The sequence below is a fragment of the Corallococcus sp. EGB genome (assembly GCF_019968905.1).
Lineage (GTDB): Bacteria > Myxococcota > Myxococcia > Myxococcales > Myxococcaceae > Corallococcus.
In genome coordinates this window covers 7,436,832-7,552,174 of sequence record NZ_CP079946.1, presented here as the reverse complement: position 1 = coordinate 7,552,174, position 115,343 = coordinate 7,436,832, and the positions used below count along the sequence as shown (strand labels likewise).

Sequence of the window (115,343 nt, the reverse complement as noted above, 5' to 3'; positions counted from 1 at the left end):
CGTGGACGGTGGATGACCCCCAGCGCGCCCGCGAGCTGCGGGACCTGGGGGTGTCCTACCTCATCACCAACCGCCCGGGCCTCGTGCGCGAGGCCCTGCGCTGACTAGAAGTCCAGGCCCAGCGTGGTGTTGAAGGCGACGACGGAGGGCAGGTCGCGGCTGCCGGCGCCCGGCTGGTCGAAGCTGCCCAGGCGGGTGACTGAAACCTCCGCGCCCAGCTGCAGCACGCCGCCAATGAAGCGCGCGCCCGCGTAGAAGCGCGGGGTGAGGTTGTCGCCCGCCTTCACGCGCGAGTACTGCGCGGAGTTGATGAGCGCGTCGCGCGAGTCGTTGCCCGCCGCGTCCGCCGGGGAGCGGCTGGGGTCGAAGTCCAGCGTGCGCGTGGTGGCGCTGACGAAGTTGAGGTCCAGGCCGCCGTAGGGCGTCAGCGTCACCATGCCGCCCAGGGGGAACTGCTTGCCCACGCCGATGTCCAGGCCCGTGGTGGTCAGGTCCAGGTCGTTCGCGCCGAAGAGCTTCGTCACGTGCAGGCGCAAGCCCACGTCCGGCAGGTACGTGAAGCCCTCGTTGAGGGCCCACTTCAGCTCGCCCGTGGCCGTCACCATCTTGCTCTTCTCGATCCAGCCCACGCGCCCGCCCAGCTCCAGCGAGAAGGGCAGGCCCTTGCGCACGTGCAGCGACGGCACCAGCACGGAGCCCGGCTGCGCCTTCTCCGTGGGCAGCGCCACCTCCTCCGGCAGCGACACCACGGACAGCTCCGCGTTGAACGCGAAGCCGGAATGGCCCGTGGTGCGCGGCGGCATCAGGTTCGCCGAGCTGATCACCGCCCCGTACGTGCGCGCGAAGGCGCGGAAGTCCGCGCTGGCCTCCGCGAACTCCGTGCCGGTGATGACCGGCGTGGAGCCGCGGCGCTCGACGCCGTAGCGGGAAATGACCAGGTCGTTGTCGTCCGCATGGGCCGCGGCCCCGGACAGCGCCGTCGCGAGCACCAGCCACCGACTGAACGTCCGCATGGGGGAATCACGCCTCCGGGACGCATGCCGGCCAAGCGGGCGCCCACCTCCGGCGGACCCTAAATCGGGCCTCGGTGAAGCGTCAACAAAACGGGCGGCCCTCCCCCAGGGAAACGCCCCCCTGTGCGAGGGGAGCGTCCGCTGGGAGCGAGCCGCCCGTGGGTCAGGCGCTCCGGCCGAGTGACCGGGGGACTACTGCTGGCGCGGCTTCACCGGCGTGGTGGCCGCGGCGGCGGGCGTCGTCACCTTCTGCGCCACCTCCGCCGGACGGCGGCGGATGACCAGGGTGCGGCGGCTGGCGAACTCGGTGCTCTCACGGGCCACCACCAGCACGTTGTTGTTGCCCTCCTTGAGCGCGAAGTCCGAGGTGAACTTCAGCGTGTTGGGCTCGCCGCCCTTGGGGTCCACGGCCTTGAAGTAGACCTTCTGGTCGTTGACCAGCACGTAGACGTCCAGGAGGCCGTTGGGGTCCTTCACCACGCCGGAGAGGCTGAACTTGTCGCCGTTCACCACCACGCCGCCGTGGGATGGATCCACGTCCAGCTTGATGTCCGGCGGCTGGTGCGTGGTGGTGTAGGCCACCGTCTTGGGCGCCGCGGCCTTGCCGGTCTTCACTTCCTTCGCGTCCTGCGTGCGGACGAAGGCGAAGCGGTCCTTCTCCAGCGCGACCTTGTAGAAGCCCTTGGTGGTGGCCTCCAGGTTGAGCAGCGCGCCCTGGGGCAGCTTCGCCACCGGACGGGCATCCGCGGTGGGGGCGGCGAACAGCTCCGCCTTGTCGTTGAGCTTCACCAGGCCCTTCTTCGCCTCCAGCGGGGCCACCGGGCCGTCCTTCACGGGCAGCTGGAGCTTCTCCAGGACGAACTCCTCCAGGGGCTCGTCCAGGATGGCCAGCTTCAGCGGGAAGGTGTCGCCCTTGTAGCCCTTCTTCAGCGACACCTGGAAGCGCGCCGTCTTGGTCTCACCGGGCTTGAGCTCGCCCAGCTTGAAGCGGCCCTTCTCGATGAAGATGTTCGCGTCGCCGCCGTTCTTGATCTGCGCGAACGAGTCCAGCGCCGGGCCCGCGCCCGTGTTGGTGACGTCCAGCACCACCGTGACGTCCTCGCCGCGCTGCACGACGCCGTCGCCGTTGCACTCGGCGCAGTCATCCACCACCTGCCAGTTGAACGCGAACGTGGGACGGGGCAGCTCCACGAAGGACAGCTCCGACACGAGCGTGTCGCGCAGCGGGCCGTTGTCGTCGAACAGCTTCACCTTCACGTCGTCGCGGCGGCTGGTGAGGTCCTTGGGCAGGCGCACCTGCACCTTCCAGGACTTCTTCTCCCCCGGCGCCAGGGCGCCGAAGAGGAACTCGCGGCGGTCGAGGAACGCGTTGTCGCTCTCCGTCCAGCCACGCACGCGCTTGAGCGGCTCGGTGCCCTTGTTCTCCACGTTGATGACCATGTCCATCTGCTCGCCGGCGGCGATCTTCACGTCCGGACCCGGGGAGAAGCTGGCGTCCAGCTGCACGTTCTTCGGCGTGGGGCCGGGGCTCCAGTCCAGGCCCAGGGCGGCGATGGCGTTGTTGATGCGCTGCTCCTCCTCCTGGCGCTTCTGCTCCACGAACTGCTTGCCCTTGGCGATCTGCTCGGAGCGCTTCACCGCCGGCACCTTCACGATGAAGTCGCGCGCGAACTGGACCTCGAAGTCCTCCTTGATCTCCTCCTGGGACTCCGCGTCCAGCTGGTCGTCCAGGTCCTCGCCCTGGCCGGCCACGTCCACGTCCAGGAGCGGATCATTCTGGCCGTGCTCCTTCTTGGCGTCCTTGGCGGGCGGCTTGGCGGCGACCTTCTCCTTGGGCTCCTCCTTCTTGGCGGCGGCGGCCTGGACGGCCTTCTCGTCCACCTTCAGGTACTTGAGGCTGGTGCCCGGCTTCTCGCGGTCGAGCACCTCCTCGCGCTTCTTGGCGACGGTGGTGGAGTCCGGGTTGCCGAAGTGCTGATCCAGGTCCGCCTCGCCCATGGACTTGCGCGGCGCGAACACGTCCACCCGGTCCGCGGTGACGCGCGTGGGGACCAGCTGGATGTCCGGCACGATGCCCACCTCCTGGATGGAGACGTCGCCCGGGGTGAGGTACTTGGCGATGGTCAGCTTGAGCGCGCTGTCGTCCGGGAAGTCGTAGAGCACCTGCACGCTGCCCTTGCCGAACGTCTGGCGCCCGATGATGACCGCGCGGTCCAGGTTCTTGAGCGCGCCCGCCACGATTTCAGACGCGGAGGCGCTGCCCGCGTTCACCAGCACCGCGATGGGGTAGGACTCCTCGCCCTCCGTGGGGCGCGCGCGCTTCTCCTCGCGCAGCTTGTCGCTGAAGCCCACCGTCGCGACGATGGTGCCCTTGGACAGGAACGTGTCCGACACCTGGATGGCCTGCTCCAGCAGACCGCCCGGGTTGCCGCGCAGGTCCAGCACCAGGCCCTTGAAGCCGCCCTTGGCGTCCGCCTGCTTGCGGATGTCCGTCAGCGCCGCCTCCAGGTCGCGCGTGGTGTTGCCCTGGAAGTTCTTCAGGCGCACGTAGCCCACGCCGCCCGCGAGCAGCTTGTGCTGCACGGACTCGATGGAAATCATGGCGCGCGCCACCGTCATGTTGCGCGGCTTGTCCCAGCCGTCGCGCTCCACGGTGATGGTGATGCGGCTGTCCACCGGGCCGCGCAGCTTGGACACGGCCTCGTTGAGGTCCATGTTGACGGTGGACTCCTCGCCAATCTTCTTGATGCGGTCGTCCTTCTGGATGCCGGCGCGCGACGCGGGCGTCTTGGGCAGCACCTTCACCACGGTGAGGTTGCCCTCCTTCATCTGGATGACGAAGCCCAGGCCGCCGAACTCGCCCTTGGTGGACAGCTTCATCTCCCGGTACAGCTCCGGGCGCAGCAGCACCGAGTGCGGATCCAGCGTGGAGAGCATGCCGTTGACGGCGGCGTACTCGATGTCACGCGTCTCCTCGATGGGGCGCATGTTCTTGGACAGGAAGTCGAACACGTCCTTCAGCGCGAAGGACATCTTCCACAGGGAGTCCACGTGGGAGATGTCGAACTCCTTCTGCTTGCCGTTGACGTTGACGTTGAGCTTGCCCGTCTCCGCGTTGCCGTCCACGAGCACGTCCGGGACGCTCTTCTCCACGTACTCCAGGGAGGCGATCATCATCTCCTTGGGCTTCACCCGCTTGGGGTCGACGTAGTTCTCCTTCACGTAGAGGATGACCTTCGTGAGGACGCGGAGGCTGTTGAGGTCGTGAGGGGCCTTCTCTCCCTTGCTGCCCGAGGACGGCAGTGCGCCGTCCCAGGAGTCCTGCCCCGCCTCCGCCGCTCCCACGGTGAGCGGGAGGGGCGCTCGGTCACTGCCTGCGTAGGCCCAGGCCCCCAACAGAACGGCGACGGCGGTGATGCGGCGGAAGATGCGCGGCATGCGGTTCATCCCAGCTGGGGTGCGAGAGGCGCCCCGGGTGATGCGTGAAAAGCCTTGTGAATCCGAACGGTTCGACGAGAGGCAAGGGGCCAGGCAGCGGCCGGGCAAGCCTAATCACGGCTTCCAGGTGCTTCAAGGCGTGGCCTTGTCACTAGCGACCGAGAACGTCTGCCGCAGGCAATGCGTTCCCGGGCGGCCTGGACGTACGGACACCCGGCATCCCCCTTTATTTCGCGCTAGCCCCTGCCGCCGGGCGGCGCGCCCCCGGGGCCCACCGCGTCCGGTGGCGGGGGCAGGTCCCCGGCCTCCCGGAGGCCCCGGTAGAGGAGGGTGCCCCCGACGATGGCCACCGGGAGGAAGAAGGTGTTGAGGATGGGCACCCACAGGAGGACGTAGACGCCCGCGCCGAAGCCCAGGCAGAGGGCCCGGCGCTCGCGCAGCATGCGGCGCACCTCGGCGAAGGGGTACAGGTGGCGCGTCATGGGCGTGGCCAGGTGCTCCGCCGCCATCCAGAGCATGGTCCACACGCTGGCCAGCACGGTGAACGCCACGCTGCCCGCGCCCGGCACCAGGTTCAGCGGCAGGAGGATGGCCAGCCCCAGGAGCAGCAGCGCCATGCGGGCGAGCGTGTGCAACAGCCCTGTCGTCAGCCCGCGCAGGAAGGATGCAGGGGAGCGCACGGCGTCGGTCCGGGCGCACGCGGCCTCGGTGGCTTCGGACAGCGGGTCCTGCAGCGGCGTGAGCAGGAGCGGGGGCACCACGTTGGCGCCCACGACCCAGGCCACCAGCGCGCCCAGCACCAGCGCGAGCGTCCAGCCGGCGCGGCCGTACCAGGAGCCGGGCTGGGGCCACACGGACTCCAGGAGGGCGGGGGCGTAGCGGTAGAGGACGACGGCCAGGCCCACCAGGGTGACGGCGGTGAGGACCGCGCACAGGCTGGACAGCAGGAAGAGGCGGCGGGAGCGGAAGAGGAGCCGGAAGGCGCGTCCGAGCACCCCCACGCCTTGGAAGAAATCCGACAGGCGGGGCCGGGCGGACAGGGTGGGGACGGGGGAGGCAGGGCGCATGGATTCGGGGTGCTCAAATGAGGGCAAGGTCACCGGGCCCCGTTATATAGGGCGCCCTCATGTCCCTCGACCTCAAGCGCGTGGCCTCCGAGCCCCTCACTTCCGCCGCTCCCCTGGTGGAAGAGCTTCGCAAGGCGGAGAAGCCCCGGACCGAGCACCGGCTCGGGCTGGAGCACGAGAAGTTCATCTACCCCGTGGGGTCCGCCCAACCCGTGCCCTACGAGGGACCGAACGGGGTGGGGGCGCTCCTGGAGCGCATCGCCCCCGGGGGCTACTCGCCGTTCCGGGAGACGCCCGAGTCGCCGGTCATCGCGCTGCAGCGTGGCATGGCGGCCATCTCCCTGGAGCCGGGGGGCCAGTTCGAGCTGTCCGGCAGCCCGTTCCGCACGGCGCGGGAGGCGCACCAGGAGAACCTGGGGCACCTGAAGGAGACGAAGGCGGCGGCGTCCAGCCTGGGCCTGCGGCTGGTGGCGCTGGGCTACCGGCCGGTGGGCACGACGGGCGACATGCCCTGGATGCCCAAGACGCGCTACCAGGTGATGCGCCGCACGCTGCCGGAGCGCGGCCGGCTGGCGCTGAACATGATGCTGATGACGTCCACCGGGCAGGTGTCGCTGGACTGGGCGGACGAGGCGGACTGCGTGCGCAAGACGGTGACGGTGGCGCGCCTGTCGCCGCTGCTGGTGGCGCTGTACGCCAACAGCCCGCTCCTGGAGGGCAAGCCGTCCGGCTACATGTCCTACCGCAGCCGTGTCTGGGAAGAGGTGGACCCCACGCGGTGCGGCTACCTGCCGTCGTGGTTCGACGGGTCGTTCTCCTATCAGGCCTATGTGGACTGGGCGCTGGACGCGCCGCTGCTCTTCCTGCGCCGACAGGGCGAGTACCGCCACCCGAAGCTCACCTTCCGTCAGCTCCTGAAGGAGGGCTACGAGGGCCAGCCCGCGGACATGGGCGACTGGACGGACCACCTGTCCACGCTCTTCCCCGAGGTGCGGCTCAAGAAGGTGCTGGAGGTGCGCGGCGCGGACTGTGCCAGCGCGGCGATGACGGGGGCCCTGGGGGCGCTCTGGCGCGGCATCCTCTACGACGCTCAGGCGCTGAAGGAGGCGGAGCTGCTGTTGCCCCGGCTCACCTTCACGGAGCACCTGTCGTTCCACGACACCGCGCGCCGCGAGGGGCTGGCCGGGAAGCTGGGGCCGCACGAGCTGCACCGGCTGGCTGGGGAGATGGTGGCCATCGCGAAGCGGGGCCTGCAGCGCCTGGACCCCGAGGACGCGCCGCTGCTCGCGCCGCTGGAGGCGGTGGCCGCTTCGGGCAGGTCCCCGGCGCAGGCGGTGCTGGACGCGTGGAGGGAGGATCCGCGTCCGGAAGTGCTGATGACGCGCTTCGAGCTGTGAGGCCCTGACGCGTCCGCGGGGGGCGTGATGTCCCGCGGACGCGAGGCTGGCTAGAAGCGGCCGCCCACGGTGAGGTTGCCGTTGAAGAGGCTGCCCTTGGCCTCGTCGTTGGTGCCGGGGATGGTGGTCAGGTCCTCGCCACCGACGAAGCGGTAGGTGGCGCGCACGCCGGCGGCCAGGTGGCCCAGGCGGTATTCGATGCCCGCGGCCAGCGGCCACTCCACCTGCCAGTCATTGCCGTAGACGGGCCGTGAGCCCGAGGACGCGTGCAGGTAGCTCAGGCCGAAGCCCGCGCCCACGAACGGGTGCCACTTGTGGTCGATGAAGGGGCCTATCTTGGCCAGGCCCGTGCCGTTGTTGCGCCAGATGTTGTTGCCGCCGCGGACGCGGGCGTCATCGATGGGGATGCTCTGGCCTTCGTAGCCGAACTCCACGCCGATGTACTCCCAGGGCTGGGCGTTGGCGGTGACGTTGAACAGCGCGCCCACGCCCGTTTCATTGCCCAGCTTGCCGGTGTAGCCGCCGAAGCCCACGCCCACGTCCACGCCGGGCGCGGTGTCTTCGTTCTTCCTGGTGATACTGCGCGTCACCTCCGTCGCGTCCACCGCGAGCGCGGGGCCGGCCACGCAGACGCCGGCCAACGCCACTCCTGCCATCGTCGAAGTCATTCGCATGTCCAGGTTCCTCCTGAGGGAAGTGCGGGACCTGGAGTGGAAGCTGGGCCTGTGAGGCCGGATGGCGCACCTGCCCGGGGAGTGGAGCCAGGGGGCCGAGGGCCTCAGCGCCGCCCGAAGAGCTTCTTCAAACCGGAAAGCAGGCCGCCCGGCCGCGCTTCCGGCTCGGTGTGGAAGGGCGAGCGGGCGATGAGCGCGTCGCGGGAGGCGTCATCCAGGTCCTCCGTCGCGAGCGTCACGGGCTGCCGCTTCGCGCCGGGCAGGGTGGCGCTGAAGGAGAGGGCGCCGTCGGTGGTCAGCTCCAGGTGCACCTCCACCTCGCCGGGGCGCTCCACGGTGAGGGTGAGGGCGCCGAGCCATTCGTTCTCCACGGCGGTGGCGGCGGTGCCCTGGAAGAACGCGAGCGCCAGCGGGCCGGGGGCGGTGACGGGGATGACCAGCGTCTTGGCGGTGGGCAGGCGCGTGTTGCGCTCCAGCACGCGGCGGAAGGTGCCGGCGTCCTCGGCGACCCCGATGGGCGCGGTGAGGACCTCCGACACGCTGGCGGCGGGCTTGCCGGTCTCCGACAACAGCAGAGCGTGGCCGAGCAGCGCGGCGCCGCGCACGACCGCGGTGCGCGCGTCCACGTCGTCCTCGCGCACGGGGACGCCCAGGCTCTCCTCCAGGCGGCGGCGCACGAGGGGGGCTCGGGACTGGCCGCCCACGAGGAGCACGGCGTCCAGGCCTTGAGGGGACAGGGCGTTGGACTCCAGCACCTCGCGGGTGACGGAGACGACGCGCTGGGCGAGGTCGGCGGTGAGGGCCTCCACGCGCTCGCGGTCGAGCGTGGGGCCGGGGCCCGTGGGCAGCGTGACGTCCACGGTGTTCCGGGTGGAGAGGGACTCCTTGGTGGACTGGGCGAGGGTGCGCAGGGGGCCCCAGTCGAGCGGGTGTTCGGGGCGGGGATGGCCCTGTTCCGAGGCGTCGCTGACGAGCGCCTCGGCGATGCGGCTGTCGAAGTCCATGCCGCCCAGGGTGGGGTCGCCGCCGGTGGTGACGACCTCCAGGTCATCGCCGGTGACCTGCACGACGCAGACCTCCAGGCCGCCGCCGCCCAGGTCCACGACGAGGACGCGCTTGCGCGCGAGGCCCCGGCCGTGTGCGTACGCGAGCGCCGCGGCGGCGCTGTTGGTGAGGACGCGGGGCACGTCCAGGCCGGCCATGGTGGCGGCTTCGCGCAGGGCGGCGCGCTGGCGTTCCGTGAAGTGCGAGGGCGCGCAGAGGACGGCGCGCGTCACCTTGCGGCCCAGGTGCGTGGTGGCTGCCTGGTGCAGCTCGCGCAGCAGCATGGCGGTGAGGAGGGTGGGCGCGACGAGGCGGCCATCGAGCTCCACGCCCGCGTCGCCATGGAGGTCGGTCGCGACGGGGAAGGGGAGCTGCGGTGAGAGCCAGCGCAGGTTCGGGGAGCGGGCGCGCACGCCCAGCAGGCGCTTGAGGCCGATGACGGCGCGGCGGGGAGCGCGCGCGGCTTCGAGGAGGGCGGCGGTGCCGACGAGGAACTCGCCGGAGGCGTTCACCGCGATGACGGAGGGGAGGCCCGGTCCGTCGGTGCCCGGGATGGGGATGTGCGTGGCGACGCCATCGATGAACGCGGCGACGCGAGCGTGCGAGGTGCCCACGTCGATGCCGAGCACGACCTCCGCCGCCGAGGAAGCGGTGACGGGCACGACGGGAGCGAGGTCCAGGCGCGTGCGGCGACGGCTGCGCGTGGTGGCGGCGCTGCCCTGCGTGTCAGGAGAAGACGGTGGAGGGGCCTCGTCGGCGCGTGTGGACTGGGACGCGGTTTGTGCCGTGGCAGTGGGACCTGGCGCGGTGGCGTCGTGGGCGCGCGGGGACTCCGCCGCGGCGGAGGTCTGCGTGCTGGACGGAGTCGCGGCGTCGTGGGGGCGCGATGCCTCCGGCGCGACGGAGGCCAGAGGGGGCAGTTGCTCCGAGGCCGTGCGGGTTGGTGCCGGCGCTTCGCTGGTGAGCGAGGCCGACACTGCGTCGGATGCTTGAGCGGGATGTTGCTCGGAGGCCGCGCGGGTTGGCGCTGGCGCTTCGCTGGTGAGCGAGGCCGCCATTGCGTCGGATGCTTGAGCGCGGAGTTGCTCGGAGGCGGTGCGGGTTGGCGCTGTCGCTTCAAGGGGGCGCGAAGCCTCTGCCGTGGCGGAGTGGGAGGCATCACCCTGGAGCGATGACGGAGCGGTGGCAGGCGGGATGGAGCTGCCGACTTGTACGTGGAAGGGCGTCGTCCCCAGGGACGCGGGTTCCCCCTCGTGTCGAGCCGAGCCGGAAGCATCCTTGACGAAGGGGGCCGCGTCGGAAGCCGGGACGAGCGCAGCCGCCGTGTCCGCTGTGGAGACAGCAGGCGAGGACGAAGCCTCTTCGGTGATCGCCTGCGCTTCCTGAACGGGTTCCGCGCTCACTGCGGACGCGGTGCTCGTGACGGAAGTGACCGCTTCGGTCGCAACCGTATCCGTGGAGGCGGGAGGGGCAGCGGCCTCCGCCTTCAGGACCGAGGCGAGGGCTTCGTCATGCCCTGCTGCGCGGACCGGCTCCGACGAAGCGTCCTCCGTTGCGAACGGGTTCGACGGAGCTGCTTCGGATGCAATCGTGTTGTCGGACGGAGGCGGTGCAGAAGTGCCGACGAGCGCCGTCCACGCGTCCTCCTCGGGCAGGTCGACCACGACGACTGTCGACGCGTCGTCCTCTTCCTGCGGAGCTCCAGGGGTGGGTTGCGGCTCAGGTGCCGTCGTGTGGACATCCGCGGACGTCGCGACGGCTGGTGTATCGAGCACAGGCTCAGCGCTCGGCTCCTCGATACGTGCAGGCGAGGCGGTCTCGCGCGCTGCCGGAACCGTGGTTTCGACAGCCTGTTCAAGCGCCGCGCTGAACGGATCCACGTCCTCGGAAGAGTCCGTGCTGAAGGCGTGCGGAAGTGCATTCGGATCAATGCCCCACGCACGAAGGCGGTCGGCTTCCCGCTGACTCATCGTTGAGGCTGACTCGGGAAGTGCGGCCTGCGTGTCTCCTTCCCCTGCGCCAGCGCCCGAATCGTCTGCTGACCGGAACTCCACCGGCTGTAGCGTCGCCTCGGTGATGTCCGCTGCGACGTCAGGGGCCGCGGCTGCCGAGGCGTTCTCCACGAGAGGAGAGGACTCCGCCGGAGGGAACGCTGCTTGGGGGGCGGCTCCCTCGGTTTCGGAGCCCGACTCTTCCCATGCATTGCGCGCTTCCGCAGGGAGTGTCTCGCTGGTGGAGTCCTCGACAACGTCGAAGGCCGGAGCTGTCGCGAAGTGCTCCGCTGGAGGAAGCGCTGCTTCGGTGCCGGCATCCTCCACGTCGGAGTCCGACACAGCCCACGTGGAGTCCTCTTCAGGCGGAGAAGTCTCTTCTGCCGAGCCCTCGAAGGGCGGAGGCGTGGCCGCGGGAGCGACTTCCTCCACGTCCGAGTCCGACACAGCCCAGGCGCTGTGTTCTCCCGGAGGAAGCGTTGCGTCCGGCACATGCGTGTCCGTCGCGAACGAGGGAGCTGGCTCGGCGGGAGCGGGCTCCTCATCCGCCTCCATGCTGAGGTCGACGTCGAAGTCGAATGACTGGTCGGAGTCCGTCTGCGTCTCGGAAGAGACGGCAGTCGCTTCGACGCGGGCAGATTCAGTCTCGGAGGCTGCGGCAGCTGCCGGATCCGTGACGGATTCAGGGCTCCATTCGGAATGCTCGGGTGTGTGCGCGTCTCCGAGCACGGCATTCGGATCAAATGCCTCCACCGACGAGGGCGTGAAGTGGGGCGCGGATGGCTCATCACTGTCGAGCGAGCCAGAGGCCCCCGCCTCCACCCAATCCGATGCGGCGGCAGGCGAGTCCACCGTGCTCGGATTGGCTTCCCATGCAGGGGCTTCTGCATCGGAGAACGAATTCGCCGGGGCACCCGACTCTACGGACGAAGTCGAACTCCAGTCCGCTGCTTCCGCCTGGTCTGAAGTCCACGGAGCGCTGAACGCTTCTGTTCCCGCGTTCGCGGGACTGGCAGTCGTCTCCGTCGAAATCGCGTCCTCGCGATCCACAGTCCACGGATCAGAGAACGCTTCCGTTTCTGCAATCGCGGGACTGGCAGTCGTCTCCGTGGCGGCCGTTTCCGCTTCGCCCGCGGTCCAAGCATCGCGGCCCGGCTCTGGCGCTGCGTACTCGGTGCTGGCGGTCGGCTCCGTGGATTCAGTCGTCGCCTGGTTCGCGGGCCACGTGTCGCTGAGCGGCTCTTGCGATGTGTTCGCGGTAGCGGTGGCGGTCGCATCCCAGGTCGACGTTTCCGCGGATGCCGCCGGATCGGGCTGCGCGTCCGTCCCCGTCTCGACCGCATCCCCTGGCGTCGGCTCCGAGGGAGGCTCGGACGTCCACCGGGCCTCGACCGGGGACTGCGTCACCGCCGCGAAGGTGCCGGATGTCGCAGGAGTCCGTTCCTCGGCCGGAACGCCGCTGGACGCAGGCGCCGTCGGCTGGACCGTGAACATCTCCTGGGTCGCCCGCTGCGCATCGATGCCCGCTGGACGCTTCCGGGACCTCGGCGGGAAGCCCACTTCCGGAAGGGGCGCGAGCGCTTCCTCTTCGTCGGCCGCATGATCCGGAAACAGCGACACCGGCTCGTCCGGTTCCGCCAGGTCGGGCGGAGGCTCGACGGCGATGGGCGCCTGCACGGCCGGCAACGTCATGGACGCTTTCGGCGCCGCGGCCCGCGGCCGCGGTTCCTCGACGGGAGTCTTCGCCGGAGGCTCTGGCGGTGCCGACACCGTCTCCGCGCGAGCGGCAGGCCGCACCGGATTCACAGCCGGCGTCCGTCGCACCAGCCCTGGCGGCAGCGGAGCCGCCTCCGTCCGGGGCGCGGCAGGCGAAGCTGCCGCCGCCTCCGTCCCGCTCCGCCGCGCGACGATGCGATCAATGAGCGCCTTGCTCGCCGCATCCAGCTTGGTGAACCGCACCGTCATCCCGGTGCGCCCGGCGTCCGGCTGTGCCTTCAGCACCACGCCTTCACCGCGCAGCAGCCGCGTGCCGTCCGTGAGGACGAACTCGAACGCCAGGCCCGTGCCCTCGGGCTTGGGGGCGCGCGTGGCCACGAACACGCCACCTCGCCCCACGTTCGAGCCATACCGCTCGATGAACTCCTCCTCGCCCGCGTACGGGAGTCGGATGCGGAGGGGGAGGAGCTTGGGGGCCGGCCCGGTCATCGCAGGGGAATCCGCACGTCCCCGCCGGAGCCCCGCACCACGAGCGCCAGCCCATCGTCTTGCACGGCGTCCGGCGGCACCTCGAAGAACAGCACCACTTCCGTGCGCTGTTCGGGCGCCCAGGTGGAGGGCAGGGGCTTCGTGCCGGCCACCGCCTGCGCGTCACGCGCCAGCGGATACGTCTGCCCCTTCGCGTCCGTCAGCTTCGCGCCATCCAACGTCAGCGGCGCGGGCATCCCGCCCACGTTCTGGGTGATCAACTCCACGCGCAGGAACAGGTCCTCCGTCGTGAGTCCCAGCCCCACCTTGCTGGAGCCGCCCTTCACAGAGTGCGACGCCTCCAACCCCGTCACCTTCATCGCCACCGTGTCCACGTGCACGGTGTCGTTGTGCTCGGGCAGTCGCAGCTTGCGAGGGCCGTGGTCGCCCATGCCCGCGGCCAGGCCCGCCAGCTTCGACTCCTCCGGCTCCGGCGGCGGCACCGGACGCCTGGCCGGCGCGCCACCCTGCTTCACCCGGTCCGCCTCCGCGCGCAGCTTCTCGAGCGTGCGCGCGTCGGCCTCCGGGCCGCCTTCAGGCGTGGAGGTCTCCTTCGTGCAGCCCCCCAGGAGGAGGGCCGCCGTCAGGAACGCCAGGGAACGGGAGGAGACGCGAGGACTCACGCCGGGCTCGCGCCCTTCACCAGCTCGTAGAGCTTCTCGAGCGCCACGGGCAGCTTGTCCGCTTCCGGGCCACCGGCCTGCGCCATGTCCGGCTTGCCGCCGCCCTTGCCGCCGACTTCCTTGGCCATCTCGCGCACCAGGTTGCCCGCGCTGATGCCCTTGGCGACGACGTCCTTCGTGGCCGCGACGAGGATGACCGCGCGGCCGTCCTTCTCACCGCCAATGGCGATGACGCCCGAGCCGATGCGATCGCGCAGCTGATCCGCCATGCCGCGGAACACCTTGTCGTCCGCCGGGTCCACGCGAGTGGCCAGCACCTTCATGCCGTTGACCTCGCGCGCCTGGTCCAGGAGGTCCTTCTGCGAGGCCGTCTGGGCCTTCACCGCGACCTCCTCCACCTTGCGCTCCAGCTCCTTCACGCGCTTCTGGGTGGCCTCGACGCGGGTGGCGACCTCCTTCGGGTTCGTGCGCAACAGCGCCGCGACCTTCTTGAGCTCGTGCTCCTGCTCGCGAACGAACTGGAGCGCGCCCACGCCCGTCACCGCCACGATGCGGCGCACGCCAGACGCGACGCCGCTCTCGCTGGTGATCTTGAACAGGCCGATGTCGCCGCTGCGCCGCACGTGCGTGCCGCCGCAGAGCTCCGTGGACTCCGGGTGCACGGTGACGACGCGCACGGTCTCGCCGTACTTCTCACCGAACATGGCCACGGCGCCGGACTTCTTCGCGTCGTCCAGGTTCATGACCCGCGTCAGGGCATCCGCGTTGTCACGCACCCACGTGTTGACCAGGTCCTCCACCTGCTCCAACTGCTCCTGGGTGGCGGGGGAGAAGTGCGAGAAGTCGAAGCGCAGGAAGTCCGGCGCGACGACGGAGCCCGCCTGCTTCACGTGCTCGCCGAGCACGCGCTTGAGCGCCTTGTGGAGCAGGTGCGTGGCCGAGTGGTTCGCGCGGATGGCCTTGCGGCGCTCCACGTCCACGGCCGTCTGCACCATGTCGCCGACCTTCAGCGTGCCGTCCTTCACCTCCACGCTGTGGACGATGAGGCCCTGCACCGGGCGCTGCGCATCCTTCACCGCCACGACGGTCTTTCCGCCGTGAGCGACGATGCGGCCCGTGTCACCCAGCTGGCCGCCGGACTCACCGTAGAAGGGCGTGCGGTCCAGCACGACTTCCGCCGTGGCGCCCGCGGAGACCTGCGGCACCTCCACGCCGTCCTGTACCAACGCGATGACGCTGCCTTCGCCCTCGTGGCCCTCGCCCTCGTAGCCCAGGAACTGGGTGGGCGCGGTGCGCGACAGGACGCTCTGGAAGATGTCCGTGGTGGACTTCTTCTCGCCGTGGAAGTCCTGGCTGGCGGCTTCCTGGTCCTTGAGCGTGTTGAAGCCTTCCAGGTCCACGTCGTAGCCGCGCTCGCGCGCGATGATCTGCGTGAGGTCCCACGGGAAGCCGTAGGTGCCGTGCAGCAGGAACACGACGTCGCCGGAGAGGATCTTGCCGCCGGAGGCCTGGAGCTTGGACAGCTCTTCGTCCATCAGCTTGAGGCCGCGGTCGAGCGTGCGGCGGAAGCCCTCCTCCTCATGCTTGGCCACTTCGAGGATGAAGGTGCGGCCATCGCGCAGCTCCGGGTAGGCGTCGCCCATGAGCTCGATGACGCGGTCGACGACCTTGTAGAAGAAGGGCTCCTTGATGCCCAACTGCTGGTCACCGTGGCGGATGGCCCGGCGCATGATGCGGCGCAGGACGTAGCCGCGTGCCACGTTGGACGGCTGGACGCCGTCCGCCACGAGGAACGCGGTGGCGCGCGCGTGGTCCGCGACGACGCGCTGCGAAGCACCGGTCTCCTGCGTATAGGGCTTCCCGCACAGCTGGCTGACGGTGGCGAGGATGTCCTGGAAGAGGTCGGTGTCGTAGTTGGAGCGCTTGCCCTGGACGACGGACGCGATGCGCTCCAGGCCGGCGCCGGTGTCGATGGACGGCTTGGGTAGCGGGATGAGCGGGGCGTCCTTCTCCTTGCGCTCGAACTGCATGAACACGAGGTTCCAGATCTCGAGCCACCGGTCGCAATCACACGCGACGCCCTGGCACTTCCTGCCCGCGGCCTCTTCCACACAGGGGATGTCGTCGCCCTGGTGGTAGTGGATTTCAGAGCAGGGGCCGCACGGGCCGGTGTCGCCCATGGCCCAGAAGTTGTCCTTGTAGCCGAGCTTCAGGATGCGGTCGCGAGACACGCCCTGCTTCGCCCAGAGCTCGAAGGCCTCCTCGTCCCAGGGGATGTTGTTCTCGCCGTTGAACACGGTGACGGCGAGCCGGTCGATGGACAGGCCGAGCCGCTTCGTCACGAACTCCCAGGCGAACGCGATGGCGTCGGCCTTGAAGTAGTCGCCGAAGGAGAAGTTGCCGAGCATCTCGAAGAACGTGTGGTGGCGAGCGGTGTAGCCCACGTTGTCGAGGTCGTTGTGCTTGCCGCCCGCGCGTACGCACTTCTGCGAGGTGGTGGCGCGGCGGTACTCGCGCTGCTCACGGCCGGTGAAGACGTCCTTGAACTGGACCATGCCGGCGTTGGTGAACAGCAGGGTCTGGTCGCCAACGGGCACCAGCGAGGAGGAGGCCACGCGGCGGTGGGCGCGCTCCTCGAAGAACTGGAGGAACGCCTCGCGAATCTGGGAGGCGGTGAGGGCGGAAGGCATGGTGTGGGTATATGCCACAAGAGGGCCGGGCGCAGCAGTTCCTGGACGGGTCATCCCGAGGCGGACGGAGCATGTAGGCACGGCTGACGTCAGGAGGGCAGGGGAGCGGCCGGGGCCAGGGTGGGTGCCCTGCTTCGAAGGGGCGCGTCCGAACCCTCCGGTATGAGACCTCAGTGTGGGGGGACGAACTGCTCGAAGCCAATCTGCGGTGGTTCCTCCGGGATGCCTGCTCGCCCCTACGAATAGCCTTGCGCCGTTCTTGTTGATGTGCGCCGCCATCCTTACGTCTGCGCCGGAGAGGCCTGCTTGATGGCGGTGGCAAGCATGCTCGCTACCCACTGCATCAGGCCGCTCTCGTTCCAGCAACTCAGGACCCGATGGCCCGTCCGGAGCCTCCGTCGGTCACTGGCGCGGTGGAGCCCTTTCGCCAAGGTCCACTTCTCACCCTCATCATCTCCGCGAGCCCGCCTGCCCAGACACGAAAGGGCAACGGGCATCTGGATCATTTACCGGCTACCACAGGTGCATCGAAGGGGAATGGGCGAGCTGATGTTGCCGCGAGCAGGCATTGCCGGTGAGCAGTGTGACTTGGCGACGTACCTGTCAGCACGGAGGCTCAACTGGGGTTAGGAGCCCGTGCGGGAGAAGGCAACGCCTTTCTGGAGTAAATCGAGACTCAGGGCGCATGAGCGCACTTGTGGCATTTGCAAGCTAGAAAAGCTTGTGCGTGTGCGGTAGTTGAACTTGAGGGACCTCCTATTCGCTGCCAGAGCGGCAGGCGGCGGGAAATCCCTTGGGGATAGAGAATGACTGGCTGGAATTTTCTCGGACGGCGGCAAGGGCTTTCCATTGGCCTGGCGGTGGCCGTGCTAGCGGGGTGTGGCGAAAAGGAATCAAAGCCCTCCTCTCACTCTAACTCCCCGGCCACGGTCGCCGTGCTGTCAGAGCATCAGTTCCAGAGCAAGGGGACCCTCCGCTTGCCATTCGGCCAGGATTGTTCGGCGGGAGGAAACTCCGAGTGTGAATCAGGGCTGTGTGTTCACGTTGGCCCGCAGCGCAGCGCGGGCTACGTCTGCACCGAGCACTGTAGTCCTGCAAGCCCGTGCCCTGAAGGATGGCGGTGCGGGCAGGTTCATCCCAGCGACCCTTCGGCTCGCCTCTGCCTTCCGCGTGCGGACGCCAGGTAGAGCGTTGATTTAAAACATTCTTCGCTTGCTGATTCAGGAAGTCATGTCTCGACCTACTGCTCGTGCCATTTCACAAGTCCAGATGCACAAATACGGCCTTTATGCTGTGAGCCTGATCTGGCTCTTACTCACTCCCACGGCTGCGCAGGCATCCGGTTACTTCTCATTTTGTGGTCCCCGTCCAAGCGGGAGCCCGGGATTGGTGCAGTGGACGTGCGCCTGCTCAGGCGCGGATGGCGGTTCCGAACTGCTGTTCTGCAACGGAAACGATCCAAACAAGTCATGTCATACAAGTGATTGCCTCTACCCGCCGAATGGAAGTCAGACGGAGATCGGCTACTATCCCTGCTGTCCATCCAGCACGACTTGCGGGTCGTCAGCGGAAGCATTCAAGATTACGAGTGACACCTGCTCCGGTGAGAACTGGCCGTGTAAGCTGGGGGACGAATGCACTGCACCCGATGATATTTGTAAAACCGGGACGTGTAAGGCGAGCCTGGATGACGTCACCGAGGAGGGCGAGCCGATCAATGCGAAGTCTGAATGCGTTCTCAATCCGTACTCTGCGTGCGATGATGAAGATGGCGACGCATGCGGCGTGGGAGGTCCCGGACTTGTAGGTGATCCAGTCCTTGTCGGAGCACGGAGTACGCGTCATCCCGTCACGGACGTAGAGATCCAGAGCTCAGTGGGGGGGATTGCCCTGGAACGCGTCTACGTTTCTTCTGAACGGACTTGGGCCTCTCAGCACAGCCTGGGCACTTCAGGAGGGGCCTACCTTGCGCGCCCCTTCGGAGCTGCCGCGGAAAGCCGCGAATCCCTGCACTGGTGGCATAATTTCTACAGCTTCGTCCTGCCTGTTGTGAGTGGTGGAAGCGAGGTCTGGCAGGTACGTGAGGGAAGTGGAAGGTTGCTTGAGTTTACAGGGTGTGCTCGTTCCGCGACATCCTGCCTGGCTCAGCCAGGGGCGCGCTCCAGAGAGACCGCGGCACGCCTCGTATGGGAGAGCACGGGTCCAGGAACTGGATATTTTGTCTTGCACAAGCCTGGCGAGGGTCGCCTCTTCTTTGAAGCAGTCTGGAGTCCGACGGGCAGCGCTGGTTCATCCGAGACGCGCTATTTCCTCACGCGAATCGAGGACACGCAGCACGCGGCCCCGGGGGGGCTCGCTCGGACCCGCGCGACCTTGAGCTATGCCTCGCCTGCTGGCTTGACGTGTCCGGGATTGGGGGCTGGGCCGACGCCTGGCGTACCTTTTCTTTACGAGGTCAGCTCTGCCGAAGGCACGCGTTTGAGATTCACCTACAAGAAACTGCCAAGCGCGCGTACGGAAGTCGGTGAGGAGTGTGTGCTCGCGAGTGTCTCGTTGGTAGGTGCCACCGGAACGACAACATCGCTCGTGGAGTACACCTATGCCCCCACGGGAGCCGTCAGTGAGGTGGGCGGACGTCTTGCTCAGGCTCTGTGGCCACAGCGGGGCGGGATGACCGAGAAGTATGAGTATAAAGACTCCTTGGGCACTCCTGTCTGGAAGGTCATCCGAGGAAATTCCCCCCAGACCGCTCACTATTATCAGAAGGGCTACGTCACGTTTGACAGTGAGTCCCTGATAGGCGGGTTCGAGCCCAACGTGCAAATGGTGGATCGGACGACTGGAGCATGTGACACAAGCTCGTCGCCTGAATGTCTTGAGCGTGTGATGTCCACCGTGTCGAAGTATGGCTACTTTGGGAATGCTGGCGGGTACGGGTACGAGTCGGTGAGCTATGTCCAGGAGCGGACGACCTTCGCGAAGGGCCCGCGAGTGAAGAGCATTGGGATTGGATGCTCGGGGACGAGCTGTACCCGGATGCAGGAGTACGTCTGGAGCACGTTGTCCAATGGCATGACCGTCAACCGCGCCAAGAAGGAATGGAGTGGCGGCTGGACGGCCCGCGATTGGGTGGTCCCCACTGGAGCCACTGCTTCCACGCTGCCGGAACTGCGCTCCGTGGCTGTTGGTGCGACAGCCGCGGACGGTTCGGGGGCTTTGAAGACCACCCGGTATAGTTATGCGGAAAGCACAGCTGGAACCGGAGTCGTGCTGGGAGAGCGCCTGCGAGTCGAGGAGAAAAAGGTATCACTCCTCCAAAGCGGCGCAGACACCGTCCAGCGAAATGTGTACGACCCCTTGACCAATCGCGTTCAGGCGGTCATTCGCAGCGGTTACACAGAAGGGCTCGGCTCGGGTGGCGCGGCTCCGGTGCCTACGTTGAAGCACCAAGCGACTTTCTATTTCACGCGACAGGTATGCTCTGGGGGCACTACCGATGATGCCCTGGGACGTGTCCTGGAGGTTCATGGTCCATGCTGGGTCGGCGGACCGACGGCCACGGAGTGCTCCGAAACGCTCAACACGACGATTCCGGTCACCCAGTACGAGTACTGGTCGGCCGGGGCAGGCACTCCGAATGCGAATCGCCTGAAGAAAGTCTCCCGCTATCCACAATTGACCTCCGTGACAGGATGCGCGGGGCAGACGGCACTGGAAGTTCATTACGCTGATTACGACGTGCGGGGAAATCCGCGAAGCGTCACGGATTCCAACGGCATTGCAACGACATACACATATCAGGAGGACCGGGTCACCTCCATTGCGACCCAAGGCTCAACCTGGGAATACCTCTACGACAATGGAATGATGACAGCCATCCACTTCCCCCGTGGGGATTACGAGCGCTTCTGTTATCGCGGTTCAGGATACGGTCATTGCACGAGCGCCTGGATGGGGAAGCTCACACTGCGAGCCAAGCAGGCGTTTCTGGACAGCTACACCTGGAGCGAGGAAGTTCACTACGACTACGGGAAGGACCGGAAGCCCAAGACGGAGACGTTCGAGGGCAATGATGACTCGGATAAAGTGCGTCGGCAGCGTTTGATTGAGGCAGACACGAACGGGAACCCTGCCTACGAGCTGGCCGGGGGGCGGTACGGCAATCCTTCCTGGTACGTGCGTCCCAAGTTGTTTGACGGGGCCAGCCGCCTGGTAGGCGTGGGCCTCGCCTACAATTCGCCTCCCGCCTTGTGCGGTGGGCTGAATGTGGATGGCCGGCCTGTGTCACCGCTCTGCAATGCGATGAGTTATGATCGGGCGGATCGGCTGACCGGGGTGGATGAGTATCCGGAGATCGGAACGCGGACGGGAGGCACGCGGACGTGCATGTCTTACGACGCGCACGGGAACATGGCGACGGTGCGCACGGGGTGCCCGGCGACGGGAGCCGTCGCGGACTGTACTGCTTGCAGCCAACCTGAATCCACCTATCGATACGATGACTTCGGGCGACTTGTCGCAGTCAAGTTGCCCTGGCAGGGCGGCGATGGATGGACGCGTTACGACTATGACGCTGCTGGCAATCTCCTGGCGAAACAGACGCCGCAGATGCGCGCGGATGGGGAGCATCTGGCCTTTGCCTATGATTCGCTGGGACGGCGCTTGTCCGCGACCCGCATCGTGGGGGGGGCCTCGCCGCTCACGGAGACTCTCTACACGCTGGGCTACGACAACTCCGCGGCCCCCGATTCCAGCTGTCCGCAGCCCGTGAATACCCGTGGACGGATGCTCTTCCGAAACGATTCTTTCGGGCAGACGTGGCTGTCGTACGACGCCTGGGGACGGGTGACGAAGGAGATCCGGGTGCGACGCTCTGCTGGGAACACGTTCACTTGTCCGAGTGATACTCCGGCGACCACGCTGCATACGAGTTACGCGTATTCCACGTCAGGTGACTTGCTGTCCGTGACCTACCCCTATGGGCATCGTGTCTCATACGGGTATCGAAATCACCCCAGTTCCTCCGTACCGTCGGACCGGATTGGAACTGTCACGGTTGAACGCTGGAATGGAACATCGTGGACAGCACTTGCCAATGTGTCGGACATCCTGTGGGAGCCCTACGGCGGCCTTCGGTCATACAAGATCAACTCTCCTGGAGCTGCGAATCCTCTGTATGTGGAGTACTCGCTCGGCGACAACACCAGTGCGCCCCCTACCTCGCCGTGCACAGAAGGAATCACTTCTGCCCCGGATTATACTGGGCGGCAGCGCAGTGTTTGGGTTTCGTCAGCAGGCTTTTCCTGGTCGGGCGGCCATGGGAACCTGTACCGCCGGGTGTATACGTGGAAGGGGGATGAAATCATCCAGGAGGACACGTGCCTCTTGGGGGGACCGACTCCGACGACCGTGAAGTATGAGTACGATGGGCTCGGGCGGCTCAAGAACGTCACCCGTCCAGCGGGGAATGTCGCTGCGGTGGGCGGGACGGTCAGCTCCCGTAGCTACGGGTATGACGGACGTGGGAACCGGATCAGTCAGGTCGAGGACGGAACCTCGTTGACTTTGACTCACGGTACGGGGGCCTTGGTCGACCGGCTTGAGCGTAGGCAGGGCAGCTCGGCTGGTTCAATGCTGGATTACCAGTATTCGTATGACCTGGATGGCCGCGCCACGGGGAAGCGCTGGGTGGAGGTCGCAGGGGCGCCCGTGTACCAATTGCAGTTCAATCACGGCGCGTCTGTTGGAGGTGCATCGGAGACGGTGTTCCGCTCCGTGGATGTCAATGGAAGTACCTACGAGTACTTCTACGACGCGATGAACCGGCGGCGGCTCAAGCGCTATCCGACCACGGTGGAAGACGAATTCTTCTATGACATGGGCCACTCGCTGCTCGTGGACCGGGGCAACTCTTCTGTGGTACCGCCGGTGGGAGGATTCACCCAGTATGTGGATGACACCTTCGTGTGGCTGGACAATCGGCCAATCATGGTGGTGCGCGGGCAGTTGACGTCAGGAATGGCCCGGGTCGCAACGCTAAGTGGTGATTGCGCCCGAAATGGCGCGCCTGCGACATGCGGTGTGTATTTTCCGGTGGCCGATGCTCTTGGCAAGGCGATTGTGTTGTTCGACTCCTCGGCCAAGGTTGCAGGTGTCGCAGACTATGACCCGTTTGGTCATGTTAACCGGGTATCGCTAGACCAGGATTCACCCCACCCGCTTACTGGGACGGTTGGAGGCGCCGCACAGGAAGTTCTCCTTGCCGAATTGAGCCAGCCGGTTCCGGAGGACGGTGGCGTGGTCATTCGCGAACGCACGCTCTTCCACTTGCTGGATACAGGCAGTGATTCGCAGGTCGAGTTGCGCAACCAGACGGATGGTGGGGTTCTTTTGAGTGGGCTGGCTGCCACGGCGGGGGGACAGGTGTGGTCGTCGTGGATAACGCCTGCTCAGGGGCGTGCTTCTATTGTCGTTGTGACATCAGGGTCGGCAGGGACATTTGCTTCTGCGGGAGTCGTAGCAGAAGGATACGAGTACCAGCGATTCCAGCAAGCCGGACATCCTTTCTGGATGCCACTGAGGCTTCCCGGGCAGTACCACGATGCTGAGACCGACCTCTTCGAGAACTGGAACCGCTACTACGACCCGAGCATCGGGCGGTACCTTCAGCCGGAACCGATGTTGGAGGACCCGAACATTATTCGCAGTGCGGCCCTCCAAGGTCAGTCGATGCCAACGTATGCCTATGCTCTGAACAACCCTGTTCATTTTGCGGATCCGACTGGTTTGCTCGTAGAGCTTCACTGCGAACCAATTTGGGGTCACGGACTCCATGGCTTGGCACGACACTGCTACATTAGGACCATGATTCCGGGAGAGTACGACCTGACCGTCGAAATCTACGGCCCGGGTTCGCGGGACGAGGTGACCAATTCCTGCAACAATCCGCAGCGCGGCTGGCCGATCGAGCAGCCAAATAATCCGAAGCGTAATTCTGCGTTTTGGACGGTGAGTCCACCGCTCTGGCCGCGCTCCTCCGCAGACGGCTCGCTTGAGGACTGTGTCCTTCAGCAGTTCAGGATTCATGCAGGGACGCTGCCGCCATATGATGCCTTTGGGCCGAACAGCAACACCTTTGCCGGGGATATTTTGCGTGCGTGTGGCATCACGGCGCTGCCCCCGCTAAATGCGCCGGGGTATCGACGATGAAACAAGACTGGCGTTGGTACTGGCTTGCGTACTTCTACGTAGTTCCGCTTGTCATAATGTTCGCTGTCCTAATCGCACTCGGTTGGTGGCGGGTGCGTTGGCGCGCCGCTGAATTGTTCCGACTCCTGGCAATCGGCTTGGCCCCAGCACCGGTGGCCGTAGTTCTTTGGAGTCTGTTCGCCAATCGTCTCGGGAAAACATCGGGAAACATGTGGGAACTCGAGCTTGCCGGCCTGGTTGGTGCGCTCGTTTGTATCCCGGACTTGGTGCGTGGAAAGAAGCGCGGCCCACTTTGGGCCGCGGTGGCGATTGCTGCCATCGCAACGGCGGTGCTGGTCGTGCTACTTCTCGTGGCGAGCCCTTCTCCACCAGCATTCATCTGACTTGTGCCTCCATCGTGAGCCCACGCGCCAAGGGGTTCTGTTCATTACGAATTGTCGCAGACCAGCTGAGCCGGGCGGGTTGGCCACCGATATCCCGTGGACGAAAGGCTGACCAAAAGGCACAACCGCAAGGTTCTGCCCCACCCAACTGCTCCGAGTAACTCACCCCGCTGGGTGTAAGGTCGGGTTTTTGCTCCGCTGAGCGCCGGAGGGTGCGTGCCAGCACCTTGAGCGCAGTAGCGATCGCGTGCCAGGGCCCATCGATTAATACTACCTGAACAGATGCGTGATGGTCCGCGAGGAGAAGCGCGAGAGCCGAGTCTGCGGAGGCACAGCGGACAATGGCCGAGGCGGCGCAGCAGCAGATGTTGAAGCCGCCGACGCACCTGGGGAAGTGTCCAAGGAATCCTCCTCCGGTGGGAAAAGCGCTCGACGGAGCGCGAGGAAGCCGTGGGCCACCATGCAGAGCGTGGCGTGGTGGTGAAAGCCTCTCCAGGTGCGGCCCTCGAAATGGTCCAGCCCGACTTCGCCCTTCATCTCCTGGTAGTCGCGCTCGATGCGCCAGCGCAGCTTCGCCAGCGTGACGAGGCGTTTGAGGGGCGTGTCTTCCGGCAGAGACGAGAGGTAGTACTTCGTTGGCGCGGCCTCCCCTAGCGGCCACTCGCACAAGAGCCATTCGGGAGCTCCGGGGGCCTTGCGCACGACATGGCCTTCAGCCACCTGGATTCTCACCGCGGCGAAGGTGGAGGACTGCGTGCCGCGGCTGCCCTCGCGCCGGCTGATGCGGCGGTACTCCTCCTCAGGCAGCTGGCGCGCCAGTTCTTCAATCGTCCAGGACTGCACGCCTGTGTGTCATCGACGAAGCGCGTTCGGGGACATCCGTACGCGCCCGCCTTCTTCACCGGCAGGTGCGGCGTCGCTCCCGGAGGCCACACCTTGTGCTGCCCTGGCACCGCGACGAGGTAGGGCAGGCAGGGAGCCGTGAGTCCTTCTCGAAACTCCCGGCAGTTTCCATACCCCGCATCCGCGAGGACGACGTGCTTGCGCACGCCCCACTTCAGCGCGTCGTCCAACTGCGCCAGCGCCAATTCCCATTTGCGCAAGGCCCCTACTGTCTCGGGGACACCCGCCGCCTTACGCCGGGCTGCGTCCGTCGCCCACTCCTCGGGCAGGTACCGCCGCATGCCAATACATCCGCTACCACGTGTCCCAGCCAGGTGCAGGCTGACGGCCACCTGACAGTTATCCGTGCGTCCCAGTGTCCCCGAGTATTGCCGGGCGACGCCCACCGAATGCTGTCCCTTCTTTGAAAAGCCCGTGTCGTCCACCACCAGAGATTCCACTTCCGGCAGCCGCGCTTCCAGCTTCCGCGGAAGGCGCTCCCTCAGTGCTTCGTCGCTCCACGTCCCTTGCGACACACACTGCTGTAGTCGCTGGCGCATCGCCTCGACTTCGCCCGCGTCTTCCACCAGCCGGGCCGCCATCGGCTCAATGCTCTTGCGCTCTCCATCCAGCAGCAGGCCCGTGACGTAGGCCTCCATGGCGCGTCGTCTCTCCAGCCGCCCCATGCCGGCGACCATCTCTTCAAGGGAGGCGCCCATGCTGGCTTCCCTGTGCGAAGCCGGGCTCATCGAGGTGCAGCACATTGAAACAGGTGCTCTCGCCCGGTCGCATCAGGAGATCGAACGCGCGTTAGCGATGAACTCGTGCAAGCCAGCGCACTACTCGGGCTTCTGGTACCACCTGACAGACAAGGGCGGGGCCATGTGGGAGTCGCTGGCCCGGCCAGATTGGGGCCGCTACTCCAAGGGCCGGCGTGAAGAGGAAGAAAGCTTCATCGAAGCGGGGAGTCGTGAATGCGCGGAGGCGGAGTTCGCCTGGTGGTCCACGGACCCGTCGAAAACCTTGCTGCCTGGGAGCGAGGCGTGGACGGGCTTGCAACCTTGGGACGCCACCTACTGGAAGACGCTGTCCGTAGGATTCCGCGTGCACTATCGATGGACCGCTGGACCGAAGAACCACTTCGCATGGCACCTCTGGTCGAAGCGTCGTCCAATTCAGCGTCCCTGGCATGAAAAACCAGCGTTCTGACGTGGCTCCTCCGGCAGCGAGAAGCATCGCGTTGTGGCTCCTGGCTGGATGCGCGGCCTTTGTCGTGCTGGCGCACTCCTTCCGGGCGCATTGGCTTCTGCTGAGCCGGAACGACTTGGGCGTACCTCGCGGCCTTTATGGGTGCGAGGTACGCGACGACGCTGGAGTTCGCACGCGTCAATGCGGCATCGGCGCGGATGGCGCCATCTTGCTTGAAGAGCAGTTCTCGAATGGATTCGTCCGGCGGACCTGGTACGCCGTCCGGCGAATCGAATGCAGCCGTGAATGGGACGGACCTGGGGGAGAGCGCCGCGTTCTTCAAGCGGATGAATGCCGCCGGATCAGCGATGAGAACCGCTGACGTGCCGTGTTGCATAGTGGCTCGGCGACGACCCTCGTGGAGCGTGGGTGCACGCGACTACGGCGGAGAGACAGTCGGACTCGGCACTGCTTTTGTCGCCGTGATAATGACTCAATGAAAACGCTCTTTCGTGTTGGTCAGCAGGTCCGCATCGCCTCGGTCCCAATCTGGCTGGGCCAGTTACCGGAGGAGTCGAGGGATGTATTCATGGTGTGCCTTGGGAGCGTCTTTCCAATCGAAGAGACCGAGCGCGAGGGCGTGCTGGTGTTGAATGTATCCTCGGTCGCTGTGCCTCGCTTCGGCGGCCATCGCCATATCCAGATGGTCGATCCAGGAGATGTGGTACCTGCCTGAGAACGCACGGAACGCCCCAGTTCGCCGTGCTCAGGATGAAGATGGGGATCTGGCGCAGCGCCGCATCCTCGCGCTGGACCTCGCGGGGTGCGTAGCCGTCCATTACCTGCATCATCAGGTCCAGCAGGATGAGCGAGGGCGCCGCGTTCGCGCGGAGGTAGCCCAGGGCCTCGGCCCCCTCTGCGCGACAACCACCGCGTAGCCCTCGTCCACGAGGAGCTCGCTCAGGGCATTGGCGATGGCCGCGTCATCGTCGACCAGGAGGATCGTGTGAGACGGCACACGCCAGCTTCCCGGGGCCTACAGGCCGCGACGGGACGGGAGCACGATCTTGAAGGTCGTTCCCTCTCCCGGCTTGCTGTCCAGAGCAATGCTCCCGCCGTGCGCGTCTACGATGCTCCGGACGATCCACAGCCCCAGCCCGAAGCCTCCGGCGTGGGACTTCGGCGACAGCTGCACGAACCGCTCGAAGACGCGCTGCTGCGCTTCCTCGGGGATGCCCGGTCCACCGTCGCGGACGACCAGCGTCGCGCGGTCCTCCCTGGACCGCACTTCCATCTCCACGAGGGTCCCGGAGGCGTACTTGATGGCGTTGGACAGCAGGTTCGTCACCACCTGCTCCAGCCGCATCCGGTCCCAGTGGCCGACAGCGGGGTGGTCCGCTCGCAAGCGCAGCTCACAGCCCGCGCGCTGGAGCCCTTCCGCGAAAACCTCGCCCACGCTCCTTACCACATCCGCGAGGTCCACCTCCTCTGGCTCGATGGGCAGCGGCTCATCCGACGCGGAGGCCCGCGAGACGTCGAGCATCTTGTTGATGAGGTTCTCCAGCCGCCCGCACTGCTCCTTGGCCTTGAGGAGCTTGGGCGTCGCCTGGTCAGGCGTCAGCGTGCCTCGCTGGTTGGCGCGCAGCAGGCTCTCCATGTAGAGCTGGAGCGAGGTGATGGGCGTCTTCAGTTCATGCGACGCGACGGAGAGGAACTCCTCGCGCATCTGGAGCGCGTGTTGGAGCTCCGCCGTCCGCTCCCGGACGCGCTGCTCGAGCTCGGTGTTGAGCTTGTGCAGCTCCGCCTTCGCGCTCTTCAGCGACGCACTTTCGATGATCTCCCAGTCGCCCGCCTGCCGGATGAGCGCGAACTGGTGGTTGCGGACCACGTCGAGCACATCCATCGGGGCGCAGCGGCCCAGGCAGTAGCTGCACAGCCCAAGGATGTTGTGGCTCTTGAAGGTGTCGGTAACGCGGGCTTCGTACTCGACGAAGCCGGACCAGTCCTGACGCTCCAGCCAGTAGGTGTTCCCTGTCAGGCGCAGCCCGGCGTAGCCCTGCGCGAGCGCACGTTCGTACCGGTACACCCAACCCTGGAGCACTTCGTCCGCGCTCTTGCCTCCGGCCCGCATGTACCAGTCGTGGTGGTCGATGATCTCGATCTGCCCCCGAGACATCCGCTGATCCAGGTCCGGCACGGCGTTGCGTAGCATCGTCCGGGCATCCGCGGCCCCGAATGGCTCGGATGTGACCCACAGGCAGTGCTCGTTGTTCTCCAGGCCCGCCTTGAAGTAGGGGACCAGCGAGTCCACGAGGTCTTCCCGATCGCCGTAGAACTGGCAGAAATGGGAGCCCCAGGGCAGATCCCCCACCGCAGGAATGCCACTCGGACGCAGGGGGGGAGTCATGGGACTTGGTACCTTGTGCATGAGGCCCCAACAACACCGCGACACTCCAAATCCGTTCAGCGCTGAACGGTATGCCCGGGCAGCATGCGACCGGCCCCATTCTGGGAGGTCATTCTTGCCGCGCTGCGCCAAGCGCCTGGAGTCTGGGCTTCTCACGGACTTGGAACGGGTGCGCAACTTCCGGCGCCATTTGCCGACAATGTAGGCAAGCCTCCCTGCTGCTCAACTCGGCTCCCCCTTCCGAGGTCTCCTCATGGTCCAGGTCACGCGTCCTTCCAGCCTCACGCCGTCCACGCAGACGACGCGGGCCACGCCTGAGGCTCCTGCCCGGGCCAAGGGGCCGCAGGGCTTCAACGCCATCGTGAAGGGGGACAGCTTCACGTCGGCCGCTCCGGCGGGCGCGCAGCAGAACAACGCGCTGGCTCAGGCCAATGCCCTTCGCCTTCCCATCCCCTGGCCCGGCAAGGGCGAGGCCGACAAGATCGGCTGGATCCAGAAGGCGTATCCGCCCGCGAAGGACTCCACCGCGGAGTTCATGAAGCTCGACCAGGCCGTGCGCGCGGGCCAGAACGTGATGCCCCCCGAGGCCAAGGACTGCGTGTTCCTGGCCGTGGGCGGCCTGCTCTCCGAAGCGGCGCCCAAGCAGTTCTACTTCGACCGGAACCTGGACGCGCTGGAAGCGCAGGGCCTGCAGGTGGGCCGCGTTCCCGTCGACACGGACATGGGCGTGGAGCACAACGCGGCCATCGTCCGTCAGGCCGTGCTCGAGGCCTCCAAGAACGGGAAGCAGGTGGTGCTCATCGGGCACAGCAAGGGCGGACTGGACTCCGCGGCGGCCCTGTCCATGTACCCGGAGCTGAAGGACCACGTGCGCGCCCTGGTCACCATCCAGTCGCCTTACGGCGGCTCGCCGATGGCGCAGGACCTGCTGGACAACCCGCTCGTGCGCTACGGCGTGGGCGGCGCTGTCGAGGCGCTGGGCGGCAGCATCCAGGCCGGTGAGGACCTGACGTACGACTCGCGCAAGGAGTTCCTCGCGAAGCACCCGATGCCCTCGGACATCCCCGCTGTGTGCATGGCCTCCACCACGGTGAACCCCACGTCGCCGCTGTTCGTCATGGAGGAGTACATGCAGCAGCGCTACGGCGTGAAGTCAGACGGCCTGGTGCTCCCGCAGGACGCGTTCATCCCCGGCTCCAAGTCCGTGACCCTGTCCGGGCTGGATCACCTGGACTCCACCGGCACCACGCTGAACCCGTTCAAGCCCTACCAGCCCGAGGACCTGACCCTCTCACTGGTCGCGATGGCGCTGAAGATGCCCAAGGGCGGCTGACGCCTCGAGTCCTCGTCGGGGGCCCGCTTCAGGTCCTCGTCGAGGCCCTCCTCAACGCTGAGGCGTCGGCTCCGTCGTGCGGCACTCCGTGGGTTGCGAGCGCCCGGCGCAGCATGGTCTCCGTCCACTCGAGCTCTTGTCGGGACAGACCCGCCCCGATACACACGAAGCCCTTCCTGTGCTCGATGACGACGGTCAGGTGCCGGAAGTCCTTTCCCCCCGTCTCACGGAGGTCGATGTCCTCGAGCTGCGTCGCCGGGATTCGTGTGACTTCTCGCGGCTTCCGGGGCCCGGTGCGCGAATACTCAATCCCTCGCGAAGAGGCGGTGAGGGACCACCCCATCGTGACCTCCCGAATGACACTCCATAGAAGGAGTCCTCCCAGGAAGAGGAAGACGCCGAGGACCATCAGCAGTTCCCTGGAGGCGAGGTGTCGGAGGCCGTACGTGCGCGCCCAGGCCACCGCGAAGGCAGCAGGTCCACCTCCGGCGATTAGCAGCGCGATGCCTGCCTTCGCTACGAAGAAAGGCTTCCAGCCGCAGCCGGGCAACCGCAACACCAACTCCCGTTCCCCCTGGTGGAACTGGATACGGCTGCCGGGTGGGAGTGAGGGCGGCGCCTGATGGCTGTCCAGTGGCTCTGCTGCGAGACGCGCATCCGCGGGGCGCGCATGCCCGCCATCCACGCTCAGATCAACGCCCATGAAACGGGAGAGGGCTTGAGCGAGCTCGAGCGCCTCTTCCCGGTCGTCACTGCCAGACACCCGCACGGTTCGTGTCGGGGACTTCAACTCCACGGAATAGTATCCCCAGAACCTGGAGTTATCTCCGGCCCCTCTGCCGTGGGGGGAGAGCGCCACGGACGTGAAGGACTCGAGCGGATGCGTGCTCGAGGAGAGAAACCGGCTGAAGCCGGACCGCAGCTTCAAGGTGTGTGTGTCTTTGTTGAGCTGCGCCTTCCATGCGGACGTCAGTTGGTGGACCGCCCATGTGCCGATGAGTAGCGCCATGGACCACGCCGGCTGGCTCCTCCAGAGGAAGGGCACGAAGAAGGCAACGCCGGGGAACGCGAGCGCCGCGAGCAGCGCAATCCTCCACGCCCATCTCTCGAAGTGAGACACCTCATGTTCAATGGTCAGGTTCGGGCCGGCGGCCGTCCACCGATGGGATCCGCATCGCATCCGGACGAGGCTATGCGATTGAGGAAGGACGGCAACCCCCTGAACGCGGATGCTTGACCTCGTGGCTCCGGAAGCCTCACGTCCCCGTGGGCGGCACCTGGCGCTTGAGCTCACGGGCCGGAATCCCCGCCACGGTGGTCCCCGGCGCCACGTCCTCCATCACGACCGCGTTGGCGCCAATCTTCGCGCCGTCCCCAATCACCACCGGGCCCAGAACCTGGGCGCCCACGCCGATGTAGACGTTGCGGCCCACGCGGGGCACTCCCACGACGCCAGGCAGGGGTTGCAGGCTCACATTCTGGGAGATGAAGCTCTTCTCTCCAATCTCCACCCCCGGCGCGATGATGACGCCGATGCCCCCGTAGCCCAGCTCCACCGTGGGGTGGAGGACGGCCTTCGTGTCCACGTGGCTGTGGTGGATGCAGTCTCCCAGGGTGGCCACCACGTTCGCGAGCCTCGGGATCACCTGGAGCCGCTTCGCGGCCCGGTAGAACGTCAGCGCCGTCGGACCCATCTGCCCACCATCCTTTTCGCCACTGGAGCCCAGCGGAACTTTGAACGTTGCAGCGTCTGCCCCATCCACGTATCACGGTAGATGAACAGCCAATGATGCTGCCGCGCGTGCTCTGTCCACTCGCGCTTGTAAGGGGCGTCATCCCCCAACAAGTCCAGCTCGTTCAGGCCCCTTGCAATACAGTCCTGGACAAGGCTCTCGGTCAGAAGTTGGCCCGGACTGACCTCCGCCAACGCCTCGTCATAGCCGGGCTTCATCGCGAGATAACGACCGGCGTATTGCAGCCCGTATTGGAACGCAATCGGACGTGCGTCCAGTCGCAGGAAGTACAACCCCAGCCAGCCGCGCTCCGCCGCCGTGCGCGCGAGCCCCGTGTAGAAAACCCGACGGTGCTGCGCCTGCGCGATGGCCGTGCCCTCCTGCGCCTTCCAGCCGCTCTGCTCCAGGGTGAAGGCCTCCTCCAGCTTCGGGTCCAGCCCCTCCACGCCGGACACGCGCTCCACCTCCACGCGGCCCTTCTCCTCCAGACGCCTGCGCCTGCGCCGCAGCGGCTTCGCGTTGCTCCGTCCCTTCGTCCACGCCGCGACCGTGGATGGCAGCACCAGGTACGGTGAGCGCGCGCTCGGCCACGCGCCCCAGGGCATCCCCGCGCCTCTTGCCGCGTGGAGCAGCTCCCATGCCGCGCCGCCCTCCGGCACGTCCGACAGCCGGAGCACCTCCCAGCTCGGGTCTCCCATCAGGTGCGACAGGAAGGCCACCGCGGCCCGCTTCGGCTCGTCCGCCACGAGGTCGAAGCGGCAGGAGTGCTTGTTCGTCAGCGACGACAACTGCCGCACCGGAACGCCGTACTGGTGGCCCTGCTCCTCCTGGAGCCCCAGCACCGCCACCAGCGTGCCCATCGCGTTCCTTGCCGCGAGGATGCGCAGGGCCGCGCCGGGCGCGAAGCTCTCAATCCAGCAGCGCACGAACTCGTGCCGGTAGAACACCTGGTCGTCCACGCGCTTCACCAGCGCGTTCCACTCCGCCGCCAGCGCGTCGAAGGCGGGAAGCCCGCGGATCTCTTCCACGCGCAGGGGCTCCACGCGCCCGCGCGTCACGGCCTCCACCGCGGTGGGGCGGGGGCGGGAGGGGACGCGGTCCCCGAGCGCCGCGTCCGTAATGGGACTCTCCTCCATGAACGTCTCTCCTCGGGTCTCGGGCTCGCGGGGACTCAGGACAAGGGCTCGCCTGCGTCATCCGCGGCTTCGGGACCCGGCACGTCCGGTCCCTGTCTCTTCAGCGGCTCGTCGCGTGACAGCACCGGGCCCTCGAGCTTCTTCAGCGCGTTGGTGTCCAGGGAGACGTGGTGCACCGGCACCCTGGTGCCAGACAGCTCCACCGTCGTCTTGAACACCACCTCCGCGGGCGCGGGCTGTGGCGCCAGGTCCATGGCGGGCTCGGGCGTCGCCACCGCCGGCACCTCCACCGGCGCGAGCCGCTTCGGCTGCTTCTTGAGGCCGCGGAAGAGCCAGCCGCCCTTCTGGCGCTCGTACAGCTTGCGCGTCTCCACCGCCGCCCGCGCGTGCGACACGCGGCCCGACTCCAGGTCCTCGAGCAACATCTCGCTCAGCCGGCGGCGTGTCACGCTGTCCAGGTAGTCGAACACCTTCTCCAGCTTGCGCACCACCACCTGCGTCGCGCCGCCCGCCGCCGTGTGCGTCAGCGCGTGGACCTTCAGCTCGTGCCTCGCCCGAGCGCGCTCCGCCAGCTTGCGCAGCCGGTCCGCTTCATCCGCCGACGCGGCCTTGCTGACGAGCCCCGGCAGCACCGTGCGCGCCAGGCCCGCGTCCACGAAGCCGGAGTCGTCGAAAGTCTCCAGCGACTCCAGCGCCCGCCGCCGCGCCTCCACCGACGTGCCCTCCAGCGCCTTCAGCGCCGTCGTCACGCGGTCCAGCGCCATCCAGCGGTACACCCAATCCAGGCCCGTGCCCTTGATGTTCTGCGCGCCCATGATGCTCACCTGCATCCCGGGCGCCACCGCGCGAGCGCACGCGTCCACCACCTGGTCGCCCGTCGCCTGCGAGTCGGACACCGGCACCAGCTGCTCCAGCATCATCGCCCGGTACGCGTCGCGGAACTTCGCGTGGAACGCCTTCACGCGTCCCTGCGCATCCGCCTCACCTCGGGGCAGCATCGCCTTCAGCCGTGCGTGCACCGCCATGCGCGCCAGCAGGTACAGCGCGTGCTCGCGCACCTCGTCCTTCGTCGCGGCCGTCAGCACCTCCGGCGGCGCCTGGGGCGGCATGCGCGTCGCCGGCGACAGCGCTTTATCAATGAGCGGGCCCACCTCGCGTTCCAGCGCGCGGCGGAGCTTCTCCACGCCCACGTCGTCATCCCCGCCCTTCAGCGCCTTCTCCACGGCCGCGGTCAGCGCCAGCGTGGGCGTCGCCTGGAGGCCCGCGCCGGCCGCGTACCGCTCCAGCCGGTCCATGAACGTGGCCGTCGTGGGACGCGGCACCTTCAGCTTCGCCAGTTCCTTCGCGAGGCGTGCCTCCGCGCGGGCCTGGCCCTCGGGGCTGGAGACCTCCTCCGCCGCGACGACCTCCGTGCTCAAGAGGTGCCGGTCCAGCGCGTCGCGCACGTACTTCTGGAGGCCCTCCAGGTTCGTGCCGATGAGCACGTGCCGGTCCGCGGGCGCGTCCTCCACCATGATGCGCGCGAAGACCTCCGAGCGCGACACGCGGTCCCACCGGTTGTTGATGACCGTGATGACCGCGCGCTCCGGATGCGCGTCCGGATCCACGTCCCCCAGGCCCGTGCGGATCCAGTTGTTCATGAAGCCCGTGCGCTCGTTCGCCGAGTGTCCGTTGATGAAGGTGAGCTGCCGCCCGCGCACCCTCGCCGGAGGGAAGACCTTCAACACGCCGATTTCCGGCTGCACGTGCTCGGCCATCAGCGCCAACGCGTACGGACGCGGCACGCCCAGCTGCTCCGCCAGCGTCGCCACCAGCGCCATGTTGCGCGGGTGCTCGCGGTAGGGGAACAGCGCGAGGAACTCCTCGGGGATGAGCTCCGCCTCCCACCAGGCGCTGTGCAGGAGCGTGGTGTCCTTCTCCTTCGCCGCCTGCTTGAAGAGCGGGAGGAAGTGGTCCTCCGTCGTCACCACCCGGCCGCCCCTGGGCATGAAGTTGGTGATGACGGACGCGACGTTGATGCCCGCCGGGCCCTGGATGTCTTCGTGGTCCGGATAGGCGTTGGTCAACGTGGCGAAGTCGTCCTTCATCCAGTCGTTCTGGAGCAGCTCCACGAAGTTGGGCTGAAGCGCCATGCACTCCCAGAGGAAGACCTCCGTGCCCAGGCGCGCGCCCAGCTCCACCATGTCCTTCTGCTCCCAGATGGTGGCCTTGTCGTAGGGGCGGAAGATGAAGAACTCGGACGGCCCGGCGCCCGGGGCGCTGTGCACGAACATCGCCTCCGAGCCCGTCGTCTTCGCGAACACCTCGAAGCCCATGCCGGAGAAGAGCGCCGCCTTCAGGCGCTCCGTGCCGGACTTGCCGCGCGTGCCCCAGCCGCCGATGACCAGCGGAATCTTCTCCCGCGATTTGCGCACGTTCTGGCGCTTCACGTACGTGTCGCCCAGGAAGATGGAGAAGAGCGCCGCGGTGAAGAGGCCCAGCGCCGCGATGCCGTTGCCTCCCATCCCCAGGAAGTAGCCCTCGTTCTCCATGATGCGCTCGGTGAGGAGCGCCAGGAATCCGCTCTGCAGGCCCACGACCGCGGGCGAGTGCAGCGTGGACGTGGGCTTCGGCGCGGCCTCGGGCTCGTGGAAGAGCGTGGCCAGCGGAGAAGGGACCTGCTTGTTCTGGCCGTAGGGCGTGAAGCGCACCTGGACGCCCAGCTCGCGCTCCACCTGCTCCACGAAGCGGCGGCGCTCGCGGGGCTCCTCGCCGCCCAGCGAGTCCAGCCGCAGCGACGCGAGCTTCCGGTAGTCCTTCGACACCTTGAGGCGGTTCGTCAGCCGGCGCAGGCGTGAGGCGGGCGGCACCAGCACCGTCTCCCCGTGGCTGCTGAACAGATGCACCTTGCCGTCCTTCGACAGCGGCATGTCCAGCAGGTCATCCACCGTGGGCAGGTGACGGCCCCAGCTGCCCTGGCTGGCCACGTGAACGCGCTCGCCGGGGACCAGCGTCTCCGTGATTTCGTCCAGGTGGCCCGGGTGCGCGCGCAGGGTGCCGGACATCACGCGGCCGGTGGTGTGCAGGAACGCCTGGCGCTTGTTCGGCGCGGGGCGGCCCCACTCGTGCCACATGCGCCACAGGCGGCGCTCCTGCCGGTCGCCGTGCCACAGCGTCAGCGTCTTGTCCGTGCGCTCCGCGTACAGGCCGTGCCCGTCCTGTGACAGGTCCGCGAGGATGGCGCCCAGCCACGCGGGGCCCTCCGGCAGCGGCGGCAGGTTCTCCGGCGTGGGCTGGAGCGGGATGCGCGTACGGCTGCCCGGGCGGAGCCTGGAGACGCGGCCCGCGAGGAACGCGGTCCATGCCTGACGCACGGGGTCCTTCACCCGGCGCAGCACCTGCGCGGCAGCGGCGGCGGCCTCGACCACCGGGCCCATGGCGCCCGGCTGCGTCGTCAGTGATTCCACCGCGTCCAGCAGCGCCGCGTGCGCGGGGCCCAGACCGGCTGCGCCCAGCGCTTCCGCCAGCGCGGCGGCGCGCTCGCACGCCACTCGCAACACGAGCGGCGAGGTGTCCCGGCCCAGCACGTCCACCAGCACCTGGAGCGCCGCGGCCTTCACCCTCGGCGCGGCGAGCGCCGCCTCCACCGCGGCCAGCACGGCGGCGGTACGCACGCGCGGGCTGGGCTCCGACGGCGGCTGTCCCGCGACGGCCGGCATCGACTCCAGGCCCGCCAGACGGCGCAGCAGCGGCTGTCCGTCCGGACGCTGCGCGATGAGGGCGCACAGGCCCATGCGCACGTACTCGCTCGGGTCGTGGTGCGCGACCTCGGTGAGCAGCGGCATGCGGTGCTCTTCCGACAGGAGCGGCGCGCACTGGTCCAGCACCTGGCGGCGGAAGAGGAAGTCCTTCTCCGACGGCGCCTTCGCGCGCAGGCGCTGGCGCAGCAGGGCCAGGCCCGTGAGCGCGTCCACCGTGAGCAGCGCGCGCAGGGCCTCCGCCTGGAAGAACGGGCTCACGTCCTCCTGGCCCGCGAGGCTCGTCAGCGTGGGCTCCACCTCGGGCAGCGACGCGGCGACGCCCGGCACCGTCTGCGCGAGCTGCCGGAACGCCTCCAGCGCGGCGAAGCGGTTCTGTGCCCGGGGCGCGTCCACGGCGCGGTCCAGCAGCTGCCTCGCCAGCGGCACGGCGGCGGGCTGGAGCTCCCGTGCGGAGGCCTTCGCGAGCACCCCCGCCAGCGCTCGGAGCGCGGTCTCTTCTTCGATCAGCAGCTTGTGGCGGCGCTTCTCCTGGCGCTCGCGCAGGGCGTCGAAGCCCATCCACCGGTCCAGGGCGCGCAGGTCCTCCTTGCGGTCCTTGCGGTCCTTCACCGTGGCCTTGAGATGATCCACCAGCACCTGGCGGCGCGCGGCGTCATCGTGCGCGTCGTTGTGCTGGCGCGTGAACTGGACGATCTCCGCGTGGATGGCCGCCAGCTCCGCCTCCAGCGCCTCCAGGGCCACGCCCAGCCACGGCGCCAGTCCTTCCAGTCCCGCGGGGCGAGGGCACGACTCCAACAGCCGCCGGGCCAGGGCTTCGACCGAGGCCCCGCGCACGCGGCGGTGCAGCGGGGGCAGGGCTTCCAGCAGTTGGGCCTCGAGAGATTCGTTCGCCAGGTGCATGTCGCGGCCAGAGCTATTCATTGCTTGAGCAAGCTGCCCGGGCGCGCCAGACCCGCGTTCGGATCAGGACAGCTCAGGGCTGCAAACGTCGTTCATCCAGCAGCTCCTCGAATTCCTCCTCGGTGGGCGTGACGTCCTGCAACCCACGTCCACCCGTCCAATCCCACCGCGCTCCGAGTGAAAACACGTTCTGCATCCCGTACGGGCCGGAGAGGAACGCGCGGTCCTCGGCGAAGAGCATGAGGCGGTTGCCGCCCTTGCCCATCCACAGGTTCCAATCCAGCCGGCCCGACACGCGGTGGCGCAGGTAGGCCGTGGCGCGGTGCTCATCCTGGAAGCGCTGCGACGCGCCGTAGCCCAGCTCCACGCGCGTGCCCTGGAGTCTTCCGCCCAGGAGCGCCGCCCAGCTCGCGTACGCGCCCGCGTTGTCCACGGTGTAGATGTTGGCGTTGCTCGTCGCGGACATGCCCAGCGTGGCCACGTGGTCCTGGAAGGGCTGCCAGCGCAGGGACAGCCGGGGCGACAGGCGCCTCGGGTGGTCCTTGCCGTAGAGCCAGTAGACGTTCTGGTCGTAGCGGCTGGCCTCCACCGCGTGGCCGCCCTGCATGGACTCCAGCGTCAGGCCCAGGCCGGGGATGAGGCCCACGTCCGGGGACAGGCGCACGTAGCGGTCCGCCCCCACGTGGCCTCGCGCGCTCCAGCGCATCGCGCCGTCGATGGTCTGCGAGAACACGGAGCCCTGCATGGACAGGCGCAGGTCGCCGGGGAGCTGGTTCACGTACGCCGCGACGGTGCCGCCCAGCACGGCGGTCTGGTTCAGCGGGTAGCGCGCCTCGGGCGTGAAGCGCAGCCACGCGCGGCCCGGGGACAGCTCGCGGCGCAGGGACAGGCGGACCTCCAGGCCTGTCTGGAGCGGGCGGTTGAGCAGCTCGCCCTCCTGCACGTCCTCGCTGCGGTAGCCCAGCTCCGCGGACACCATGCCCAGGCCGCCGGTGCGCGCCTCGGGCGGCATGCCCTCCGGCAGGAGCGCCAGGCCCGGAGGCAGCGCGGGCCAGGGCAGCGGCTCCAGGCCCGTGGTGCCCTGGGCCCACGTCGGGGCCGCGAGCGCGCTCGGATCCGAGGCGACACCCAGTTGCACCTGCACCAGGGCTTCACCCTTGGGGGACTCCAGGCTCACGCGGTGCGGACCGCGCGAGGGCAGGAGCAGCCACGTCTCACCCATGCGCCCCAGCGGCTGGGGCGCGCCCTGGAGGCTGGGGTCGGCGTCCTCGGGCAGCCCCAGGTGCATGAGCGGGCCTTCCTCCGCGCTGGAGCCGCCCGTGCCCTCACCCAAGGGCAGCGGCGTGCTGCGCACGAGCAATTCGCGGCCCGCGGTGGGGGCCAGGGCGGTGGCGCGCACGCGAAGCGCGGTGGGGCCCAGCACGGTCATCACCACCGGCGCGCCCGGACGGCTGCGCAGGAGGGAGAGGGGCTGCGGGGCGGCCACGACGCGCGCGGTGGCGCTGGCGTCCTCGGAGTCCACGAAGCGCACCAGGCCGGTCTGCTGCGTGTCGGCGCGCGCCATCACGACCTCCACCTGGTGGCGCCCGGGGACGTCCAGGCGCGTGCCCAGGATGGCGGTCTCGCCTTCGGCGACCTGGAGCTCGCGCACCACGCGGCCATCCACGCGGAGCGCGAAGGCGCAGGTGCCGGCGGCGTCCACGCCCGGACGCGGCGTGGTGCCGCAGAGGACCTCCGCGCCCAGGGGCCGGGGCTGCTTCACCACCAGGCTCATGACTCGCGAGGCACCGGCGGGCAGCAGCTTCGCCTCGGACAGCTTCCACGGCGGCGCGAGCAGCGCCTTGCGGACAGCCATGGCGACGTCCTCGTCGTCCGCTGCTGCCTCGGAGGTGGCGACGAGCGAGCCCGCGGCCTCTTCCGCGTCGCGCAGTCCTTCCCAGCGCGTCCAGCGGCCCGCGGCGAAGCGCATGCGGCGCACGTCCGGGTGGTCCGCCCACGTCTGGAGCTGGCTCGCGAGCGCCGCGCCCAGGGGCGCACCGCCGTCCTTCCACGCCTGTGGCGAGTCCTGGAGGCGCGCCAGCATGCCGAGCGCCTCCAGGCCGACCTGCGGCAGGCCCGTCTCTCGATACAGCGCGGCCATGGCCAGCGCTCCCGCCGCGTCCTCACCGGAGGCGGACAGCAGCCGGGTGCGCAGGTAGCGGCCCGCGAGGCTCTTGTCGCCCGACACCGCCGCGAGCGCCGCGTCTCCATGGCCGTCGCGCACCAGGGCGCTGAGCGAGGCGAGGGACGTGGCTCCAAGCTCCGCGGAGCGGGCATCCGCCGCGTCGCCTTGCGTGGCCGTGCTGTTGTCTTGCGGCCAGTCGCGGGTCGCGCCGATACCCTGCGTGGCGCCACTGCGCGCGGAGGCGCCGTTGGCGGCAGTTGCCCCGTCCACGTTCAGCGCCGGGAACGCGGGAGCCACGAGCGTGGGCTGCGTGATGGCCTGCGCGAAGCGCACCGTGCGCGGGGACACCTGCGCCAGGCGGTCCATCAGCGCGAGCAGGCGCCGCTGTTGCTCCGGCGTCAGCTTCGCCTGCGTGTCCAGCAGCCGGCCCACGTCCGCGCGGGCGAAGCCGTCCTCTTGCAACGATGACAGCAGCTCCGCGCGCGTGAGGCGCGGCTCGACTTCACCGGGCTCCGCGCGCAGCGTGCGGGAGAGCGCCTGGAGCGTCTCGTAGGCGGTGCCTGCCTGCTGGGGCTGTCGTGCGTCGGGGGACGTCTCGGGCGTGGCCACCTCCGCACGGCGCACCGCCAGCGAGACGGCGACCTGGGCCTTCGGGTCCTCGGGCTCGAACCACACCTCGCGGGCCTGCGCGGGCAGCGTCACCACCGCGGACACCGGCGCGGACGAGATGCCCTTCGCACCTTCCAGTGCGACGTGGCGCGAGCTGGCGGCGCCCGGCATCAGCACCAGCCGGCGCGGATGGCCCACGTCGGTGTTCATGCGCACCACGAGCGGCTTGCCCGCGGTGGCGTTCAACGGACGCAGCTGCACGCGCACCGGCGAGGGCAGCTTCGCGTCCGGCACCCGGAAGCGCACCGCCTTCTTCTCCACCTTCACCGGCCACTGCGAGCGCACGTAGCCCACTTCGCCCGGCGTCCCATCCATCCGCGCGGGCGCGAGCGACAGGAACGCGCGCGTGCCCTCCGCGCCCTCCAGCTTCAGGGCGTGCTCGCCCGGAGGCAGCGCAATCTCCACCGGCTCCACCGCCGACAGCGGCAGCAGCGGGAACGTGCTGTTCCCCACGCGCAGCACCGGGTTCACCTTCGCGCCCGGCGGCGTCATCACGTAGGCGCGCAGCAGGGTGGGGGCCTCCGCGAGCCCCGTGGCCTGCACGCGCGTGGTGCCTCCCGCGGCGAGCGGCCACAGCGCGCTGGCCGCCATCGACGCGTCGGCCTCCATGCCCTGGAGGTCCAGCCACTGCGAGGCCTTCACCTCGGTCCCGTCATCACGGGGCGCGGGCGTCACCTGCGACCAGCGGCTCGCACGCCACCACGCGGCGCGGTAGCTGCGCCGGATGTCTTCTGACAGTGGCTCCGCGCGCCACGCCAGCTCCAGCGCGGCCAGCTCGCGGCTGCGCAGCGGGTCCCCCAGCGGCAGCCGGGCCACCAGCTCCGACGCCTCGGCGGTGAGGAAGCCCGCGTCCGGCAGCGCGGGCGCGGTACCCAGCAGCGCGTGCGCGACGTCCGGCTTGTTCGCGTCCAACAACTGCTTCGCGGTGAGCAGCCGCAGGTGCCACGCGAGCGGCGATGCGTCCGCGCCCTTCAGCGCATGCACCGCCACGTCCGTGTCCTTGTCACCGAGCGCCGCCATCGCCGTCAGCAGCGGCGACAGGCCCTCCGTCTTGATGCGGCCGTACGTGCCGCGTGCCAGGTCCGGCATCAGCATCACCAGCCGCTGACGCAGCAGCGAAGGACGGGCGGCGGGGTCCTGCTTCACCACCTCCCACGCCGTCTCCGCCAGCTCCGTCCAGTGCGTCTGGTGCGACAGCGCCTCGGACAGGGTCGGGCGGCGGGACGCGACACGCGCGCGCACGAGCGGCGCGGCTCCCTTCCAGCTCACGCGGTAGTTGTGCTTGCCCGGAGGCAGCGCCACGCGCAGCTCCTCCGCGATGCCTACGCGCTCGCCCGACGCGAGCACCCGCGCCGTGCGCGCGTCCGGCAGCGCCGCGCCCTCGGGCGCCTCCGCCCACGCGGGCTGCGGCGTGAGCTGCGCCTGCGCGAGCACCCCGCCCACGCCGTACACCTCCAGCGTCGGCATCTCCGCCGGCGCGCCATTGCCCAGCACGGCGCGCGCCTCCAGCGACAGCACGCCCGGACCTTCCAGCTCCAAGGCCCAGACCGAACCCTTCACCTCCGGGCGGAACCAGGGCGAATCCATTCCCTCCAGCACCACCTCCGTGCCGGCGGGACGCGGGCGCTCCACGCGCACCGCCTGTCCGTAGAGCGGAGAGACCAGCGCCCACTCGCGCAGCGCGGAGGCCTTGCGCCAGTTGCGCACCGCGGTCCGGAAGGGCGAGGACTCGGGCTCGTCCTTCACGAGCTCCGCTTCCAGCGCCGCGTCCACGTCCAGCCGCGCGCGCGTGGCCGCGTCGAACGCCAGCGCCGGGCGCGGGCCCTTGCCGTCCACCCACTGGAGGATCGCGTCGCGCATCCGCTCCTCGGTGCGCGCCGTGGACGTGTGCGTGGGGCGCTCCACCAGGATGCGGGCGTTCTTCGTCGCCGTGACCCACCAGATGCTGCCGGCGCCCATGGGCTCGGCCAGGTACCAGCGGCCTGGGCGCTCGGGCACGCCTTCCTCCTCGACGCGCAGCTCGGGTGCTTCGTCGCCCTCCGACAGCGGCACGCGGGTGAAGCGCAGCGCTCCGGCGGGGCCGGTGACGCGCACCACGTCCAGCGGGCCCAGCCACACGGCCGCGCCCTTCTGGGGCGTGACCTCCATGGCCCCCGTCGCCTGCGGCACGCCGCCGGGCACATAGGGCGCGTGGCCCTGGAGCTCCGCCAGCGCCACCGGACCGCGGATGGCCCGCGGCTGCCAGGTCATGCCCTCCTCGCTGCGGGCGATGACGGACGGCTGCGAAACGGCGGGCTGCGCGATGACGGGCAGCGCCGCGAGCGCTCCCACGAGCAGGGTGTAACGGGCGCGGCGTCGAACAGGAAACATCGGCGCTCAGTCCTCCAAGGGTGCGAACAGAATCTGGGCCAGCAGGGCGAGTTGCGCCGGGCTCGCCAGCGCTTTGCGCGTACGGGATGACATTTCCAGGTGCAGGAAGCGGGCTTGCGGGTACGCCTGGAGCAGACGGGCCTGCGCGTTCTGCGTCCCTCCGAGCACCTGCGCCCCGGTCGGGAACAGCTTCACTCCAGGGCCGAGCGCCTCCTCCAGCGGTGCGGCCACCTTGCGCGCCCACGTGCCGGGCTTGCGTGTGCCGTCGCTGACCACCGCCGCCAGCGTCTCCGTGCGGCCCTTCTGGACCTTGGTCTCGCCGAAGCCGTGCAGCTGCACCACGCGGATGTGCGGGAGCTGGCGCGCGGCCAGGTCCGTCACGGTCTGGAAGAGGTGCTCCGGGTTGTGCGCGACGTCCGCCGGGTGCTCCGGAGTCTCCTGCGTCTCATCAGGCGCGGCCTTGTAGCGGTGCGCGGTGGCGGTCATGAACAGGCGCGGCGCGCGGCCCTCCGGTGGGCAGGTGAAGATGGCGGAGCCGATGTCCTCCGTACCGATGTCGAAGTAGGGGTGGGGCACCTGCACCACGTCGTCCGTGGCGGCGCCCGTGCGGATCACATACGCGCCCGCGCCGTGGTAGCGGTCCGGCCGCTCCCGCAGCACCCAGAAGGTGTCGCGCGGCGTGGTCCACGTCTCCAGGAAGAAGCCCACGGCCGCGGCCACGTTCGTCAGCTCCGGCGGCACGTCCTTCTGCTTCGGCGCGGCGGCCAGCAGCGCGGGCACGAGCTTCGTGAACGCGGCCCGCTCCTCCAGCGTGGTGGGGTGGAACGTCACGGCGTCCACGCGGGGCCACAGCCCGGAGAAGCGCGCGTCCACGCGGCACCCCGACTGCTCGGGAACGTTCACGGTGGGGTCCTCCTGGGGCACGCGCTCCGGAGCCGAGCGCGGCGTCGCCTTCGCGCGTTTGCCGGAGCGACGCTCGTCCTGCTTCGAGGGCTTCGCGACCGTCGCGGCGCTCGAAATCGCCGCAGCGCTCGATGCTGTCTCTGCGCTCGTGGCCGTTTCAGCGGTCGGGGCGGCCTGCGCGCGGGCGCTCACGCCCGCGCCCAGCACGGACAGCACTCCCGCTGCCACCAGCGGGCGCCACGACCCGGTCCTCCCGAGGGACCTCACAACCGGTCCTCGTCGGGCTGCCAGCCTCCCCGGTTCCACATGCGCGGCGCGGTGTCCTCCACGGCCTGGCCGAAGACGAAGAAGCGCGCCCACATGGGCCCGGAGCCCAGCGCCTGGATGCGCACGGTGTGCACGCCCGGCGCGATGTCCTCTCCCAGCGTCACCGGCACCGCGCGCGCGTACCACTTCACGCCCGGGCGGCCCACCGGCGTCGCCGGCTCGCGCTCGGAGGCGGGGAGCGCCACCGTGCGCTCGGCGCGCGTGACGTGCGGCACCAGCACGCTGGCGCGGCGCACGGGGTTGCCACCATCCACCGTCACGGCCAGCTGGGGCACCGTCGTGCCCCCCGCCTCCGGGGTGTAGACCACCACGTTGAGCGTGACGGCGCCCGGGCCCGTCTTGCGCACCGGCACGCGCAGGCCGCCCTGGCTCACCGGATACACCGTGCGCGAGCGCAGGCCGTTGCCCGCCGCCGGAGGCCGGTTGAGCAGCGCCGTCAGCCCCGGCGCGGAAGAGCGCAGCAGCACCTCGTGCTCACCCGGTGGCAGCGGCGGCAACAGCTCCCGCGTCCGCGTGGACCGCACGGTGAAGCGGTGCAGCGGCGCTCCGTCGAGCAGCACCTCCACCTCGTTGCCCAGCGCCGCCGCGTCCTTCAGCGACAGGCGCACCTCCGGACGGGTGGGCGTGCGCGAGTCGAAGCGCGCACGCACCGCGCGGCCCGGCTCCAGCATCGTGGACAGCGCCTTCACCAGGTCCACCGTGTCCGGCTGCGCGGACTCGAGCACCTCCACCACCGCGGGAGCGCCGTAGGGCCGCACCACCACCGCGTCGCCCGACGGCGGAGGCGTCTCCTCCTCCGGGGTGACGGGCTCCAGGCGCACCTGGCTGAGCAGCTCCACACGGGCGCCGCCCTTCATCAGCGCGTCCAGGTTCGACGGGCGCAGCGGGTACCACGTGCGCTGCTCCACGGGCGCGTTGCGCCAGCGCACGCCGGTGAGCGCGTCGTTCGTGTACGGCGCCGCCGCCGTGACGGACTGGCCGTTCGACAGGAAGCTGTAGAACTGCAGGAGGGTCGCGCGCGGCGCCTCCACGCGCAGCTTGCGCGCCCCCATGGGCAGGAACACCCGGGCGCTCGCCGCACCCGACACCCAGGCCGGCAAATCCGTCACCTCGCCCGAGCCCGCGTCCTGGGCCGCCGTCGCCAGCGGCGTGCACGGCAGCGCGCCTCCGGGCTGCGGGGGCAGGGCCGCGCTCTCGAACGGCGCGGGCTCCGGCGTCGCGTCCAGTGAAGCCTGTCCCAGGGACTGGCCCTGGCCATCCAGCACCGTGAGGCCCAGGTGCAGCGGCTCGTGCGACGGCGCGCGGTCCAGCGTGCGCGCGTCGATGCGCACCAGCCGTCCCACCGCGTCCATGCGCGGATCGATGTCCACCTCCAGCGCCTCGCACGCGGGGCCGGTGGCGAACGCCTCCGTGCGGCGCGTGTCCGGCAGGAAGGCCACGTGGCCCTCGGACGCGGCGCCCGGCTGCGGGCGCGACTCGGCGGGCAGCAGCCACGACTCGTACGGGCCCTCCACCGTGTAGCGCAGGTCCTCCTGGCCGTCGTTGCGCACCATCACCGTGTGCACGCCCTCCGGCAGCTCCAGCGGATGCGACATGGGCGAGCCCGCCACGGGGCCCGGCAGCTCCAGCGTGTGCGCCGTGCCGTCCGAGGACAGCGTCTGCACCGTCACCGGGCCGTGCGGCTGGGGATGCGCGTCCATCGCGTCGCTCCACAGCCACAGCACCGGCTTCGCGGGGCCGGTGACGTTGAGCGCCACGGCGCGGCCGGAGCCCAGGCGCTCCTGCACGGACTCGGTGGCCTCCACCAGCGGCAGCCGGTACGCGGTGCGGTAGACGGGCTCAATCTGGTAGTCGGTGCCCGCCTCGCCCTCCGCGTTGAGGCGCTCCCAGTGCTCCTCCGCGAGCCAGCGGCGCGTGTCGGAGGAGAGCTTCTCGAACGGCTCGAAGGTGGCACGCCCGGCGCGCACCTCCGCGCGGGCCTGCGCCAGCTTCTGCGACGCGAGCAGCGGCAGCGTGCGGTGCGCGCGGACGTACACCCGCGCGAGCAGCGTGTCGCTCGTGCTCGCGGGCTGGAGGTACAGCACGGAGTACTCCGGACGCTCCGCGGGCAGGCGCAGCACGAACTCGCGCTCGTCCGTCACCTGTTGATCCGCGTGCGTGGTGAAGGCGCTCTCCTGCAGGAACGTCCCGTCCTCCTGCGGCTGGCCCTTGCTCTGGCGCGTGCGCGTGAAGATGGCGCGCTCCAGCAGGATGCCCTGGGGCCCGCGCAGGACCGCCTTGAGGCCGTACTGGTACTGCTTCTCCGGCGCGTAGGGCGTGCCGTCCGGGAGCAGCTCGTGCGTGACGATGAGCAGCTCCTCGGCGTCCTCGGGGATGCGCACGCGCATCTCCCGGCCCGGCTCCAGGCGGTAGAAGATGAGGCGCTCGGCGTTGATGTACTTCGCGTCGCGCCGCGCGGTGGGCGTGTCGGTGTTGCCCAGCACGGCGAGGCTCGCGGCCCAGATGAGGGCCAGGCCCACCATCAGGCCAAGGAGCGCCACGAGGGCGCGGCTGCGGGTCTTCATCGACGGGCCTCTTCGCGGGAGACTTCCCCGGTCAACACCACCGGCCGGCGGTGCCGCAGCGCCAGGTCCACCGTGCTCGCGAGCTCCGCGTCACCCGCGGTCAGCTCCGCGCGCTTCGCCGGCGAAGGCTGCTGCTGAAGGAAATAGACGGCGCGCAGCACCTGCTTGCCCTGCCGTGCCTCCACCAGGAGGAAGGGCAGGCCGTATTCGGCGCTGAAGCCGGCCTTCACCTGGCGCGTCACGTTGCCCACGCGCTTCGTCTGCGCCAGCGCGCGCAGGTCATGCACGTTCTGCTGCGCCACGTAGCGCTCCGCGCTGGTGGTCAGCTCCGCGAAGTGCTCCTTCAGCGCGGATGACACCGGCTGCGTCGGCGCCACCAGCCGGTCCGCCAGCAGCGCGCGCTCGGGAGACTCGCGCGGCTCCTCGGGCAGGAGGCCCGTGAGCGCCAGCTCCTCCACCGCGAGCCGCGGGCCCACGAAGGCTCCGCGCAGCGGCTCGGACAGCCACAGCGTGGCCAGCCGCGCCCCGCCGAAGGTGCGGGAGAAGACCTGCTGCGGGCTCGCGTCGTTGAGGCCCGTCAGCTCCGCAGAGCCGTCATGGTAGCGCACGCGCTGCCCCAGCCAGCCCAGCGGGCCGCCTTGCGACAACAGCCGCTCCAGGTCCGCCGGCCGCTGCGCCGGGGTCAGCACCGGGTTGCCCACGTCCACCAGCACGTCCGCGTCCACGGAGGGCCGGCTGGAGAAGCCGCGCAGGTGCAGCACCCAGCCCTGCTCCTTCGGCAGCGCGCGGTGCACCGCCTGATGGAACGCCTGGAAGCTCGTGCGCAGCTCGCCGAAGGTGGCGGGGTGGGGCATGTCGCCGGACGCGGTGGCGAACACCAGCGCGGTGGAGCGGGACTCGTGCCACAGCTCCGCGGCCACCGGCAGCGTGCCCGCCTCGCGCGCCGGAGACGGCACCTCCAGCGCCAGCGGAGAGCCGCCCTGACGCACCAGCAGCCCCGCGCCCAGCCGGCCCGGCGTCGCCTCCGCGTCCGTCACCCACCAGCACCCGGGCGCGCCCTCGCACCCCGTCACCGGCCGCACCCGCAGGCCCATCAACGAGGCCATGGCGTGGGCCCAGCGCACGCGCAGCTCGCGCGGCACGTCCGCCGGACCGCCGCCCAACAGCGGCGAGGCCACGTGCCGCTCCAGCACCAGGAGCTCCGCGTCCGACGGCCGCACCGCCGGCACGCGCGCGCCCTCCGGCGTCACCATCAGCGTGCCCAGCGCGTCGCGCTCCGTCATCGACCCGGCCAGCGCCGGGGCGCGCTCCACCACCAGCGAGGCCAGGTCGAAGGGGCCCGCGCGCAGCACGCTCACCCGGGACTCGCCCCAGTTGCCCCCGGGCTCCGGCGGCGGATTCGACGTCACCTCGGCGCCCGGCCACAGCGTGTCCAGGCCTCGCGGCGCCTTGCCCTCCGGCGTGTGCAGCACCACCTGGCCCGGCTTCAGCGAAGGATCCATGCGCAGCTGCACCCGCTCGCGCGAGGACAGCGCGTCGTGCGCGTGGCGCAGCGGCGTCTCCGACTGCGCCAGCGCGTCGCCCAGCACCAGGCCCGCGCGGTGGGAGTCCACGCCGCTCACGATGATGGCGCGGCAATCCACGCGCTCGCACAGGAGGGCGGCGGCCTCGGCGCTCGGCGCCTCCGTCAGGGGGCGCGGCACCTCCAGGATGGGGCCCCTCGCGCCCGGCACGAGCAGCGACGTGTCCCAGCCCGCCTTGCCGTCACCCTCCACGCGCTCCACCAGCGCGTAGCGCGCGGGCGCACCGTCCTGCTTCGGCAACTCGCGGAGCTCCAGCCCCAGCGCCACCGCCTGCGTGCGCAGCGCGTGCGGATTCTCCGCGCGGCCGGACTCCAGCCACGCGTCCAGCCCGTTCCACAGCGCGCTGTACTCGCGCAGGTCGCCGTGCTTCAGCCGCAGCGACTGCCCGCCCACGTCGCTCTCACGCGCGGTGGCGCGGCCCAGCACCATCAGGCCCAGCGGAGACTGGTCCAGGCCCAGCCCGGGCACGTGCTCGCGCGGCGCCTCCGCGGTGAGCGCGGTGGCCGGACGCGGCTCGATGAGCGACAGCCCGAAGCCCGCGAGGCTTCCAATGAGGAAGCCCGCCAGCGACGTGTGCAGCGTGGGCAGGAGCACGCGGGCAATCACCTGCTTCTGCAGCATCTTCACCGCCAGCAGCGTGGGCACCAGGTACCCGAAGCCGAACAGGTCCGTGACCTTCAGGCCCGGGATGCGGCCGCCCATGGCCCACCCGACGCACCACTTCACGAGGAAGCCCAGACAGAAGACGAGCACCGTCTTGCGAGGGCCCTCCAGGTTGAGCGTGCGCAGCCCCGGCACGGACAGCACGGCCTTCGCGGCCAGCACCAGCAGCAGCACCTCCGCCATCGTGGCCACGAGCTTCAAGGGCTCCAGCCACGTGAGCGCCAGCAGCGCGGGCACGAGGATGCCGTTGAAGTCCCAGCCGTACTTGAGGTTGAAGCGCGCGGCGAGGAACGCCGTCGTCAGCAGGATGATGTAGGCCTTGGGGCTGGACAGGAAGTCCTGCGCCACGTCCTCGTACATCAGCTCCAGGCTGGAGAAGGACAGGTTGGTGCCGGGCAGCAGCACGAAGCGCAGGATGACGTACGTGAGCGCCACCGGCACGGCGACCTGCCACAGGCCGCGCCGCAGCTTCAGCTTCCAGAAGGCGTTCGCGGTGAGCGGCACCAGCACCAGGCCGATGCTGTGCAGGCTGCGGTCCACGATGAAGGACGTGCCCCAGCGCTCGTCCATCCAGTGCCCCAGCACGGGCAGGAGCCACGTCTCGCTGACGGCGCGCACCACGACGCTGGCGAGCACCACGGCGAAGAAGCGGTCGCGGCCGAAGAACTCGCTCCACGCTCCCGTGCGGGAGAGTCCGCTGGAGAACGCCAGCGCCACGCCGTACGTGAGCAGCGACTCGGCGACGACGGTGCAACCCGCCTCCGGGTGGATGACGAACACCGAGGCCAGGTAGCCGGGGACGACGAGACCCACGAAGACCCACCCGAGCGTCTCCGTCAGGAGTGCCAGGATGAGTACACCCACGAGCACCGCCACCAGGATGGAGGTGTCCAGGGAGTAGGCCGGGAAGAGTGTCAGGGTCGAAAAGAGCGCCATGGTGGCTGCTCGAATCTAGGGAGACACTCCTCTGCGACCAGGGTCGGGCCTCTCACCGGGTAAGAAGCGTCCGCTGTCCAACCGATGATCCGAGCCTTCAGTGTCACTGAATGCCCAACCAAGGACAGTGGTCTCCGACCTTCAGCCTGGATCAGCCCCCGGCTTCACGCGAAGAGAAGCCGGGCTCGACCTCCCGTGTGGACGCGGCTTGCGTGGCGCGTCACGGCCCCAGGTCGCGCGGAGGCGGCCCGGGGTGCGGAGTCATCTTACGGACAGTCCTGCGCGACCACCGCGGGGCAGCCCAGGCCGGTGCCCCCGAGCGTGCAGGGCACGGTGTCCGCGAGCGCCTGCATGACGGCCCTGGACGACGCGCCGGTGCCGCGCAGCGTGGAGGACTGCTCCAGGTGGACGAAGCGGCCCGACGCGGTGGTGGCCTCCGCGTAGCACGCGTCCGCGGCGCCGTTGTCGATGCGGCCCTGCACGTTGCTGGTGCCGCACAGCGTGCGGTGCTTGCCCTCGTCCTCCGCCGAGTTGCAGGAGAAGGCCTTCCGGGTGCCCGTCAGGTGGGCGTTGAGCGCATCACGCAGGCGGTTGGAGAGCGCGTCCGGGCGCAGCACGCTGGTGCCGTCGCTCACCACGGCGGCCTCGGGGCCATCGCCCGCGTCCATGCCGTGGATGCTGGCGGCGATGGCGTCCGGGTAGGTGGCGCGCAGCGCGCGGTGCGCGGCGGTGAAGAAGTTGTTGCCGTAGTGCGCGGCGTCGGAGATGCGCAGGCCCTTCGTGCCGCACACGCTGGTGGTGCCGCTGCACGGGCTGGCGGTGGTGACGGCGCAGCGGTTGCTGCCGGTGATGAGCAGCGCGCGAGCGCCCAGCGTCACCAGCTGCGAGGCCGTCTGACGCAGCGTGCCCTCATCAGAGTCCGCGTGCGGCGCCTCCAGCCACAGGTCGCGCGCGGGGAACAGGTTGACGATGAAGGTGCCGCCGCCGCGAGACAGCAGCCCCAGCTCGCGCACCACCAGCCAGCCGCCGCCCGTGTCGTTGCGGAAGGTGGAAACGCCGTAGCCCAGCTTCGCCAGGTCCTGCACCCCCTGCGCCGTCGGGCCTTCGGTGAGCAGCGCGCGGAAGGCGCCCTCGAACGCGGCGAGCTCCGTGCCGCCCGGCTCCTTGAAGCCGCCGCTGTTGGCCGCGGTGATGGGGGCCGTCTGCAGCCACGTCGTCAGGTTGCCCGCCAGGCTGGTCAGCGAGCTGAGCGGTGAGCACACGCTCGTCGAGGGAGCGGGCGTGGTGACGACCGGCGTCCCGGTCGTGGGGGTCTGGCTCACGTCCTCCACGGGCGCGGGCGAAGCAGGCGTCTGGACAGAGGTCCCCGGAGCGGACGCGGAGGGAGACTCCGCCACGGCCGTGCTCGTTCCCGGGCCGGCATTGCCGCAAGCGGCCGCGAGGAGCAGGAGGCAGGACAAGGACATGCGCAGGGGAGGGGACAAGGACATGGTCCTCTCCCGAACAGCACGCCCTGCGCATGCATTCGCATCCCGTCAATCCGGGATGACAGCCGGAGCGGGGCTCGAGTGCCCGTCCGCCCTAGGTCGCCTGCCTGCTCAAGGCAGGGTCCGCAGCAGTCCCTCCGCGTCGGGTGCGCCCCAGCCGGTGGGGATGTCCCAGCCCGGCCCGGCTTCGTACTGCTTGTCGGTGTAGCCCTCCGTGATGTCGCGGAACGTCTTCTGGACGGTGGGCAGCGTGTAGAGCTGCGAGTTGAGCCAGCCCACCGGCGGCTTCGCCTCCTCCGAGCGCGCGCCGTTCACCACCGCGACGAGCCCCGCGAAGATGGGCGACGCGAACGACGTGCCGGTGTTGGGCGAGGTGACGCCCAGCCACGTGTACCAGTAGCCCGTGTCCGCGTTGAGCGCGACGTCCACCACCGCGCGTTTGGCGGGCAGCGGGACGAGGCCCTTCTGCCACTCGGGCGTGGTGAAGGAGCGGCTGATGCCGGAGCCGGAGTAGTACCAGGCCTTCTCGCCCGTCACCGTCATGCCGTTCATCTTCAACTGTGTGCCGCCCACGGCGGTGACGTACGGACTGGAGCCCGGCGTGTCCACGCCCGCGGAGTCGCCGCTCGCGGCGGTGACGGTGATGCCCAGGGCGGCGGCCATCATGCCGGACGCGCTGTACTGCTCGTGCACGGCGCGCGGCTCGGAGTCCTCGCGGTGGGCGAAGGACGTGGTGATGACGGACACCTCGCCGCGGCCAATGGCCTCGTTGAAGGTGAAGAGCATGGACGTGTTGCGCGCGTCCGGGCCCATGTAGACGAGGACGTCCGCCTTGGGCGCCATCGCCGCGGCCCACTCCACGTCCAGCGTGCCCTCTCGGTAGCGCGTGACGGGCGGCTCCATCGTCTGGATGACCTTCGGGTCCTCGCGCTCGATGCCCCACATCTTCCAGAAGGCGCGCACGTCCTTCCACCGGAAGCCGGCGCCAATCACCACGCCCAGCTTCGTGCCCTGGCCCTGGTGGCCCTGCGCGTAGAGCGAGTCCACGTTGTACGCGCGCGCCACCTGCTGCGGCGTGAGGCCCTTGCTGACGGGGTCCGGCTTGTCCGTGGACGGCTGGCCGAACTCGCCCGGCATCGCGCCCGTCTCCGCCGGCAGGTCCAGCGCGACGAGGGCGTGGATGCGCTGCTGCACGAACGTGGGGGCCTTGAGGGTCTCCGTGAGGCCGTAGACGTCGTGCGGATCATTCCCGCCCTGGGGCGACTTGCGCTCCAGGATGCGCAGCTTCACGCCGAAGGCCTTGTTGAACTGGCCCACCGTCCCCACGAACTGCACCAGCAGCCGGTTGGTGGCGACGAAGGGCACCTGCATGCCCTGGGTCTTCAGCCAGTCCGTGACGAGGGTGACGTCCTTCTCCCGCGGGGCGTGCTTCGCCATCCACTCGGACTGCGTCATGTACTTGCGGAAGCCGGAGCCGCCCGGCTTGTAGATGTCCGCGATGCGCTGCTCGAGCGCGCGCTCGTCGCGGATGGGGAAGGACACCAGCCCCCGGATGAGGTCCGTCTCCGGCGCCTCGCCCTTGTCCGTGTAGACACCCGGCAGGGGCGCCGGGACGCCGTCCGTCGTCGGGATGGGCGTGGGGTCCAGCACCTCCGCCTCCGGATCCGGCGGCGGCTCCACCACCTCGGGCTCCGGCGGAGGACTTCCGGGCGGAGGCCGGGCGGTATCGGAGTCGGGAAGGGTGGGCGCGCCCTCCACCGGCGCGGGCCCGGGAGGCCGCGGCTTGCCCACCGACGCCAGCCGGTCCGAGTCGCGGCATCCGCTCAACCACCCCGCCAGCAGAAGAACACCCGTCAGGATGACTCCGCGCTTCATGGCTCCCCCAGCCTGGAGTGACCCGCCTCGGGTCCCCCGCACCCCAGCCGTCCTCTTCCTGAGGACGTCGCCCCTTGTGCGCCTGCAAGGTGTGCGCGATTGCCCTGAGAGGCAACTGTCGTGGACAGGTAAATCGCGGCTACACTGTTGGCACTTCTTTGCCCATCCCCATGCGGCTGCCGACAGTCCTCCTGCCCTTCCTCCTCCTGCTGCCGTGCGCCGCGCTGGCGCAGGGGGACTCGCGCATCACCTTCCTGGGTCGTCAGTTGGAGAAGGGGAAGGATCCGCGTGCGCGCTCCCAGGCCGCGCTGGTGCTCGGCGCCACCGAGGACCCTGAAGCGGTGACGCCCCTGTGCGGCGGCCTCAAGGACCCCAGCGAGCTGGTGCGCGCGGCGGTGGCCAAGGGGCTGGGCGCGCTGCTGGAGCCCAAGGGGCTCGACTGCCTCCAGGCGGTGCAGGGGGAGGCGGACGCCGCGGTGCAGGCGGCGGTGGCCGAGTCCATCAAGGCCATCAAGGCGTACCAGGCGCGCCGGCCGCGCTTCTATCTCGCGCTGGACGCGCTGAAGGACAAGACGGGCACCGTGCCCGCGGACCTGGTGAAGGTGACGGAGGCGCGGCTCCGCTCCAAGCTGGTGCGCCGGGGCGCGATGATGGCGCCGGAGAAGGAGTCGAAGGCGGCGGCGAAGGGCGCGCTCAAGAAGCTGGGCGTCCACGGCTACCGCATCACGGCGGAGATCCAGGCGACGGCCAGCGGAGGCCTGCGCCTGGCCATCCTGTGCATGACGTATCCGGAGCAGTCCCTGATGGGACAGGTGGAAGTGAACGCCGCGGGGGCTCCGCCCGCGGACCTGTTGAAGGCCTTGATCCCCAAAGCCATCGAGGAAGCCGCCGCGACCTTCGACTGGAGCAGCGAGACATGACGACGACCACGGCCCAGGCCCCGACGACGAAGCGCCGCTGGCGCAACTTCCTGCTCGACGCGCCCTTCCAGCTGAAGCTCACCGCGTACATCGTCGGCGTGTCGCTGGTGCTGGCGGCGCTCCTGGGCATCTTCCTGGTGCGCGCGGCGAACTCGCTGATGCACGAGACGGCGACGGCGGTGGACGCCCGCTCGCGCGCGGCGGAGGTGAGCCGCGAGCTGTCCGGAGCCACGCTCTCCAACGAGCTGATGGCCCACATGAACGACCCGGCGTTCGAGAAGCAGTTCCGCGAGCAGGCGCAGGCCATCGACGCCCAGTACGAGGAGGAGCGCGCGGCCATCGTCGCGCAGCGCGCGGAGCTGGAGCGTCACCAGCACCTGACGTGGTGGGTGCTGGGCGGCTGCCTGGTGACGTTCATCGTGGTGGTGGCGCTGACGACCATCGTGGTGACGCACCGGATGGCGGGCCCGCTCTTCCGCATCAAGCGCATGATGCGCGAGGTGGCGGAGGGCCGCCTGAACCCGCCGCAGCACGGCCTGCGCGAAGGCGACGAGCTGCAGGACGTCTTCGAGGCCGCGCGGGACATGACCCAGCGGCTGCGCGCGCAGCAAACCGAGGATGCGCGCGCGCTGTCGGAGGCCCTGGCCCAGGCGAAGACGAGCGGCGCCACGGGCCCCTGGGTGGACGAGCTGAGCGCCCTGGAGGCGCGCTACCGCGAGCGGCTGGCGCGGTAGGGCAGGGCCGCGGGGCTCACACCCGAGCGGTGTCCGCGGTGAGCCCCATCTGCAAGAGCTCCGAGTGGAGCATCAGCCGCGCCTGCGCCCACGGCAGCGCGACGACGCGGTAGCCCGCGAGCGCCTGGAGCAAGAGCGGCCGGTAGCTCGCGTGTCCGGGGTCGGCGATGACGACGATGCCCCGGTCCGTGGTGGAGCGGATGAGCCGCCCGACGCCCTGGCGCAGCAGCAGCAGCGCGCGCGGCAGCCGGTACTGGAGGAAGCCCAGGTACTCGTTGCCGGCCTTGGCCAGCGGCTCCTCGCGAGCGGCCACCAGCGGCCGGGACGCCGGCTCCAGCGGCAGCTTGTCGATGAAGACACACCCCACGCCGCGCCCGGGGATGTCCACGCCCTGCCAGAAGCTCTTGGTGCCCAAGAGCACCGTGCCCGTGTCGCGCTCCTGCCGCGCCGCCAGCGAACGGCCGTGCCCGCGCGACTGGCGCAGCACTTCGATGCCGTGCGGCTCCAGCCGTGCCTGCACCTCGCGCGCCACGCGCTCCAGCCGCCGCGTGGAGGCGAACAGGCCCAGCACCCGTCCGCCCATCACCTGCGCCAGGCCGGAGATGCGCCCGGAGGCCCAGTCGATGAACGGCTCCTCATGTGCGCGCGGCGCGTCCGTCACCAGCACCACCAGCGCCTGCTGTCCCAGGTGGAACGGCGAGGGGGCGCGCATCAGCGGCGGCCTCAGCCCCAGCCGCTTCAGCACGAAGGGCACGCCGTCCCCGGTGCCCAGCGTGGCGGACGCCATCACCAGCGCGCGCTTGTTCGCGGCGAAGTCCTTCGCCACGGACTCCGACACGTCCACCGGCTGCGCGCCCACGCTCCAGCGGCCCTTGCGAGGCTCCGCCCGCGCCGCGTAGCAGCGCTTGATGTCCGCGTCTCCGGCCAGCTCTCCCGCGAGCACCGACAGCTCGCCCAGCTCCGTGGTGGCGCCGGCCAGCTCCCGCTCCAGCGACGGCTGCTTCACCGCCAGCTCCGGCAGCGCCGCGAGGACGCGCACCGACAAGAGCGTGTGCACCCGCTGCAGCGCCGTGCGCACCGCCACCAGTCCCTCGCGTACGGGCTCCCAGGCGGGCAGGGCGCGCACCGCGTCCGTCACCCGCAGCTCCGGCGCGTAGGCCGCGTCGTCCGCATCCTCACCGGGCATCGCCGCCGCGGGCTCGCAGAGGGCCGTCACCTGCTCGCCCAGCACGCGCGCCTCCTGGAGCAGCGCGCGCAGGCTGTCGTCCACCTCGGACATCAGCACGCGGGACTCGTCCCGGCGCGTGGCGGCGAGCGCCCGGCGCAGCTCCGCGAAGAGGCCCCGGCGCCCGTCGCGCCCGTGCAGCCGCTCCGTGAGGCGCAGGAAGGCCAGGTCCGACAGCTCCACCGTGAGCGCGGTGGTGGCCACGTCCTCCAGCTCGTGCGCCTCGTCCAGCACCAGGTGGTCCAGGCGCCCGTAGCGCGCGGGCCACGCGAACGCGAGCGACTGGTTGATGACCAGCACGTCCGCCTCGCGCGCCTGCGCCACCGCCGAGTGGTAGAAGCACTTGTGGTGATGCGGGCACCGCTCGCCCAGCGTCGTCGCCGCCTCGGAGCGCACCGCCGGCACCAGCCCGTGCATCCCCGGGAAGCGCTCGCGGAACCAGTGGCTCAGCCGGTCCAGGTCCCCGTCCACGCTGCGGCGCAGGTACGCGCGCACATAGGCCCGGGGCGCCCGCGCCGAGTGGTTCATCCCCGGCTCCACGCGCGTGGCCTCCAGCGCGCGGCGGCGGCACAGGTAGTTCGTCTGCCCCTTGAGCAGCGCGTAGCCGAAAGCGCCGCCCGTGGCCTGGTGCAGCCGGGGCAGGTCCTTCTCCAGCAGCTGGTCCTGGAGCGTCTTCGTGTGGGGTGCCACGCCCACCTTCAGCCCGTTGCGCGCGGCGAAGAGCGCCGCGGGCGTGAGGTACGCCAGCGACTTGCCCGTGCCCGTGCCGGCCTCCACCGCCACCTGCCCGCCGTCCGACAACGTGCGCGCCACCGCCTGCGCCATCTCCAGCTGCGCGGGCCGGGACAGGAACCCGCCGCTCCGCTCCAGCGCGCCGCCCGGCCCCAGGATCTGCGCCACCTCCTCCGGCCGCACCGGCAGCGGCGTCGCGTCCAGCTCGGGCTCCGGAGGCGGCCTGCCGCCATTCGCGCGCTTGCGCTCCGGCCGCGCGCGCAGGAAGCCGCCCGTCGCCTCCAGGTTCAGCGGCACCGGCGTGGCCCGGCACACCTCCCACAGCCGGGAGAGCAGCTCCAGGAGGGGCCGCGCCTCCGCGTCCATCGCCAGGTCGCGAGCATCCTCTTCCGACATCGCGTCCAGCAGCGGCGTGGGCCCCAGCGCCGCGCGGGCCCGAGGGTCCATGGTGGACAGCAGGTCCGCCACGTCCTCCGCGCGACCGTCACGCGCGCAGCCGTCCAGCGCGTGCACCAGCACCGCGTGCACCGCCACGCAGTCATGGAGCGCGCGGTGCGGCTGCTGCGAGCCCAGCTTCGCCCACCGCATCAGCGACTCCAGCGAGTGGCTGGGCAGCTCCGGGTGCAGGTAGTGCATGAGCTCGCACGAGTCGAGCACCGGCACCCCACCGAGCACGTCCGGCAGGAAGCCCTTCTCGAACGGGGCGTTGTGCGCCACCACCGTCCAACCCTTGAGCCGCTCCCGAAGCTCACCGCGCTCCGCGTCGAAGCGGGGCTGCCCGGCGAGCTGCGCGTCGGAGAGGCCGGTGAGCCGGCGGATGGTGAGGTTCAGCGGGCGGGAGGCCGAATACAGCCGGGAGAAGCGGTCCACCTCCCGGCCATGCTCGAAGAAGAGGCACCCGACCTCGATGACCTCGTCCACGCGGGGGTCGAGCCCCGTCGTTTCGAGGTCCAGGAAGACGTGCCGGGTGAAGAGCTCCGAGCTGCCCATGCAGGCGCGCGAGCCTACCCGCCCGGCCGGACATCGCCAGTTAACGAGCGCCCGCGCTCAGTCCACGATGAACGTGCCGGCGATCATCTTCCCCATCGCGCAGCCGTACTTCAGCGTCCCGGACTGGTTCGGCGTGAAGGCAATCTCCACCGGCGTGTCCAGGGGCAGCTTCGCGTCGATTCTATACTCGTCCATCACCAACTCGGTGGCGCACGTCAGGTCCGTCTTGCGCGTCACCACCAGCTTCACCGGCTCGCCCTTCTTGAGCTGCACCGGAGACGGCTCGAAGCCCTTCTCCGTGACGGCCAGGTCCACCACGTGCACGCCGTTCTCCCGCCGCCCCACCTCCTGCGTGCCGGACTCCTTCGCGGAGGACTCCTTCGAGCACGCCTGCTGCGAGGCCCCCGCGAGGACCGCCGCCGCGGTGAGCGCGAGCCAGGGCTTGATGATGCGGGAGAAGAAGGGGCGCATGAGTGGGGCTCCAGGGGGAGGAAGGAAAACGGGCGGCCCGCCCGTGAAGGCGAAGGCCGCCCGGAGGTAACGGCACCGCGCGCCGTTTTCAGCCCGCGGCGTCGGGCTTCGACTCCGCGGCGTCGCCGGAGGCGGCCTCGGCCGGAGCCGGGGGCGCGTCGAAGCGCAGCAGCGCGTGCAGCGGGATGAACAGCTCGTGCCCGGGCTCACCCAGGAGCACGTCGAAGCGGCCCACGCGCAAGAGCGGCGCCTCCACCGTGATGCCGTTGCGCAGCACCAGCTTCACCGTCTGCCCGATGTGCGGCAGGAACGGCCGGGGGTCCGAGTAGGGGCGCTTGTCCGGCTGCCGCGCCACCTGCGCCGGCTTCTGCGTGAGCTTCGCGTCGCGCTCCAGGTTCGGCATCAGCCGCTCCCAGTCACCCCTGCGCGCGATGAGCACCACCTGGAGCTTCTCCAGCCGGCCCGTGCGCTCGAAGGTGAAGGCGATGGCCTCCTCCGCCAGCAGCGTGTCCAGGAGCGACCGCTCCGCCAGCACCACTGACAGCTCGGTCTTCTGCTCGATGAAGGCGCCCAGGAAGTCCGCGACGAGCGCGTTGTCCACCTGGCCGCGCGCCTGCTTGATGGCCGCCTTGCGCTGGCTGCGCTCCTTGCGCGCCATGAACTCCTGCACCGTCAGGCCGCTCTGCAGGATGCCGAACGCGTCGCCCAGCGACAGGCCCGGTGTCTGGCCCATGAGCTCGTACACCTGGTCGAAGCGCTTCGCCTCCTCGGCGTGCAGCTTGCGCCAGATGCGCGCCTTCATCTTCCCTTCCAGCTCACCCTTGGCGATGCGCGCCGGCACGTGCTCGCGCGTGGCCAGCGCCAGGATCTGCTCCGGCGTGGGCGGCGGACGCGGCGTGCTCGGGCGCGGCGCGAAGCGGCCCGGAGGCCCGCCCGAGCGCGGAGGCCCACCCACGCCAGGACCCCGGGGCGGCGGACGCGACGCGCCCGGCGTGAAGCCCGGAGCGGACGCACCGGACGGCCGGGGTGGAACCCCGGGGGTCGTCGCGGGGCCCGCCGGACTCGGAGCCGGGCGGGGCGGGGCGGCGGACGCACCCGTGGGCGCCACGGGCATGGACGGCCGGGGCGGCATGGGGGAAAGGCCACCGGGCCGGGGCGTGGGCGCCACGCCCGGGGTGGGACGGGGCGCGGGCGTCGCGCGCGGCGCGGCTTCCGCGGCGGGGGCGGAGGGCGCCACCGGCGTGGGCCGGGGCGTGGGCCTCGGCGTGGGGGAGGGGGTGGGGGCGGCCGAGGACGGAGCCACCGGGGCGCCGGGCGTCGTGCCCGGCCTCCGGATGACTTCGACTGCGGGGGCCACCCGCCGTGTCTTCCTGTCGTTCACGGTTGTACGTTACCTGATGCGCGGGGCCCGGGCATGCCAGGGCTCACGGCTGGGGGGATGCTGAAAAGTCCACCTTCCACCCGGACGGCTCCCTCACCATCCGGACCTCGCCCGACCTTCCCGCCGAGCGCACGACCACGGTCGCCACGTCGCCCTCCTGCCGGACCAGCGAAACCTCTTGAACATCCGCCGGTGCCGGGACATTCGCGAAGAACAGCGCGAGCGGCTCTGCCTTCACCATGCCCCCTGACGCATCGCTCACCTGCTGGGCCCGCGTCTTGAGGCCCTCTTGAGTCTGCTGGGACAGCCCCGCGTAGGCCTTGGGCCACTCTCCACGTTGCACGTGCCGGTGGAACGTCTGGTAAGCCCCCACGGGGGTATCCGGCTGAATCCGATTGCAGCCGCCCAGGGCAAGAAGGGCAAACAGCAGCCAGGTCGTCATCGCGAGCGGGCGCATGGGGGCTCCGATTTAGGTCAAACCGCCGCCGTGGGGAAGCGGGAGGTACGTCACGCCGCGTGCTGGTGGACGCGGTTGCGGCCCGTCCCCTTGGCCGAATACAGGCTCGCGTCCGCCGCGCGCAGCAGCGCCTCCGTACCCTGCAGGTCGTCCGCGGGCACCGTCGCCACGCCCAGGGACGCCGTCAGCCGCACCTCCTGCGACATTCCGTCCGGCGCCTTCCACGTCAACTCCAGCCGCTCAATCGCCTCGCGCACCCGCTCGCATGCCCGCAGCGCGTCCTGGGGGGCCGCCTCCGGCAGGAGCGCGATGAACTCCTCGCCGCCGTAGCGGGCCAGCAGGTCCACCTCCCGCAGCGTCGCGCGCGCCGTCTGCGCCACCGCGCGCAGGACCTCATCACCAAAAGGGTGCCCGAAGGTGTCGTTGATGCGCTTGAAGTGGTCGATGTCCAGCATCACCAGCGACAGGGGCGAGCGGTACCGGCGCGAGCGCATGAACTCCTCGCTCAGCCGCTCCTCGAAATAGCGCCGGTTGAACAGTCCGGTGAGCGCGTCCGTGCGGCTGAGCGCGAGCAGCTCCTGCCGGCGGCGGTCCAGCTCCCGGTTGGCCCACTCCAGCTCGCGGTTCTTCTCCAGCAGCGCGTCCTGCAGCGCCTTGAGCCGCAGCATGGACTTCACGCGCGCGCCCAGCTCCAGCATGTCGAAGGGCTTCACCAGGTAGTCGTCCGCGCCCAGCTCCAGCCCCTCCACCTTGCCCGCCGCCTGCCGGGCCGTCATCAGGATGACCGGGATGAAGCCGAAGCCGCCCTCGCCCGCGTTCGCCTTGACGATGCGGCACACCTCCACGCCGCCCAGGCCCGGCATCTCCACGTCCATCACGATGAGGTCCGGCCTCCCGGCGCGGATGGCGGACAGCGCCTGCGCTCCGTCCAGCGCTTCCTTGAAGACGTAGCCGTGCGGGGCCAGGCCCTCGCGCACGTGGCGGATCTGCGCCGGATCATCATCCACGATGAGCACGGTGCGCCCGGCGAAGTCGTTCGCGGGGCCGCTTCGGCGCGCGCCCTCCGGCGTCCGTTTCCTTTCGGCTTCCGGCATGAGGCGCCCACCCCCCAACAGGATGCGGTCGTGGCCAACGTCACGAGTGTCCCCCGTAGCGGGAACCCTGTGGGTGGATTCTCCTCCGGGTGAGGGGCGCTGCCAAGGGCCCACCCGGACGCCGGAGGGCGCGGAAGGCCCCCGACGTCCACGGCCTGACACGCGACCGCGGGACTACGGCGCGGGTTTCACCAGTCGTGCGCGGTAGACGGGTTCTCCGGACGCCAGGTAGCGGCGCTCGCGGGTGGAGGGCACCTCCTCCGGGTCGTACGGGTGGAACACGCCCGCGCCCAGCGGATTGTGGAAGCCCGCTCCTTCGAGGATCTCCAGCATGGCCACCGCGCGGTCCTGCACGTCGGTGCGCATGTCGAAGCGGCCGCCGGGCTTGAGCAGCCCCAGCATCACCTTCGCGAACTGCGGCTGCACGACGGCCCGCTTGGCGTGCGAGCGCTTCCACCACGGGTCGGGGAACTGCAGGTGGATGACGTCCAGGGACCCGGGCGCGAAGATGCGCGGCACCACGAAGCGCGCGTCGGATTCGATGACGCGCAGGTTCTTCATGCCCGCCTTCTCCGCGCGCGCCTGCGTGTCGCGCGCGTACTTCTTGCGCCACTCGAAGGCCACGAAGCGCACGCCGGGGTTTCTGCGGCAGTACTCCAGCGCGTGTCCGCCCGCCCCGGAGCCGATCTCCAGCTCCAGCGGCCCGGTGAAGCCGAACTCGGCGTCCCAGTCCGGGGGCGCATCCAGGGGGACGAACTTGAGGCCGACCGGATCAGGGAGCAGGGCAGGGCGCATGGCGGGGACGGGGGGCCTCTAACCATGGAGCCGCGTGGGTTGGCCAGGGCAAAAGCGCGCGGGGTGGTATAGGGAAGGGCCATGAAGGTCTTCCAGTCCGTGACCGAGGCGGGCCGCCAGCTGCAGGGGCAGGCTCTCGCGCTGGGCAACTTCGACGGGGTGCACGTGGGCCACCAGGCCCTCTTCGCGGAAGCGCTGCGCCACGCCCCCGCGAACGCGCTCACCTTCCAGCCCCACCCGGGCAAGGTGCTCCAGCCGGACCTGGCGCCCAAGCTGATCACCCTGTTGCCGCGCAAGCTGGAGCTGCTCGCCGCGTGCGGCCTGTCCCACGTGGTGGTGCAGCCCTTCACCCGCGACTACGCGCGCTCCATGCCCCAGGACTTCGAGGCCGCCCTCTTCGACAGCCTGGGCGTGGGCCACGTCGTCGTGGGCAGCGACTACACCTATGGCGCCCAGCGCGCCGGTACCGTCTCCACGCTGCGCGACGCCGCGGCGAAGCGCGGGGCCCAGGTGCACGTGGTGCAGGCGGTGAACGTGGACGGCGTGGTCGCGTCCTCGTCGCGGATCCGCGAGTACATCCTGGAGGGCCGCGTGGGCGCCGCCAGGCGCCTGCTCGGACGCCCGTTCGACCTGGACGGCACGGTGGTGTCCGGCGCGGGCCGCGGGCGCACCATCGGCTTTCCCACCGCCAACGTGGACACGCAGAACGAGCTGCGGCCCGCGCCCGGTGTGTACGCCATCCGCGTGCGCCTCCTGTCCGAAGCGGACGGGCCGTGGCGGCCGGGGGCGGCCAACATCGGCGTGAAGCCCACCTTTGGTGGCACGGAGGTCACAATCGAGGCGCACCTCCTGGACTTCACGGGGGACCTCTACGGAAAGGAGCTGCGGGTGCAGTTCCTGGAGCGGCTGCGGCCCGAGCAGCGCTTCGGCTCCGCCGCCGAGCTGGTGGGTCAAATCAAACGCGACGTGGAAGCCGCCCGCACCGTGGTGGCGCGCGGCGACGGGTAGGGCCTTCACGCGCCTTCCCCACAGGGCCTGGGGCAGCAAGGGAGCACGCCAGGGCGCCTTGACAGGCTGCGCATCGGTTTCCTCTAATCCGGGAGGATCCGTGCCAGGGCTTCAGGCCCCTGGCGCACGGCATCCTATCCCCCCTCGGGTCCCGCTGACAGCCGGGGCTCTGGCTGTTTCCTCCTCACGCTCAAAGAGGCATCCCAGAAATGTCCGGTCGACTCGGTGAATTGCTGGTGCGCGAGAACCTCATCTCCGTCCAGCAACTCCGCAAGGCGCAGGAGGAGCAGCAGAAGAGTGGCGCGCGCATCGGCACGGCGCTCATCAAGACGGGCGCCATCGAGGAGTCGAAGCTCACCGACTTCCTGTCGAAGCAGTACGGCGTGCCGGCCATCAACCTGAAGGACTTCGACATTGATCCGGACATCATCAAGCTCGTGCCCAAGGAAGTGGCCGAGAAGCACTTGGTGATCCCGGTCAACCGCGCGGGGCCCTCGCTCATCGTGGCCATGTGCGACCCGTCCAACATCTTCGCCGTGGACGACCTGAAGTTCCTCACCGGCTACAACATCGAAGCCGTCGTCGCGTCCGAAATCTCCATCCGCGAATCGATCGAGCGGTACTACGCGGAGAAGGGCCCCTCGCTGGAGGACATCGTCGGCGACGTGGGCGACGACATCGAGGTCGCCAAGGAGGAGCAGGAGAACCTGGATGAGATGGCCAAGGCCGCGGACGACGCGCCCGTGGTCAAGCTGGTGAACCTCATCCTCATGGACGCCATCAAGAAGCGCGCGTCCGACATCCACATCGAGCCGTACGAGAAGGACTTCCGGGTCCGCTTCCGCATCGACGGCGTGATGTACGAGGTGATGCGCCCGCCCATGAAGCTGCGCAACGCCATCACCAGCCGTCTGAAGATCATGGCGTCGCTGGACATCTCCGAACGGCGCCTGCCGCAGGACGGCCGCATCAAGATCAAGATCGGCGGCGGCAAGGAGATGGACTTCCGCGTGAGCGTGTGTCCCACGCTCTTCGGCGAGAAGGTCGTCATGCGCTTGCTCGACAAGAGCAACCTGCAGCTGGACATGACGAAGCTGGGCTTCGACGCGCAGCCGCTGGCCTGGTTCAAGGAGGCCATCGACCGGCCCTACGGCATGGTGCTGGTGACGGGCCCCACGGGCTCCGGCAAGACGACGACGCTGTACTCCGCGCTCTCCAGCCTCAACGACGTGGGCACCAACATCTGCACCGCGGAGGACCCGGTCGAGTTCAACTTCGCCGGCATCAACCAGGTGCAGATGCACGACGACATCGGCCTGAACTTCGCGGCCGCGCTGCGCTCCTTCCTCCGCCAGGACCCCGACATCATCATGATCGGTGAGATCCGCGACTTCGAGACGGCGGAGATCGGCGTGAAGGCGGCGCTCACGGGCCACCTGGTGCTCTCCACGCTGCACACCAACGACGCCCCGGGCACGGTCAGCCGTCTGCTCAACATGGGCATCGAGCCGTTCCTCGTGACGGCGTCGCTCAACCTCATCCTCGCCCAGCGTCTGGCGCGCCGCCTGTGCCCGGCCTGCAAGCGCCCCGCGGAGAAGGTGGACGAGCAGGCCCTCATCGACGCGGGCATCCCGCCGGACAAGATGGGCACCTTCACCATGTACGAGAAGGTCGGCTGCCGCGAGTGCAACGACCGCGGCTACCGCGGCCGCGTGGCCATCTACGAGGTCATGCCCTTCTGGGACGGCCTCAAGGAGCTGGTCATCAACGGCGCCTCCGCCGCGGAGCTCAAGCAGGAGGCCATCCGGCTGGGCATGAGCAGCCTGCGCATGAGCGCGCTCAAGAAGCTCATGGACGGCATGACCACCCTGGAAGAGGTCGTGGGCAACACCGCGCCGGACCGCTTCTAATCACCCCACTTCCTCCACCCCACCTCTCCCCCGACAGGACACGCATCCGTGGCCAACCTGCACCAGCTCCTCAAGGCGATGGTCGAGAAGGGCTCTTCCGACCTCCACATCACCACCGGCTCGCCGCCGCAGCTGCGCGTGGACGGTGAGCTCGTCCCGCTCAAGACGGCGCCGCTCACGCCCGTGGAGACCAAGCAGCTCTGCTACTCCATCCTCACGGACGCCCAGAAGCACAAGTTCGAGGAGGAGAACGAGCTGGACCTGTCGTTCGGCGTGAAGGGCCTGTCGCGCTTCCGCGCGAACATCTTCATGCAGCGCGGCGCGGTGGCCGGCGCGTTCCGGACCATTCCCTTCAAGATTTTGACCTTCCAGGAGCTGGGCCTGCCGCCGGTGGTGGCGGAGCTGGTGAAGAAGCCGCGCGGCCTCATCCTGGTGACGGGCCCCACGGGCTCCGGCAAGTCCACCACGCTGGCCTCGATGATCGACAAGATCAACACCGAGCGTCATGAGCACATCATGACCATCGAGGACCCCATCGAGTACCTGCACCCGCACAAGAACTGCCTGGTGAACCAGCGCGAGGTCGGTGCGGACACACGCAACTTCAAGACGGCCCTCAAGTACATCCTCCGCCAGGACCCGGACGTGGTGCTCGTCGGCGAGTTGCGCGACCTGGAGACCATTGAAGCGGCGCTCACCATCGCGGAGACGGGCCACATCTGCTACGCGACGCTGCACACCAACAGCGCGGTGCAGACCATCAACCGCATCCTGGACGTCTTCCCGCCGTACCAGCAGCCCCAGGTGCGCGCGCAGCTGTCCTTCGTGTTGGAGGGCGTGATGAGCCAGGCGCTCGTCGCCAAGCAGGGCGCCCCGGGCCGCGTGCTGGCCCTGGAGGTCATGGTGCCCAACCCCGCCATCCGGAACCTCATCCGCGAGGACAAGGTCCACCAGATCTACTCCTCCATGCAGGTGGGCCAGGCGAAGTACGGCATGCAGACGTTCAACCAGGCGCTCGCCGCGCTCCTGGCGCGCCGGCTCATCTCCCAGGACGAGGCCTTCGGCCGTTCCTCCGACCCGGAGGAACTGCGCAACATCCTCGCCACGGGCGGTGCGCCAGGGGGAGCCCAGCGGCCGGCCGGGGGAGCGGGCGCCCGTTAGTTTTGGGGCATGAAAATCACAGGTTAGACTCCTCGCCCTCCCCGGAGGTCCCGTCATGGCAGCACCGGCAGTGCAGCAGAAGGCGACAGCGTCCAAGAAGAACACGGCCCAGTTCCTCTGGGAGGCGAAGACCAAGAGCGGGGAGAACAAGAAGGGTGAGATGGAGGCCTCGGACATCGAGGCCGTCAACGCGCGCCTGAAGTCCCTGGGGCTCAACCCGACCAAGGTCCGCAAGAAGGGCGCGCTCGACATGGAGCTGGCCCTGCCGGGCCTCCAGGGCGTGACCGGCAAGGACATCCTCATCTTCACCCGTCAGTTCGCGACGATGATCGACGCGGGCCTGCCGCTGGTGCAGTGCTTGGACATCCTCGCCAGCCAGATGGACAACCCCGCCTTCAAGAAGGTGGTGTTCGCCATCAAGGGCAAGGTGGAGCAGGGCAGCACCTTCGCGGACGCGCTCAAGGAACACCCCAAGGTCTTCGACGAGCTCTACGTGCAGCTGTGCGCCGCGGGCGAGGTGGGCGGTATCCTCGACACCATCCTCAACCGGCTCGCCGCCTACCGTGAGAAGAACGAGAAGCTCAAGGCGAAGGTCAAGGGCGCCATGACCTACCCGTCGGTGGTCATCCTGGTGGCCATCGGCGTGACGGCGCTGCTGCTGCTCAAGGTGACGCCCGTCTTCGAGAAGATGTTCGCGGACTTCGGCTCGCAGCTGCCGGGCCCCACGCAGGTGGTGGTGGACCTGTCGAAGCTCGCGCAGGCGTACTTCATCCACGCCGTCGTCGGCATCGCCGCGCTCGTCTTCTCCTTCAGCTGGAGCTACAAGCAGCCCAAGGGCCGCAAGTTCTGGGACAAGACGTTCCTCAAGCTGCCCCTGTTCGGTGACGTGCTTCGCAAGGTGGCGGTGGCGCGCTTCACGCGCACGCTGGGCACGATGATCTCCTCCGGCGTGCCCATCCTGGACGCGCTGGACGTCACGGCGAAGACGGCCGGCAACCGCACGGTGGAAGAGGCCATCTACTACGTGCGCGGGAAGATCGCCGAGGGCAAGAACATCGCGGGTCCGCTGCTGGAGACCAAGGTGTTCCCGTCCATGGTGGTGCAGATGATTGGCGTCGGTGAGGCGACGGGCGCCATGGACACGATGCTCAACAAGATCGCCGACTTCTACGACGACGAAGTGGACACGGCCATTGGCGCGCTGACGTCGATGATCGAACCGCTGCTGATGGTGTTCCTCGGCGGCGTGGTGGGTGGCTTCCTCATCGCCATGTACCTGCCCATCTTCAACCTTGCCGGCGCGATCAAGTAGCGCGCGCCCGGGTCGTTCCCCGTCGGGCGTGGCGCCGGGCCTGGGGCCCCGCCTGGTGTGGTTGGTGTTGTTCCGCACCGTCGCGGCGAGCCTGTCGCTCGTCGTGACGGTGGCCCGGCTCCTGACGCAGCCCGCGCAGGAGCCCAGCCGGGCGGACTCGCTGTCGTTCATGGTCATCGCGGGCGCGTACGTCCTGACGGTGGTGACGGGCCTGCGGCTGCGCCGGGGCACCGCGGGACGGCTGGACGCCATGGTGACGGTGGCGGGCGACGTGCTCATCGCCACCGGGCTCGTCTACCTGAGCGGTGGCGCGGACTCGCCGCTGACGTTCCTCTACAGCCTGGCCGTGATTGGCGCGGCGGTGGTCCTGGACTGGCGGGGCGCGCTGGTGGCCGCGGCCGTGTCCACGTTCGTCTTCACGGCGCTCCTGCTCGTGATGCGGCTCACCACGCCCGTGGACGCGGTGGCGGTCCCCCCGGCGCGCGTGCTCTTCGTGCTGGGCAGCAACGCGCTGGCGCTGGTGCTCATCGCCGTGCTGTCCGGCTACCTGTCGCGCCAGCTGTCCGCCACGGGCGGCGCGCTGTCACAGAGCGAGGCGGACCTGCGCCGGCTGGGGCGGCTGCAGCAGCTCATCCTGTCCTCCATGCCGTCGGGGCTCGTCACCTGCGACGCGGAGCGGCGCGTCACCTTCCTCAACACGGCGGCCCACGGCATCCTCCAGGTCCAGGACACCGCGTCCGTGGTGGGGCTCCCCCTGGAAGCGCTATTGCCTGGGGTGTCCACGCTGGGGCCGCGCGCCACCCGGGGCGAGCTGCGGGTGCGGACGCCCGGAGGCAACCGGGTGCTGGGCCTGTCGGTGTCGCCGCTGGAGGGCGAGGCGGGCGCGCTGCTGATTGTCTTCCAGGACCTCACGGAGCTGCGCCGCATGGAGGAGGACCTCAAGCGCACGGACCGGTTGGCCAGCCTGGGCGCGCTGTCCGCGCAGCTGGCGCATGAAATCCGCAACCCGCTGGCCGCCATGCGCGGCTCCGCGCAGCTGCTGGCGCAGGAGCAGTCGCGCGACGTGGTGGTGATGAAGCTTACCGGCATCCTCACGCGCGAAGCGGACCGGCTGGCGCGGCTGGTGGAGGACTTCCTGCGCTTCGCCCGGCCGCCGGAGCCGCAGCGCCGGCCGGTGGCGCTGGACACGCTCTTGTCGGAGACGGTGGACATGTTGCGCGCGGACCCCCTGGCGCGCGAGGTCCAGATGGAGGTGCGCGCGCCGGAGGCCCTGACGGCGCCGGTGGATCCGGACCAGCTGCGTCAGGTGCTCATCAACCTCCTGCGCAATGGCTTCCAGGCAGCGGGTCCCCAGGGGACGGTGCGGGTGGCGCTGGCGCGGGTGGAGAAGGAGGCGCAGATTCGCGTGTGGGACTCGGCCGGCAGCATCACGGAGGAGATGATGGGACACCTGTTCGAGCCTTTCTTCACCACCCGCAGCGGTGGCACCGGCCTGGGGCTGTCCACCGCGCACTCCATCATCCGCGCGCACGGCGGCAGCATCCGCGTGACGTCCAACCCGGCGGACGGCACCGAGTTCCTCGTGGGGTTGCCGCTGTGACACTCGCCCACGACAGCGGCCCGCGCGGCCACGTGCTGGTGGTGGACGACGAGCTGTCCATGCGCGAGTACCTGGAGATATTGCTCGTGCGCGAGGGCTACGCGGTGACGAGCGTGCCCGGCGTGGAGCCCGCCCGCGCGGTGCTGGCCAGGGATCCGGTGGACCTGGTCATCTCCGACATGAAGCTGGGGGCGGCGGGCAGCGGCCTGGACGTGCTGCGCGCGGCGAGAGCGCTCAAGGAGCCGCCGGAGGTGGTGCTCATCACCGCCTTCGGCACGCCGTCCTCCGCGGTGGAGGCCATGCGCGAGGGCGCCTACGACTACATCTGCAAGCCCTTCGACAACGAGGAGCTGCGGCTCCTGGTGCACAAGGCGCTGGAGAAGCGCGCGCTGCGCCAGGAGAACAGCACGCTGAAGGCGCGGCTGTTGCCCGGGCTGGGCGGGCTGCTCGTGGGCACCAGCGCCCGCATGCGCGCCGTGTGGCAGCTGGTGGAGAAGGTGGCGCCGGGGCGCAGCACGGTGCTGGTGACGGGGGAGAGTGGCACCGGCAAGGAGTTGGTGGCGCGGGCCGTCCACCTGCGGGGCCACCGCGCGGCGCAGCCCTTCCTGCCCTTCAACTGCGCGGCCCTCAACGAGGGCGTGCTGGAGAGCGAGCTCTTCGGGCACATGCGCGGGTCCTTCACCGGCGCCACGCACGAGCGGCAGGGCCTGCTCATCTCCGCGGGCGAGGGCACGGTGATGCTGGACGAGGTGGGGGAGATGCCCCTGGCCACGCAGGTGAAGCTGTTGCGCGTGCTGCAGGAGCGCAAGGTGAAGCCGGTGGGCAGCGCGGCGGAGATCCCCTTCCAGGCGCGCGTCATCGCGGCCACCAACCGCAGGCTGGAGGCGGAGGTGAAGGCGGGCCGCTTCCGCGAGGACCTCTTCTACCGGCTCAACGTCATCACGCTGGAGCTGCCCCCGCTGCGCGAGCGGCCGGAGGACATCCCGGCCCTGGCGACGCACTTCCTGTCGCGCCTGGCGGAGGAGCTGGGGCGCCCGGGGCTGCGCTTCGCGCCGGAGACGCTGGCGTTGATGGAGCGCTACGCCTTTCCGGGCAACGTGCGCCAGCTGCAGAACATGGTGGAGCGCGCGGCCACGCTGTCGGACACGGACGTGCTCTCACCCGCGACGCTGCCGCCCTCCGTGCGCGGAGAGGCGGAGCCGCAGGCCCGCCCGGGTGACACCGGCGAGCCGGTGCTGGGACAGGGCTTCAACCTGGAGCGGCACCTGGACGACCACGAGCGCCGGCACCTGCTGGCCGCGCTCAAGCAGGCGCAGGGGGTGAAGACGCGCGCCGCGGAGCTCCTGGGCCTGTCGTTCCGCTCCTTCCGCTACCGGCTGGCGAAGCACGGCCTCACGGACGAACTGGACGAGCCCGGCAACACGCGCGTGGGCTGAGTGGTTCGAAGGTCTCTCCCGATGCCGCCACCTTCCCTGTCTCTTCGTCCTTCGCTCCAGTACGGTGCGGTGGCCCTGTCCGCGCTGCTCGTGTTCGCGGGCACCCTGGCGAACGGGTTCGTCTACGACGACGTGCAGCTCGTGCTGGAGAACCCGTGGCCGCGCTCGCTCGCGGGGGTGCGCGAGTCCTTTGGCCAGCCCCTGTTCGGCTTCCTCGAGTCGTCCACCGCGCAAGACGTCCGGAACCATTACTACCGCCCCCTGCTGCATGTGGTCCTCTTCGTGCTGCGGCGGATGGCTGGCCCTGCGGCGTGGGTCCACCATCTGGCGCTCATGATGGCGCACGCCGCGGTATCGGCGGGGGTGCTCTGGCTGCTGCGCGCGTGTCTGGTTCGCTCTCGTCCCGTGGAGGATGGTGGCGCCGGGGCCTGGGCCTCGCTGGGAGGCGCGCTCCTCTTCGCGCTTCATCCGGTCCACACGGAGGCGGTCGCCTGGGTGAGCGGCGCCATGGACGTGGGCATGGCCCTGCTGCTGGTGGTGGCGGCGCGGTTGTGGCTGCCTGTCCCCGCGACACCGCTCAGGACGGTGGCGGCTTCGGGGGCGTGGCTCGCGGCCCTGCTCCTCAAGGAGACCGCTTTCGTGTTGCCCGTGCTCCTGTGGAGCCTGGAGCGCGCCACCGCCTCCCCATTGGAGCGCGGCGGGCTGGGCTCGCAGGCCCGGCGTTACGCGCTCTTGTGCGTGGGGGGGGGCATGTACGCGGTGCTGCGGCTGACGGCCCTGCGCGGGGGGCTGCCGGAGGCTCCCGGTGCTGGAGGCGGGTCGCGGCTCGGAGGGCTGCTGGCGTTTCCCGCGGACCTGGGTGGCAAGCTGCTGTGGCCCTCGCCATTGGCTGTGGTGTCTCCGGAAGGGCCCGTGCGCTCCCTGCTGGATGCCCGCGTGGGGCTGGGATGTGCGCTCCTCGTGGGCCTGGTGGCGCTGGCCATCTGGGCCTGGCGCAGGAGACACGCCATCGCGGGGGCGGGGCTGGTGTGGCTGGGGGTGCCTCTGGTGCCCGCCTGGGTGCTGCAGGCGCGGGGTGTGGACGCGTATGCCGAGCGGTACCTGTACCTGCCGTCGGTTGGCTTCGTGCTCCTGGTGGGCCTGGCCCTGCGCGAGGCACTGCGGAAGTGGCCCGGAGGCGCGAGGACGCTGGCGCTCGCGTCCGGAGGCGTGCTGGCGGTCTTCGCGGCGCTGACGCTGGCGTACGTGCCGACGTGGCGCGATGAGCTGTCGCTCTGGACCTACGTCCAGGCGCATGCAGCGGACCGGCCCCTCATCCACGTGAAGCTGGGCGACCTCCACCTGAACGCGGGACGGCTGGACGCGGCCCTTCCAGAGTTGGAACTCGCCGCCCGCTTCCTTCCGGGAGACTTCCGCGTCCACAACAACCTCGCGGTGGCGTACGCGAAAGCGGGGCGGATGCCGGAGGCGCGGCGGGAGTTCGAGTGGACGGCGCGGCTCATGCCGTCCAACCCCGTCGCGTGGCACAACCTGGGGCTCGTGTCCCGCCGGGAGGGGGACCTGGAGGCGGCCATCGCACGCTTCCAGGACGCGCTCCGGCTGTCGCCCCAGCGCGTGGATTCATTGCTGGAACTGGGCCGCACACTGGTGCGGGCAGGCCGCGCAGCGGAGGCCGTCGCGCCGTTGGAGGAGGCCCTTCGCCTGTCGCCGGGCCTGGAGCCCGCGCGCAAGGCGTTGGCGGAGGCCCGGGCCGCGGCTTCCTCGCCACCACGCTGAGAGCGGTCCGCTATGGTCGGGCGCGGCGGGCCAGGCGGCCAGGGAGCGCGATGAGCGACGCGGAGCGTGGGACAGCGGTCGGGCGGTGGGGGCGGGTGGCGCTGGCGGGGCTCTTGTTCGGACTCTTCTTCTTCCGGGCGCTCACCACGTCCGACGTCTTCATGGGCGGGGACACGCTGCGGGACTTCTATCCCATGCGGCACTATTGGGCCTCGCGCGTCGCCGCGTTCGAGTTCCCTGACTGGCTCCCCTACGACGGCCTGGGCCAGTCCTTTCCCGGCATCTTCATCACCGGGATGTTCCACCCGACGATGTGGCTGCATCTCGTATTGCCGCTCGGGCTCGCCGCGAAGGTGACGCTGCTCGTCTGTTTTCCCGTGGCGCTGGGCGGGACGTACGCCCTGGTCCGCTCCTGGGACGTCCCTCGGGCCGGCGCGCTCTTCGCGGGCGTGACGTTCGCGTTCTGTGGCTACCTGGTCTGCAGCACCAGCAACCCCAAGTACCTCCAGGCGGCGAGCACGCTCCCCGCGGTGCTCTGGCTGACGCTGCGCTACCTCCGTCAGCCGGGTCTCCTCCGGCTGACTCTCGCAGGCATGGCGCTGGCCCTGCTGGCATTCGCCGGAGACGCCCAGGCCTTCGTCATGGCCAACGCGCTCATCGTGTGCCTGACGGCCCTGGATCCACTCGCCGGACCTTGGCGCCGACGTGTGGGGGCCTGCGCGCTGCTCATTCTCGCGGGGGGCCTGCTGGCCGCGCCGCAGCTCCTGCCAGCCGCGGCGCTCGCCGCGGCCTCGGAGCCCGGCGCGCGCTCGCTGGGAGAGGCCCAGCGCTTCTCACTCCACCCGCTGCGGCTCTGGGAGCTCCTCATGGGCCCCTTTCTGGCGGACGCCCAGGGCACCCAGGGCATCCCCTACATCGTCGTGACGCACCTGGTCCCGTCGGGAGGGTTCGGCCGTGTCTGGGTGGATTCGGTGTACCTGGGAACTCCCGCCTGCGTGCTGGCTGTGGCGGGGCTGGTCGCCTCCATCCGGCAATGGCGCGCGTGGGCCTTTGTGGCGCTCTGGGGGCTGCTGCTCGCGCTCTGCCTGGGCGACGCACTGCCGGTGTACGGCTGGGCCTATCACCTCGTGCCGTTCTGGAGGCCCTTCCGCTACCCGGAGAAGCTGGTGCCGCTCGTGTCGTTGGGACTCGCGATCGCGGCGGGTCTGGGGTGGAAGCGGTGCCTGGGCATGGGGCGCCGGGAGCGGGCCGTCACGTGGGTGGGGGTGCTCCTCGGGCTGCCATGCGCGGCGCTCGCGCTGGCCGAATGGAGAGGGCGGTGGTGGAGCGAGCACTGGTTGCGCGTACGTTGGCCGGACGTCCCCGAGCCCGTGCTCCAGGGGCTGTCCACCAACGCCGTCGCGGTCACGGGGGCCGCGGCGGTGCTCGCGTTCGCCTGCGCTGTGCTGGTCCTGCTGCGCGAGTGGCCCACCTTGCAAGGCGCCCTGCTGGTGGTCCTCCAGTGGGGCTCGCTGATGCGAGCCAACGAGCCGCTCTACCAGCTGTCCCCGGAGGAACTGCTGAGTACTCCCCCCGCCTTCGTCGAGCGCATTCGCGCGTCGGTCCCGCCGGGGGAGCCCATCCGCGTGGCCTCGTCGCTGCGCGAGACCGCGCCGCCGCGCCTGCCCGGGCTGAACTACAACGACAGCCTGCATCTGATGCTGTTGTCCGCCCTGGCCCCGGACATGGTGGCGCTATCGGGCATGGAGAGCGCGAACGAGTACCTGCCCGGCGTCAGCCCCCGCGTGCGCCAGCTCAAGGCGGACCGGATGCAATGGTTCACGCGGCTCGCGCCTCGGCTGGGCACCCGGTTCCTCGCGTGCGCAACGTCGGAGCTCTCGACGCTGGGGCCGCAGCTGTCCGCGCGGAGCTCCTTTGCGGACCCGCGGTTGGGCCTGACGCTGGTGGAGTACGCGGACGCCATGCCGCGTGTCTTCCTGGCCCGTCCTGAATGCGTGGCAGACCGGGCCGAGGCTGCGCGGCGGATGACGGCCGCCACGCTGCCTCCGCCGGACGTTGCTGTCGTGGAGTGTTCGGCTCCGCTGCCTCCCACGCCGGAGGAGTCCCTGGGGACGGTGCGTGAGTCCCCGGGTACGCCGGAGCACCTCTCGGTGGAGGTGGAGGCGCCTGCCCCCGCGGTCCTCGTCGTCAACGAGGCCTTCCAACCGGGCTGGCGCGCCACGCTGGACGGACAGGACGTCTCCATCCTGCCCGCCAACGTCGCGGTCCGCGCGGTGGCGGTCCCTGCCGGGAGACACGTGGTGGAACTCCACTACCGCACGCCCGGCTTGACGGCAGGGCTCCTCGTGGGGGCGACCGCGTGGCTGGGGCTTCTCCTGGCCTGCCTGGGGACGCGCTTCATCCCCAGGCGCCGGGCGGTGGCCTCCTAGCGGAAGTCGCGCCGCTCGAAGATGGCGATGGCCAGGGTGATGAGCACCAGCGTCCACGCCAGGCTGTAGCCCACGCCAGAGAAGAACGTGGCCGCGTCCACAGGCAGTGCGTACGTGGCCTGGGGGCGGAAGTTCACCCGCTCCAGGTTGGGCAGCAGGTAGTAGATGGTCTTGCCAATCGCCTGGACCGCGCTGCTCTCCGAACGGCTGGCGAGCATGTACAGGTCCCCCGTCAGGTGTCCGGTGAAGTACATGCCCGTGGTCGCGATGGCGGACACGGCCGGCCCGGCAAAGCTGGAGAAGAGGATGCCCACGCTGCTGAGGATGAGCAGTTCGAACCACAGCCCCGCGCTCGCCAGCAACTGCGTGGACGTGATGTCCGCGCCGAAGAGCAGCAACTCGCCCAGGAAGATGAGCGTCATCGCCACCAGCAGCACGCCCAGTGTCAGCATGTTGCCCGCCAGCCGCGCCAGCAGGAACTGACGGCGCGATACGGGCTTGCTCACCACCAGGAAGATGGTGCGCCGTTCAATCTCCCGGCTGAGCAGGCTGCTGGACAGGAAGATGGTGAGGAAGACGAGGATGAGGCTCATCATCCCCAGGCCGAAGTCCGTCAGCACGCGGTCGAACGTCGCGACCGTCACCTCCGTCACCAGCGAGGATGACAGCAGCACCACCGCGGCGAACACGCCCACCACCACCGTCACCCGGTTGCGGCGCGCCTCGCGAAAGCCATTCCACATCATCGCGGAGAAGGCGCTCACGTGTTGATCTCCCCACCCACGCTCGTCGCGCGGCCAGATTCCTTCAGCGCGTTCATGAACAGCTGCTCCAGGGAAAAGCGAGCCGGCTGCATCCGGTTCACCCGGCCGCCCGCACCCAGCACGCCTCCCAACAGCCGCTGGCTGTCCACGTCGGCCACCTGCAACATCACGCGTCCGTCCAGGGCCTGCACCGACTCCAGGGGGATGCCCAGGCCGCGCACCTGTTCGGAGTTCATCCCCTCCACCACCACCTCCACCGTGGGGACCTGCGCGGACACCAGCTCCTGCACGCTGCCTTCGCGCACCCGTCGTCCACCCACCAGCACCGCCAGCCGGTCGCAGAGCGACTCCACGTCCGGGATGATGTGGCTGCAGAACAGCACGGTGGTTCCCTTGGTCCGCTCCGCCAGGATGAGGTCGCGCATCTGTCGGCGTCCCAGGGGATCCAGGCCGCTCGTGGGCTCGTCCAGGATGAGCAGCTTGGGCCGGCCCACCAGCGCCTGCGCCAGTGCCACGCGCTGCACCATGCCCTTGGAGTAGCGGCGGATCTGCAACTTCTCCGCGCCTGCCATCTCCACGGCGCCCAGCACCTCCGTGACGCGCGTGTCCAGCTCCTGGCCGGACAGGCCCGCCAACTGCCCGGCCAGCGTCACGAACTCCCGGCCTGTGAGGTACTCGTAGGGGGCGGGGTTCTCCGGCACGAAGCCCACCAGCCTGCGCGTCTCTGCGTCCTCCACGGGCTTGCCGAAGAGTTGCGCCGTGCCCCCGCTGGGGCGCACGAGGTTCATCAGGATCTTGATGGTCGTGGACTTGCCCGCGCCATTGGGACCCAGAAGGCCGTAGATCTGCCCTGCATCCACCCGCAGGTCCATGGACTGGAGCGCCCGGACGGTGCGGTTGAACCAGAAGCCGACCTTGTAGGTCTTGTGGAGTCCCTGCGCCAGGATGGGCGGGGCTTCAGGGTTGGGATTCGTCATGGGTCGTGACTCGGGGCTTGGGCACCAGGCGTTCGCCGTTCTCGTCGCGCTCGTCCTGGATGAGTTCCATGCGGAACTTCACCGCGTCGGAGTACGCGCGGCCATCCTCACCCAGGAAGAGCTTGCCTCCCAACGGATCCTCCGGGATCCGGGGCAGGTCGCCTGAGGTGACCAGGGCCGCCAGCCCGTCGGGCAGGTGCCCCTCCCGGGCCTTGTAGTGCTGGATGGCCGCATCCAGGTCACGCAGGATCCGCTCCTGGCGGATCTCCTCCACCCGGTGAGCATAGAACTCGCGCGTCTCTTCGTCCTGGGCGCCGTCGCGCAAGGCCATGCTCAAGGAGAGGCTGTTGTCGAAGTCGCCGGACTGCGCATACAGGCGCGTGGCGAGCGCCGAGTACCATGGAGGTGCGTCCGGCCGCTTGGACAGCTCCTGGATGATGTCCGCCGCCTCCTTGTAGTTCTTGTCGAAGAACATCAGGTTGTAGGCAAGCTGGAAGGCGATCTGCTCGTTGTCCGGCAGGTGCTGGAGCCCCTTGCGCAGCAACCGGGTCGACTCCGCGGTGTTGGCGTACTTCTCACGCCCCAGGTGCACGGGGATGGTGATGCCGCCGTAGAGGTAGGCCTGTCGGAACTTCGGATCCAGGTCGGTGACGAGTTCCGCGTAGTCGTACACGTCCCGGTACTGATCTGGCCGCACGGCGATGCCGATGCGGTTCATCATCATGATCCAGAAGTAGTCCGTGACCAGCCCCTGCTGGGACTTGAAAAGCGTCTGGAGCAGGCCGGGGCGTGGAAGGAGGGGACCGCCTCCCTGCTTCTGGGCAGGACGGCCCGGCGGCGCGGACAGGGTGGCCAGCAGCAGCAGGCCCGGGGCGAATCTCAGCAGGTCCAACACCTTGATCATGGCTTCAACCAACGAAAATGGGGTGCCCGACTATGCCCGGGCACCCCATCTATTGTGCCACCTCTGCTTCACTTCGTCAGCGAAGCAAAGAGGCTGTGTGAGGTGCGATTACTCGCAGCTCACGTCGTTGTACGCATTGCCCGGCTCGCCAGCGGAGGAGATGGTGGTGTCCACGCCGCAGGTGCCCGTCAGCGTGCCGCCCGTCGGATTGGAGGTGATGCCCCACACGTCACCGGCCGGGTCGTTGTCGACGTTGCCGATCGCGTTCGCGTAGAAGTTGCAGCTCGGGCAGGTGCCCTCGATGCCCAGCGTGCCGAACGCGTTGGCGGCGGTCGGCGCCGTCGCGAACTTGCCGGAGTCCTGGCCGATGCAGCCCGTCTTCGCGTCCACGCGGCCGGCGGCCGTGGCGGGGACGGCGGCAACGCAGCCCGCCTTCAGGCCGTAGCTGTAGCGGTTCGCGGGCTCAGGATCGAAACCGATGACCGTGAAGTCGGTGACGTACTTGTCCTTCTCACCGAAGTACGACTTCTGCGCGGTGAAGATGGCCTTGAGGTTCGTCTTCGCCTCGGACTGCTTCGACTTCGCCTGGAAGCGGATGAAGTTCGGGATGGCGATGGCGGCCAGGATGCCGATGATGGCGACCACGATCATCAGCTCGATGAGGGTAAAGCCACCCTTCTTCCGGAAGAGACGGTTCATCATGTTTGGGGACTCCGCGATTGGCAGAGGGGGGTTGAACGACGTGCGAACTCTTAGCACGAAGAGTGCCAGGTCGAACATTCCCCCCAACCACCCGGATTCCAAGGACCGGCGAGCCGGGCCGGTGGCGGATCAGCCGGGGGCCTGCCAATTTTTGTCACCGCCGCTGACGGTTTTCGTCGTCCATCGCGCAGTCGCCAGCTCCGGAAGCGGCGGGTAGGATTCCGGGCTCCGTGACGTTCACCTACGCGCCGGGCTGGGCCGAGCCCCTCTTCATCCTCTTCCTGTTCATCCTCGGCCTGTGCATCGGGTCCTTCCTCAATGTCGTCATCGCGCGGGTCCCCGAGGGGCTGAGCATCGTGCGGCCCGGGTCCCGCTGCCCGAAGTGCGGGCATGTTCTCTCCTGGTACGAGAACATCCCCGTCCTGTCGTGGCTCGGGCTGCGCGGGAGGTGTCGCGGCTGCGGCGCGCCCATCTCTCCGCGCTACGTCCTGGTGGAGCTGCTCACGGGCCTCTTGTTCCTCGCGTGTCTCAAGCGCTTTGACTGGACGTACGCGCTGGTGCCCGCGCTGGTGTTGGTGTTCCTGCTCGTGCCGCTCACCTTCATCGACCTGGAGCATTGGATCCTCCCGTTCTCGCTGACGGTGCCGGGCATCGTCGCGGGCGTGCTGCTGGCCATCCCCCGGGGCGTGGACGCGGTGTGGCACGCGGTGCTGGGCGCGGCGGTGGGGTTCCTGGGCTTCCGGCTCATGGAGTACGTCGGCTGGCGCGCCTTCAAGCGCGAGGCCCTGGGGGGCGGGGACAAGTACCTCGTCGCGCTCCTGGGGGCCTTCCTCGGCTGGCACTCGCTTTTGGGCATCCTCTTCTTCGCGTCGCTGCAGGGCTCCATCGTGGGCGTGGCGCTGCTGGCCTTCACCGGCAGGGCAGGGCCGCGCGGCGCGCCGGAGGCAGAAGCCCCCGCGCAGCCTCCGCCTCCCCAGGACCCCCAGGCGGACGCGCCCGTCACCCCGGCGCCCGAGGCCCCAGCGGCTCCCGAGGAGGATGCGGAGCCCGAGCCCACGATGACGTGGGACTTCATGAAGCCCGGTGTGCCGCTGTGGAAGCGGGTGGTGCTCGTCCCCGGGAGCCTGCTGTTCCAGCCCATCCCGGACGCGCCGCTGGATGAGGAGGGGGAAGAGATTGATGAGTGGGTCCCGGGGCCCACCAACATCCCCTTCGGGCCGTGGCTGGCGCTGGCGGGGCTGGAGGTGATGCTCCTGGGACCGTTGCTCATGCGCGTGCTGCCCGTGGACGTGGCCCTGATGCTCGGCGGGACGCGGTGAGGAGCCTGTCGCCGGTGCGCGGATGAAGTGGCGCATCGCCAGCGTGGCGTTCCTGTTGGGCTCGCTGTCCACGGGCCTGTCGTGGCTGACGCTGCAGCCGGTGCTCATCCGCCTGCTGGACATGGCGCGGCGGCTGGCGCTGCCGGGGTCGCTGGACACGGAAGGGCTCGCGCGGATCCGCGCCTTCCTGCCGCTGGCGCTGGGGTTGGACCTGCTCGTGCTGACGGTCCTGGCCTATGGGGTGCTGGACCTGGCGGTGGGCCGGCCCTTGCGCGCCATGGAGAAGTCCGTGGCGCAACTGGGCCGGCTGCAACTGGACGTGCCCCTTTCGGGGCAGGGCGGCCCGTTCCTGTCGCGCATCCAGCGCGAGCTGCAGCGCATGGCGGAGGCGCTGCGCCAGGAGCAGGCCCTCACGCGCTCGCAGCTGGAGGCGCTGCGGGAGGCGAACGCGCGGCTCGCGCGGGCGCAGACGGAGCTCGTCGCCTCCGAGCGTCTGGCCACGGTGGGAAAGCTGGCCGCGGGCGTGGCGCACGAGGTGGGCAACCCCCTTGCGGGCATCCTGGGCTACCTCTCCCTGGCGCGTTCGAAGGCGCAGGGGCCGGAGCTGAAGGACTTCCTGGAGCGCATCGACCACGAGGTCCTGCGCATCGACCGCATCGTGCGGGGGCTCCTGGACCTGGGCCGTCCGGCCAGTACACAGCCGGGGCCGGTGGACGTGGGGCAGGTGGTGGAGACGTGCGTGCGGCTGGTGCGCGCCGGGCCGGAGCTGGACCGGGTGGACGTCACCCTGGAGCTGGCGCCTGGCCTGCTCGCCCGCGCGGATCCGGGGCCCCTGTCGCAGATCCTCATCAACCTGCTGCTCAACGCCGCCCAGGCCATGGGGGGCGAGGGGCGCGTGCGCATCTCCACCCGGCGCGAGGACGCGCGCGTCCTGGTGGAGGTGGAGGACAGCGGCCCGGGCCTGTCGCCAGAGGTGCGCGCGCGTCTCTTCGAGCCGTTCTTCACCACCAAGGGGCGGCAGGGCACGGGCCTGGGCCTCGCGGTGTCCCTGAACCTGGCCCAGGGCATGGGCGGCCGGCTGGACGCGAGCGACGGCGCGGGCGGTGGCGCATGTTTCCGGCTGGACCTGCCCGCGCCCTGACTGCGGGGCCGGACAGCATATGATGGGCGTCCCCCATGCCCCTCTTCCGCACCGTCCTCGTCGCCGACGACGAGCCGTCCATCCGCCACATCCTCACCCTGGTGCTCACCGACAAGGGCTACGACGTGCGTGCCGTCGCCGACGGTGACGAGGCCCTGCGCGAGCTGTCCGCCCGCGCCTATGACGTCCTCATCACCGACGTGCGCATGCCCCGGCGGGACGGCCTGTCCGTGCTCCGGGCGGCGCTCGCGGAGCACCCCGAGCTCACCGTGGTGGTGATGAGCGCGTACGGCTCCCAGGAGCAGGCGCTGGAGGCAGTGCAGGCGGGCGCGTACGACTACGTCCAGAAGCCCTTCAAGCCGGAGGAGCTCGTCCTCGTCCTGCGCAAGGCGGAGGAGCGCGAGCGGCTGGTCCGCCAGAACCGCCGGCTCCACGAGGCGCAGCTTCCCGGCACGTCCGGGGGGCACATCCTGGGGCAGAGCGCCGCGCTCCAGGCGGTGCTCAAGCAGGTGGCGCGCGTGGCGCCCGTGGACACCACGGTGCTCATCTCCGGGGAGAGCGGCACCGGCAAGGAGCTCATCGCGCGCGAGCTGCACGGCCAGAGCCGCCGCGCCGCCATGCCCTTCGTCGCCGTCAACTGCGGCGCCATCCCGCACGGCCTCCTGGAGAGCGAGCTGTTTGGTCACGCGAAGGGCGCCTTCACCGACGCGCGCACCGCCCGCCGCGGCCTGTTCGCGGAGGCCGACGGCGGCACGCTCTTCCTCGACGAGGTGGGGGAGCTTCCCCTGGGCGCGCAGGTGAAGCTCCTGCGCGTGCTGCAGGAGGGCGAAATCCGCCCGGTGGGGGAGAGCCGCGTGGAGCGCGTGGACGTGCGCGTGGTGGCCGCCACGCTGCGCGACCTGGGCAAGCTGGTGTCCCAGGGCGACTTCCGCGAGGACCTCTACTACCGACTCAACGTCGTGAACCTCACCCTGCCGCCCCTGCGCGAGCGCCGCGAGGACATCCCGCTGCTCGCCCGCGCCTTCCTCCAGCGCTTCAACCGGGACCTCAATCGTGATCCGCCGGTGGAGGGCTTCACCCCGGAGGCCGAGGCCCTGATGACGGCCTACGCCTGGCCCGGCAACGTGCGCGAACTGGAGAACGCCGTGGAGCGCGCCGTGCTGCTGGCGGAAGGCACCCACGTCGCACCCGGCAGCCTCCCGGAGAAGTTGTGGGCGGCTTCCGCACCCGCTCCAGCCGGGACGGCCGCGCCGCTACATGCCGGTGGTGACCTGTCGCTCAAGCGCGCCATCCGGGAGCTGGAGGAGTCCTACATCCGCGCGGCGCTGCGCCGCACGAAGGGCAACCGCACCCGGGCGGCGGAGGTGCTGGACATCAGCCATCGGGCGCTCCTCTACAAGATCAAGGAGTACGGCATCGACCCGGACGCGGAAGGGGCTCGGACCTGAGGGCAGGGGGGCCGGGGGCGGACAACCTCCCGGATTCCTCCTGATGCATTTGACGGAACGCGGCCGGAGCCGGAAAATCGGCCCTCCGCGATGGTGGGTCAGGGGGACGCGGTCGTGGTCGGCTTTTCACGGCGCTCCCCCGTCCGCAGGGCGGCCGGGCGCCAAGCACTTTTTAGGAGGGGTATCAAGCCGGTGCTACGCTGGCGCCCTCTCCGATGGAGTTACGCATGGCGAAGGGCAAACTGGCACTCGGGCTGGATATCGGGTCGACGTCGATCAAGATGATCATGCTCAAGGAGCAGCGCAAGCGCGGTGAAGTCGGCTACGCGCTCCAGAGCTTCGGAATGAAGCCGCTGCCTCCCGAGGCCATCGTGGACGGCGCGCTCATGAACTCCACGGCCATCGTTCAGGCCGTCCAGGAGCTGATGTCCGAGCTGAAGGTCAAGGGCAAGGACGTCGCCATCGGCGTGTCCGGCCACTCGGTCATCATCAAGAAGATCCAGATGCCCCGCATGAGCCAGGACGAGCTCGAGGAGAGCATCCAGTGGGAGGCGGAGCAGTACATCCCCTTCGACGTGAAGGACGTGAACATCGACACGCAGATCCTGGACGGCGGCGGCAACGACGCCACCGGCCAGATGGACGTCCTGCTCGTCGCCGCCAAGAAGGACATGATCAACGACTACACCACCGTGGTCTCCGAGGCGGGCCTCGCGCCGGTGGTGGTGGACGTGGACGCGTTCGCCGTCCAGAACATGTTCTCCACGAACTACGAGCTGCCGGAGAAGGAGACCGTCGTCCTCATCAACGCCGGCGCCTCCGTGGTGAACATCAACATCATCGCCAACGGCGTCACCGTCTTCACCCGTGACGTGACCATCGGCGGCAACCAGTTCACCGAAGAGATCCAGAAGCAGCTCAACGTCTCCTATGAGGAGGCGGAGGCGCTGAAGATCGGCGGCAACCGCGCGGACGCGGACGCCGTGGTTCCCCAGGACGTGGAGCGCGTGCTCTCCAGCGTGGCGGAGCAGGTGGCCGGCGAAATCCAGCGCTCGCTGGACTTCTACGCGGGCACCGCCGCGGACTCGAACTTCACCAAGGTCTACCTCTCCGGCGGCACCGCGAAGATCCCCGCCCTGTTCAAGACCATCGAGGCGCGGACCGGCGTGCCGGTGGAGATCCTCAACCCGTTCCGGAAGATTGAAGTGGACAACCGCAAGTTCGACCCCGCGTTCATCATGGACGTGGCGCCCATGGCCGCGGTGGCCGTGGGACTGGCGCTCCGGCGTCCGGGCGACAAGCTGGGCTGATCCCGCTCTGGCCACGAGGAAATCACGCACATGATGATCCGAATCAACCTGCTGCCCGTCCGGGCGGTGAAGAAGCGGGAGATGGGCCAGCAGATTCTGGCCATCTACGCCCTGGCCCTGATCGCCGCGGTGGTGGGAAACTACTTCTGGTTCAAGAACCGCGACGACGAGCTGGAGAAGGCCAAGGTGGGCATCACCCAGACTCGCGCGAAGATCGCGGAGCTGGAGAAGGTCATCGGCGAGGTGACCAACATCAACGCCCGCAAGAAGGAAGTGGAGAGCAAGCTCGCGGTGCTGGACACGCTGCGCAAGGGCCGCAACGGGCCGGTGCGCATGCTGGACGCGCTGTCCTCCGCCATGCCCAAGAAGGTGTGGCTCAAGGACTTCGTCGAGTCCTCCAACAGCGTCACCATCAATGGCTCCGCGGTCAGCCATGACGAGGTCGCGGAGCTGATGCGCGGCCTGGGCGGCATGGTGTGGACGCCCAAGGGCATGGGGCGCCTGGTGGATCAGGGCCGCGGCGCCTCCAAGACTTCGCGCGTGGAGCTCTTCAACACGGAGACCGCGAGCGTGGAGGAGTTCTCCGCGGGCGACATCAAGCCCTTCTTCGGGAACATCGAACTGACCAACGCCGTGCAGTCCAAGCCCGTCCAGGCCGGCGCCCCGTCGTTCGTTGACTTCAAGCTCACCCTCACCGCCAACTACGCCATCTGATTGGCGGCGAAGGACCCCTGTCATGGAAAAATACCTGGATCAACTCGCGAAGGCCCCCCCCGCAGCGAAGTTCGGCGGGCTCGCGGCCCTCGTCGTCCTCTTGACCGTGGCCAACTTCTTCTCCTTCATCCAGCCCACGGAAGAGGACATCGTGCGCAGGACCGCGGAGCGCCGGAAGCTGGACCTGGAGCTCGCGGAGAAGAGCGAGATCGCCCAGAACCTCAACGAGCGCCGCCGTGAGATGGACGTGCTCGAGCAGAAGCTGGCGGAGGCCCTCACGGAGCTGCCCGAGCGGCGCGACATGGAGGAGCTGCTCGCGCAGATCAACGACATCGGGAAGAAGTCCGGCCTGGAGATCTCCCGCGTGGAGCCTGACAAGGAGTACGTCAGTGGCAACGAGTTCTTCGCGCGCATCCCCATCAAGATGACGGTGAGCGGCAACTACCACGAGATCGCCATGTTCCTGCAGGAGATGGCGAACATGCGCCGCATCGTGAACGTCAACAACATCAAGCTCGATAACGCGACACTGAAGAACGAGAAGGTGGTCCTCCAGAGCAGCTTCCTGGCGACGACGTTCCGGTTCATCGAGACGAAGAAAAACTAGAAACTTGATCCGCCCGGCAACTGGGGCGACAAGGGATGACGCGGATGAAGACGTTCAAGTCCACGATGACCGCTGCGGTGATGGTGCTGACCCTGTCCGCGTGTGAGGACAAGCCAGCAGCTCCGCCACCTGCTCCTCCCAAGGCCGCCGCCCCCGCGCCGGCCCCGGTGGAGGAGAAGACCGAGGCGTCGGCGGCGCCAACGTTCGTCTACACCTACAGCCCGGTGGGCAAGCGGGATCCGTTCCGCAGTCCGCTGGAGGAGCTGGGACCGGTGGCGCGTGACGCACCGGAGCGCTCCTGCAACGAACCCCTGTGCGTGTTCGACCTCGACCAGCTCAAGCTGGTGGCGGTCGTCACCGGGGACGCCAGCCCGCTGGCCATGGTCGAGGACCCCCTGGGCCGCGGCCACATCGTCCGGCGCAACACCCGCGTGGGGCGCCAGGGCGGCAAGGTCACACAGATTCTCAGAGACTCGGTCACCGTCACCGAGGTCTTCACGGGGGCCAAGGGCGAGCTCATCAGCAATCCGGTGAGCCTGCAGCTCAAGGCGGATGGAGCGAAGGACCCCGCCTACAACCTGATGACGGGCAAGAACTGGGAGTAGCGCCCCACGGCGCGCCGGCGGGCAGACGTGGCCCGCTTCCAACTTGTTGAGGGGACGCATGCTCGAGCAGAGCGCTGTGACGAGGGGCAAGTGGATCATGGCGACCGCATGGGCGGTCGTCCTGGCAAGCGCCAAGGTGTACGGCGCGGATCTCAATACGCTGAAGGACCTGCAGGTGACCCGGACAGGAGCCGGTGCCCAGGTCGTGGTGACCGGGAACCGGCCGCCCACCTTCACCGTCTTCCGGCTCAGCGGGCCGGAGCGGCTGGTGGTGGACCTGTCGTCCGCGGACGCCACCGGCATCAAGGGGCACCACGACGGCACCGGTCCGGTGTCCGGCGTGGTCGCCGCCCAGTTCTCCGACGCGCGCGCCAGCGTGGGCCGCGTGCTGGTGGCGCTCGACCAGGCCTCCCAGTACGACGTCCGCGCCGAGGGCAACCGCGTGGTCATCTCCGTGGACGGCTCGCCGGTGGCCCCCGCCGCCGCGACCGCCCAGGCTCCGCAGGCTCCGGTGGAGGCGAAGTCCGCGGACGCCGCGCCGAAGCCCGCCGCCGCGCAGGCGGTCGCCGCCGCGCCGGTGAAGGATACGTCCGCGCCGGTGGAGGCCATGGTCGCGCTGGTGCCGGAGGCGGGGACGTCCTCCAAGGCGGCCGCGTCCCAGGCCCCGGGCCGTGAGAATGTGGTCGCCACGGAAGCGGATGAGCGCGAGGTGGCCCACCCGGCCCAGCGCATCACCCGGCTCTCCCTGGATGGGGACGCGCTGCGCGTCGCCACCGACGGCGAGATCTCCCGCTACGAGGTCCTGGAGTTGGTGGATCCTCCGCGCCTGGCCGTGGACGTGTACGGCGTGGGCCTGAGCGCGAAGGCGCCCAAGGTGAAGGGCAACCTGCTCAAGGACGTGCGCGTGGGCGCGCACGAGGACAAGGTTCGCCTGGTCCTCGTGGCCAAGGGTGACATGCCCGCCTACCGCGTGGACCGCGCCGAGCGCGGCCTGGAGGTGGTGCTGGGTGGCGCGGTGGCGCGCAAGCCCAAGCCCGCGCAGCCCCGCGACGCGGTGGCGGAGACCGAGCCCCTGCGCCCGCAGCCCGTGCTGGCCCAGGACGCGGCGAAGCCGCAGCCCGCCGTGGCGCAGGCCGCGCCGCAGCCGGCGGTGGTGGAGGTCAAGGACCTGTCCTTCGACGAGAGCCCCTCGGGCGGCCGCGTGCAGCTGAAGCTGTCCGGCGCGACGGCGTGGAAGGTGGACCGGCCGGATCCGCGCAGCGCGGTGCTGACGCTGGAGAACGCGCGCCTGCCCAAGAAGCTGGAGCGCAGCCTGGACACCAGCGCGCTGGACACGCCGGTGAAGATGATCAGCGCCTTCAGCGTGCCGGGTGAGGGCCGCAAGGTGCGCCTGGTGGTCGCCGCGGACGGCGCCATCGAGGAGAACGTCACCCAGGGCGCCAACAGCCTGAGCTGGCGGCTGGACGTGCAGGGCGTGAAGACGGAGGAGGTGGCCGTCACCCAGCGCACCGCCGGCTTCACGGCGGAGGCCCCGGCTTACGCGGCGGAGGGCGCGCCCCAGCAGGCGCGCTACCGCGGCAAGCGCGTGTCCTTCGAGTTCAAGGACATCGACATCCAGAACCTGCTGCGCGTCATCGCGGAGATCTCCAAGCGTAACATCGTGGTGGCCGACGACGTGTCGGGCCGCGTGACCATCCGCCTGCGCAACGTGCCCTGGGACCAGGCGCTGGACCTCATCCTGCGCACCAAGCAGCTGGGCCAGGAGCAGGTGGGCAACATCATCCGCATCGCGCCGCTGAAGACCCTGGAAGAGGAGGCGCGGCTGCGCCAGGAGCGCAAGAAGTCGCTGCAGCAGCAGGAGGACCTGCTGGTCAGCCTGGTGCCGGTGAACTACGCGGTGGCCGGTGACATGTCGGCGCGCGTGAAGGACGTGCTCAGCGACCGCGGCTCGGTGACGGTGGACACGCGCACCAACGTGCTCATCATCAAGGACATCCGCTCCAACACGGAGAAGGCGCGCGCCCTGGTGCGCAGCCTGGACACGCAGACGCCGCAGGTCCTCATCGAGAGCCGCATCGTGGAGGCGAGCACCACCTTCAGCCGCGCCCTGGGCGTGCAGTGGGGCGGTCAGACGCGCTTCTCCACGGCGACCGGCAATCCCACGGGCCTCATCTTCCCCAGCGCCATCGGCGTGACGGGCGGCGCCGGCGGTACCGCGCCGGGCGTTCCCACCCAGCCCAACTTCGCGGTGAACCTGCCGGCGGCGGTGGGTGAGGGCCTCGGTGGCGCCATGGGCTTTGCCTTCGGCTCCGCGGGCGGCGCCGTGCAGCTGAACCTGCGCCTGTCTGCGGCGGAGACGGAGGGCACGGTGAAGACCATCTCGTCGCCCAAGGTGACCACGCTGGACAACAACACGGCCCGCATCAGCCAGGGTCTCTCCATCCCGTTCAGCCAGACGTCGGCCGGCGGTGTGAACACGACCTTCGTGGAAGCGCGCCTGTCGCTGGAAGTCACGCCGCACATCACCCAGGACGGCAGCATCCTCATGTCCATCGCGGCGCAGAACAACCAGCCGGACCCGTCCAACACGGGCGCCAACGGCCAGCCGTCCATCCAGCGCAAGGAGGCCAACACCCAGGTGCTGGTGAAGGATGGCGACACGACGGTCATCGGCGGCATCTACGTGCGCCGCGGTAGCACGTCTCGTGACTCGGTGCCCTTCCTGTCGAAGATTCCCGTGCTCGGCTTCTTCTTCAGGAGCAGCTCCGAGACGGATGAGCGGCAGGAGTTGCTCATCTTCATCACGCCCCGCATCCTCAACCGGCAGACCATCGCGCAGAGCCTCTGAGCGGCGCCACGCCCTGATTGGGAGAGACCATTCCAATGAAGCCTATCATCATCGCGGCGGCCCTGGCGCTCGGGCTCTGCTCGTGCACCGAGAGTTCGCCCGTCGTCCAGATCACCAGCATCAAGCTGCCCAGCGCGACCTGCACGGTCGAGTCCGATGCTCCGGGCATCGCGCGCGGCTCGCTCGACGTCTCGGTAGGCCGGTCCTACGTGCTGGCCTTCCTGGTGAACAACACGTACGCCCAGACGGCCGTCGATATCGGCGAAACCCCCCTGGAGCCGGGGGATGGCACGGGAGGAGCCGGCACCGCGTTCGTCAAGACGCTGCGGCTGTCCTACGCGACGTCTCCGAACATCAACCTCCCCTCCGGGACGGTGAACTACACCGCGGGCCTGTCTCCCTCCAGCGAGGGCAACATCCTCGTGGCCAACCTGCTGACGGCGGAGGCCAGCCAGAAGCTCGCGGACAGTGTGGCGCTCGGTCAGAGCGTCGAGGTGAGCATCAACGTCCAGTTCGCTGGCGAGTTCAGCGCGAGCAACAAGAAGTTCGAGACGAACGAGGTCGTCTACTCGTTCACCGCGTACAAATCGGGCGTGACCATCCCGGCCTGCGCAGCCGGCGAAGTTCCCGATGCCCTGGCGCCGTGTGGCCAGCGCGGCGGGCAGGAAGGCGCCTATCCCAAGTGCCAGTGAGTCCGGCACCCGTCACTTCGCGCTGGGAGGACCATGTCTTTTCGCACGCACCTTGAAGCGGTGGTGAACCAGGTGGACGGAGCCCTCGCGTGCAGCGTGATGGGCTTCGACGGCATCTCCGTGGAGACGTTCCAGAAGGACGAGGCCACGGAGCTGGACGTCTCCGGCACCTGGGTGGAGTACGCCAACCTGCTCACGCAGTTGAAGAACGCGGCCGAGTCGCTGAAGACGGGCACCGTCTCCGAGGTGTCCGTCAACAGCGAGAAGGTCCTCACCGTCATGCGCCTGTTGACGCCGGAATACTTCCTGGTGCTCGCCCTGCGGGCGGAGGGGAATTTCGGCAAGGGGCGCTATGTCCTGCGCGTCACCGCGCCGAAGGTGAAGGCGGAGTTGTAGCCATGCACGTCCGCCCGGGCAGGGGCTTGTCGAGCCTGCCCGGCGACGCAGCGTGCCTCCGCTTTCCTCTTTGCAGGAACCAGGGCATGGGCTAGACACCCCGGACTTTCGTCTCAACGTTTGTCTGAGGAGTCGGTCCCATGGCCGGGTTTGTCGATACGTCCGAATTCCGCAATGGTTTGAAGATCTTGTGGGAGGACAAGCCGTACGTCATCGAGTACTTCCAGCACGTCAAGCCTGGCAAGGGCTCCTCCTTCACCCGCACGAAGATCCGCAGCCTGCTGGATGGCCGCGTCCTGGAGCCCACGCTGAAGTCCGGTGACAAGGTGGGCACCCCGGACATCGAGTCCAAGGACATGCAGTACCTGTACGTCCAGGACGGCGACTACTACTTCATGGACAAGCGCAACTACGAGCAGACCTACCTGAGCAAGGAGGCGCTCGGAGAGGCGGCCAACTTCCTGAAGGAGAATCTGGACGTCGAGATCCTCTTCTGGAACGGCAAGGCCATCAACGTGACGGTGCCGAACTCCGTGGACCTCAAGGTCACCAAGTGCGACCCGGGCGTGCGCGGCGACACCGTGTCCGGCGCCCTGAAGCCCGCCACGCTGGAGACCGGCTTCACCGTCAACGTGCCCCTGTTCATCAACGAGGGCGACGTGCTGAAGATCGACACGCGTGACGGTGGCAAGTACCTCACCCGCGTGTCCACCGCGGGCTAGCAGCGGCTTTCCTTCACCTGACGACCCGGGAGGGGTCTGAATGGCAACGAAGCGCAAGGCAACCCGGTCGGCCGAGTCCTCGGGCGCGGCCGCCGGACGGGATTCGGGCACCACGTCGCTGGACGTGGAGGCCCTTCGACAGATTGTCGAAATCCTGGAGGCCTCCGACGTCACCCGGCTGGTGTGGACGAAGGGCCCGGAGAAGCTCTACATCCGCCGCGGTCACGCGCCGGAGACGACCATCGTCCACCACACGGCGCCGTCCGGCCCCGGGGTGACGGTGTCGCCCCCGGTGGAGTACGCCGCCCCGGCCGCTCCCCGTCCCGCCCCCGCCCCGTCCGCGGCCCCCGTCGCCGCGGCGCCGGAGAAGCCCGCGGAGAAGCCGGGCCACCTGGTGAACAGCCCGTTCGTGGGCACGTTCTACCGGACCCCCGCGCCGGATCAGCCCCCGTTCGTGGACGTGGGCACGGTGGTGCGCAAGGGCCAGGTGCTCTGCATCGTGGAAGCGATGAAGTTGATGAATGAAATCGAGTCCGAGGTCCCCGGCCGCATCGCCGAGGTCCTCGTGGAGAACGGTCGCCCGGTGGAGTTCGGCCAGGCGCTGTTCCGCATCGAGCCGGCCTGAGTCTCTCTTTGTCAGGCGCGTCCGGCCCTTCCGGGCGGGGCGCGCCTCAAGGCCCTCGCGAAGGAGCACGGCCGTGTTCAAGAAGGTCCTGGTCGCCAACCGCGGGGAGATTGCCCTGCGGGTCATCCGCGCATGCCGAGAGCTGGGCATCGCCACCGTGGCGGTGCACTCCACCGCTGACGCCAACGCGCTGCACGTGCGCTTCGCGGACGAGGCCGTCTGCATCGGGCCGCCTCCGTCCAAGGAGAGCTACCTCAACGTGCCGCAGCTGCTCTCCGCGGCGGAAATCACGCGCGCGGACGCCATCCACCCGGGCTACGGCTTCCTGTCGGAGAACGCCGAGTTCGCGGAGGTCTGCGAGAACTGCAAGATCCGCTTCATTGGCCCGCGCCCGGAGATGCTGCGGCTGATGGGCAACAAGGTGCGCGCGCGCGCCGCGGCCCGCGAGGCGGGCATGCCGCTGCTTCCGGGCAGCCCCGGCACGGTGAAGGACCCCCGCGAGGCGGAGGCGTTCGCGAAGGAGATCGGCTTCCCGGTCATCCTGAAGGCGGCGGCGGGCGGCGGCGGCAAGGGCATGAAGATCGTCCGCGAGCCGGGCGTGCTCGCGCAGGCGTTCTCCACCGCGCAGGCGGAGGCCCTGGCGTCCTTCAACAACGGCGACCTCTACATCGAGCGGTACGTGGAGAAGCCGCGCCACATCGAAATCCAGATCGTCGCGGACGAGCACGGGAACATCATCCACCTCAATGAGCGTGAGTGCTCGGTGCAGCGCCGGCACCAGAAGCTCATCGAGGAGAGCCCGTCGCCCGCGCTCACGCCGGAGCTGCGCCAGCGGATGGGCGAGGTGTCCGTCGCCGCGATGAAGAAGCTCCGTTACAACAACGTGGGCACCATCGAGTACCTGCTCGACGAGCGCGGCGAGTTCTACTTCATGGAGATGAACACGCGCATCCAGGTGGAGCACCCCGTGACGGAGCTGGTCATGGGCGTGGACCTGGTGCGTGAGCAGATCCGCATGGCCTACGGGCACCCCCTGCGCTTCAAGCAGGAGGACATCCAGATCCGCGGGCACGCCATCGAGTGCCGCGTGAACGCGGAGGACCCCGTCACCTTCGCGCCGTGGCCGGGCAAGATTACCGGCTACAGCGTGCCGGGCGGCTACGGCGTGCGCGTGGACTCGGCCGCCTACGAGAACTACACGGTGCTGCCGCACTACGACAGCCTGCTGTCGAAGCTCATCGTGCACGCGGAGGACCGCGAGACGGCCATCCGCCGCATGCAGCGCGCGCTCTCCGAGTACGTCGTGGAGGGCATCCGCACCAACATCCCGTTCCACCGGGCCGCACTGGCGGAGGAGTCCTTCCAGGAGGGCAACTACGACACCCGCTTCGTGGAGCGCCTGCTGGCGAGCGAGACGGGGTCGCGCCGCCTCAAGAAGGCCGTGGAAGAGACGCCGTAGCGCTGCGTGGCGAAGTCGTGGAAAGCCCGCCGGGCGGACGAGCGTCCAGGCGGGTGATCCAGCCCTGGGGGAGGGCAGGCTGTTTCTTGACCCGCATCGGAGGATTCCGTTAGCCTCCGAACCTCCCCCCCAGAGAAGGACTGAACCCCGCGAAGTTCCTCGGGGTTTCTGCCTGCCGGAAGCGCACGCTCGATGGACAAGAACAAGATCATCGAAGCCGCCGCGAAGCTGGTCGCGAAGGGCGCGTACGACAAAGCCATCAAGGAGTATCAGAAGGTCCTGGAGGTCGACCCGAAGGACATCCGGGTCCTCCAGAAGATGGGGGAGCTGTACCAGAAGAAGGGCGACAACGCGCAGGCGGCGCACTTCTTCACCAAGGTCGCGGAGAACTACTCCTCGGACGGCTTCTTCCTGAAGGCCGTCGCCCTCTACAAGCAGGTCCTCAAGCTCAACCCGAACCTGCTGGAGGTGAACCTCAAGCTGGCGGAGCTGCACCAGCAGCTGGGGTTGATGTCGGAGGCGATGGCGTACTTCCAGATCGTCGCCAATCACTACGACAAGGCGGGCGACACCAAGTCCAGCCTCGATACGCTGAAGAAGATGGTGGATCTCGACCCCGAGAACGTGGCGTCGAAGATCAAGCTCGCGGAGCTGTACGCGCGCGAGAGCATGACGAAGGAAGCGGCGCAGGAGTTCAAGCGCGCCGCGGAGTACCTCAAGCGCAACGCCCGCGCGGATGACTGGCTGCGCGTCGCCGAGCGCCTCTCCGCGCTGGAGCCGGACAACCTCCCGCTCGCGAAGGAGCTGGCCGCTTCGTACCTGCAGCGCGGTGACCAGAAGCGCGCGCTCGCCAAGCTCCAGGTGTGCTTCAAGGCGGATGGCCGGGACGTGGAGACGCTGACGCTGCTGGCGCAGGCGTTCCAGGGGCTGGGCCAGGTCTCCAAGACGGTGTCCGTCTACAAGGAGCTCGCGAAGATCCACCAGGAGCGGGGCCGCACCGCCGAGGCGGATGGCGTGTGGGGGCAGATCGAGCTGCTGGATCCGCAGGATCCGGATCTGCTCGCGCGCCGGGGGCCCGTGGCCGAGCCGGAGCCGGTGCACGCGCCCGTCGCCGTGCACGCCCCTGTCGAGGAGGCCGCGCCGGCCTGGAACGCGCCGGCCCCCGTGGCGACTCCGTCCCGTCCCGCGCCCGCCCCGGCGCCCGCGGTCGTTGCGCCGCCTCCGCCCGCGGGCCTGAGCCGCGAGCAGCTGTCCAAGCTGCTGACGGAGACGGACGTCTACGTGAAGTACGGGCTCCACGACAAGGCGCTGGAGCACCTGCGCAAGGTCTTCTCCGTGGATCCGGAGAACCTGGACGCGCACGAAAAGGCGTACCACATCTACGTGGCGGCCAATAACACCGCGCAGGCCTCGGAGCAGCTGCTGAACGTGCTGCGTCTGTGCACGCGCCGCGCGGACGTGCAGCGCGCCCAGCCGTACCTGGCCACCATCCTCCAGGAGGATCCGGGGCATGCGGAGGTGCCCGCCTTCCTGTCCGTGCTGCGCGCGGAAGGCGGCATCATCGCGCCGGCGGTGACGCCGGGCGTGGAGTCGCTGGAGGAGGACGCCATCCTGGTGGACTCCAACGACGACGAGATCCTCGTCGCGGATCCGCCGGAGGACGCGCTCGCGCAGCCCTCGGGTGACGAGCTGGCGCTGGCGGCGCTGAGCCACGGGGCGGACTCGGACGAGATCGTCGACGACGAGGTCGCTGAGGCCACGTTGAGCGGCGAGGAAGCGGTGATGGGCGAGCCCATCAGCTCCGCCGAGAACACCGTCTATGACCTGCCGTCGCAGGACGGCCTGGTGATGGGGTCCGACGAGGACTCGCTGGTGCTCGCGGACGAGCCGGGCCTGGGCGGTCCGGATGCTTCCGACGACGAGCCGCTGGTCGCCCAGGACGACGACGCGCTGATGTACGCGGGCGGCGACGAGCCCATGGTGCTCGCGGACGACGCGGGCGGCATGTCCCTGGGGGACGAAGAGGAGCCGCAGCCCACGCGCGTGCTGTCCCCGTCGCGCGCGCTGCTGGACGAGGCCGCGCCGGACACGCTGCAGCTGCCGACCCTGGACGACGGCGGCGACGAAGCCCTGGTGGAGCCCGGCATGGCGCTGGGCGAGGACGACGACGCGCCCACGCGCGTGGGGCTCGCGCCGCTGGATGCGTCCGCGCTGGACGACGCCGGCCTGGACGAGAGCTTCGCCGCGCCGGTGGAGGAAGAGGCGGCCCCGTACGCGGGCGGCATGTCGCTGGGCGACGAGGATGACGACGAGCCGACCGCCGCGCACATGGTGCTCCCGTCGATGGAGGAACTCTCCTACGACGAGCCCCAGGCCGACGCGGTCGCTGTCGAGCCTGAGCCCGAACCGGAGCCGGAGCCGGAGCCCGTGGCGGCCGCGCCGGAGCCGGATGCCGAGCCCGAGGAGGAGCCTGCCTCCGAGGAGTGCGACGAGGCGTCTTTCTTCCTCGACCAGGGACTGCTGGAAGAGGCGCGCGAGATCCTGGAGACGGTGGCCATCGCGTTCCCGGGCCACGTGCGCGCCGCCGAGCTGATGGCGCGCCTGGAGGAGCTGGAGGCCGGCGGTGGCGCGGCCCCCGCGGACGAAGCGCCTTCCGAGCCCATGCACGTGCCCTCCGTGCAGCCCGTGACGGAGGCTTCGCTCGATGACGGCGCCGGTGGTGGCGACGCGTTCGACCTGGCGGCGCAGCTGGCCGGCGAGCTGGACGACCTGGGCGGTGAGTCGCTGGCGGCGGTGCCTCCTGCGGACGAGGACTTCCAGTACTCGGTGGATGAGGTCTTCGCCGAGTTCAAGAAGGGCCTGGCCAAGGTGGTGAAGCCCGAGGACGTGGACACGCACTACGACCTGGGCATCGCCTACAAGGAAATGGGGCTGCTGGACGACGCCGTCCACGAGTTCGACGTGGCCCGCCAGGGCTGCGTGGGCACTCCGCGCGAGCTGGACTGCCTGACGATGATTGGCATGCTGCACACCCTGCGCGGCAAGCCGGAGGAGTCCGTGGCGGTCTTCAAGGAAGGCCTGTCCAACGTGCTCGCGACGGGCGAGGTGGCCAAGGCGCTGGGCTTCGAGCTGGCGAGCGCCTACGACGCGCTCAACGAGCCGGGCAAGGCGCTCTTCCACTTCCAGCGTGTGGCTGCCATGGACGCGAAGTATCGCGACGTGGGGTCGCAGGTGACGCGGCTGTCGGCGGTGACCGCTCCGGAGGAGGACCCGCTGCCTCGCGCCGGCAAGGGCCCCGCGACGCCGGTTCCCGCCGCGGGCGTGCCGAAGGCTCGTAAAGTAGGGTACGTGTAGCGCGTCCCCCACGAGGCCCGGCGAGCGATGACGACCTACCTCGATTTCTTCGAACTCACCCAGGAGCCGTTCTCCAACGCTCCGGTGAGCCGCTTCTATTACAACTCCGCGCAGCACTCGCAGGCCCTCACCCGGCTGATGCACGCCGTGGGCTACATGAAGGGCCTGTCCATCCTCATTGGCGACATCGGCGCGGGCAAGACGACGCTCGCCCGGCGCATGCTCGACTCGCTTCCGGAGTCCGAGTACGAGGCGGCGCTGCTCGTCATCATCCACTCGGGCATCACCGCCCAGTGGCTCTTGCGCCGCATCGCGCTCCAACTGGGCGTGGAGAACCCCGCGCAGGAGAAGCTGGCGCTCCTGTCGCAGCTCTACCAGCGCCTGCTGCAAATCTATGAGTCCGGCAAGAAGGCCGTCGTCCTCATCGACGAGGCGCAGATGCTGGAGACGCGCGAGCTGATGGAGGAGTTCCGGGGACTGCTGAACCTGGAGGTGCCCGAGCGCAAGCTCATCTCCTTCGTGTTCTTCGGCCTGCCGGAGATCGAGAAGAACCTGAAGCTGGATCCGCCGCTCGCCCAGCGTGTGGCGCTCCGCTACAAGCTGGAGCCCTTCACGGCGGAGTCCACCGAGGCGTACGTGAAGCACCGGCTGCGGCTCGCCGGCTGCCCGCGCATGCCCTTCACGCCGGAGGCGCTGCTCGCCGTGCACGAGCACTCCGGCGGCACCCCGCGCGTCATCAACACCCTGTGCGACAACGCGCTCTTCGAGGCGTTCCTCGCGCGCTCGGAGACCATCAGCGCGGAGCTGGTGCACCGCATCGGCAACAACCTGGGACTCCAGGGCGGCTCGGCTGCCTCCCAGGTGAGCGAGCGGCCGGGCACGCCTGCCACGTCGCTGCCCCGGACAGCGAACACGAAGATCGACCTGGCGGAGATCGACCGCTACCTCGAGGGACTCGGTAAGCTCTAGCGGCTTGTCCCTTCCCAGCCGCAACGGTGCGCGCAAGGCGCTCTTGTGGGTGCTCCTCGTGATTTCGGGGAGCATCCTCCTGTTGCGTCAGCCGTTCACCTGGGACGCCGCCTGCACCGTGGCGCGCAGGCACCTGCCGGACCTGCTGGGCGTGGACGTGGGCATCGGCCGGTGCGAGTTGGATCCGCTGGGCTCGCGCGTGGTGCTGCACGGCGTGTCGGTGTTCGCGCGCGGGACGGACACGCCGCTGTTCGCCGCGGACGAGGCGGAGGTGGCGCTGGGCTTCCTGTCCCCCCTGTCCCGCCGCCTCATGCTGGGCCAGGTGCGCGTGCGCCATCCGCGCGTGGCGCTGGACCTGTCGAGGCCCTCTTCCAGTCCTCCTTCCTCCGACGGCACGTGCCCGCTCACGCCGCTGACGCGCGTGGGCGTGGGGCGCGTGGACATCACCGGCGCGGAGGTGCGCCTCGCGCTGCCGGACGGGCGCGGCGTGGAGGTGGAGAACCTGGACGTGGGGTGGGTGGAGCACTGGGGCGTGATGGAGCTGGAGGTCGCCGCGCGGCAGGGCCTGGTGCGCCTGGGCGCGGGCGGCGGCGAGCTGACGCTGGGGAAGCTGGGCTTCACCGGCTCGCTGGACCCCGACGAGGGGCTGCTGGACGTGGAGCGCGCGGAGGCGACGCTCGACGACATCACCGCCACGGTGTCCGGCCGCGTGGAGACGCTGTGCCATCCGGTGCTCGCGCTGGACGCGCAGGTGTTCCTGCCGCTGCGCACGCTGTCCCAGGCGAAGCTCCTGCCGCGTCCGGCCACCGGGCACCTGTGGACGCGCGTGTCCGTCACCGGGAAGCCCTCCGCGCTCGCGGTGGGCGCGGACCTGTCCGCGAGCAACCTGGCCTATGAGCAGTACGGCCCGGTGAGCCTCAACGCGCGCCTGTCGTACGCGGGGGACAGCGTGCGCGTGGAGTCTTTGGAGGCCCCGCTGGGCTCCGGCAAGGTGAAGCTGTCCGGCGCGCTGCGGCTCACGCCGGAGCTGCCGGTGGACGTGACACTCCAGACGGAGGACGCGTCGTTCGGGCGCATCCTGGAGCGCGCGGGCGTGGCCGGCTCGTGGGTGGACTTCCCCGCGACGGCGAACGCGCACCTCACCGGGACGCTGCTGCCCCGGCCGTCGCTGTCCGGGCCGCTGGATCTGCGCAGCGGCCGCTTCATGCTGGCCACGCGCGCGTTCGACGCGCCGGTCAGCGCCGGCAAGACGCTGCTCACCTTCGAGCGGGGCCGCGCGCAGACGGCCGTGAAGCTGACGGGGGACCGCGTGTCCTTCACCCGCCTGACGGTGGAGTCGGGCCGCTCGCGCGTGCACGGCGAGGTGACGCTCTACTTCGACTCCGCGCGGGGCCTGGACATCCAGGGCAATGGCGAGCTGGACCTGTCGGACTTCGGCCACATCGCGGAGCTGCCGTGGTCCGGGAAGGGCTCCGCGAACTACTCCATCGTGGGGGCGTACTCGGACGTGAAGGTGGACGCGAGCCTGTCCCTGCGCGACTTCAGCTTCTGGGGCTTCGGCCTGGGCGTGACGCAGGCGAAGCTGTCGTACTCGAACGGGCTGCTGTCCTTCCCGTCGCTCACCGGCCAGAAGGGGCGCACGCAGTACTTCGGCAAGGCGGCGCTCACCTTCGCGCGCCTGCTGCACCTGCGCCTGGACGTCACGGTGCCGCAGGGACGCACCGAGGACCTGGTGGACCTGGTGGCGGGCCTGAGCCCGTCCATCGCCGCGGTGCAGGGCCAGTTCGCGGGCGCGGCCTCCGGACGCGTGGAGATCGACAGCCCCCTGGAGAAGCTGGAGGGGCTGGTGGCCTTCGACCTGCGCGACACCACGTACCTGGGGCGCCGGCTGGGCGCGGGCTCCGCGCGGCTGCGCTTCGTGGATGGCAAGGCGATGGTGCTGGAGCGCACCGTGCTGGACGGGCGCCTGGGGCGCACGTGGGTGGAGGGCACCTTTGGCTTCGCGGGCACGCTGGACTACCGCTTCGGCGGAGAGAACCTGTCGCTGGCGGAGGCCGTGGGCCCGGAGACCGCGGAGGAGATGGGCATCCAGGGCACGCTCGCGCTCCTGGGGGCCGTGACGGGCACGACCGACAAGCTGGACATCCAGGCCACGTTGAAGGGGCCGCGCATCACCTTCGCGTCGCGCGACCTGGGCGCCATGGACCTCGCGCTGCACCAGGAGGGCAAGCAGCTGCGCATCACCGGCCGCCCCTTCCGCGACGCCCAGGGCTCCCTGAGCATGACGGTGAAGGAGCCCTACCTCTTCGAGTCCACCGTGGACCTGCTGCTGCCGGAGATCAAACCGCTGCTGCCGCAGGTGCCGGCGCTGGCGGGCGTCACGGGCATGCTCGCGGGGCGCGTGACGCTGCAGGGCCCGCTGCTGCAGCCGGAGGGCTACCAGGTGGCGGCCACGGTGCGGGAGCTGTCGCTCGCGCGGGGCGACCTGCGCGGACGCAACCAGGGGCCGCTGGTGCTGACGTACCTCAACGGCCGGCTGGACGTGCAGCCGTTCCGCTTCAGCGGCGCGTCGGTGGACTTCACGCTGGGCGGCTGGATGAACAAGCGCGCCATGAACATGAGCCTGCGCGAGGGGCGCATGGACGTGCGGCTCCTGGAGCCGCTGTTGCCCGGCATGGAGCGCGTGGGCGGACAGCTGCGCCTGGACGCGGAGGCGACGGGTTCGCTGGACGCGCCGTCGGTGGTGGGCTCCGCGGAGCTGTCCGACGTGCGCCTGGCCATGCGCGACCTGCCGCTCACCGTGCGCGGCATGTCCGGGCGCCTGGAGATGACGGGCCAGCGCGTGCTGCTGGAGCACCTGCAGGCCCAGGTGAACGAGGGTCAGGTGTCCGCGCGCGGCGACATCCGCCTGGAGCGCTTCGTGCCCAAGCGGCTGGCGCTGACGCTGCAACTGGACGCCGTGCCGTACCGGATGACGGAGGACCTGCCGCTCACGGTGTCCGGCCTGCTGCAGGTGGTGGGGCCGCCCACGGGGCCCACCGTCACGGGTGGGCTGGACATCATCAAGCTGCGCTACCAGAAGCCGCTCGACATCGAAGCGCTGCTCAAGACGATGCAGAAGAAGCCGCAGCTCACGGTGGGCGGTGGAGGCGAGCGCGCGAGGGACCCCTTCTTCACCTGGGACGTCAACGTGCACTTTGGCGACGTGCGCGTGGACAACAACCTGGCCAAGGCGCGGCTGTTGGGCGACGTGCGGCTCACCGGCACGGACGTGAAGCCGGGGCTGCTGGGCCGCGTGGAGGCGGCCGAGGGCAGCCAGGCGTTCTTCCGCAACAACCTCTTCACCGTCGACCAGGGGCAGCTGGAGTTCCGCGACGCGTCCGGCATCGATCCGGTGTTCGAGGTGCAGGCGCAGACGTCCGTGCGCGAGTACGTGGTGAAGCTGCACGCGTTCGGCCGGCCGGCCAATCCGCTCGTGGTGTTGTCCTCGGAGCCGGTGCTCACGGAGGGTGACATCCTGTCCCTGCTGACACTGGGCGTGACGAGCGCGGACAAGGACACGGCGGCGTCGGCGAGCTACGGTCTGGCGGCGGAGGCCCTCTTCAACGTGTCGGGACTGGACCGGCAGGTGCGCCGTTTCCTGCCCAGCAACCCCGTCCTGCGCGACTTGTCCCTGCAGATCTCCACCACCTACAACGACGCCACCCGGCAGGCGGAGCCCACCGCACAACTGGAGTCGAAGTTCCTCTCCGAGCAGCTTAAAATCGGCATGACCCAGCCTGTGAGTGGGCGAGGCACCCGGGCACGCGCTGAGTACCGCTTCGACGACCGTCTTTCCGCACAGGCCCAGTGGGACAACGAGAACAACCAGGCGTCGTTCGGAAACCTCGGGCTCGAGCTGAAGCTGGGCTGGGAGGTCGAGTAGCCGCGCTCGCCGCGGTGCTGCTCCTCGTCTGCGCGCGTCCCGCCTTCGCCGCGCCCTCGGGTTCGGGTTCGGACGATGACGCGCCGGAGGTGGTGGCCGTGGAGCTGCACCTGCCGGAGGGGGTGTCCTCGGACGGGCTGTCGGGGCTCGTGACGCTGCGCAAGGGACAGGCGCTGACGCCCGTCGCCGTGCGCAGGTCGGTGGAGCAGCTGTTCTCCACGGGGCGCTTCGCGGACGTGGTGGCGCTCACGCAGGACGTGCCGGGCGGCGTGCGGCTGGTGTTCCAGCTCACGCCGCTGCCGCTCCTGTCGAACGTGGCGGTGAAGGGCAACCACGTCCTCACGTCCGGGGAGCTGCTGGAGGCCAGCGGGCTTCTGCAGGGCGGGCCGTTGGATCCGGAGGAGCTGGACACGGCGGCGGCCGCCGTGCGCGAGGCTTATCAGCGCAAGGGCTACGACGCCGTCTCCATCCAGGTGGAGGAGCGGCCGGTGCCCGCGGGCGGCGTGGCGGTGACGCTGGTGGTGGAGGAGGGCAAGCCTACCCGCGTGCGGCAGGTGACCTTCTCCGGCAGCCCCGCGCTGCCGTTGCCGCGCCTGGTGGAGGCGCTGGGGATGAAGCCTGGCGAGGTGTTCGACCGGGCGAAGCTGGATGGCGGCCTGGAGCGGCTGCGGACGCTCCTGCGCGAGCGGCTGCACTGGCGCGCGTGGGTGGGCACGCCCTCCGTGGTGGTGGAGGACAGCGAGGCGTCCGTGGCGGTGCCGGTGTCCGCGGGGCCCGCGTTCCACCTGCGCTTCGCGGGCAACCGCCGCTTCCCGGACTCGCTGCTGGCGCGCGTGGTGGCCTACGACGGCGAGGAGGCCCTGGACGAGGCCGTCTCCGCGCGGCTCGCCCGGCGGCTGGAGGCGTTCTACCGGCGGCGTGGCTTCCACGACGTGAGCGTGCGGGCGCAGGAGGTCATCCGGCCGGACGGGGAGGCGGCGGTGCTGGGCTTCCAGGTGGACGAGGGCGCTCCGCTGCGCGTGACGGACGTGCGCTTCCACGGCAACGCGACGCTGTCGTCCTCCGTGCTGCGCTCCATGCTCACCAACCAGGTGGCGGTCCTGGAGACCTTTCCGGAGCTGGACCTGCCCATGCGCGAGGACCCTCTGGAGACGGAGGGGCGCGACCGGCGCGCCGACACGAACGGGATGTCCCCGCCCGACCCGTCCACGGTCTACCTGGAGGACGCGTGGCTGGAGGCCGCGGACGCGATGACCACGGCCTACCGCGAGCAGGGCTTCGCGTCCGCGCAGGTGACCTTCCGGGGCGTCACGGTGGATGCGGTCCACCACACGGCGGAGGCGGACTTCGACGTGGAGGAGGGCCCCCGGGCGCTGCTGCGCGAGCCCGCCTTCGTGGACATGCCGCCGGAGGTGAACCCGGTCTGGGTGAAGCTGCTGCTGCCCGCCGGGCAGCCGCTGAGCTTCGAGAAGGTGGACCAGGCGCAGGCCGCGCTGGAGCGGGGGCTGGGCCGCGAGGGCTACCTCTTCGCGCGCGTGAGCAACTCGGTGTCGGTGGAGCAGGATGGCACCGCCGCGCAGGTGACCTTCCGCGCCGACGCGGGGCCCCGCGTGCACGTGGGGCAGGTGCTGTTGCAGGGGTTGACGCGCTCGGATCCGGACGTGGTGCTGGCGCAGCTGGGCCTGAGGAAGGGCGCGCCGTTGTCGGTGGAGGCGCTGGCGGAGGCGCAGCGCCGGCTGTCGCGGCTGGGGCTGTTCCGCCAGGCGGAGGTGTCGCTTGCGGACCCCAACCGCCGCGAGTCCTCCAAGGACGTGCTGGTGACGGTGCAGGAGCGCCCGCGCATCGACGGCGAGGTGTCCGGCGGCTACTTCCTGGTGGACGGTCCCCGCATCACGCTGGACACGGCGTGGCGCAACCTGGACGGCCGGGGGCTGAACCTGCTGGCGCGCGGCAAGGTGAACTACGCGGGCGCGAGCGCAGAGGCGCTGTCGTCGTCGCGGCACCCGGCCGGGTGCTCCACCGGCGAGCTGTCCGGCGAGGCGTGCGAATCCGACCTCAGCGGCCTCAGCGGCCTGGGCGGGCGCGGCAACCTGGCGCTGTCCCAGCCCCGGCTCTCCTTCCTGGCGCCGCAGGAGATTGGCGCGCGGCTGGACCTGATTGGCGAGCGCGTGCACCGGCCGTCGTACCTGTCCACGCGGTTCGCGGCGGTGGTGGGCGCGGACTGGGCGCTGGCGTCGTGGGTGAGCGTGTCGCTCCAGTACGAGCTGGAGAACAACCGGCTGCGCTCGCGCGCCGGCGTGCTGGAGCTCGTCAACCGAGCGGACCAGGAGCGCCTGCGCTACCCGTATGGCGACTTCACGCTGCACTCGCTGCGTCCGTCACTGACGTTGGACTTCCGCGACGACCCGGCGAACCCCCGGCGCGGCATGGTGCTCAGCAGCAGCGTGGAGTTCATGCGCGGCATCAGCGTCCACCCCACGGACGTCGCGGGCGACCGCGTGCCGGAGTTCCCCATCGACGGCGTGAAGCTGTCCGGGAGCGTGAGCGCGTACGCGCCGCTGGGCCGCCGCGCGAGCGTGGCGGTGAGCGCGCGCGCGGGCACCATCCTCCCGCTGACGCAGGGGGCGCAGAACATCGGGTCCAAGCTGTTCTACCTGGGTGGCTCCTCCAGCCTCCGCGGCTTCCGCGAGGACGGCGTGCTGCCGCAGGACGTGCGCGAGGTGCTGCACCAGCGGCTGGCTTCGTGCCGCGCCGTCATCTCGCCCGCGGGGTGCTCGGATGACCTGAAGGCGGTGCTCGCGGGGCAGGTGCCCGCCAGCCAGGGCGGCGAGCTCTACACGCTGGGCAAGGCGGAGCTGCGCGTGCCCGCCATCGCGGCGGTGGACCTGGGGCTGTTCTTCGAGGTGGGCAACCTGTGGCAGGACCGCACGCTGTTCGACCCGGGCGTGCTGCGCTACGCGGCGGGCGTGGGCCTGCGCTACGTGACGCCCGTGGGCCCGCTGGCCTTCGACGTGGGCTTCAACCTGGACCGCGACGAGGCGCTCAACGAAGCGCCCACGCAGTTCCACTTCAGCATCGGGACGTTCTGACCGGAGGCCTTCGCCCATGCGAACTGACCGTGCACGCCGTGGAGTGGCTGGGGGCCTGGCCCTGATGGGGCTCCTGGCGCTCGCGTGTCAGCACGGCCCGGACGCGAACGCGACGGCGCCGCGCCCCGCGTGGATGCCGCCGGAGGGGAGCTGTCCTCGCGGCGCGCAGCTCCAGATGGAGCGGCTGGGGCTGAAGGTGGGGGACCGCATCCCGGTCATCGTGGACAGCATCCAGGACCACCCGGGGCCGGCCCGGTATAACTACAGCTTCGTCATCGCGCTGCCGCAGGCGGAAGGGGAGGCGAAGCTGCCGGGGGCGCGCATCGGCGGGCGGCTCTACGTGACGAAGCACCGCGTGTTCGGCCGGTACGACCGCATCTTCACGCCGGAGAGCGGCGCCACGTCGGTGCCCTTCTGCGGCGTGCTGCTGGACTCGCGCTGGGACAAGGACGGCGAGGGGCTCATCGCGTACCCCAGCCCGATGAAGGGCTTCTCCGTGGTGCAGGACAACACGGGCGTCATCCAGGTGGTGGACCGCTACCCGTGAGGCGCCCGCGTCAGTCGACGTGCAGGGTGTAGGGCTTCTCGTCGGAGAACAGCAGGTCCACGACGCCAATCTTGAACGTGAAGTCTCCCGGGCTCATGGGCTTGCCGTAGAGGACGCCTTCCTTCGTGTCCAGGAGGATGCCCGGAGGCAGCGCTCCGTCCTTCAGGCTCCAGGTGAACGCGTTGGAACCGCCGGTCGTCCGGAGGTTGTAGCTGTAGTCGGCGCCCACGCGGCCCCAGGGCACCGCCCGCGATATCACGGTGACGGTGCCGGACGCGGCCGTGAGCGTGATGGAGAGCTGGGCGGCGGCGGACTGGGGCGGCGTGTCGCTGTCCGTCACCACCACCGTGAAATCCTTCTTGCCTGCCTGGGTCGTGGTGCCGGTGAGGGTGCCGTTCGCCGCGAGCGCCAGCCCCGTGGGCAGCGACTGCTCCGGTGCGAGGGCGAAGGTGTAGGGCGCCTTGCCGCCGGTGGCGGAGATGCGCTCGGCATAGGCGCGATTGTTGGGCGCGTCCGCGAGCGGCTCCGGGCCCGCGACCCGCAGCAGCGGGCGGACGCGCAGGGTCAGGCTGCCACTCGCGCGCTTCGTGGGGATGCTCTGGTCGAGCACCTCCACGGGGAGGAGCAGGTCCCCCGGGCGCGTGGGCGTGCCGGTGAGGTTGCCCTCGGTGTCGAGCGCGAGGCCCGGGGGAAGCTGGCCGGTGGCGTTGAACGTGTACGGCGGGGTGCCGCCCCGGGCCTGGAGCTTCGCCGAGTAGGGGACGGACTCGATGGCCTGCGTCAGGAGGCTCGACTCCAGCGAGAGCGCGGAGGGGCCCGCGTCCACCTCGCCCGCGTCCGTCACGCCGGCATCCTCGATGCCCGCGTCCTGCTCCGGGCCTGCATCCATGTCCGAGCCCGCGTCCAGGTCCTCCACGGGGTCGGGGCTGCCGCAGGCCGCTGCTTCACCGCAGGTCGGCAGGCACCGGTTCTCCGACGTGAGGCACGCCGTGCCGGAAGGGCATCCACCCGTTGAATCGCACGCGGCGAAGCGCGACAGGTCCGGCGCGAACGTGCATGCCCCCATGGCCAGGACGACCGCTCCCGTCAGCGCGGCGAGCCGCTTCCACGTCGGTGGATGCAGGTTCATGGCAGCTCCCAGATGAAGGACACCGTGCCCCCGAGGCCGAGCAGTGCGCCCACGCCCATCAGGACATTGGAGGTCCGCGCCTCACGGCGGCCCTTCTCCAACTGGGCAGAGAAGCACTGCGCGAACGACTCGCTGGCCGTGGCGCACTCGCCGCCGTTCTTCGACACCTTCGCTTCCGTGCTCCGCGAGGCCAGCCCGAAGCCCACTCCCGCGAGGAGCGCCGCGCCGCCCGCGCCCCACAACACCTTGGGCAGCACACGCGGCCCCCGGGACTCCCGCCGGGCCTGCGTCGCCACCAGCGGCGACCACACCTGCTGGAGCGCCTGCCTCGCGCGCGCGTCCGCTTCGCCCGGCGTCGTGGCCGGCGCCTCGAACTGGGCGCGCGTCTCCGAGCCTCGCGCGTCCGTCACCGTGAGCGCCACGCTGCGCTTGCCTCCCACGCCCAGCGCCACGCCCCGCACCAGCCTGCGCGCGCCCAGCGCCGAGGCCTGCGCGCTCCGGCACGCCGCGTCGCCGCAGGCCGCCAGCGCCGCTCCCGAGCCCCGCAGCCGGGCCAGCGTGTCGTCGCGCGACTCCAGGCACGCGCCGGGCAGCGAGGCCACCGCGCGCCGCGTGGCCTCCTCCAGCTCCCGCGCGTCCGCGGACGGCAGGGCCAGCCTTTCGAAGGGCACGAGCACCACGCGCGTGTTCGCGTCGCAAGGGGCCGACATGCGCAGCAGCATGAACAGCAGGGATGCGGAAGGGCTCATGGCACCAGGACGGCGTCGGCTTCATCCGACGGCGGCGTGATGCCGAGGCTCGCCATGTAGCCCCGGTAGAAGCGCGGCCCGAAAGGCACGGAGAAGAGCTTGTCGCGCATCGTGTCCTGCGCCGCGCCCCGGGTCGCCACCGCGGCGTCGTGCCAGCCCAGCCCGCCGGCGTCCACCACCTCGGCCGCGCGGTTGAGCGCGAACGGCGCCTCCCGGCCGTTGCTCCGGAGGTAGTAGCCCCGCCCCACGGGCAACGCCACCACCAGCGGGCGCTCGCGCTCCTTGTGCAGCTCCACCACGCGGATGCCGCGCGCGTCCTCCACCCACAGCCGGCCCGCCAGGCCCGTGGGCACCATCAGGTAGCCCAGGGACGTGGTGTCGCCCAGGTCCGTCAGCGCGAAGCCGCGGTCCAGCGCGGGCGGCTGGATGAACACGTTCGGCTGGCCGCGCACGTCGTTCGTGCCCTGGCTCGCGGCGGCCACGAAGGCCCGCAGCTCCGCGTAGTCCACCCTGCCGTCCCCGTTCACGTCGCCCGCGCCCGACAGCGCCGAGCGCACCATGTGGCTGAAGACGCCGGAGCGGATGGCGCTCCACTCCTGGCTCTCCTGCTCCGACGACGTGGACAGCACCACGCCCACCTGCGGGAAGCGCTCCAGTTCGCGGTTGCCCAAGAGCCCCTTCACCGCGTCCGCGTACGCGGGACCCACCGGCAGCGCGCCGCGCGAGTTGACGAAGAAGTACGAATCACACGCGTCCACGATGAGCTGGAGGAAGGACGCCTTGGACGGAGAGATCACCCGCTCGTACAGCTCCGTGCGCGTGAGCGGCCCGTCCAGCAGGCTCACGGCCCCTTCGCCCGCGGCGCCGCGCTTGCCATGGCCCACGAACACGAAGGTCAGCACCGGCACGGCGCCCTTCGCCCGGTCCTCCGCCATGCGGGCGTTCAGGCGGGCGAGGGCGGTCCCCAGCGCCGGGTGCGTGGGCGGGAGCGTCTTCGCGGCGAGCCCCGGGTGCAGGGCCTGGGTGTCCGCGTCCAGCACGCTCAGCAGCACGACCTCGCGCGAGCGCGGCGCGAACAGCTCGTAGTAGCGGGCGCCGTCGTCGTCCGCGTAGCGCAGGGGCGCCTGGGACGGTTCGGTGCCCGTGTTGTTGGCCACGATGAGGGCGTAATGGACCTGCTCCGGCTCGGCGCTCGCGGCGGTCCCGGCCAGCAGAAGGAGCACACCCAGAACCAGAGGCCTGTGAGAGGTCATATGCATCAAGGGTTTGCGCGACGTGCCGGGCGAAAGAATGCCACGGGCGTCAACTGACAATCCACCCGTGGCCGCTCGCGACAACATGCGGATGACGGGACCGCGACGGTCGCGGTAAGCCCTTGAGGGATGGAGTGGGATGACGACACGTTGCGCCGCTTTCGCGAAGGCACCCCGGAGGTGCTGGCGGAGGTGTATCGCGCGTACGCGGAGCCGCTCGCTCGCCTGCTCAAGGCGGCCGCATGGCGGGGAGCCTTCACCCGCCTGAGGAACGCGATGGAGCTGGAGAACACGCTGCTGGAGACCTTCGCCCGCGCCTTCGAGCCGCGCACGCGCGCCGCCTACAACGGCACGCGCCCCTATGCCCACTTCCTGATGGGCATCGCGCGCAACGTGCTGCTGGAGCAGTCGCGCGAGCGCGAGCTGGTGGGCAGGGACGAAGCCTTCGAGGGGCTCCCCGACTCCACCCCGGAGGATGGCGGGCTGGATGAGCTGTTGGAGGACCGCGAGGTGGAGGCGCTGCTCGCGGCGTTCAAGAGCGGCCTGTCGCGTGAAGAGCACCGGCTCTTCGAGCTGCGCTTCGCGGAAGGGCTTCCCCAGGAAGAGGCCGCCACGGCGCTGGGGCTCACGCGCATCCAGGTGCGGCGGCGCGAATTCGGCCTGAAGGCCAGGCTGTTGGGATTCCTCCAGTCGAAGGGGTACCTGGAGGACCTGGAGACGCAGGGCTGGAGCTTCTTCAAGCGGCGAGGTGCGCGATGAGGGGTTGTGACGACCGCCGGGCGAAGCAGGCGATGGCCGCGCTCTTCGAGAAGGGCCAGGACGGCCTGGACGCGGAGGGGTTCCGGCGCCTGCGCGCGCACCTGGGCACCTGCTCCGAATGTCAGGAGGCGTACACGCGGCTGTCTCGCGTGGAGTCGGTGCTGGAGCAGCGGGCGCTGCCTTCGTCCCGGAGCGCGCTCCTGGAGCAGGCGCTGTTCGCCAGGCTTCAGCCCGCGCCGCCGGTGGTGGCGCCCGAGCGCAAGAAGTGGTTCGCGTCCCCGCTCTTCATGCCCCTGGCGCTGAGCGCCGCGGCGGTGGGCGTGGCGCTGGTCGTCGTGGCGCCCACACTGGAGCGTCAGCCGCAGGCGGTGCCGGAGTGGCAGGCGCGGTCGTCGTCTCCGGGCGAACGGGCCTGGGGCGTGCGCGCGTTCTGCATCGCGCCCGCGGGCACGGTGCTGGCGGAGGCCCGGCCCGGTGGGACGCTGACGTGCGCGGAGGGCAACGCGGTGCAGTTCAGCTACACCGCGCCGGAGCGCGTGCGCCTGTCGCTGGAGGGGCTGCCCCGGTCCGGGGGGGAGCCGCTGCGCTTCTTCCCGCGCGAGGGCCCGGCCCCGGAGGTCGCCGCGGGCGTGGACGTCCCGCTGCCCTTCAGCACGCCGGTGCAGGGCGGATGGCTGACGGGCCCCGTGCCGGTGCGCGCGCGCTTCACGGACGCCCAGGGCCACATCGTCGCGGACACGCAGGTGACGCTCACGCCCCGCTGACGCGGCCTTCCGCGCGGCTTCGCTTCACCGCTTGAGACGAACAACCCCCCTCCCGTGTGGACACAGGAGGGGGGCAGGGACTGCCGTGCCTTGTGGGGTCCGTGAGTGACTACGGACGCGGGACGCGGCGATCCACTTCCGCGGTGCCGGTGTACTGCGTGGCCACGTTCAGGAAGCCCTTGAGCTGAACGCGCCAGATGCCGGCGGGTGGGTTCGGAATCGCGACGGCCTCACTGCTGGAGGTGCCCTCGGCGCTGGTGGCGACGAGCTCCCCGTTGGGGCCGTAGACGTACAGATCCAGGTCGTAGGCCGGGTTGCCCCAGCTCGTCTTGATGCGCAGGGCGCTGGCGCCCGCGGGCACGGTGAGCAGGTGCTCGTGCTGCGCGGCCCGGAGGGAAAGGTCCACCACGGGCAGGTTGATGCTCGTCTTCACCGTGCCCGCCCAGGAGGGCAGGGCGGTGGTCTGCGTGGTGTAGCGGGTGCCCGCGGCGTCATTCACCAGCTTCGTCGCCGCGTACACGTCCGCGTACCCCGCGCCCACCTCCCACGTCTCCAACTGGCGCGTGTTGCCCGCCGCGTCCGTCGTGAACATGGGCCGAGCAGTGGCCTGCACCGCCGCGAGCACGCCGTCCATGTTGAGCGACGGGTTCACCTCCAACAGCAGCGCGGCGACGCCGGCCATGTGCGGCGCGGCCATGGAGGTGCCGGAGCTGGCCGCGTAGAACGGCTCCGGGTGCAGCAGGTCCAGGCCCAGGTAGGGCTGCATGATGGTGGCGGTGAGCGCGCGCGCCGCCACGATGTTCACGCCCGGCAGCGTGATGTCCGGGTGGTGGAGCTCGTCGCCCGGGATGCCGCGGCTGGAGAAGGACGCAAGCTCCCCCGGCCGGTCCTGGCTGAGCAGCGGGTTGGTGGCCGCCGTGGTGTCGCGCGACGTGCCGGCCGCGACGGAGATGGCGCACGGCGAGGCGCTGTACGGGTTGAGCGTGTCGGGGGCGGAGCCCTCGTTGCCCGCGGCGAACACCACCACCATGCCCAGGTCGTAGGCGCGCTTCGTCGCGATGGAGATGGGGTCGAACGGCGCGAAGTGGCTGCCGCTGGTGCCCCACGAGTTGGAGATGACGCGGACGTTGTGCGTCTCACGGACGTCCGGATCCATCAGGAAGTCGAAGCCCTCCAGCGCGAACAGGATGCTCAGCGCGTCGCCGGTGCCCACGCCCAGCAGCGTCGCGCCGGGGGCCACGCCCTGGTGCCGCCCGCCCGAGCGCGCGCCCGAGCCCGCGATGATGCTGGCGCAGTGCGTGCCGTGGCCGCTGGTCAGGTCGCTGTTGGGCGTGTCCACGTACAGCGCGCCGCCAATCCCCGAATCCAGCGGGGACGCCACGACCTTCACGTTGCGCGCCACGTGGGGGAAGTCGCCGTGCGTGCCGTCCAGGCCGGAGTCGATGACGCCCACGCCGATGCCCGCGCCCGTCGTCTGATACGCGGTGCGCGCGGTGTCCGCGTGGATGTACGGCACGCTGGTGTCGAGGAAGTACTGGAGCGGCTTGTCCTCGTAGATGGAGAGCAGCCCCAGCGGCTGGAGCTCCTGGCGCAGGGCGGCGATGAGCTGCGGCGTCACCGGGGCCTTCAGCGCCACCATGGGCAGCGACTTGAACGCCAGGACGTTGCCCAGGCCCAGCCCCTGCGTCAGCCCGCCCAGCGTGCGCGTCAGGCCGCCCAGCACGGCGTCCAGGTTGAGGACGCCGCCCGTCGCGTTCGAGGTGTTGAAGGACAGGATGAGCGTGCGGACCGAGCCGTCCGTGTGCAGCGCGGAGTCCACCACCGCCTGGCTGAGCGCCGCCTGCGCCGCGCTGGACGCATAGAGCGCGTTGCAGGCACCAGGCGCCGCGGCCGCGGCCGCGACGATGGAGCGCGAGGATGACGTGACGGCGGGCGGCGCGTCCGTCTTCGCGTCCTCGTGCTCCGAGGTGCTCGTGCCACATCCCATGGCGGCGGCGGTGGCGGCGGCCCAACCCAGCGACATCCATCGATTCATGCGGTGCTCTCCCGAGGTGTGCGGTGGCTTCTCGAGCCCCGCGCCCAAAAAGGGGTGTCTCGGGAGGTCCGGCATGGATCGCCGCAATCTCGGATTGTTCTGTACTGACTGGACCCGGCGGGACGGCGGGGATGCGGGTCCTTCCCGCCCCCGGCGGTGACAGTGTCCGGAGCCCCGGCGGGCCCGGGAGGGTTCGCCGGTATACAGTCCCCGGCGTGTTCTACGCGTGTGTGCGGGCGGTGGTGGCGCTGGCGCTGCGGCTCTTCTACCGGGTGAAGGTGAATGCCCCGGGCGAGGCGCCCACCGGCCCGGTGCTCTTCGTGGGCAATCATCCCAACGGGCTCATCGACCCGGCGCTGGTGTTCATCCTCACGCGGCGCCAGGTGACGTTCATGGCCAAGGCGCCGCTGTTCAAGCTGCCCGTCATCGGCTGGCTCTTGAAGGGACTGGACGCGCTGCCGGTGTACCGCAAGCAGGACGACCCGACGCAGATGGGGCGCAACGAGGGCACGCTGGAGGCGGCGAAGGGCGCGCTCGTGCAGGGGCGGGCCATCACCATCTTCCCCGAGGGCAAGAGCCACTCGGAGCCGGAGCTGGCGGAGCTGAAGACGGGGGCGGCGCGCATCGCGCTCAACGCCGCTCGCGAAGGTGCCCCGGTGCGCATCGTCCCGGTGGGGCTCACCTACGCGGAGAAGAACGTCTTTCGCAGCGAGGTGCTCATCGATCAGGGGGCGCCCATCGACGTGGCGGCCTTCCTGCCGGGGGACGCGGCGTCGGAGCAGGACGCGGTGCGCGCGCTCACGGAGCGGGTGGCGGAGGGCCTGCGCGCGGTGACGCTGAACCTGGAGCAGTGGGCGGACCTGCCGGTGGTGCAGGTGGCGGAGCAGCTCTACGCCTTCCGCCAGCGCGGCGCACAGGACGCGGAGCGGCTGCGGCTGTGGGCGCGCGGGGTGCGGCTGTTCCGCACGCAGGAGCCGGAGCGCTACGAGCGCCTGCGGCAGGACCTGTCCTCGTTCGGCCACCGGATGGCGCTGGTGCAGGCCGCGCGGCCGGAGGACCTGTCGGTGGAGTACCGCCCGGGCAACGTGGTGCCGTTCGCGCTGAAGACGCTGGCGCGGCTGGTGTTCGGGCTGCCGCTGTTCGCGCTGGGGCTGGCGGTGTTCGCCATTCCGTACCCGTTGCCCCGGATGGCGGCGCGCCGCGCGGAGCTGGACATCCAGGCCACGGCGAAGTTCCTCACGGCGGCGGTGGTGTCCATCGTGTGGTGGTGGGGGCTGACGGCGGTCGCGGCGGTGTGGGGCGGGTGGGCGTGGGGGCTGGGGACCTTCGTGGCCATCCCGCCGCTGGCGCTGTTCACGCTGTCGTTCGCGGAGCGCTGGGACGCCATCCGCCACGACCTGGAGCTGTTCTTCACGCTGGGCAACCGCAAGCGGTTGAAGGCCCGGCTGCTCGCGGAGGGCGAGCGGCTGTCGGGCGAGGTGGAGCGGCTGGCGGAGGAGTACCGGCCGAAGCTCGACGCGACGGCCGTGCGGTAGCCCTCGGCGTGGCGGACCGGAAGATCCGCCGATGCCGTCGAAAGGCCCGCCCTCCTGTCCGGCCCGGCGCGGTCGTTAGGTTCCGTCACCAAGGGAATCAACGAACGACATGAGGAGCAGGGCAATGGCGGCATATGACGTGGTCATCGTGGGAGGCGGGCCCGGCGGGCTCAACGCCGCGCTGTATCTGGGGCGCGGGCGCAAGAAGGTGCTGCTCTGCGACGCGGGCAAGCCGCGCAACGCGGCGGCGGAGCACATGCACGGCTTCGGTTCGCGCGACGGCATCCCGCCCCCGGAGTTCCGGCGCCTCAGCCGCGAACAGCTGAAGGCCTATCCCAACGTGGAGCTGCGCGACACGCGCGTGGGCTCCGTGGAGAAGCACGAGGGCGGCTTCCGGGTGGCGCTGGGCGATGGCACCACGGTGGAGGCCCGGCGCCTCCTCTTGGCGATGGGCGTGGTGGACGTCATGCTGGACATCCCCGGCTACAAGGAGCTGTGGGGCCCCAGCATCTTCCAGTGTCCCTACTGTCACGGCTGGGAGGTGAAGGACCAGCCGTTCGCCATGCTGGCGAAGAATCCGCAGTACCTGGAGGGCGCTCCCATCATCCAGAACTGGTCCCGGGACCTCATCGTCTTCACCCACGGCGCCTTCGAGGTTCCGCCGTACCAGCGCGAGAGGCTCCAGGCCCTGGGCATCCCCCTGGAGGAGCGGAGGATCCGCGCGCTGCACGGCAAGGACGGGCGCCTGGCCGAGGTGGAGCTGGAGGACGGGACGCGCATCGCCCGGAGCGTCATGTTCTCCGCGCCGCCGCAGCGGCAGCATGAGCTGGTGACGCAGCTGGGGCTCGCGCTGGATGACCTGGGCTACGTGAAGGTGAGCCCCTCGGGGGAGACCTCGGTGCAGGGCGTGGTCGCGGTGGGGGACATGACGACGCCAATGCAGGCCGCCATCGCGGCGGCCAGCGCGGGCACCATCGCCGCGGCGATGATGAACCACGCGCTCATCCTGGAGGACGCGGACCGCCGCTATACGGAGGTGACGGGGAAGGCCCCGCCCGCGAAGCAGCACTGAGCGGGTGCCGCCTGGCGCTCAGTGCGCGTCGGGCGCGCCGTGCTGCTTGCGCCACGCGGCGGGCGTGAGGCCCTCCGCGCGCCGGAACAGGCGGATGAAGTGCGTGGGGTCCGCGTAGCCCACGCGCTCCGCGATGATGTCCACGCGCTCGTTGGTGGATAGCAACCGCCGCCGGGCCTCCGCCATGCGGCCGGAGATGATCCACTCCACCGCGCTGCGGCCCGTGGCCTGCTTCAGCGCGGTGGTGACGTGCGCGGGGGAGCGGCCCACGGCGGCGGCCACCTCGCGCAGCGAGATGGGCTCCAGGCAGTGCCGTTCGATGTACGTGAGCGCTTCACCGGCGAGCGTCGGACGCGACGTCACCGGGGCCCACGTGCTGGAGCGGGCCACCTCCGCGAGCACCAGCGAGAACAGGCTGCGCGCCACCTGCTCCCCCATGGGACGGTGCGGCGCCCGCGTCTCCTCCCGCAGCTCCGACAACAGGCGGACCAGGTGCTCCTGACGTCCGGACGGAATCGGAACCACGGCGGAGGCGCCTTGCCGCACGCGCTCGAAGGGCTCCAGGAGCGGCGCCACCTCCGTCATCGCGAAGGCGGACGGATGGAACCCGAGCCCCCAGACCTCCGCTCGCTCGACCTCCACCATGCGGTGCCGCTCACCGGCGGGGATGAGCATCACGTCGCCCGCGGACACCTTCAGCCGCGTGCGCTGGTCGATGACAGCGCGGCCCCCCGTATAGAGCGCGAGGACCGCCTGCGGATGCGAGGCGGCACGGGGGGCGGGCGCCTGAACGCTCTGGCCGCACGAGACAATCATGGCCCCCGGAAACGCCCCCCAGGAATGCGCCAGATGCGAGTACCCGTCCGCCACGAACGCCTCCGCTTCCTTCCCTGGCGGGCAGGGAGCCTGCCCGCGCCGTTGAACAGGGCTCGGATGCACTCCGGGCCCGGGCGTTTCAACCGGGACGCGAGCCCTGCTGCGCGCGGGGCACGGCCTCGCGGAACAGCTTCGCGCCCACCAGGAGCGCCACGCCGCCCAGCAGCACCGGCACCGCGTTGATGGCGATGGCGGTGTGGAGGCTGGACATGTCGGCGATCTGCCCGATGAGCGTGGGAGAGATGGCGTCGCCCAGCATGTGGATGCACAGCACGTTGAGGCCCATGGCGAAGGCGCGGAACGCGGGCGGCACGCAGTTGACGATGGCCGCGTTGATGGGGCCGCTATTGAGGAAGATGAGGAACTGCGCCAGGCCAATGGCCGCGAACGTCAGCGTCGTGTCGTGCAGGTTCACCGCCAGGTACATGCACGGCGCCGCCAGCAGCAGCCCGATGCCGGACAGCCACAGGCCGCCGCCCGCGCGCCTGCGGTCCATCTTGTCGCCCAGCCAGCCGCCGGCCACGGTGCCGCTGAGGCCCGCCACCGCCGTGATGGCGCCGAACACCAGGCCCACGCGGCCCGGGTGCTCCAGCCACAGGTGGCGCTCGCGCACCAGGTACGTGGGCATCCAGAACGCCAGGCCGCCAATGGAGAACGTCATCAGCGTGTAGCCCACCGTCGTGGCCCAGAAGGCCATGTTGCGGCCCAGCCCCTGAAGGCCCTCCATGAAGGGCAGCTTGACCGCCGCGTCCGGGCCGTCCATGGCGCCGCGCTGCGGCTCCGGCATGAAGAAGGCCATGGTGCCCAGCACCAGCCCCGGCACGCCGCCCGCGAAGAACGCCACGTGCCACGAATACGTCTGCGTCAGCCACCCGCCCAGGCCGTAGCCCATGGCGGAGCCCACCGGGATGGCGATGTAGAAGTACGACAGCATCCGCGTGCGCTGCTCGCGCGGATACAGGTCGGAGATGATGGACGGCGCCACCGCGCCGTAGCCCGCCTCGCCAATGCCAATCACCGCGCGCGCCAGCAAGAGCGCCGTGAAGCTCGCGGCCAGGCCGCTGGCCCCCGTGGCCAGGCTCCACAGGATGACGCCGCCGGCCACCAGCAGCCGCCGGGGGATGCGGTCCCCCAGAAAGCCGCCCAGGGGCGACGCCAGCATGAAGACGATGATGAAGACGGTGCCCAGCAGGCCGGACTGCGCGTCGTTGATGCTGAAGTCCCTCTGAATCTCCGGCAGCGCGACGGCGATGATGTAACGGTCGAGGTAGTTGATCAGGTTGATCAACGTGAGGATGAACAGCGCATAGCCCGCCCGCACGGACTGCGTGGCGTGCGAGCTGGACGGAGCGGCGGGGGAGGAGACGTTCATGAGGGGGAGGAGCCGAAGCGGTGTGCCAGCAGACCCCAGCGCAGGCCACGGTCGCTCACGCGGCATGAATCCACGCCCAGGGCCCTCACCGCTTCGCGCAGGATGAGGGCGCCCGCGGGGATGACGTCCGCGCGCTTGGGCTGGAGGCCGGGCAGCGACCGCCGCGCGTCCAGGGGCAGGGTGCACAGCCGGTCCGTGAGCGCGTCCAGCTCGCCGCGGGACAGCGCGCCGCCATGGACCGCCTCCGCGTCGTAGGTGGCCATCTGGTGCTGCACGGCGTACAGCGTCGTCACGGTGCCGGCCACGCCCACCAGCATCGAGGCGGGCGGCGGCGGGGGCAGGGCGGAGAAGGTGTCGCGCAGATGCGCCTCGATGCCAGCGCGCTCTTCCGGAGACAGCGGGTCGGTGCGCACGTAGCGCTCCGTGAGGCGCACGGCGCCTACGTCGAAGCTGTGGCGGAAGGCCACCGTGCCGGCGTCCGTGCCGTAGATGAACTCCGTGGACCCGCCTCCGATGTCCACCACCACCAGCGGCCCCGCGGACTCACCCGCGAAGTCCTGGGCCACCGCGGCGAAGGACAGCTGCGCCTCCATCTCCCCGGGGATGATCTCCACCGTC

General features: G+C 69.9%; 75 protein-coding genes and 1 pseudogene (2 of these 76 cut by a window edge). 38 read left to right on the top strand and 38 right to left on the bottom strand.

Annotated features, from left to right (window positions below; translation table 11 throughout):
- Nucleotides 1–104, top strand: the 3' end of a protein-coding gene (locus tag KYK13_RS30665) for a glycerophosphodiester phosphodiesterase family protein (protein ID WP_223636913.1). The gene continues 613 nt to the left of window position 1, outside the view; only the last 104 of its 717 coding nucleotides appear in the window; the start codon falls outside the window, past its left edge; the stop codon is at nt 102–104.
- Here KYK13_RS30665 and KYK13_RS30660 read toward each other — a convergent pair whose 3' ends face one another.
- From KYK13_RS30660 to KYK13_RS30650, 3 genes are all read right to left on the bottom strand, one after another.
- Complete coding sequence (locus tag KYK13_RS30660) at nt 105–1,013, bottom strand: hypothetical protein (RefSeq protein WP_223636910.1); 909 nt, start codon at nt 1,011–1,013, stop codon at nt 105–107.
- 192 nt (nt 1,014–1,205) lie between these two features.
- The gene (locus tag KYK13_RS30655) at nt 1,206–4,460 is read right to left on the bottom strand and encodes an MXAN_5808 family serine peptidase (protein ID WP_223636907.1); all 3,255 of its coding nucleotides are present in this window, start codon (nt 4,458–4,460) and stop codon (nt 1,206–1,208) included.
- Between the two features lie 227 nt (nt 4,461–4,687).
- Nucleotides 4,688–5,518, bottom strand: a complete 831-nt coding sequence (locus tag KYK13_RS30650; protein WP_223636904.1) for an EI24 domain-containing protein — start codon at nt 5,516–5,518, stop codon at nt 4,688–4,690.
- A 59-nt stretch (nt 5,519–5,577) separates the two neighbouring features.
- On the opposite strand from KYK13_RS30650, the gene KYK13_RS30645 reads away from it, so the two are divergent.
- Nucleotides 5,578–6,915 carry a glutamate--cysteine ligase gene (locus KYK13_RS30645; protein WP_223636901.1) on the top strand — a complete coding sequence of 446 codons (1,338 nt, stop codon included), beginning with the start codon at nt 5,578–5,580 and terminating at the stop codon, nt 6,913–6,915.
- 50 nt (nt 6,916–6,965) lie between these two features.
- Here the strand turns inward: KYK13_RS30645 and KYK13_RS30640 are convergent, their stop codons facing one another.
- From KYK13_RS30640 to alaS, 5 genes and pseudogenes are all read right to left on the bottom strand, one after another.
- Nucleotides 6,966–7,589, bottom strand: a complete 624-nt coding sequence (locus KYK13_RS30640) for an outer membrane protein (protein WP_223636899.1) — start codon at nt 7,587–7,589, stop codon at nt 6,966–6,968.
- 104 nt (nt 7,590–7,693) lie between these two features.
- On the bottom strand, nt 7,694–9,295 hold the full coding sequence (locus tag KYK13_RS30635) for an Hsp70 family protein (protein ID WP_223646847.1): 1,602 nt from the start codon (nt 9,293–9,295) through the stop codon (nt 7,694–7,696).
- A gap of 3,246 nt (nt 9,296–12,541) precedes the next feature.
- A pseudogene (locus tag KYK13_RS30630) lies at nt 12,542–12,829 on the bottom strand (TIGR02266 family protein); the annotation flags it as partial.
- A complete protein-coding gene (locus KYK13_RS30625) occupies nt 12,826–13,491 on the bottom strand; it encodes a hypothetical protein (protein WP_223636896.1) in 666 nt (221 codons plus the stop codon). The pseudogene KYK13_RS30630 and the gene KYK13_RS30625, both read right to left, overlap by 4 nt.
- Nucleotides 13,488–16,181 carry an alanine--tRNA ligase gene (gene alaS, locus KYK13_RS30620; protein ID WP_223636893.1) on the bottom strand — a complete coding sequence of 898 codons (2,694 nt, stop codon included), beginning with the start codon at nt 16,179–16,181 and terminating at the stop codon, nt 13,488–13,490. Before alaS ends, KYK13_RS30625 begins: the two co-directional genes overlap by 4 nt.
- A gap of 3,036 nt (nt 16,182–19,217) precedes the next feature.
- Between alaS and KYK13_RS30615 the strand changes: the two genes are divergently transcribed.
- Nucleotides 19,218–23,390, top strand: a complete 4,173-nt coding sequence (locus KYK13_RS30615; protein WP_223636890.1) for an RHS repeat-associated core domain-containing protein — start codon at nt 19,218–19,220, stop codon at nt 23,388–23,390.
- Between the two features lie 653 nt (nt 23,391–24,043).
- Here KYK13_RS30615 and KYK13_RS30610 read toward each other — a convergent pair.
- Both KYK13_RS30610 and KYK13_RS30605 read right to left on the bottom strand, forming a co-directional pair.
- Nucleotides 24,044–24,475 carry a transposase gene (locus KYK13_RS30610; RefSeq protein ID WP_223636888.1) on the bottom strand — a complete coding sequence of 144 codons (432 nt, stop codon included), beginning with the start codon at nt 24,473–24,475 and terminating at the stop codon, nt 24,044–24,046.
- A gap of 26 nt (nt 24,476–24,501) precedes the next feature.
- On the bottom strand, nt 24,502–25,374 hold the full coding sequence (locus KYK13_RS30605; RefSeq protein ID WP_223636886.1) for an IS701 family transposase: 873 nt from the start codon (nt 25,372–25,374) through the stop codon (nt 24,502–24,504).
- On the opposite strand from KYK13_RS30605, the gene KYK13_RS30600 reads away from it, so the two are divergent.
- A complete protein-coding gene (locus KYK13_RS30600; protein WP_223636884.1) occupies nt 25,373–25,864 on the top strand; it encodes a hypothetical protein in 492 nt (163 codons plus the stop codon). The genes KYK13_RS30605 and KYK13_RS30600 overlap by 2 nt on opposite strands.
- 475 nt (nt 25,865–26,339) lie before the next feature.
- Entirely contained in the window at nt 26,340–26,579 is a 240-nt protein-coding gene (locus KYK13_RS30595) for a hypothetical protein (RefSeq protein WP_223636882.1), read from the top strand.
- Between the two features lie 300 nt (nt 26,580–26,879).
- On the opposite strand, the gene KYK13_RS30590 is transcribed toward KYK13_RS30595, so the two are convergent.
- Nucleotides 26,880–28,250 (bottom strand): MEDS domain-containing protein, encoded by a 1,371-nt coding sequence (locus tag KYK13_RS30590; protein ID WP_223636880.1) that lies wholly within the window; start codon nt 28,248–28,250, stop codon nt 26,880–26,882.
- A gap of 253 nt (nt 28,251–28,503) precedes the next feature.
- On the opposite strand from KYK13_RS30590, the gene KYK13_RS30585 reads away from it, so the two are divergent.
- Nucleotides 28,504–29,583, top strand: a complete 1,080-nt coding sequence (locus KYK13_RS30585) for a triacylglycerol lipase (RefSeq protein WP_223636878.1) — start codon at nt 28,504–28,506, stop codon at nt 29,581–29,583.
- Between the two features lie 28 nt (nt 29,584–29,611).
- Here the strand turns inward: KYK13_RS30585 and KYK13_RS30580 are convergent, their stop codons facing one another.
- From KYK13_RS30580 to KYK13_RS30535, 10 genes are all read right to left on the bottom strand, one after another.
- Entirely contained in the window at nt 29,612–30,703 is a 1,092-nt protein-coding gene (locus KYK13_RS30580) for a hypothetical protein (RefSeq protein WP_223636877.1), read from the bottom strand.
- 136 nt (nt 30,704–30,839) lie between these two features.
- On the bottom strand, nt 30,840–31,277 hold the full coding sequence (locus KYK13_RS30575) for a serine O-acetyltransferase (RefSeq protein ID WP_223636874.1): 438 nt from the start codon (nt 31,275–31,277) through the stop codon (nt 30,840–30,842).
- On the bottom strand, nt 31,259–32,452 hold the full coding sequence (locus tag KYK13_RS30570) for a GNAT family N-acetyltransferase (protein WP_223636870.1): 1,194 nt from the start codon (nt 32,450–32,452) through the stop codon (nt 31,259–31,261). The genes KYK13_RS30575 and KYK13_RS30570 overlap by 19 nt, the downstream gene beginning before the upstream one ends.
- Nucleotides 32,453–32,487: 35 nt before the next feature.
- A complete protein-coding gene (locus tag KYK13_RS30565; protein ID WP_223646963.1) occupies nt 32,488–37,092 on the bottom strand; it encodes a hypothetical protein in 4,605 nt (1,534 codons plus the stop codon).
- A gap of 73 nt (nt 37,093–37,165) precedes the next feature.
- On the bottom strand, nt 37,166–42,295 hold the full coding sequence (locus tag KYK13_RS39130; protein ID WP_304504065.1) for a hypothetical protein: 5,130 nt from the start codon (nt 42,293–42,295) through the stop codon (nt 37,166–37,168).
- A 6-nt stretch (nt 42,296–42,301) separates the two neighbouring features.
- Nucleotides 42,302–43,426, bottom strand: a complete 1,125-nt coding sequence (locus tag KYK13_RS30555) for a hypothetical protein (protein WP_223636867.1) — start codon at nt 43,424–43,426, stop codon at nt 42,302–42,304.
- 35 nt (nt 43,427–43,461) lie between these two features.
- The gene (locus tag KYK13_RS30550) at nt 43,462–46,089 is read right to left on the bottom strand and encodes a hypothetical protein (protein ID WP_223636864.1); all 2,628 of its coding nucleotides are present in this window, start codon (nt 46,087–46,089) and stop codon (nt 43,462–43,464) included.
- Nucleotides 46,086–49,271: a poly-gamma-glutamate biosynthesis protein PgsC/CapC gene (locus tag KYK13_RS30545; RefSeq protein ID WP_223636861.1), complete on the bottom strand. Its 3,186-nt coding sequence runs from the start codon at nt 49,269–49,271 to the stop codon at nt 46,086–46,088. Before KYK13_RS30545 ends, KYK13_RS30550 begins: the two co-directional genes overlap by 4 nt.
- 266 nt (nt 49,272–49,537) lie before the next feature.
- Nucleotides 49,538–50,761, bottom strand: coding sequence for a hypothetical protein (locus KYK13_RS30540; RefSeq protein ID WP_223636858.1), 1,224 nt, complete (start codon nt 50,759–50,761; stop codon nt 49,538–49,540).
- Nucleotides 50,762–50,869: 108 nt separating this feature from the next.
- Nucleotides 50,870–52,633, bottom strand: coding sequence for a protease pro-enzyme activation domain-containing protein (locus tag KYK13_RS30535; RefSeq protein ID WP_223636855.1), 1,764 nt, complete (start codon nt 52,631–52,633; stop codon nt 50,870–50,872).
- 170 nt (nt 52,634–52,803) lie between these two features.
- On the opposite strand from KYK13_RS30535, the gene KYK13_RS30530 reads away from it, so the two are divergent.
- Nucleotides 52,804–53,553, top strand: a complete 750-nt coding sequence (locus tag KYK13_RS30530; protein WP_223636852.1) for a HEAT repeat domain-containing protein — start codon at nt 52,804–52,806, stop codon at nt 53,551–53,553.
- Nucleotides 53,550–54,287 carry a signal protein gene (locus KYK13_RS30525; protein WP_223636849.1) on the top strand — a complete coding sequence of 246 codons (738 nt, stop codon included), beginning with the start codon at nt 53,550–53,552 and terminating at the stop codon, nt 54,285–54,287. The genes KYK13_RS30530 and KYK13_RS30525 overlap by 4 nt, the downstream gene beginning before the upstream one ends.
- Nucleotides 54,288–54,303: 16 nt before the next feature.
- Here KYK13_RS30525 and KYK13_RS30520 read toward each other — a convergent pair whose 3' ends face one another.
- The 6 genes from KYK13_RS30520 to KYK13_RS30495 form a co-directional block, all read right to left on the bottom strand.
- A complete protein-coding gene (locus tag KYK13_RS30520; protein ID WP_223636847.1) occupies nt 54,304–57,234 on the bottom strand; it encodes a helicase C-terminal domain-containing protein in 2,931 nt (976 codons plus the stop codon).
- Between the two features lie 57 nt (nt 57,235–57,291).
- Nucleotides 57,292–57,705 (bottom strand): cupredoxin domain-containing protein, encoded by a 414-nt coding sequence (locus KYK13_RS30515; protein WP_223636845.1) that lies wholly within the window; start codon nt 57,703–57,705, stop codon nt 57,292–57,294.
- 88 nt (nt 57,706–57,793) lie between these two features.
- Nucleotides 57,794–59,062, bottom strand: a complete 1,269-nt coding sequence (locus KYK13_RS30510; RefSeq protein ID WP_223636843.1) for a hypothetical protein — start codon at nt 59,060–59,062, stop codon at nt 57,794–57,796.
- 67 nt (nt 59,063–59,129) lie between these two features.
- Entirely contained in the window at nt 59,130–59,543 is a 414-nt protein-coding gene (locus tag KYK13_RS30505; RefSeq protein WP_223636841.1) for a hypothetical protein, read from the bottom strand.
- A gap of 50 nt (nt 59,544–59,593) precedes the next feature.
- Nucleotides 59,594–60,637, bottom strand: coding sequence for a diguanylate cyclase (locus KYK13_RS30500; protein WP_223636839.1), 1,044 nt, complete (start codon nt 60,635–60,637; stop codon nt 59,594–59,596).
- 174 nt (nt 60,638–60,811) lie between these two features.
- On the bottom strand, nt 60,812–61,432 hold the full coding sequence (locus KYK13_RS30495; protein ID WP_223636838.1) for a tRNA (guanosine(46)-N(7))-methyltransferase TrmB: 621 nt from the start codon (nt 61,430–61,432) through the stop codon (nt 60,812–60,814).
- An 81-nt stretch (nt 61,433–61,513) separates the two neighbouring features.
- On the opposite strand from KYK13_RS30495, the gene KYK13_RS30490 reads away from it, so the two are divergent.
- From KYK13_RS30490 to KYK13_RS30455, 8 genes are all read left to right on the top strand, one after another.
- Complete coding sequence (locus KYK13_RS30490) at nt 61,514–62,440, top strand: bifunctional riboflavin kinase/FAD synthetase (protein ID WP_223636837.1); 927 nt, start codon at nt 61,514–61,516, stop codon at nt 62,438–62,440.
- A gap of 209 nt (nt 62,441–62,649) precedes the next feature.
- Nucleotides 62,650–64,350, top strand: coding sequence for a type IV-A pilus assembly ATPase PilB (gene pilB / locus KYK13_RS30485; protein ID WP_223636836.1), 1,701 nt, complete (start codon nt 62,650–62,652; stop codon nt 64,348–64,350).
- Nucleotides 64,351–64,398: 48 nt separating this feature from the next.
- Nucleotides 64,399–65,511: a type IV pilus twitching motility protein PilT gene (locus tag KYK13_RS30480; RefSeq protein WP_223636833.1), complete on the top strand. Its 1,113-nt coding sequence runs from the start codon at nt 64,399–64,401 to the stop codon at nt 65,509–65,511.
- A 55-nt stretch (nt 65,512–65,566) separates the two neighbouring features.
- Nucleotides 65,567–66,823, top strand: coding sequence for a type II secretion system F family protein (locus tag KYK13_RS30475; RefSeq protein ID WP_223636830.1), 1,257 nt, complete (start codon nt 65,567–65,569; stop codon nt 66,821–66,823).
- Nucleotides 66,824–66,884: 61 nt separating this feature from the next.
- On the top strand, nt 66,885–68,423 hold the full coding sequence (locus KYK13_RS30470) for a nitrogen regulation protein NR(II) (protein WP_223646845.1): 1,539 nt from the start codon (nt 66,885–66,887) through the stop codon (nt 68,421–68,423).
- 38 nt (nt 68,424–68,461) lie between these two features.
- The gene (locus KYK13_RS30465; protein WP_370645452.1) at nt 68,462–69,859 is read left to right on the top strand and encodes a sigma-54-dependent transcriptional regulator; all 1,398 of its coding nucleotides are present in this window, start codon (nt 68,462–68,464) and stop codon (nt 69,857–69,859) included.
- Between the two features lie 21 nt (nt 69,860–69,880).
- Nucleotides 69,881–71,635 carry a tetratricopeptide repeat protein gene (locus KYK13_RS30460; RefSeq protein ID WP_223636824.1) on the top strand — a complete coding sequence of 585 codons (1,755 nt, stop codon included), beginning with the start codon at nt 69,881–69,883 and terminating at the stop codon, nt 71,633–71,635.
- Nucleotides 71,636–71,685: 50 nt separating this feature from the next.
- Nucleotides 71,686–74,064 (top strand): YfhO family protein, encoded by a 2,379-nt coding sequence (locus KYK13_RS30455; protein ID WP_223636821.1) that lies wholly within the window; start codon nt 71,686–71,688, stop codon nt 74,062–74,064.
- Here KYK13_RS30455 and KYK13_RS30450 read toward each other — a convergent pair.
- The 4 genes from KYK13_RS30450 to KYK13_RS30435 all read right to left on the bottom strand — a co-directional run bounded on the left by KYK13_RS30450 (nt 74,061) and on the right by KYK13_RS30435 (nt 77,411).
- Nucleotides 74,061–74,828 (bottom strand): ABC transporter permease, encoded by a 768-nt coding sequence (locus tag KYK13_RS30450; RefSeq protein WP_223636818.1) that lies wholly within the window; start codon nt 74,826–74,828, stop codon nt 74,061–74,063. The two genes, KYK13_RS30455 and KYK13_RS30450, sit on opposite strands and share 4 nt — an antisense overlap.
- Nucleotides 74,825–75,805, bottom strand: a complete 981-nt coding sequence (locus tag KYK13_RS30445; RefSeq protein WP_223636815.1) for an ABC transporter ATP-binding protein — start codon at nt 75,803–75,805, stop codon at nt 74,825–74,827. Before KYK13_RS30445 ends, KYK13_RS30450 begins: the two co-directional genes overlap by 4 nt.
- Nucleotides 75,786–76,709, bottom strand: a complete 924-nt coding sequence (locus tag KYK13_RS30440) for a lipopolysaccharide assembly protein LapB (protein WP_223636812.1) — start codon at nt 76,707–76,709, stop codon at nt 75,786–75,788. The genes KYK13_RS30445 and KYK13_RS30440 overlap by 20 nt, the downstream gene beginning before the upstream one ends.
- Before the next feature lie 108 nt (nt 76,710–76,817).
- Nucleotides 76,818–77,411 (bottom strand): type IV pilin protein, encoded by a 594-nt coding sequence (locus KYK13_RS30435; protein WP_304504064.1) that lies wholly within the window; start codon nt 77,409–77,411, stop codon nt 76,818–76,820.
- 230 nt (nt 77,412–77,641) lie between these two features.
- On the opposite strand from KYK13_RS30435, the gene KYK13_RS30430 reads away from it, so the two are divergent.
- From KYK13_RS30430 to KYK13_RS30345, 18 genes are all read left to right on the top strand, one after another.
- A complete protein-coding gene (locus KYK13_RS30430) occupies nt 77,642–78,730 on the top strand; it encodes an A24 family peptidase (protein WP_223636809.1) in 1,089 nt (362 codons plus the stop codon).
- Between the two features lie 22 nt (nt 78,731–78,752).
- Nucleotides 78,753–79,871: a sensor histidine kinase gene (locus KYK13_RS30425; protein ID WP_223636806.1), complete on the top strand. Its 1,119-nt coding sequence runs from the start codon at nt 78,753–78,755 to the stop codon at nt 79,869–79,871.
- A 35-nt stretch (nt 79,872–79,906) separates the two neighbouring features.
- Entirely contained in the window at nt 79,907–81,319 is a 1,413-nt protein-coding gene (locus tag KYK13_RS30420; protein WP_223636803.1) for a sigma-54 dependent transcriptional regulator, read from the top strand.
- Nucleotides 81,320–81,546: 227 nt separating this feature from the next.
- Nucleotides 81,547–82,629, top strand: coding sequence for a type IV pilus assembly protein PilM (gene pilM, locus KYK13_RS30415; RefSeq protein ID WP_223636800.1), 1,083 nt, complete (start codon nt 81,547–81,549; stop codon nt 82,627–82,629).
- A gap of 30 nt (nt 82,630–82,659) precedes the next feature.
- Nucleotides 82,660–83,343, top strand: a complete 684-nt coding sequence (locus KYK13_RS30410; RefSeq protein ID WP_223636797.1) for a PilN domain-containing protein — start codon at nt 82,660–82,662, stop codon at nt 83,341–83,343.
- 22 nt (nt 83,344–83,365) lie between these two features.
- A complete protein-coding gene (locus KYK13_RS30405) occupies nt 83,366–83,950 on the top strand; it encodes a type 4a pilus biogenesis protein PilO (protein ID WP_223636794.1) in 585 nt (194 codons plus the stop codon).
- 44 nt (nt 83,951–83,994) lie between these two features.
- Nucleotides 83,995–84,555 (top strand): pilus assembly protein PilP, encoded by a 561-nt coding sequence (locus tag KYK13_RS30400; RefSeq protein ID WP_223636791.1) that lies wholly within the window; start codon nt 83,995–83,997, stop codon nt 84,553–84,555.
- 58 nt (nt 84,556–84,613) lie between these two features.
- Nucleotides 84,614–87,403: a type IV pilus secretin PilQ gene (pilQ, locus tag KYK13_RS30395; RefSeq protein ID WP_223636788.1), complete on the top strand. Its 2,790-nt coding sequence runs from the start codon at nt 84,614–84,616 to the stop codon at nt 87,401–87,403.
- 35 nt (nt 87,404–87,438) lie between these two features.
- Complete coding sequence (locus tag KYK13_RS30390) at nt 87,439–88,095, top strand: hypothetical protein (protein WP_223636786.1); 657 nt, start codon at nt 87,439–87,441, stop codon at nt 88,093–88,095.
- A gap of 33 nt (nt 88,096–88,128) precedes the next feature.
- The gene (locus KYK13_RS30385; RefSeq protein WP_223636784.1) at nt 88,129–88,491 is read left to right on the top strand and encodes a hypothetical protein; all 363 of its coding nucleotides are present in this window, start codon (nt 88,129–88,131) and stop codon (nt 88,489–88,491) included.
- A 140-nt stretch (nt 88,492–88,631) separates the two neighbouring features.
- Nucleotides 88,632–89,213, top strand: coding sequence for an elongation factor P (efp, locus tag KYK13_RS30380; protein WP_223636782.1), 582 nt, complete (start codon nt 88,632–88,634; stop codon nt 89,211–89,213).
- Nucleotides 89,214–89,253: 40 nt separating this feature from the next.
- Complete coding sequence (gene accB / locus KYK13_RS30375) at nt 89,254–89,838, top strand: acetyl-CoA carboxylase biotin carboxyl carrier protein (RefSeq protein WP_223636780.1); 585 nt, start codon at nt 89,254–89,256, stop codon at nt 89,836–89,838.
- A gap of 73 nt (nt 89,839–89,911) precedes the next feature.
- The gene (gene accC, locus KYK13_RS30370; RefSeq protein ID WP_223636778.1) at nt 89,912–91,297 is read left to right on the top strand and encodes an acetyl-CoA carboxylase biotin carboxylase subunit; all 1,386 of its coding nucleotides are present in this window, start codon (nt 89,912–89,914) and stop codon (nt 91,295–91,297) included.
- A 192-nt stretch (nt 91,298–91,489) separates the two neighbouring features.
- Entirely contained in the window at nt 91,490–94,651 is a 3,162-nt protein-coding gene (locus KYK13_RS30365) for a tetratricopeptide repeat protein (RefSeq protein ID WP_223636776.1), read from the top strand.
- Between the two features lie 27 nt (nt 94,652–94,678).
- Nucleotides 94,679–95,620, top strand: a complete 942-nt coding sequence (locus KYK13_RS30360) for an ExeA family protein (RefSeq protein WP_223636774.1) — start codon at nt 94,679–94,681, stop codon at nt 95,618–95,620.
- Between the two features lie 4 nt (nt 95,621–95,624).
- Nucleotides 95,625–99,545 (top strand): translocation/assembly module TamB domain-containing protein, encoded by a 3,921-nt coding sequence (locus KYK13_RS30355; RefSeq protein ID WP_223636772.1) that lies wholly within the window; start codon nt 95,625–95,627, stop codon nt 99,543–99,545.
- Nucleotides 99,546–99,559: 14 nt separating this feature from the next.
- Nucleotides 99,560–102,634 carry an outer membrane protein assembly factor gene (locus KYK13_RS30350; RefSeq protein WP_223636770.1) on the top strand — a complete coding sequence of 1,025 codons (3,075 nt, stop codon included), beginning with the start codon at nt 99,560–99,562 and terminating at the stop codon, nt 102,632–102,634.
- A 16-nt stretch (nt 102,635–102,650) separates the two neighbouring features.
- Nucleotides 102,651–103,181, top strand: coding sequence for a hypothetical protein (locus tag KYK13_RS30345; protein WP_304504063.1), 531 nt, complete (start codon nt 102,651–102,653; stop codon nt 103,179–103,181).
- Between the two features lie 10 nt (nt 103,182–103,191).
- Here KYK13_RS30345 and KYK13_RS30340 read toward each other — a convergent pair whose 3' ends face one another.
- Genes KYK13_RS30340 through KYK13_RS30330 form a run of 3 tightly spaced genes read right to left on the bottom strand, consistent with a single transcriptional unit; the run spans nt 103,192 to nt 106,282 of the window.
- Nucleotides 103,192–104,310: an Ig domain-containing protein gene (locus tag KYK13_RS30340; protein ID WP_223636768.1), complete on the bottom strand. Its 1,119-nt coding sequence runs from the start codon at nt 104,308–104,310 to the stop codon at nt 103,192–103,194.
- Nucleotides 104,307–105,059, bottom strand: a complete 753-nt coding sequence (locus KYK13_RS30335) for a hypothetical protein (RefSeq protein ID WP_223636766.1) — start codon at nt 105,057–105,059, stop codon at nt 104,307–104,309. Before KYK13_RS30335 ends, KYK13_RS30340 begins: the two co-directional genes overlap by 4 nt.
- Entirely contained in the window at nt 105,056–106,282 is a 1,227-nt protein-coding gene (locus KYK13_RS30330; protein WP_223636764.1) for a hypothetical protein, read from the bottom strand. The genes KYK13_RS30335 and KYK13_RS30330 overlap by 4 nt, the downstream gene beginning before the upstream one ends.
- A 159-nt stretch (nt 106,283–106,441) precedes the next feature.
- Here KYK13_RS30330 and KYK13_RS30325 point away from each other — a divergent pair, with 159 nt between their 5' ends.
- Nucleotides 106,442–107,071, top strand: coding sequence for an RNA polymerase sigma factor (locus KYK13_RS30325; protein WP_223636761.1), 630 nt, complete (start codon nt 106,442–106,444; stop codon nt 107,069–107,071).
- Nucleotides 107,068–107,835: a hypothetical protein gene (locus KYK13_RS30320; RefSeq protein ID WP_223636757.1), complete on the top strand. Its 768-nt coding sequence runs from the start codon at nt 107,068–107,070 to the stop codon at nt 107,833–107,835. Before KYK13_RS30325 ends, KYK13_RS30320 begins: the two co-directional genes overlap by 4 nt.
- A gap of 109 nt (nt 107,836–107,944) precedes the next feature.
- Here the strand turns inward: KYK13_RS30320 and KYK13_RS30315 are convergent, their stop codons facing one another.
- A complete protein-coding gene (locus tag KYK13_RS30315; RefSeq protein WP_223636754.1) occupies nt 107,945–109,870 on the bottom strand; it encodes a S8 family serine peptidase in 1,926 nt (641 codons plus the stop codon).
- A gap of 215 nt (nt 109,871–110,085) precedes the next feature.
- Between KYK13_RS30315 and KYK13_RS30310 the strand changes: the two genes are divergently transcribed.
- Both KYK13_RS30310 and KYK13_RS30305 read left to right on the top strand, forming a co-directional pair.
- Nucleotides 110,086–111,405 carry a lysophospholipid acyltransferase family protein gene (locus KYK13_RS30310; protein ID WP_223636751.1) on the top strand — a complete coding sequence of 440 codons (1,320 nt, stop codon included), beginning with the start codon at nt 110,086–110,088 and terminating at the stop codon, nt 111,403–111,405.
- 124 nt (nt 111,406–111,529) lie between these two features.
- Complete coding sequence (locus KYK13_RS30305; protein ID WP_223636748.1) at nt 111,530–112,477, top strand: NAD(P)/FAD-dependent oxidoreductase; 948 nt, start codon at nt 111,530–111,532, stop codon at nt 112,475–112,477.
- Nucleotides 112,478–112,495: 18 nt separating this feature from the next.
- On the opposite strand, the gene KYK13_RS30300 is transcribed toward KYK13_RS30305, so the two are convergent.
- The 3 genes from KYK13_RS30300 to KYK13_RS30290 all read right to left on the bottom strand — a co-directional run.
- Entirely contained in the window at nt 112,496–113,293 is a 798-nt protein-coding gene (locus tag KYK13_RS30300) for an AraC family transcriptional regulator (protein ID WP_223636745.1), read from the bottom strand.
- Nucleotides 113,294–113,432: 139 nt separating this feature from the next.
- On the bottom strand, nt 113,433–114,725 hold the full coding sequence (locus KYK13_RS30295) for an MFS transporter (protein WP_223636742.1): 1,293 nt from the start codon (nt 114,723–114,725) through the stop codon (nt 113,433–113,435).
- Nucleotides 114,722–115,343, bottom strand: partial view of a Ppx/GppA phosphatase family protein gene (locus tag KYK13_RS30290; RefSeq protein ID WP_223636739.1) — the 3' portion only. The gene runs 308 nt beyond the window's last position; the window shows 622 of its 930 coding nt (coding positions 309–930); the start codon falls outside the window, past its right edge; its stop codon occupies nt 114,722–114,724. Before KYK13_RS30290 ends, KYK13_RS30295 begins: the two co-directional genes overlap by 4 nt.

Coding starts and splice junctions, on each gene's coding strand:
- KYK13_RS30660 (WP_223636910.1), bottom strand. CDS start 1,013: ATGCGGACGTTCAGTCGGTGGCTGGTGCTCGCGACGGCGCTGTCCGGG.
- KYK13_RS30655 (WP_223636907.1), bottom strand. CDS start 4,460: ATGAACCGCATGCCGCGCATCTTCCGCCGCATCACCGCCGTCGCCGTT.
- KYK13_RS30650 (WP_223636904.1), bottom strand. CDS start 5,518: ATGCGCCCTGCCTCCCCCGTCCCCACCCTGTCCGCCCGGCCCCGCCTG.
- KYK13_RS30645 (WP_223636901.1), top strand. CDS start 5,578: ATGTCCCTCGACCTCAAGCGCGTGGCCTCCGAGCCCCTCACTTCCGCC.
- KYK13_RS30640 (WP_223636899.1), bottom strand. CDS start 7,589: ATGCGAATGACTTCGACGATGGCAGGAGTGGCGTTGGCCGGCGTCTGC.
- alaS (WP_223636893.1), bottom strand. CDS start 16,181: ATGCCTTCCGCCCTCACCGCCTCCCAGATTCGCGAGGCGTTCCTCCAG.
- KYK13_RS30615 (WP_223636890.1), top strand. CDS start 19,218: ATGCAGGAGTACGTCTGGAGCACGTTGTCCAATGGCATGACCGTCAAC.
- KYK13_RS30600 (WP_223636884.1), top strand. CDS start 25,373: ATGCTGGCTTCCCTGTGCGAAGCCGGGCTCATCGAGGTGCAGCACATT.
- KYK13_RS30605 (WP_223636886.1), bottom strand. CDS start 25,374: ATGGGCGCCTCCCTTGAAGAGATGGTCGCCGGCATGGGGCGGCTGGAG.
- KYK13_RS30595 (WP_223636882.1), top strand. CDS start 26,340: ATGAAAACGCTCTTTCGTGTTGGTCAGCAGGTCCGCATCGCCTCGGTC.
- KYK13_RS30590 (WP_223636880.1), bottom strand. CDS start 28,250: ATGACTCCCCCCCTGCGTCCGAGTGGCATTCCTGCGGTGGGGGATCTG.
- KYK13_RS30585 (WP_223636878.1), top strand. CDS start 28,504: ATGGTCCAGGTCACGCGTCCTTCCAGCCTCACGCCGTCCACGCAGACG.
- KYK13_RS30575 (WP_223636874.1), bottom strand. CDS start 31,277: ATGGGTCCGACGGCGCTGACGTTCTACCGGGCCGCGAAGCGGCTCCAG.
- KYK13_RS30570 (WP_223636870.1), bottom strand. CDS start 32,452: ATGGAGGAGAGTCCCATTACGGACGCGGCGCTCGGGGACCGCGTCCCC.
- KYK13_RS30565 (WP_223646963.1), bottom strand. CDS start 37,092: ATGCACCTGGCGAACGAATCTCTCGAGGCCCAACTGCTGGAAGCCCTG.
- KYK13_RS39130 (WP_304504065.1), bottom strand. CDS start 42,295: ATGTTTCCTGTTCGACGCCGCGCCCGTTACACCCTGCTCGTGGGAGCG.
- KYK13_RS30550 (WP_223636864.1), bottom strand. CDS start 46,089: ATGAAGACCCGCAGCCGCGCCCTCGTGGCGCTCCTTGGCCTGATGGTG.
- KYK13_RS30545 (WP_223636861.1), bottom strand. CDS start 49,271: ATGGCGCTCTTTTCGACCCTGACACTCTTCCCGGCCTACTCCCTGGAC.
- KYK13_RS30540 (WP_223636858.1), bottom strand. CDS start 50,761: ATGTCCTTGTCCCCTCCCCTGCGCATGTCCTTGTCCTGCCTCCTGCTC.
- KYK13_RS30535 (WP_223636855.1), bottom strand. CDS start 52,633: ATGAAGCGCGGAGTCATCCTGACGGGTGTTCTTCTGCTGGCGGGGTGG.
- KYK13_RS30530 (WP_223636852.1), top strand. CDS start 52,804: ATGCGGCTGCCGACAGTCCTCCTGCCCTTCCTCCTCCTGCTGCCGTGC.
- KYK13_RS30525 (WP_223636849.1), top strand. CDS start 53,550: ATGACGACGACCACGGCCCAGGCCCCGACGACGAAGCGCCGCTGGCGC.
- KYK13_RS30520 (WP_223636847.1), bottom strand. CDS start 57,234: ATGGGCAGCTCGGAGCTCTTCACCCGGCACGTCTTCCTGGACCTCGAA.
- KYK13_RS30515 (WP_223636845.1), bottom strand. CDS start 57,705: ATGCGCCCCTTCTTCTCCCGCATCATCAAGCCCTGGCTCGCGCTCACC.
- KYK13_RS30505 (WP_223636841.1), bottom strand. CDS start 59,543: ATGCGCCCGCTCGCGATGACGACCTGGCTGCTGTTTGCCCTTCTTGCC.
- KYK13_RS30500 (WP_223636839.1), bottom strand. CDS start 60,637: ATGCCGGAAGCCGAAAGGAAACGGACGCCGGAGGGCGCGCGCCGAAGC.
- KYK13_RS30495 (WP_223636838.1), bottom strand. CDS start 61,432: ATGCGCCCTGCCCTGCTCCCTGATCCGGTCGGCCTCAAGTTCGTCCCC.
- KYK13_RS30490 (WP_223636837.1), top strand. CDS start 61,514: ATGAAGGTCTTCCAGTCCGTGACCGAGGCGGGCCGCCAGCTGCAGGGG.
- pilB (WP_223636836.1), top strand. CDS start 62,650: ATGTCCGGTCGACTCGGTGAATTGCTGGTGCGCGAGAACCTCATCTCC.
- KYK13_RS30475 (WP_223636830.1), top strand. CDS start 65,567: ATGGCAGCACCGGCAGTGCAGCAGAAGGCGACAGCGTCCAAGAAGAAC.
- KYK13_RS30460 (WP_223636824.1), top strand. CDS start 69,881: ATGCCGCCACCTTCCCTGTCTCTTCGTCCTTCGCTCCAGTACGGTGCG.
- KYK13_RS30455 (WP_223636821.1), top strand. CDS start 71,686: ATGAGCGACGCGGAGCGTGGGACAGCGGTCGGGCGGTGGGGGCGGGTG.
- KYK13_RS30445 (WP_223636815.1), bottom strand. CDS start 75,805: ATGACGAATCCCAACCCTGAAGCCCCGCCCATCCTGGCGCAGGGACTC.
- KYK13_RS30440 (WP_223636812.1), bottom strand. CDS start 76,709: ATGATCAAGGTGTTGGACCTGCTGAGATTCGCCCCGGGCCTGCTGCTG.
- KYK13_RS30435 (WP_304504064.1), bottom strand. CDS start 77,411: ATGATGAACCGTCTCTTCCGGAAGAAGGGTGGCTTTACCCTCATCGAG.
- KYK13_RS30425 (WP_223636806.1), top strand. CDS start 78,753: ATGAAGTGGCGCATCGCCAGCGTGGCGTTCCTGTTGGGCTCGCTGTCC.
- KYK13_RS30420 (WP_223636803.1), top strand. CDS start 79,907: ATGCCCCTCTTCCGCACCGTCCTCGTCGCCGACGACGAGCCGTCCATC.
- pilM (WP_223636800.1), top strand. CDS start 81,547: ATGGCGAAGGGCAAACTGGCACTCGGGCTGGATATCGGGTCGACGTCG.
- KYK13_RS30410 (WP_223636797.1), top strand. CDS start 82,660: ATGATGATCCGAATCAACCTGCTGCCCGTCCGGGCGGTGAAGAAGCGG.
- KYK13_RS30405 (WP_223636794.1), top strand. CDS start 83,366: ATGGAAAAATACCTGGATCAACTCGCGAAGGCCCCCCCCGCAGCGAAG.
- KYK13_RS30400 (WP_223636791.1), top strand. CDS start 83,995: ATGAAGACGTTCAAGTCCACGATGACCGCTGCGGTGATGGTGCTGACC.
- pilQ (WP_223636788.1), top strand. CDS start 84,614: ATGCTCGAGCAGAGCGCTGTGACGAGGGGCAAGTGGATCATGGCGACC.
- KYK13_RS30390 (WP_223636786.1), top strand. CDS start 87,439: ATGAAGCCTATCATCATCGCGGCGGCCCTGGCGCTCGGGCTCTGCTCG.
- KYK13_RS30385 (WP_223636784.1), top strand. CDS start 88,129: ATGTCTTTTCGCACGCACCTTGAAGCGGTGGTGAACCAGGTGGACGGA.
- efp (WP_223636782.1), top strand. CDS start 88,632: ATGGCCGGGTTTGTCGATACGTCCGAATTCCGCAATGGTTTGAAGATC.
- accB (WP_223636780.1), top strand. CDS start 89,254: ATGGCAACGAAGCGCAAGGCAACCCGGTCGGCCGAGTCCTCGGGCGCG.
- KYK13_RS30365 (WP_223636776.1), top strand. CDS start 91,490: ATGGACAAGAACAAGATCATCGAAGCCGCCGCGAAGCTGGTCGCGAAG.
- KYK13_RS30360 (WP_223636774.1), top strand. CDS start 94,679: ATGACGACCTACCTCGATTTCTTCGAACTCACCCAGGAGCCGTTCTCC.
- KYK13_RS30345 (WP_304504063.1), top strand. CDS start 102,651: ATGCGAACTGACCGTGCACGCCGTGGAGTGGCTGGGGGCCTGGCCCTG.
- KYK13_RS30340 (WP_223636768.1), bottom strand. CDS start 104,310: ATGAACCTGCATCCACCGACGTGGAAGCGGCTCGCCGCGCTGACGGGA.
- KYK13_RS30335 (WP_223636766.1), bottom strand. CDS start 105,059: ATGAGCCCTTCCGCATCCCTGCTGTTCATGCTGCTGCGCATGTCGGCC.
- KYK13_RS30325 (WP_223636761.1), top strand. CDS start 106,442: ATGGAGTGGGATGACGACACGTTGCGCCGCTTTCGCGAAGGCACCCCG.
- KYK13_RS30320 (WP_223636757.1), top strand. CDS start 107,068: ATGAGGGGTTGTGACGACCGCCGGGCGAAGCAGGCGATGGCCGCGCTC.
- KYK13_RS30315 (WP_223636754.1), bottom strand. CDS start 109,870: ATGAATCGATGGATGTCGCTGGGTTGGGCCGCCGCCACCGCCGCCGCC.
- KYK13_RS30305 (WP_223636748.1), top strand. CDS start 111,530: ATGGCGGCATATGACGTGGTCATCGTGGGAGGCGGGCCCGGCGGGCTC.
- KYK13_RS30300 (WP_223636745.1), bottom strand. CDS start 113,293: ATGATTGTCTCGTGCGGCCAGAGCGTTCAGGCGCCCGCCCCCCGTGCC.
- KYK13_RS30295 (WP_223636742.1), bottom strand. CDS start 114,725: ATGAACGTCTCCTCCCCCGCCGCTCCGTCCAGCTCGCACGCCACGCAG.